The sequence below is a fragment of the Anaerovirgula multivorans genome (assembly GCF_900188145.1).
In the GTDB taxonomy this organism is placed as follows: domain Bacteria; phylum Bacillota; class Clostridia; order Peptostreptococcales; family Natronincolaceae; genus Anaerovirgula; species Anaerovirgula multivorans.
In genome coordinates this window covers 1-115,343 of sequence record NZ_FZOJ01000002.1, presented here as the reverse complement: position 1 = coordinate 115,343, position 115,343 = coordinate 1, and the positions used below count along the sequence as shown (strand labels likewise).

Sequence of the window (115,343 nt, the reverse complement as noted above, 5' to 3'; positions counted from 1 at the left end):
AAGAAGGATGAAATCATTGCTTTTGAAAATAAAGAAATCCAGTTAAAAGAAGATATAAAAAGAGGACATAAATTTGCTATACAGGATATAAAAGAAGGAGAAAATGTTATAAAGTATGGTGCACCTATAGGCCATGCAACAAAAACAATAGAAACTGGCAAATGGATTCACTCCCATAATACAAAGACCAACTTATCTGGTGTTAGTGAATATCAATTTAACCAGGCATTAAATGAAATTATCGAAGACAATAGAAATTTAACCTTCGATGGATATCGCAGAAAAAATGGAGATGTAGGTATACGAAATGAATTGTGGATTGTACCTACTGTTGGTTGCGTCAATGGTATCGCTGAAATGATTATTAAGAAATTTAAAGAAGAAGTAAATACTAAAGGAATCGATGCCATTGAAGTATTTAAACATAATTATGGCTGCTCACAGTTAGGAGATGATCATGAAAATACTAGAACCATATTAGGAGATGTTGCAAAACACCCTAATGGAGGCGGTGTGCTGGTATTAGGATTGGGCTGTGAGAACAATTATATTGCTGATTTTAAAAAGAGCCTAGGAGAATATGCTGAAGATAGAGTGAAATTCCTGATCACTCAGGAAGTGTCTGATGAGATTCAAGAAGGTGTAAAGCTGTTGAAGGAGCTTTATGAGAAAATGAAGGAAGACAAAAGAGAGGCTGTATCTATATCTGAACTGAAGATAGGTTTGAAATGTGGTGGTTCTGATGGATTATCAGGGATTACTGCTAACCCTTTGGTAGGTGTTTTCTCAGATTTCCTAATTTCTCAAGGCGGAACAACTATCTTAACAGAGGTACCAGAGATGTTTGGTGCAGAAACTATCTTAATGAATCGTGCAGAAAGCGAAGATGTTTTTAATAAAACAGTTAGCCTCGTCAATGACTTTAAACAGTATTTTATAGAGCATAACCAACCAATTTATGAAAATCCTTCACCAGGCAATAAAGAAGGAGGAATTACTACCCTTGAGGAAAAATCTTTAGGGTGCACACAAAAAGGTGGAAAAGCAACCGTTGTAGATGTCCTTAAATATGGAGAACTTCTAAAGAAAAAGGGACTGAACCTATTAAACGCTCCTGGAAATGATTTAGTGGCAGCGACAGCTTTAGCAGCATCTGGATGTCAAATGGTATTATTTACAACCGGTAGGGGGACACCTTTTGGAAGCTTTGTACCAACCATGAAGATATCTACAAATACTGCGATCTATAAGTTGAAGCCCCATTGGATTGATTTTAATGCAGGAACATTAGTAGAGGATGAAACAATGGAGGAAGTAGTAGAAAAGTTTATTGAATACATGCTTGAAGTAGCTAGTGGTAAATTAGTGAATAATGAGAAAAATAATTTTAGGGAAATTTCAATATTTAAAACTGGTGTGACTTTATAGAAATGTATTGTATGCTCAAATTTTAATATACACGGTCTACGGTTTCGTCCTTGGTTGAAAGACGCAACCAAGGACTGCAAATGTAGCCCTTAGTATATTAAAATTCAGGGGTGTATATCCATATAGATATACATTTTTACAATTAAAATGTATATAGGAGCTACGGTTTTGTCAGTATTGAAAAAATAAACCAATAGGTGATGAAAAAATGAAAAAGTTTATGGATGAGAATTTTTTGTTAAATAACAAAGTAGCGGTAGAATTGTACCACAATTATGCTAAGAACATGCCGATCTATGATTATCACTGCCATCTAAATCCTGAGGAAATTAGAAACAATAAGCGTTATAGAAATATTACCGAAGTCTGGTTAGGTGGAGATCATTATAAGTGGAGAGCAATGAGAAGTAATGGGATTGAAGAAAAATATATAACTGGGGATGCCAGCGATTATGAAAAATTTACGGCTTGGGCTAAAACGCTTTCTCAATGTGTTGGAAATCCGTTATATCATTGGACCCATTTAGAGCTTCAAAGATATTTTGGTATCTATGATACTTTAAATGAGGTCACCGCTGAAGATATATGGAATAGATGTAATGAACTACTAAATCAAGAGGACTTTACTGCAAAGGAATTAATAAAAAGATCCAATGTGAAGGTTGTATGCACAACTGATGATCCTCTTGATAATTTAGAACATCATATTCAGCTAAAAGAAGATAAGGGCTTTGATGTAAAAGTGCTTCCCACCTTCAGACCTGATAAAGCAATCAATGTCGAAAGGGAAGAATTTTTAAAATGGTTTGAAGGTCTAGTTTCTATAACAAATATGGACATAGTCGATTATAATACCTATCTAAGAGCTTTAGATAGTAGAATTGACTATTTCCACAATGTTGGATGTAGGTTATCGGATCATGCATTGGATAAGGTATTCTATGCTGAGGCAAAGCTAGAGGAAGTCGAAGCTGTATTTAAAAAGTTATTAGCAAAAGAGTCTTTGGCATCAGAGGAATTATATAAATTTAAAACCTATACTTTGAAACATTTAGCTAAAAAATATAGTAAATATGGATGGGTGATGCAGCTTCATATTGGAGCATTAAGAAACAATAGCACTAAAATGTATAAAATCTTAGGACCAGATACGGGCTTTGATTCTATCAATGACGAAACAGTTGCTATTCCTTTGTCTAGGTTTTTAGACGGTCTAGATAAAGAAGACAATTTGCCTAAAACAATACTATACTGTTTAAACCCTAATGACAATTATATCTTAGGAACTATGATTGGCAATTTCCAAGGAGGAGGAATTCCTGGAAAAATTCAGTTTGGCTCTGGTTGGTGGTTTAATGATCAAAAAGAAGGTATGATTAGTCAAATGAATGCTTTAGCAAACCTTGGATTGCTAGCCAGATTTGTAGGCATGCTTACGGATTCAAGAAGTTTCTTATCTTATCCAAGGCATGAGTATTTTAGAAGAATACTATGTAATCTAATAGGACAATGGGTAGAAGCTGGTGAATTTCCTTATGACTTAGATTTTCTAGGTTCAATTATAGAAAATATTTGTTATCGTAATGCAGTGAACTACTTTGATATTCAACTAGAAAACTAATAAATAGAATATAAATCTTAAAATCTTGTCCTTAGGGGCAGGATTTTTTGTTCTATAGGAATTGAAAAACTATTCCAACACCCACTCTCCGTCATCTTAAACAAGGTGGAGATTCTCCTGTAAAGCTCTACATTTGTCTAAATAAGGAAACTACAGAGATGAATGACGAGGAGGCGAAAATGTAGTATAATTAACATGTATCAGTATATATACTTGATATATACTTGAATATATACTAAATAGAATGTGAGGATAGACCATGAGGTTATTTGGCATTAAGGATAAAAAGTCAATTAAGACAAGGATTATCAGCATATTTTTATTAATTAACTTAATCATGATGATATCCTTTATGATATCTTTTTCTATGAAAAATACCATAACTAAAGAATATGATAGGTCTATGAAAACCAATATAGAATTAAGTCAATTAGCCATAGAGATAAACAAAAGCATGAATTCCTTCGATCAATATATAAGAAACAGAGAAATAGAGCACATTAATAATTATAGAGATTCTGAAAAATATATTGAAGCGATATTAAAAACTATAAAAGATGAAGTGAGAAAAGATAAAGATAGTGGTGTTTTTTTGAGGAACTTGGAAAATATGTTTGAGTATCAGCAACAATTAACCGGGGAGATTCTAGTTGAAGGTGGTTTGAATATTTACAGCTATCGTAAGCTCAACGAACTTAGAACCTTGTCAGGGTATATGAACAATCATGCTCAGATGTTGATTACCTCTTATCTAGACTATAGTAAAGAAGATTATTCCACTATTCTACAAAGATATAAAGAAATAGAAAGAAGTATTGCTGTTACCATTTTATTTTTTAGCTTTGTTAGTTTTGGCTTTGCTGTCTTACTCTCAAATGATATCATGGAAAGAATCACTAAACTTGCAGCATCTGCTGAACAACTGGCAAAGGGAAATTGGCAAGTAGAGGATGTAAAGGAAAACAAATACAAAGAATTTAACATGATGGCCCACGCCTTTAATCACATGAAGGATAATATAAGATATTTTATAGAAGAGCTTAGCTTTAAAAGTGAGGTAGAAATCAATCTAAATAAAGAAAAATTGATTAATTTGGAAAAGGATAAGCTTCTTAGAGAATCGCAGCTAATGGCATTGCAAACTCAGATGGATCCTCATTTTCTATTTAACACATTGAATATAATTTCTAGAACTGCTATGTTTGAAGAGGCCAATAATACAGTGAAATTAATACAGGCTACAGCAAAAATATTAAGGTATAATTTAAGCTATAAAAAGAAACTAGTAAAATTAGAAGAAGAAATTAGTACTTTAAAAGCGTATGCTTTTATACAAGAAACTAGATTTCAAGATCAAATAACCTTTGAATTCAATATAGGGGAAAATATAGATGATATTGCTATACCTCCTATGACACTACAGCCTATTGTAGAGAATGCAATTATTCATGGATTGCAGGATCAAGAAGAAGGAAAAATAGAGATATTTATTACGAGAAGAGAAGGGCATGTCAAAATAAAGATTAAGGATAATGGAAAAGGTATTTCTCAGGAGAAACTACAACGAATTTTTGAGGAAAACAGTAATGAAAAGAAAAAAGGACATACTACGGGATTAGGGCTAGGCAATGTAAAAAAGCGATTAGAGCTGCATTTTGGCGTTGAAAACTTAATTTTCGTTGATAGTAAAGTTGGACAAGGAACAATCATAGATATTTTTATTCCTTTAAAGGATGGTGAGTCCTATGCTACAGTTGATGATTATTGAAGATGAGATGATTGAGAGAAAAGCTTTAAAATTCCTTATAAATAAATATTATAAGGATAAGATTCAAGTCTGTGGAGAGGCCTCCAATGGGAACCAAGCAATAGAAAAGGCTTTAAACTTACGGCCAGATATTGTTATGGCTGATATAAGAATCCCTGGGATTACTGGCTTGGAAGCTTCTCATTTAATCAAAACACGATTACCTAATACAGAAATCCTTATTCTAACAGCCTACGATGATTTTGAATATGCAAAAAAAGCTATTCATATAGGAATTAACGATTATTTGCTTAAACCTGTGTCGGATGAAGAGTTTTGCGGCGCGATGGATAAGATTATAGAAAAAGTTAATGTCAAAAAGGAAAATGTAGAAAAAGAAAGAAGCCTGAGAAAACAAATTAATCAATTAATGCCATTGCTAGAAAAGGAAATGATATTAAAACTGATTCTAGGGGAAGATTTATCAGCAAATCAATTAGAAGAGTATAAAAACATTTTCAATGTTAAAAGTAATCATTTTATTTGTATTATTTTTCGTGGCAGTGAAGAAGACGAAGACTATGAGGAAATATTAAAGGTAATAAAAAATAAATTAAAATTTGTAAGCAGGGAAACTTTAGGAAGTTTGTATTTAAAAAACATGGTATTTTTACTCTTTCATAATCATCTTCAAGAACTGATTAATAACAAAAATCTTATAGCCTCTATTAAGGAGATTCGATACCAGGTAGAAGAAAAATTCCAGTTTCAGCTATACTTTGGTATTGGCAGCAGTCATGAAGATACCTCTAAGCTGTACAACTCCTATAGGGAAGCAAAGTCCACGATGGAAAAACAAATGGAGGAAGTGGATCATGATAAGAATGAACTTGTTGATAAAGATCTTCTCAATATTGTATATGAAAAGGAAATGATTATTTTTGAAAAACTTTTAAATGAAGATCTGATAGGTGCCGTTAATGAATTTGAAAATATATTAGATTATGTAACAACCAATACCACAAACAATAAAAATTTATCTATTGAAAAATATATACAACAATTTTGTTTAATTATTAATCGAAACATCATCCATTTTTTTGGAAAAGCATTAGTTTCTTTAGAAATACAGAAAATGGAGAGAGAAATACAGGAACTAAAGGAAACAACAGAAATTAAGGAATATATAAAGAATTTGTTAAAAGAAGTAGTTTTTGCTATTTCACAATACAAAACAGATAGCAACACAAGAGCAATAGAATCAGTAAAAAAATATGTCCGAGAAAACTATATGAAAGATATTTCTTTGAATGATGTTGCCGACTATATTGAGTTAAGCTCATACTATTTAAGTAGACTTTTTAAAAAGATTGAAGGAGAGAACTTTAAAGATTATTTGATAAAAACAAGGATGGAGAAAGCAAAACAGTTATTACGGGAAGAAAGAAAATCCATCAAAGAGACAGCATTGGAGGTTGGGTATGAGGACCCTAACTATTTTAGTAGAGCATTTAAAAAATATGTAGGAATACCAGCAACTGAGTATGCAAAATTGTGATTTCAAAAGCTCTCATATTCTTCGTTGCTCCAAAACCCAGCACCCTTACGTATTCCTTTATACACTGCGGTTGCTGGGTTTTCTCGTGCCTCGAATCTAGAGGCTTTTGAACAGTCTGGATTTTGTTGGCTTTTTAAAAAATTCACGGGAAAATGATGTCTAGGACAATAAATGTAAGGTAAAGACAATTTAGTCCATAGAAAAACGTTTTCCGAAATAGTACACTTTAGATGAGAAAAATATAATTATAAAAGTATTAAGGGGGAAGAAAAGAATGAAAATGAAAAAATCAATGATACTTCTTATGTGTACAGTGTTAGTAATAGGTTTGTTAGCAGGATGTTCATCTAACAGTCCAGCACCTGCTGAGACACCAGAGACCAATGCTGGAAGCGACGATGGAAGTAATGGAGAAACAATCGTACTAAGATTAGCTGATACCCACAATGATGGTTACGTAACAGTAGAAGCTGATAGAGAATTTGCTAGATTAGTAGAAGAAAAGACAGAAGGTAGAGTTAAAGTTGAAGTATATCCTGGAGCAGTATTAGGAGACGAAAAAGCTACAATCGAGCAGGCACAGTTTGGAGCTATTGATTTTGTTCGTACAAGTATTTCACCACTAAGTGAGTTTAATAAAGAATTAGGTATATTGATGTTACCATACCTATACAGAGATGTAGATCATATGTTTAACGTGTTAGATGGAGAAATTGGAGATGATTTTCTTGAATCATTAGAAGAAAATAATCTTCTGGGTTTAACTTGGTTTGATGGCGGAGCTAGAAATTTCTATAACACCAAGAAAGAAGTCAAGTCTGTAGAGGATCTAAAAGGTATGAAGATCAGAGTACAAGAAAGTAAGCTAATGATGGATTTAGTAACATCATTAGGAGCAGTACCTACTCCAATGGCTTTTGGAGATGTGTATAGTGCATTACAAACTGGTGTAATCGATGGGGCAGAAAACAACTGGCCAAGTTATTTCTCAACAAGTCATTACGAAGTTGCTAAGTACTATACAGTTGATGAGCATACAAGAGCACCTGAAGTGATTTTAGTAAGCAAAATGACCTTTGATAAATTATCTGCTGAAGATCAAGAAGCTATCAAAGAAGCTGCTAAAGAAGCATCTTTATTCCAAAGAGTAGAGTGGGCTAAGGAAGAAGCAGCAGCGGAAGAAGCAGTTGTTGCTAAAGGAGCTGTTATTACAAGATTAGAAAGCAATCAAGAGTTCCAAGATGCAGTACAATCTATGTATGCGGAATTTGGTGCAGGATATGAAGATTTAATCGAAAGAATTATTAACACAAAATAAGTAAGACTTAATACATCGAAGGATAATATTAGAATATGAAGTTAAAGGGTGAAGAATAAAGGAAAAGCCTGTTCTTCACCCTTTAAAAAGGAGATGAAGAAGGATGAAGGCTATCAAAAAGATATTGAACTTAACTAGTAACTTACTAGAATATATAGGCATGATTTTTTTGGTGGCTATGACTTTAATTGTATCCTATCAGGTGTTTTCTCGACAAATCTTAAATACCTCTCCTCGATGGGCTGAAGAGGTTTCTCTTATTCTCATGATATGGTTTGGATTTATAGGTATCGCTCTTGGCGTTAGGAAGGGAATTCATCTTAGTATAGAATACTTTGTAAGCTTATTGCCACCGTCATTGCAAAAAATTATTATTAAGCTGGATCAAGTGCTGGTTTGTGGATTTGGACTATTTTGTGCTGTGTATGGAGCAAAATTGGTTAAGGCTACAGGAGGTTCAACCTTGCCAGCTACCCAATGGCCAGCTTCTACCAGTTATTTAATGGTACCTGTTTGTGGCGTGATGATTATCTGTTATTCGCTAGCACAAATATTTGGTATTGAAGAAACTACTGAAGAAAATAATGAATTAACTTCTAAAGAGGGGGTGGAACTATGATTATTAATGCACCAGCAATAACGTTATTATTAGTATCATTTTTAATTTTATTAATCATAAAGGTTCCTATTGCTTTCTCCTTGGGATTATCAACTATGGTTACAGCATTATATCTAGGAATACCACCTATGGTAATTGGGCAGCAGATGGTAAAGGGATTGAATTCCTTTTCATTAATAGCTATTCCATTCTTCATTATTGCTGGAGAAATCATGGGAGAAGGAGGAATATCAGAGAGATTAATTAAATTTTCTAATGTAATTATCGGTAGACTTCGTGGCGGTTTAGCTATGGTAAATGTCTTGGCTAGCATGTTTTTTGGCGGGATATCTGGATCATCCGTTGCTGACACCTCATCTATTGGAGCTATCATGATTCCTATGATGGAGAAACAAGGATATGATAAAGACTTCTCTGTCAATGTAACCATCACCTCTTCTACACAAGGGGTAATTATACCACCTAGTCATAATGTTATTATCTATTCTTTAGCAGCTGGAGGATTATCGGTGGGTAGATTGTTTTTAGGCGGGTTTCTTCCAGGGGTGCTACTAGGTTTAGCATTAATGGTTTTAAGCTATGCTGTAGCTGTTAAAAGAAACTATCCAAAGGGAGAGCGATTTTCCTTTAAAGATGGGTTGAAAATTTCATTAGAGAGTATTCTTGGTCTATTTACCGCTGTTATTGTTATCGGAGGCGTTACGACTGGGATCTTTACTGCCACTGAATCCGCAGCTATAGCAGCAGTGTACGCATTTTTTATCACCTTTTTTGTCTATAGGGATATTCCTATAAAGAGAATGGGAAAAATTCTAAGAACCTCATTAAAAACATTGGCTATGGTTCTAGCGGTTATTGCAACCTCCAGTGCCTTTGGTTATATGATGGCATACCTGAAAATTCCAGCACTAGTAACGGAAACCCTAATATCGATATCTAGTAATAAATATGTAATCCTCATTATTGTAAATATGATTTTGTTAGCACTAGGCATGATTATGGATATGGCTCCATTGATTCTGATTACAACGCCGATTTTACTACCAGTGGTAACAAGTGTAGGCATGGATCCTGTTCAGTTTGGTATTGTAATGATGCTAAACCTAGGTATTGGCTTAATTACACCACCAGTAGGGTCTACACTGTTTGTGGGCTGTTCTATCGCAGGATGTAAAATTGAAGATGTGCTAAAATCATTGATGCCCTTCTATGCTGTCATGTTTATCATGCTTCTGCTATTAACCTTTGTTCCACAGCTAACATTGTTTATACCAAACTTAATCATGGGACAATAGGAATATAAACAAAATCAAAAGAGTATTCACTAAAATAGTAAGACCCCTCCCCTTTATATAGAAAAGAGCCTGTTTACTGATATGGTAAACAGGCTCTTTTAATCATCATTACTAAGGGAACCGACATACCTAATTCTTGTAGTTTTTTCATGTAGTACTTTGAAGTAGAAAGTGCTAAGTTTAAACCTTAATAAAAATACACGTCGCCGCGGTTTCCCCCAAAACCATGGGCTGCAAATGTAGCCCTTAGTATATCAAAATTAAGTTCTGCAGTTGAATAGAGAACTTATAAAATTCAAAATAAAGTATTGCACATTTTTTATATCTGTTATATGCTAAATATAACAGATATAAAAAATGTGGAGGGGTAATATGTTTTTACAAATACAGTTTGAATCGGAAATTCCTATTTACCAACAGATTAAGAACCAAATGATTAGAAGTATTGCATTGGGAGAATTAAAACTTGGTGAGGATCTGCCTTCTGTAAGGCAATTGGCTGCAGATATAGGTATAAACTTTCATACCGTCAACAAGGTATATAATCAGCTAAAACAAGAGGGGTGGGTGGTCATCCATAGAAAGAGCGGGGTTATGGTTAATCCTGATTTAAAGGTAGAAAAAACACAGGAGTATATGGAAAGCTTAGAAGATTTTATGAAAATTACTACTGCTGAGGCTTACTTAAGGGGTGTAACAAAGGAAGAATTTATTGAGATGATTTTGAAAGATTATGAGCGTTATGATACAAGGAGGGTAAAATAATATGTTTCTATTTGTATTTTTATTAAATCTTTTTACTGTATATATACCTTTAGTGCTAATTGGTTACTTTATGCCAAACTTTATAAAGAAAACTTTACTTTTTGGAGTTGTTATACCAGAAGATGTAAGTGATTGGGAAGAAGTAGTAGCCTTAAGAAAAGTTTATAAAAGAAATTATGGAATTTCAGCCTTATTGATAAGTTTTTTATTAAATATTGCAACTTTTAAAACTGAAAATATTGATTATTCAAATTGGGGAATTTTTATATTAATTGGTGTGATGTCTATCAATTACCTATATGCCCACAATAAAGCAAAAAAATTGAAAAAAGATAAGGGTTGGACAGCAAACAAAAAACAGATGGTGATTGTAGATACGTCTCATCGATATCAAGATAAATTTCCTGCAGTTCACTGGTTTTGGTTACCTATTAGTATCTTCATCTTCACTTTGTTTTTTACCATGATTCAATATCCTCATTTATCTGATCAAATTCCAACACGGTTTGATTTTAGTGGGCAGCCTATGGGGTACAGCGATAAAAGCTTTAGAGCAGCCTTTGGATTGCCTTTAATCCAGGCAGGAATGACATCATTGTTCTTTTTTATCTATTGGACAATTAAGAGGGTGAGACCCAGTATTAGCGCTGCTAGACCTAAAACCTCCTCACTTCAAAACAAAATTGCAAAGAGATATTGGATGATCTATCTACTAGTTACATTAGTTGCAATGAATCTACAATTCGGTTTAATTCAATTAAATGTATTGCAAATAATTAGACCTTCATTAATAGGTAACCTCCTTGCCCATGGTTTAGGGATCGGAATTCCGTTAGTAGGTGTGATATTTGTAGCGGTTAAAACCGGGCAAAGTGGTAACAGGATAAAGGTTGAGACTGAAGAAGGGATAAATAATACAGTGATCGATAGAGAGGATGACAATTTATGGAAATGGGGCATGTTCTATTATAATCCAGAGGATCCAAGTCTATTTATTGAAAAAAGATTTGGTATCGGATGGACCATCAACTGTGCACATCCTGGAGGAAAGGTTATTATTGTCATTACTTTATTAGCAATTCTAGCAGGTGTATTGTCTCCTTGGATCTTCAGTAGAAGTTAAAAAAGTGAGAGGATGATTACTGCTGACATAGCTCATGATGTTCTTAATATCATAAGAAGGTTAAAACAAATATTAGAATTTAAGGGCTTATTTGGTAATTCCTTAAATTCTAATTATTTTTTGCGAAATTGCTGAATAATAATCATAAGGATTAAATTATTTGTATAAACATAAAAAGATTTCAAATGTTTCTCTATTTACAAATAATTGTAGTTATTGTATAATAAATACTAAAATTCAAATTATACTTAATAGATTTCGGTACATTACGAACAAATGAAGGGCACGACTATAAAAATATTCGAAAATAGTACATAAGGAGGTATGTTTATGCATACAAGTTTGGAAGAGTTGATTTCACAGCCAATGATTTATTCTTTACAAAAATCCACCCATAGTCGAGAAACACTGACAAAGATTTTAAAAGCACATCCCAACATTCAGTTTGTATCAGTAGTAGCGGTAGATTTAGGGGGAAACGATACAGACGAAAAAATTCCTATTTCTTTGTTTCTAGAGGATATGGAAGAATTTCTAAGTAATGGTGTTCAAACCGATGGATCCAGTGTAATGTTGCAAGGAATTGCAACATTAAATAATGCAAAGGTAGATTTAATTCCGGATTTAGATGTAACCTGGTTCATTGACTACAACTACGATCACTTCCATGATGAAAGTGGCTTGCCTGTTGGTACCTTAAGGATACCAGCATTTATAGAACATAACGCAAAAAAAGTAGATTCAAGATCAATCTTAAAAAGAACAGTTGATTATTTTACTCACCAAGTGAAGGGATTATTTACTGATTATCCTCATTTATTAGAAGAACTAAATATATCTTCTGTAGATGATATTGCAGAAGTTACATTAACAACTGCAACCGAATTGGAATTTTGGGTAAAAACTCCCGAAGATTATGCTGATGAAGAAAAGCTTTCTACTTCTCAGATGTTAAAGGAGCAATATTGGAAGAAAACTAAGGGTAGTGTAAGAACTGCTTTAGAGGAAACCATTATTTTGATGGATAAGTATGGGTTTGAACCAGAAATGGGACATAAAGAGGTAGGTGGCGTTACAGCCAAGATAGGTATTTCAGGAAAATTAAATCATGTTATGGAGCAACTAGAAATAGATTGGAAATACAGTACTGCTCTACAATGTGCCGATAATGAGTTGTTTATTAGAGAATTAATTGAGGAAATATTCGAAAGCCATGGATTAGAAGTAACCTTTATGGCAAAACCAATAGAGGGTGTTGCAGGAAGTGGTAAGCATGCTCATCTAGGTGCTAGCATGAGACTCAAAAGCGGAAAGTATGTAAATATATTTGCACCAAACAATATGAAAAGCAATTATTTAAGCTCTATTGGCTGGGGAGCATTAATGGGATTATTGAAAAACTATGAGGTTGTCAATCCTTTTGTTACCGCTACCAATGATGCCTTCAATCGTTTGAAACCTGGATTTGAAGCACCTATATGTATTGTAGCCTCAGTTGGTCACTCTACAGAGATACCTTCAAGAAATCGTACAGTGTTGGTAGGTTTAGTTAGAGATAATAACAATCCATTGGCTACAAGATTTGAGTTAAGAGCACCAAACCCAACATCCAATTCATACTTAACGATAGCAGCTGCTTACCAAACTATGTTAAATGGTATTAAAGCAGCAGTTGAGAGCAAAATGGATAGTAAGAGCTTAGAGATGGAATTTTCTAAAAAGGCAGGAGAGGATAAGTTTTATTTAGAGAAAGATCGAGCTTACCGTAGTGAGGAAGATGTATTTGAAGACTATACAGAGGAAGAAAGAACAGTACTATTTGGAAAACCGCCAGCTACAGTGTGGGATAACCTAAAAGGCTTTGCAAATCATCAAGCTAAAAAGGAAATATTGTTTGAAGGAGATGTATTCAGTGAAGTCATTGTAAACTCATACACAATATCTATTTTAGATAAATGGGTTATGGAACTAATAGGAAGAATCATCGTAGATAATATGATATTAGTAAGAAACTGCAAGAAACTTCATGGAGCTGAAAATGTAACAGATTTAGATGTGGTAAATTGGGAGAAGGTTAATGCTATGCGAAATTATCTAATGAAGGATAGCCTAGAAAGAAAATCTCTCTTTACCTTAATAAGAGAAGCGGTTGAAGAAGAAAACTATGATTTAGTTTCGGCACTACAGTTAGAGATGTCAGAAAAGATTACACAGCTAAAGCAGTTATATGCCATTTATAGAAGGAATCTTTTGCTAGAAGTTAATGGATATCATGAAAACTTTAGAATATAAAATCTCAATAAAAATCTTGCCTTATAAAGGGCAAGATTTTTTTTATGGGATGATTGTTTCTGACAAACTTTTTAGGGTATAATTAGTATAATATCCAATTATATGAATAAAAAAGGGGAGTGGGAATATGAATTTGAAAGATTTTCAGAGAAAAACAGCAGAAATAAAACAGCTATTAGATCCTAAAAGAGCAGAAAAGGAGAAAAAAGAGGAAAAGAAAAAGGCTATGACTGCTGGGTTAGCACTAGGTGCTTTTTTTGGAGGATTAGCTGGTATCTTTTTTGCTCCAGATAAGGGAGAAAATACTAGAAAAAAAACGAAGGAAGAATTAGAGAAAATAAAAGAAAATCTACAAACCAGTGTGATAGAAGGAAAAGAAAAGCTTGAGGTGAATTTAGCAGAAGGTAAGGAAAAGCTATCGGAAATATATGAAGATAAAAAAGAAGTTTTTTCTGAAAAAATTTGCACTCTTAAAGAAAAAGTAAAGCCATCTTGTCAACCTAATGTAGTGGAAGATGAGGAATTACAATTAGAGAAGGAAGAGCTAGCCAAGGAAGAGGCATAAGGATTCATAAAAAAACATAAGATAAGGCGGGTGTAAGATGGATTCAACCATAACCATTAGCTTAGGACAATTATTTACCATCTTGTTTGCACTTTTAGGTATCGCGCTGTTTGTCATATTAGTTACCATGCTGCTTAAAGTCAATGAGACGTTGAAACAGATTAGACTAATGATTGCAAAAAATGAAAAGCATATTGACGAAACTATGGAACGAATACCTAAGGTGTTACATAATGTAGAAGAAATCACAGGCGTGGTGAACGAAGAGATAAAGCATGTACAAGGTGTTGTGAAAAACATAGAAGAAACGGTGGAGTATACAGCTTCAGCAGCTCAAGGAATTAGTGAAGACATATTAGAGCCTATAAGAGATATCTTTCAGATTCTATCACTGATTACAGAGCTATTGCCTAATAAAAAGAAAAAGACTTGGTTTAAAAAGTAAATAAAGGAAATGATAGACGTGGATCAAAAAGATTCGCGTTTTTTTTATGAAAAAACATAAAAAAACATTGAATAAATATTAATATAGATGTATAATTATTTACAATAAATAAATATTCTATTTGGATTATAAATATAAAAACTGATTAACAAGAGGTGAGGACATGATAAAAGTAGGAATTGTCGGAGCAACAGGATATGTAGGAGCTGAGCTTACGAGGCTTTTGCATCATCATAAAGAAGTAGAAATTAGTTTTTTAGATTCCAGAAGCTATGCTGGAATGGATTATGGCAGGGTATATCCAAATCTAAGGAATGTGGTTACAGATCAATGTATTTCTATAAATTTGGAAGAAAATTTAGATGATATTGATTTATTGTTTTGTGCCTTACCCCATGGTTTAAGTCAACCGGCTGTAAAAAAAATTTATCAAAAAAAGAAAAAGGTAATCGATCTTTCAGCGGATTTTAGGATTAAGAACTTCGAAACCTATGAAACGTGGTATGGAACTAAGCATGAAGCTCTTGAAGAGCTTCATGCAGCAGTATATGGTTTAAGTGAGATCTATCAAGATGAAATCAGCAAAGCTCAATTAGTAGCAAATCCAGGGTGTTATCCCACTAGCATATTGTTGCCATTATATCCGCTGTTAAAAGAAAATGCTATTATTCCTGAGAATCTAATCATAGATTCAAAATCTGGGATATCAGGTGCTGGAAGAACACCTGCTGATGGAAATCTCTTTGCACAGTGTCATGAAAATCTAAAGGCTTACAGCATTGGCGTACATCGACATATACCAGAAATAGAACAGGAACTTTCAATAGCTGCAGGAGAAGAGATAAGGATACAATTTACACCTCATCTCATTCCTATGACAAGAGGAATACTAAGTACGATTTATATACCTAATAAACAAGAGACGAAGCTCCAACATATAAAAGAAATCTATAACAGCTATTACGAAGAACAACCTTTTGTAAGACTCCTTGAGGAAAATGAGTATCCTCAAACAAAGGCAGTATCTGGCTCCAATTATTGCGACATCGGTATAAAAATCGATGATAGAACCAATAACATCATCATTGTCAGTGCTATCGATAATCTCATAAAGGGTGCCGCTGGTCAAGGGGTACAAAATATGAATTTAATGTTTGGATTCAATATAGATGAAGGTCTACAGCAGACAGCTATGTGGCCATAAAGAGGGGGAGAATTTAAATGGAAAAGTTTCAAGTTTTTGATGGGGATATTACCTCGCCAAAGGGGTTTAAGGCCTGCGGGATTCATATAGGGATTAAAAAGAAAAATAAAGATATAGCCCTTATCGTAAGTGATGTATTAGCAGAAGGAGCTGCAGTGTTTACCACCAATAAGGCCTGTGCTGCTCCTGTAAAGCTATCAAAAGAAAACATACAGGGTGGAAAAGCACAAGCAATCCTTGTAAATAGTGGAAATGCCAATGCTTGTACCGGTAAAGAGGGTTACGAAAATGCTAAAAAGATGGTAGAGGCTGCAGCTGAGGGGTTGAATTTATCCTTTGAAAGCATTTTAGTTGCTTCTACTGGAGTAATCGGTGTTCCTCTACCGATGGATACTATACTAAAGGGGATTAATAAGGCTACAAAGGTATTAAGCTATGAAGGCGGTCTAGATGCTGCAGAAGCCATTCTTACTACCGACACTGGGGTGAAGAAAATTGCTGTATCACTAGAAATTGACGGTGAAGAGGTAACGATCGCAGGGATTGCCAAGGGATCAGGAATGATTCATCCAAACATGGCAACCATGCTGGCCTTTGTGACCACCGATGCCAAGATAAAAGGAGAATTTTTACAAAAGCTTTTAAAGCATGCAGTGGATCGAACCTACAACATGATTACAGTAGACGGAGATACCAGTACCAATGATTCGGTAAATGCGATGGCCAATGGTATGGCGGAAAATGCTATGCTAGACGAAAACCATCCCGAAATAGATAAGTTTAAAGAAGCATTCCATTATGTTAACGAGTTTTTAGCAAAAACTATCGTAGCAGATGGAGAAGGGGCTACCAAGTTTCTAGAGGTTGAGGTGCAAAATAGCAAATCCTTTGCTGATGCAAAAGATATTGCAATGAGCATCCTAAATTCAAATCTAGTGAAAACCGCCTTCTTTGGAGAAGACGGTAACTGGGGAAGGATTGTATGCAGTATTGGCTATTCAGGAGTAGACATAGATATGGAAAAGGTTACTGTCTATTTAGGTAATGAGAATGCCATGTTGAAAATCGTTGAAGAAGGCCAAGGAACTGCTTACAAAGAAGATGAGATGGAAAATATTCTAAAGCATAAGAAGCTAAAAATATTAGTGGATTTACATGCAGGGGTAGAGAAGGCAAAGGGCTGGGGTTGTGACTTATCCTATGAATACGTAAAAATAAACGGTGCTTATCGGTCTTAGGAGGAAATTATAAATGAATTTATCACCATGTCAGAAAGCAAATGTGCTCATGGAAAGCCTACCCTACATTAAAGCCTTTCATAATCAAACGGTAGTGATTAAATACGGCGGTAATGCCATGATTAATGAAGAATTAAAGCATACAGTAATTAAAGATATTGTCCTAATGAAATATGTTGGTATGAATCCAGTAGTGGTTCATGGTGGAGGCCCTGAAATCAGTGAGATGATGAAGAAATTTGGAAAAGAACCGAAGTTCATTGATGGTCTTAGGGTGACGGATGAAGAAACCATGCAGATTACTGAAATGATACTTTTAGGAAAGATTAATCGCCAGATTGTTTCTCTTATCAATGGTAATGGAATAAAGGCTATTGGTATCAGCGGAAAGGATGGCAATATGATTCGAGCAAAACAAAGGGATCCTAGGCTGGGATTGGTGGGAGAGGTAGAAAAAATAGATATTAGCCTTATAAAGACTGTAGCCGATAAAGGATATATTCCTGTTATTTCACCGATTGCCTATGGTAAAGAGGGGGAAACCTATAATATCAATGCCGATGAAGTGGCAGGGAAGCTGGCGGCAGCACTGCAGGCAAAGAAGCTGATATTAATCACTGACGTTAAGGGGGTTATGAAGGATCAACAGGATAAGAACTCTATTATATCCCACATTAAATCAAATGAGATTCGAAAGTATATAGAAGATCAGATTATTGGTGGAGGAATGATTCCAAAGGTAGAATGCTGCTATGATGCAGTAAGCCACGGTGTAGAAAGAGCTCATATTATCGATGGAAGAAAACCCCACTCTATACTGTTAGAAATTTTTACAAATGAAGGTATCGGAACCATGATTACAAACTGAAGGGGGTAGTTTCAAATGATAGATATGATTATACAAGATGGAAATCAATATACCATGAATACCTATAAACGTATACCAGTAGCTTTCACAGAAGGAAAAGGCTGCTATTTGACAGATACAGAGGGCAACACCTATTTGGATATGATAGGAGGCTTAGGAGCCTGCGGCTTAGGACATAGCCATCCAGCATTTACCAATGCTGTAAAGGATCAGGTGGAGAAGCTAGTGCATGTAGCAAATATCTACTGGATTAAAGAACAGGTGGAACTAGGAAAATTATTGGTACAAAATTCCTTTGGAGATAAAGCCTTTTTCTGCAACAGTGGGGCAGAAGCCAACGAGGGAGCCATTAAGCTTGCTAGAAAATATAGCTACAAGAAGTATGGAGAAGGTAGAAATGAAATTATTGCTATGACTACCTCCTTCCATGGAAGAACTCTAGGCACATTAAGTGTTACCCACAATAAAAAGTATCAAGAGGGCTTCGGTCCTATCCCGGAGGGCTTTAAATTTTCAACCTTTAATGATATAGATGACCTCAAGGCAGCTATTTCAGAAAAAACCTGTGGTATTATGCTAGAGCCCATACAAGGAGAAGGAGGAGTGACCCCTGCAGAGGAGGGGTTTCTGAAGGAAGTAAAAAATCTGTGTGAGGAGAAAGACATCCTACTGATTTTTGACGAAGTACAGTGTGGAATTGCAAGAACAGGTAAACTATTTGCCTATGAAAACTATGGAATAGAGCCGGATATTATGACCATAGCAAAGGCTTTAGCCAGCGGATTTCCAATAGGTGCAGTGATTGCTAAGGATAAGGCAGCAGAAGCCTTTAGCCCTGGAGATCATGGTACCACCTTCGGAGGAAACCCCTTAGCCTCTGCTGCAGCATTAGGAACCATGAATTATATTTTGCAGAAAAAACTGTGGGAGAAGGTACAAGACAAAGGGAAATACTTTCATGATCAGCTGCAACATCTGATTATAAAGTATCCATGGGTAAAGAAAGTAAAGGGAAAGGGTTTGATGGTAGGTCTAGAGCTAGAGTTTGAAGGAGCCTCCATTGTAGAAAAAGCTTTTCATGAAGGGATTCTTATTAACTGTACAGCTGGAAGGGTATTAAGATTTTTACCGCCCCTTATTATAGAGAAAGAAGATATACAAAAGACAGTAGAGATCTTAGACAAAATTTTTCAGGAATTGGAGGTATAAAAATGAAGGGCTATTTGATTTTAGAAGATGGAATGGTTCTAGAGGGAGAGACCTTTGGAGACTTGCAACAGGAGGTAGGAGAAGTAGTATTTAATACCTCCATGGCAGGCTATCAAGAAATTTTTACCGACAACTCCTACAACGGACAAATATTGGTGATGACCTATCCTATGATTGGAAATTACGGAATTAACAGCGAGGATATAGAATCGGCTAAACCTTCCATAAAAGGACTTATTGTTCGAGAGCTATGCAAAACTCCTAGTAACTGGAAAAGTGAGATGGGCTTAGATGAATACTTTAAAAAACATCATATTATGGGTTTAGAGGGTGTTGATACCCGAAAGCTAGTAAAGCACTTAAGAGAGCAAGGAACTATGAAGGGAATGATTACCACTTCTATGACCAGTAAAGAAGAGGCCCTAGAAAAAATGAACCAAGAGGATATACAAAATAAGAACTATACAGAGGAAGTATCTACATCAAAGCCCTACGTGATCGAGGGACAGGGACCCCATATAGCATTATTGGATTTTGGGGTAAAACAAAATATTCTTAGAACTTTAAAGGGCTATGATTGTCACATTACAGTCCTACCCTATAACACCAAAGCGGAGGAGATCATGAAGTTAGGGGTGGAGGGAATATTTTTATCGAATGGACCTGGAAATCCTGAAACCTTGATGGTAGCCGTAGAAAACATAAAAAAACTAATGCACCACAAGCCTATGTTTGGAATTTGCATGGGACATCAACTATTATCTTTAGCTTTTGGGGCAGAAACCTATAAGCTAAAATATGGGCATCGAGGTGGAAACCACCCTGTTAAGGACTTATTGACAAACAAAGTGTACATTACCTCACAAAATCATGGTTATGTGGTAGATGAAAACACCGTGAATCCAAAAGAAATTATAGTAACACATAGAAATTTAAATGATGGAACGATAGAAGGCATTCGACATAAATATTTACCAATATTTAGTGTACAATACCATCCAGAAGCATCACCGGGACCGATGGAATCTAAATATCTTTTTCAACAATTTGTATACAATGTCCAGCGAAAACAGCAAGCGGTATAGGAGGGAAGAACAGTGGCTAAAAACAGCGATATAGAAAAAGTATTGGTGATTGGTTCAGGACCAATCATCATTGGGCAAGCAGCAGAATTCGATTATGCCGGAACACAAGCCTGTAAATCCTTAAAGGAGGAAGGGGTAAAGGTTGTGCTGGTGAACAGTAATCCAGCCACAATTATGACCGATGAACAGATTGCAGATGTAGTGTATATTGAGCCGTTAAATATAAAGGCTTTGGAAAAAATCATAGAGACAGAAAAACCCGATGGTATTTTACCTACATTAGGTGGGCAAACAGGATTGAATTTAGCCTTTGAGCTTTATGAGGCAGGAATACTACAAAAATACAAAGTAAAGCTTTTAGGAACCTCCATAGAGGCAATAAAAAGAGCTGAAGATAGAAAGCTATTTAAAGAAACCATGGAGAAGCTAGGTCAACCGATCCCTCCTAGCACAATTGTAAAGGACTTGCAGGAGGCCATATCTTTTGCAGAGGAAGTAGGTTATCCCCTCATTATACGTCCAGCCTATACCCTTGGCGGTACAGGAGGAGGAATAGCCAATGATAAAGAAGAGTATATAGAAATCGTGGCAAAGGGATTGCGACTTAGTATGGTAGGGCAGGTGCTGATTGAAAAAAGCGTAGCCAACTGGAAGGAAATAGAGTATGAAGTAATGCGAGACAAAAACGATAACTGCATTACCATCTGTAACATGGAAAATTTCGATCCAGTCGGAATTCATACAGGAGATAGTATTGTGGTGGCACCATCTCAAACCCTAAGAGATAGTGAATATCAAATGCTTAGAAGCGCTTCTATTGATATTATTCGTGAGCTGAAAATAGAAGGGGGCTGTAATATTCAATTTGCATTAAACCCCTATAGTATGGAGTATATTGTTATCGAAGTAAACCCAAGGGTAAGCCGATCCAGTGCCTTAGCATCAAAGGCAACAGGCTATGCTATTGCTAAGATTGCTGCTAAAATTGCTGTTGGATTAACGCTAGATGAAATAAAAAATCCTGTCACTGGTAAAACTACCGCCTGTTTTGAACCTTCACTGGATTATGTAGTGGTAAAAATTCCTCAATGGCCCTTTGATAAGTTTCATACTGCTAATCGTCAACTAGGTACACAAATGAAGGCCACCGGTGAGGTTATGGCTATAGATAGAAGCTTTGAAGGCGCATTGTTAAAAGCTATTCGAAGTTTAGAGGGAAGCTATAAAAAGATTTTCTATATAGGAATTGATGATTTGCTTACCCCTGATTTTATACGAAAGGATTTTACTCAACAACTAAAGGTACCCAACGACGAAAGATTATTTACGATTTTCCATGCCTTAAGAAGTGGGTATACGGTAGAGGAAATCTACAATTTAACCAAAATAGATTATTGGTTCTTATCAAAAATTAAAAATATCGTAGATATGGAAAGAAAACTTAAACAGAGAGGGTTCCATGAGCCTACCCTCATCAAGGCAAAACAAATGGGAATGAGTGATTCATATATAGCAAAGATTCTTGGTTCTACAGAAGAAACCATTTGTCAATATCGTCATGAGAAACAATTGATGCCGGTATATAAACTCGTAGATACCTGTGCCGGTGAATTTCAATCCTCAACCCCCTACTATTATTCTACCTATGAAGAGGAGTGTGAAGTAGAAGTTACTTCTAAAAAAAAGGTGATGATCCTAGGATCGGGGCCTATTCGAATAGGTCAAGGGATTGAGTTTGATTACTGTTGTGTTCATGGAGCATGGGGATTAAGGGAGATGGGATTAGAAAGCATCATTATTAATAACAACCCCGAAACCGTAAGCACTGACTTTGATACCTCCGATAAGCTATACTTTGAACCCCTTACAGCGGAGGATGTTTATCATATTGCTGAAAAAGAAGGGATTGAGGGTGTGGTTGTTCAATTTGGAGGGCAAACCGCCATCAATTTAGTAGAACCTCTATATAAAAGAGGCGTGAAAATCCTTGGAACTACACCTGAGGCTATAGACATAGCAGAGGATAGAGAAAAATTTTCTAAGCTATTACAGCAATTAAATATACCTCAAACCAAGGGTTATACTGCAAAGAGCTTGGAAGAAGCGGTAGAAATAAGCCAAAAACTAAATTTTCCCTTGATTGTTCGACCCTCCTATGTTATTGGAGGTCAGTCCATGAGAATTGTAAGAAATGAAGAGGAACTAAAGACTTATGTCACAACAATAGAAGAATTTGCGAAGGGTCAGGCATTATTTATTGACAAGTATGTGGAGGGCAAAGAGGTAGAAATTGACGGTATCAGTGATGGAGAAGATGTATTTATTCCTGCCATTATGGAACATATAGAGAAGGCAGGGGTTCATTCCGGAGATAGCATGAGTGTTTATCCAGCCCAGAACTTAAGCGATAAAGTGCTTAAGGATATTGTAAACTATACCACTGCTATTGCCAAGGCTCTAAAGGTAAAGGGACTAATCAATATCCAATATGTTGTTAAGAATGAAGAAGTAATGGTGCTAGAAGCCAATCCAAGAGCCTCCCGTACTGTACCCATTGTTTCCAAAGTGACAAAGGTGCCGATGGTGGCGTTGGCTACAGAAATTATAATGGGAAAAACCTTGAAGGAACAGGGATATGGCACAGGAGTAGGCAAGAACCCTGCTTATATCGTAGTGAAGGCACCAGTATTTTGTTTAGAAAAGTTAGGGGATGTAGATACTTCACTGGGACCAGAAATGAAATCAACTGGTGAAGTAATGGGAGTAGGTGTTTCCTATGAAGAAGCCATGCTGAAGGCTTTTGAAGCGACTGGTTTAAAGATTCCAATGGAGGGCGGGGTACTGTTATCCATAGCAGATCGTGATAAAACGGTGTCTTTACCCCTTGTGGAAAAACTAGTGAAGATGGGCTTTGAAATCTATGCTACAGGAAAAACAGCACAATACTATTGGGATCAGCAAATTCCAGTGAAAAAGGTATTTGAATCCCATGAGGAAATTGTGCAGTCCTTTAGAAAAAAGGAAATTGTAATGTTTATTAACACCCCTACAACAGGGAACAATATGGGAGGGTATGGATTTCAACTGAGAAGAAAATCAGTAGAGCACAATATTCCCTGTTTTACATCCTTAGATACAGTTTATGAATTTATTGAGACGATAGAGTATTACAAAGACTATCAATATAATGTGAAGAAAATTTCTTAATACAAACCCAGGTGCATTTCTTTGTACCTGGGTTTACATATTAACCAAACCTTAACGGTAAAGCCCTTTGGTAGCAACTACTATAACTCTATAACAGATGTTGCTGCAATAGAATTTCACCTTTGAATGGATTTGTTAGGAAATCCTATTTAGTTATTGGTGCCTTGGATGGCAACGTAATCATGCACGCGGTCATTCTCATTGGAAGTGCTTGTCTAACAGCGGCACACCTACTGTCCATTATGATTGCTACTTTTTTCTTGTGTGGTATAATTAATGTACTAAGGTATTTTTTCCCTATAGGTAGAATTGGATAATGTCATATTAGATAGGTGACTCCAAACAGGTCCTATAGTTCTGCTGCAAATTCATAATACCTTTTAGAAAGAAAATGTGTACAAGATACTCAATTTTTAATGCTGAGAGGAGATCTTAAATGAGTAACTCATTCCATTCTGTTATTTTAAAGGAAGAGAACTGTATTGGCTGCACTCATTGTATAAAAAAATGTCCTGCTGAAGCTATTCGAGTGAGAGAAGGTAAAGCAAAAATTATCGATAGTAAATGTATCGATTGTGGTATGTGCATTAGGCACTGTCCTGAGCATGCAAAGGATAGTGTAACAGACTCACTAGATTGTATTAAATCTTATAAATACAAAGTAGCATTACCCGCCCCTAGTCTTTATGGTCAATTTGGCGATGAGATAGAGCCAGGACAGATTATTTCAGCTCTTAAATCTTGCGGATTTGATCATGTTTTCGAAATAACTAGAGCAGCTGATGCTGTTTCAAGCTTGACTAAGAATATACTTCATGTTTCCAGAAAAAAACCTTTTATTTCCTCTTCCTGTCCTGTAATTGTGAGATTATTGCAAGTAAGGTTTCCCAGTTTATTAAATAACATTCTGCCCATAGAATCTCCTATGGAAATAACAGCTAGAGCTGCAAGATATGAAGCTGTGAATGAGATGAATCTTCTGCCTTCAGAAGTAGGTATATTTTTTATAAGTCCTTGTCCTGCAAAGGTAACAGGTGTTAAAAATCCCGCTGGCTCTAAGAAATCCTCCGTAGATGGTGTTATTTCTTTTAAGGAAATTCATCGGTCTATTCTAGATAATCTAGATAAATGTCAAGATCCACAGCCATTTTATATGTCAGGTAAAGGAATAGGCTGGGCTAGAGCAGGTGGAGAAACTTTCTCTCTGGGGATAGATGAATATATTTGCGTAGATGGTATAGAAAATGTAATGAAAATTTTAGATGATATCGAAAATGCAAGGCTTCCTAACATTAGATTTGTTGAACTTTTGGCTTGTACTAACGGTTGTGTTGGTGGAGTGATGACAATTGAAAATCCTTTCGTTGCAAGAAATAGAATCCGAAAGCTGTCGGAAAAACATTTTGTTAGGGATCCTTCTACTGGTATTAAAATTAAAGATCAAGACATGTTTATAGAAAATGAGATTAAACCTAGGATCATCAAAATTTTTGGTGATGATCTCTCCGAAGCTATAAAAAAAGTAGAAGAGGCTATTGAGATAAGAACAATGTTACCAAGGCTTGATTGTGGAGCATGTGGCTCACCTTCCTGTCAGGTTATGGCTGAGGACATCGTTTTAGGGCAAACTACCCTAGATGACTGTATGATATTATTCAAGAAAAAATATAATCATTTAATTAATAAAGAATAAGAGATAAATTTTTGTTTTTATTAATCTATATGGTTAAATTTAAATAAATAAGATATACTTATACTATTAAAACATTATTTTAAGGTGGTGGCATTATTATTAGTGGAAGATATTTATTGCATATAGGCTTTATCAGTTTATTTGTCATTATGTGTATTTTTTTATTAAGAAAAATTTACTTTGCCTTAAGGGACAAGAAGGTGACCGTAAGGGGAGAAGTCTATACTAAAGATGAAAAATCTGCCTTATATTGGCGTGCAATTACGTTCCGGGGGATTATATTGGCTTATATTCTTTATATTGTTAGGCAGATGATTATTAATTTTTAAGTGAAATAACATAACAAAGTGAAGCACATTTATGGGATTTGTACCCATAATACCCGCTGTAAAGTATATCCTTAAATAAATATAAGATACCTTCTTCCAGAGAGGAAAGTCGAATAATGACTATAGAACGTAATAGATTCATATACTTTTCAAAAGATCGCCCTTGTTTTCATATAATAAGCTAAGGATAAAGCTGCTAAAATTTTCTGCATTTATTCAAAGTAAAGGATTGAACTAATATTTAATGTTTAATATCGAACTCAATTTCATGTTTAAGAATCTCTTCGATTTTCTTTTCAATTTTGTCTAAATCCAGCTCTGCTTCTTTTTTTATGCTATTTCTTAGCATGGGACCTATCTTTTCTAAATCATCTAATATGTCTTTTAATAATTCAAGTGCTGCTGTAGCCTCTAGTAGTTCACTAGGAATCTCTACAATGTTTGCAAGGATAGATGTTTCTGTACGGGAGGCGATGACTGGAGCTTGAATTTCTTCAACGTATACCTTAGTTCGACGTCCAGGTCCTCGATCTTCTTCTATAGGTTCTAGAGCAACAACTTTATCAGAACGAACGAATTTACCATAACCCAATGGAACAATGACATTTTTTCTTACTTCCATAAAAACAACCCCTTTGCATGTTTTATAATCATTTTTCCTCTGATGTTGATGAATTATTCCGATTTATTCTATATTTTTATGTATAGCAACCCAAATAACTGTCGATAATATTCCTAATGAGAGTTTGATGACTAGGTATTTTAGTCCCCCTTTAATCCTAGCATATCATCAAATTCTCGTTTTTTTATTTAACCACGTCTTATATTTTTTAGTAGGAGTAAAAATTCCCTCTGAAGCAAGGTTCATGTTATAATAAAGATACTTTATTTAAGGAGATGATTTTATGCCATTAATCAATATTGAATGTGGTAAAATTACAAAAGAACAAAAGGAACAGTTAGTCGAGGGTTTAGTATTAAAAGCAAGTGAGATTCTTAATCTACCTCAAGAAGCATTTCTTACATTTATTAAAGAAAATGATTTAGATAACATTGGTAAAGGAACTCAACTTTTATCAAAAACAATGAAGAAATAAGTAATACATATGCTGGGGAAACCCAGCTGTTTTTATGTCTAGTACAGAGGGGATTCCCCTCTGGCGTATTCAAGAGAGTGCTCGGACGACTTTGTCATCGTCAAATTTGTTCTTCACTGGGTTATTTTGAAAATTTGTAATGCTAATTGTAAATCAAAACGTTCTTGTGGAGGAGGTTCTTTTTGTAGCTAATCATATGTTGTACTTGTCTGGAGCATGCTTCTTTAAATTTTTAATAACATCTAAATCCACTTCAACAATAAGTATAGCGATGAAAATCAAGGCACAGCCTAATAAGATCATAGAAGTCATCGTTTCCTCTAAAATTAGAATTCCCAAAACTGCTGCGAAGACAGATTCTAAAGACAATATAATTGAAGCATGGGAAGAGGAAGTGTATTTTTGTGCAATCGTTTGAATCGTAAAACAGGCAAATGTTGAAAAAGTTGCTAAATACACAATAGCTAACCATGCTCTTGCACTCAAGGATGCAGGTATAGGTTCAGTCATAAAGGCAAGCACTATACACCAAATGGCTGCAACAAAAATTTGAACAAAAGCAAGCTTATAAACATTCATATCTTTAGCAAAATATTCTATAGAAATAATATGTGCGGCAAAAAAAACTGCGCAAACTAAGGTAAGTAAGTCGCCAATATTTAAGGTTAGGCTACTTTCTAGACTAATAAAAGCTATACCTACGATTGTTAAAAAACTTCCTATGAAAGTCTTCAGCTTTGGAGGCTTTCTATACAATAACCAATAAAGCAAAGGCACGATTACAACATAGGTTGCTGTTAAAAATCCTTGTTTAGAAGCAGTTGTAAACTGAAGGCCATAGGTTTGAGCTGCAAAAGCTAGAAATAAAATTGTTCCTACAATACTTCCTTTCTTAAAGTCATCTTTATTAACTTTTCCAATTTTGCGATGCAAAAAACTATATAGAATGATTGAAGCCAGAACAAAACGCATAGTCATGAGGAACATAGGAGTAAGTGTATTCAATGCATCCTTTACAGCTACAAAACCACCACCCCATACTGCAGCGACAAATAATAAGCTTAAATCAGCAATATACTTCTTTTTATCATGTAGTCTATTCAATTTTGGCTACCTCCTCTTTAAAGTTCATTATTTAAGTAAATTTTAAAAAATAAGATAAAATTCAACAACTTCAATTTTTCATGATGTTTTTTTAGCATCACTATAAGCATTTCAATACAGTGTTTGTGCTTCTTTAATTGTAATTGAATCTCTTATTTAATACAATAGATTTCCATTTTTATTAATATAGCTCTTCATATAAATTTAGCCTAACGAACTTTTTGGCGGCAAGTGCTAAATAAATTAGAAGAATTGTAGTCGAATTTATTTCGAGGATATAGTGCTTGGGCTACCCTTTGTGATAAGTAGATAACCCAAATCTTTGATTTGGTGTTAGTCACTTATACAACGTGAAAGTAGATAACCCAAATCTTTGATTTGGTGTTAGTCACTTATACAACGTGAAAGTAGATAACCCAAATCTTTGATTTGGTGTTAGTCACTTAGTTTCTTCACCTAAAGAGGGAGTCCTAGCAATACGGCAAAGGATAAATAGGATACTTGTTGGATTTTGTAAAAAAAAGACGAATTTTGTTGAAAAATACGTCTTTATATGGTAATATCAAAACAAGAAAAAAATGAGATGAAATATTATTTTAGATAAAATAGTAGTTAGCTTTTACATATAATCACATATTGATAATAGCAAACTCATTGAAAAATGAGGACGCAAAGCTATGGATCTAAGGGAAAGTATTGTTCCTATGATTGCCAGGTTGCCAAAATGTATCAGATTAACATGCTATTAATCTAATAGGCACCTGAGGCAAAGGTGTTTTTATTTTTTTGAACAACACTCAGGAATAAATATGATTAAAGTATAGATTAGTAACATCAAAGACAAATTTACAAGTAAGGTAGGTTTTATAATGGCCAGTAAATATATTTATAAATTTGATATTCACGATATATTTAAAACCAGTGACGAACAAAAGATTTTTATTGGCTCTCCAAAAGATAACAGCAATCAATTTGTTATAATTAATATTTTGAATGAAAAAAGATTCTTACAGCAGGAAGTGAAGGAGCAGTTACAATTATTAGATAATTTAGTATATTTTGAGGAACTAAATGAAGGGATAGTACTTGCTACTAGCTTTAATAAAGATGTATATTTAACGGAATATATTAAAGAAAACAAATTAAGTATAGAAGACCGCTTTAATCTGGCTTATCAGTACTTAAAGGGAATAACGAAATATGATAACTTTACAAATGATATTAAGAGTATGTTGGTTGAAGAGTCTCAATTAACTATAAGAGAAGGAAGTTTATTGTTCAATGAATTGTTGTTCATAGATGAGGATTCAATTGATAATAATAGTGAATTTAACTTTAAGAGAGTTGCCCAGGAGGTAGGAGCTGTACTCAAAATAATTACTCTTTCCAATGCATCTTTTCTCAATATGAAATTCAATGCTCCACACGAAATGATAGGATTTATAAATGATCTAGAATATGGTAATCATCAGTTTCAAAACTTAAGTGAGATATTTAATCATTTTGATGGGTTTTATGGCAGGGTTGTATATCCTAAGCATATCACAGGAGAAATAGATGAGTTATGGAAAAAAGAGTATAATATCAGCAAGAAAAGACAATTTAAGAAAAAACAACCTGCTGGTTTGATTATAGCCATTGTAGGTATAATTTTCATCGGATTGACCATTGCTATGTTAGTAATTGGTGCAGGCGGCAAGTCTAAAGCTATGGATGATGTGTTTGAAGAGCCTATTGCTTACCTTGAGGAAAATTCAATGGAGACTAGTGGGGAATTTACTAATGATAGCAGCATCTCTAACCATAGTAACGAAAAAAGTGAAGACCTAAATCAATACAATGAAGTCAGTTATAGCCAAGAAATTCTTGAAAAATACGATATTTCTTATTTAACACCGGAATTTGCTGCAATTGATATGAATGTATTTCGAAGTGGAGAATATGCTGTAAAGCTTATAGGTGATAGGAAAAATCCTGTTAAAAATTTTTCTTTAAACAATGTCAATATACGTGAAAATTCTGTTATTTCCCTATGGATTATGGCAGACGTATTAGAAGAGATCAAATTATCATTTCAAGGATATAAAAGTAATGACGATTTAAAATTTGAGAAATATCTATACTATACTCCGAAAGTATTGGAAGAATGGGAAATGATCCATTTTGATCTAACTGCTGAAGAAATCACTAAGATAGAAATAGCTATACTCAATAATAATGCAACCATTTGGATCGATGACATAAAAATAGACTCCTACAAATAAGAGGGACTATAATCAGATGTATCTACTGCAGAAAAAAACCTTCCACTACAATAAAATTATGAAGGTTTCATTCTGTTTTGGTCTTCTACAAAAATATTTTAGGCAGACATAGATATATATCATTACCATAGCTCAATCTATGAAGATTAAAATTACAGCAGAAGGAGTAGAGTCAATAGAACAGCTTAAACATCTTCAAGAAAGAGGATGTGATTCGATACAAGGATATCTAATTAGTAAGCCGATGGAACCCGGAATCCCATTTAGTAGAAGAGATGTTTCATAAAGATAATAGGTAGTAGTGTTATGAACTCGTTTCAGTTATTGAAACGAGTTCATTGCCTCCATTTTAAAAATCTATTTTCCAACCATACAATCATTTGATACATTAAAGCAGTAGCTATAGCAAGAATGATTACACCTGCCATAACGATATCTAATCTAAAGACCTGCCCTCCATAAACAATCAAGTAACCTAAACCTGCTTTAGAAACCAAGAATTCTCCCACGATAACCCCTACCCAGGACATTCCGATATTGATTTTCATGGTGTTTATCATAGTAGGGATACTGGAAGGAAAGACTACCTTCTGTAATATTTGAAATTTATTGGCACCAAAGGTCTTTAACATCTTAATTTTCTCTTCATCTACTTCCTTAAACCCATTGTAGGTAGCTAAGATAGTAACAACGATAGAGATAGTCAATGCAGTTACAATAATTCCCCGAATACCGGCACCAGCCCAAATAATGATGATGGGCCCTAAGGCTATTTTAGGCAAAGCATTTAAAACTACCAGATACGGATCTAATACTTTGGCTACAAAGTCTGACCACCAAAGCATAATAGCAATAATTGTTCCTAAAACTGTCCCGATTAAAAACCCCATGATAGCTTCAAAAACAGAAATACCTGTGTGTCTAAAAATAGAACCATCCTTCATAAGATTAACAATTAAGCTAAAAATAGCTGTAGGCTTACTGATGAAAAAAGAATCGACCCATTTGAATGTGGCTGCAACCTCCCATAATAAAAGAAAGCCTATCAAAACCCCTATTTGAGATAGCTTTATTTTAAAACGATGTTGCTGCACTCCTTTGAGATATTCAATATGGCTGGAGGAGTATTCGCTGCTATTTTCTAGAGATTTATTACTTAACATATACATCTAACTCCTTCCATATTTTATTAAAATAATACCTAAACTCAGGGGCTTCACGACCCTTTAAGGGAGTACGCTGTCCCTCTGTGCAGGTTAGCTCAATATGATAGATATTTTTAATGTAGGATGGACGATTAGAAAGTACAATTACTCTGTCTGCCATAGATATAGCTTCTGCGATATACAATAAATGGCTACCGAAGTTGAGCGTCTAAATGTTCACCATCCCAAGTGATACGCTTGAAAATAGCCTGCACAACTCTTCTTTTTCCGAATATATCTAGATCATCATACGAATTATTGAAGATATCTATATACTGCATAATCAGCTTTTTGTTTTCTTCTTCAAGTAGAGATAGGTCTTTTTCTTCCTCAATACTGGATAACTTTTTTCTCAACTCGTTAATTTGATTATCGAGTGTTTCTATTTGCTGAATTATATATGTTGAAGCTGTAGAGCCTTGATTTTCTGATAGCTGCATAGTTAAGTTTTCGATAGATTTTTTATTCTTTTCAATTTGGGACTCGATATTTTCCCTTTGATTTTCAACTTTGTTTCCGGACTTTCCTGTTTTCTTTTCTTGCTCTTTGAGTTGTTTCCACAGGGGCCCTTTTCTTTTCCCAGCTGCTTTGATAGCATTTTCGATTATCATATCCGCATCAGTACCATTTGCATTTTTCACATTACATCTAGTGCCTTTAGATTGCTCCTTCCTTCTGCATTTGTAATAGTAGTGTTTTACTTCTCCGCCAACGTATTTTAGAGTAATCCTCATCCTAGAACCACAAGAACAATAAAGGATAGGTCCTATTACTCCATGTTCTCCTGTGCCAGTCCTGGGAGCCTTCTTCGAATTTTTTTCTAGTGCCTCCTGGACTCTTGCCCATTTTCTAGAATCTATTATACCTTTATGCTTCCCCACAACAACTACCTGCTCCGATATATCTTTAATTTTATGAGCCTTATTTCGTCTATTTTGGTACTTATTATAGAGAAATATACCATTACCCCTATACTCATCTTTTTTATTCGCTATGTCGTATTCTCGACTCTCAAACCACTCAAATAAATAATCATCAGACTTGACATATACAGGATTAGTCAAAATAATTTTTAGTGCTGCCATATCGAAGTCATTACCGTTTTTGGACTTGATATTGCTTTCAAGGGTCCAAGAATGTAACTTAGAAATTGAATCAAACTCAAGATATTTCTTGAATAAAATTTCGACTAATTCTAATTCATTCTCTACAGGTATCAGATTAGTATAGCTTCTTTTCTGCATCTTATCATCGAAATAACTTTCTCTTTCTCCCTTGAAACCAGTAGGGGCTTTTCCTCCTAACCACCTACCAGTACGAGCCAGTCGCATCATATTATCTTTAATACGCTCCGCGATAGTCTCCCTTTCAAGTTGTGCAAATACAGAGGATATGTACATCATAGCCCGTCCCATAGGGGTAGATGTGTCAAATTGTTCCTTGATAGACACGAAAGCAACGTCGTTTTCTTCAAGGACTTCCATGGTAGAGGAAAAGTCTACAATACTTCTGCTGATACGATCTAGTCTATAACAAACCAAAACATCAAAATGTCCTTTCTTAATACTTTCCATCATCTTCTGAAATTGAGGTCGGTCTGTATTGCCGCCGCTAAATCCTTCATCCTCAAAAACTATTGATTCCGAACTAGGAAAATGAATGTTGATATACTCTCTACACATTTGAATTTGATTTTCTACTGAATCTCCCTTGCCTGTGAACTTTGATTTCCTTGAATATATAGCTATCTTCATAATGTATCCCCCGAAGTTTTTAATTTAATTATAACAAAAGAAAAAGCCCTTGTGGGCTTAGTTATTAAATGCAGGATGCTCCCAGTAGTCATTAGCTATCTTAGGAATGTTGTTATAATCAAAATTGCTCCAATTAATTTTATTTGCTATTTCTTTATTTATACTAACAATCATTACGTTTTTTGTTTCTTCATTGCCGTATGTATCAACTAGTGGTAATTGCCAAATAAGAGTAACTTCTTCTATTTCATCGTGATTATATAACTCTTCTAAAATTTCTACAGAATCTTTATGTATAGTACTTTTTGTCATATTAGTTGTTAGATTTTCATTAGCTACTAATGTAATATCTATTGTTTTATTGTCATTTTCTAAATCTTCTATTGTTATATCAATTATCCTGTCATGCTTCATATTTGTCTGTTCCCCTAAATTATCGACGATGATATTTTTAACAATATCATTTATAGTCAATTCTATTTCTTCTACAATATCTTCCACTTCTCCTGTGTCAATTTCCGAAGATGCAGGATTTTCTTGAGGTACTTCTTCATCATCTGATAAGATTCCACCAATAGCGGCTAAGACCAAGAAAATCATAATTCCTATAAACCATTTCTTTTTGTAAAAAGGTTTTTTCTCTGACATTTTTTTATTTCTCCTTCCTTTTTTATATATTATAGGCTAAAAACAAAGGTCTTTAGTCCTATTTATCTATTTTTGCCCGCTAAAAGTTCTGAAAGTTCGTACAATGTAATAAACGGGGTGATTCCAATGCGCACATAAAAAATTAATATTTTCATTGTTTTTAATAGAAGAAAATGCTAAAATAAAAACAGAACATATGTTTGGTGCGTTTTTCTTAAAAAGGGGGAATGTTCATGCAAAATTTATATGATTACATATATGATGAAACATTCGATTTAAACGATGAAGAATTCAAAGAATTTATAGACTCATATTTAATTGATTCATTTGTCTCTATATCTTTTGAGCGTAGCCTTGAAAATATCCATTAGATATTCAATTGTATCTTCGTCAACAACATCGTCCTCTTTGATGATGTTGTTTTTTATTAGAGCGTTCTTTAAATATTCTATTCTTTCTTCTTTAGTCATTTTATATTTATTTTGTTCTCTAGTTCTGTATTGAGAAGATTCTTCTTTGACTATATCATCTAAATACCCCGCTTCTTCCATAAGCTTTGCATAAGCTACACCTAAAGGACCTGAAATTTTCTTCAATGTATCAGGAGAAGGTTTTTTTCTTTCGCCTGATTCTATTTTAGAAATTTCTGTATTACTAACTCCAGAATACAAAGATAATTGCCTTTGAGACATATCCTTTTTTTCGCGAGTACTTCTTATAAACTCACCTAAACTCAATTTTATCACCTCTAATATATATTGTAACCGTTGTGTTTCCAATCGGAAATAGAAAAAATATTTTTTTTAAAAAAAACGTAATTAATAGTTGACAGTTGGAACGACGTATAGTAGAATGTAATTAATAGATGACATTGATAGATTACAATAACTTTAGAAGGGAGGGAGTAGTATGATTCCAAACACTAGATACATTTTAAAACTAATGCAAAAGAAAAATTGGAGTGATGCCGATTTAGCTAGGCAAATGAAGGTTGATAAATCAACTGTTTCAAGATTTTTTAACGGACAGCGTGGAGCAGGAAAAACTTTTATTGCTGGCCTAATAAGAGCATTTCCAAGTGAGTCAATTGACAAGCTGTTTTTTTTAGAAAGACCGTCATCTATTGTTGACACCAAAAGAGTTAATTAAATATCGAAAGGGGACTGATGATGAAAGAATTACAGATTTTTAAAAACCAAGAATTTGGACAAGTAAGGGTTTTAGAGAAAGATGGAGAACCGTGGTTTGTGGCAAAAGATGTGTGTGAGATTCTGGAAATAAAGAATACTACAGATGCATTAAAAAGACTAGATAATGATGAGGTGACTAGATTGAATCTAGGGGGCTTATCTGGAGATTCAAACTTAGTAAATGAATACGGATTATACAGTTTAGTTTTAGGAAGCAGAAAGAAGGAAGCGAAAAAATTCAAAAGATGGATCACGCATGAAGTAATTCCTAGCATAAGAAAACATGGGGCCTACATGACTACGGAAACAATAGAAAAAACTCTAAACGACCCCGACTTTATTATCGGACTAGCCACAAAGTTAAAAGAGGAACAGGAAAGAAACAAGATGCTACAAGATAAAATTGTAGAGGACAAACCTTTTACTAACTTTGGAAAATCAATAGCTCATTCAAGTGATTGTATCACTATAGGAGAGTTTGCAAAAGTGCTAAGAAATAAAGGGATAAACATTGGCAGAAATAGACTGTTCGATTGGTTAAGAGATAATAGTTTCTTAATCAAGACGGGTAGAGAAAGAAATAATCCTCAACAAAGATATGTCGAGCAAGGATTGTTTCAAATAAAAGAAAGTGTTATTCATGCTATCGATGGAGATATGGTTAGGACTACAACACTTTTAACTGGAAAAGGTCAAATGTATTTTCTTAATAAACTTCAACAAATAGCTTCATAGTACAATCCAGCAACAACATAGTATATACGGGGGTGGGTGATATGGAGCTAAGAATAATCCCAGGGACTAAAACTATAGAAGAACATCTTGCTATTTTCATGGCAAATGAAATAGACAGGAAAATATCTGACTTACCGCATCAAGTACAGAAGAATATTTATAAGAATGTACTTAAGGAGTTAGAAAAGGATGTTAGAGAGGAGGAATAACCATGAAGCTATTCCTGTTTTAGAAGAGGTTTAAAGGCGGGACGATATCGGACAGGCATATCAGACGATGCCTAGGGGTGAATTATTAAATTAATTATAACATCAAAATAGCGGTTGTGCTTTGCAAAGTGTGCAATTGCAGAAATTGCAAAAAGGAGGGTTTGATATGGAGAAAACACAAGCTATCGGATACATGATAATGGCAGCTAAAGATATGGGGCTAGACAAAGAAACAATCAACAAGTTGAAAATAAAAATGGAAGAAAACATAGACACGTGGACAGAAGAATTTGCAGATAGTGAATATGAGGGTTTTATATAGCGACATGGTTTTTAGAAAATGCGACAAAGAGAAAGGGTGAGAAAATGAAATATTTAGTGTTGTGTAATAGACACAATAGTATTTATGGTGATAATTGGGGTTTATTTTGGGGATTTAGAGAGAGTGAGGGGGGTTATACATCTGATTTAAGGGTTGCACATAGATTTACCGAAGAAGAAATTAAAAAATTTCAAGATGATAAAGATGATATACCAATACCTATAGATGTATTATGCATATCAGAAAAGTATGAAAGTGAAGAAACTATAAATAAAAACATATCGGTGTTAATAGAGAAAGGCACTTTAAATAAATTACTAGACTTAAAATTAAAGCCTTTATTTAAGGAAGAAGAAGTATGCTGTGATGATTGTGAACACACAGAAAATGAAGGTGGAGAAGGTTTTAATTATTGCACAAATGATGAAAGCGAATATTATGGTGATTGCGTTCAAGACTTATGCACTTCATGTAATTGCTTTGAGCCTGCATAGTGTGTCGCATTTCAAAATCAAGTTGCAGCTATTTTTAATTATATGTAACTAAGCGAGGTGAGAACATTGAAGATAATTAATAAACTTAGAAAAATGTCTAGTAAAGAATTAGCTGAATTTTTTCATTACAAAATTACTTCTAGTGATTGCTGTGATTGTATACTTAATAACCTTGATAAAATGAAGTTTTGCAAAAGAGAAGAAAGAGGTTGTATAGAGAGCATACAAACTTACTTAGAAAGTAAAGAAGATTAGTACACATTACAATTACTAGATGTTATTAAATATAAACCAAAGAAAAAGAGAGGAGATTGATAAAAATGACTATAGGTCAAGCAATTAAACAAGTGAGAGTTGAGAAAGGTTACAGATTGGAGGATATTGCAGTAATGACAAACTTAGATACAAGCACTATAAGCAGGATAGAGAGTAGGGATAGGGTGGATTTGGACAAGGTGGTATCCATAGCGGAGGTATTAGGTAGTAATGAACCTTTAAAAGCAGCTTGCCAAAACTGCCCTGTAGCCAAGCAACTTTACGATTGTGATTGTCTATCGAATAAGAAATTACTGAATTAAGGGGGATATTATGGGGATTTGGGTTAGAAGTCAAGATAGAAAATGTTTAAAGCAGTGTAATAATTTATTTGTTTTAGGGAAAAGCGTTTGTGAAGATGATTACAAAAACGAAGATATACAACCATATTTGGTGTTAGGAGAATATGCAACAAAAGAAAGAGCAATGGAAGTGCTAGAAACTATTCAACTACTAATAGAAACAGGTGTTAAAAGTATTAAAATGCCAAAGGAGTGAAAACCATGAGGAAATACGTATTAGTAGGCACTGTTAAAGAATTTAAGGAGTACTTACAGCAGGAAATGAGAAAAGCCCATGCCGGGAAGCAATAAGGGCTTTAGAAAATCTTATTAAGTAGAGTATACCATATCGGGGAGGTAAAAACAATGATAAACACATATGTACACATTATGTTAGATAGAGAAGAAAAAATTGAAATAAAAGTATCGGATGAAAGAGAAAGTGAAGGTAGAAAATACAGAGTATTAAATATACAAGAAAACCTAATTTTCATGACGGATGAACAACTTGAAAAATTACTAACTACTATAGATGAAGCCTTAAACGAGGTTACTATCAATGATTTAGAAAATCGCATTGCAGAGTTAGAAGATCAGTTGCATGATGATAACTTCCACCTAAGGAAAAGACTCGAAGAAGCGGAATATCACAGGGACAGCTTATTAGAAAGGAGAGGTGCATAGTGGATGCAAAACATCTAACTGTAGTACATCAAAATTTGAATACATTGCTTAAAGCTAAAGCAGATGCGTTACCAAAGGGGTTTAATCAAACGAGGTTTTTACAAAACTGCATGACAGTCCTGCAGGATACCAAAGATATTGAATCGGTAGAACCGAAGAGTGTGGCTAGAACAATGTTGAAAGGTGCTTTTCTAGGATTAGATTTTTTTAACAAAGAATGCTATGCCATTGTTTATAACAAGAAGGCAGGGAATTCATGGATTAAAACATTGGAATTTCAAACGGATTATAAGGGCGAAATTAAACTGGCTAAAAAATATAGTATCAACACTATTAAAGATATATATGCAAAGTTAGTCAGGGAGGGTGATGAGTTTGAAGAGGGAGTCAAAGATGGTAAGCAAGTTATCAACTTTAAGCCCAAACCTTTTAATAATAACAAAATATTAGGTGCATTTGCTGTGGCATATTACGAAAATGGCTCCATGATCTATGACACCATGAGTGTAGAAGAGATAGAATCTGTAAAAAAAGCATATGCAAAAGCAGATAAAGAAGGCAAATATTCTAAGGCATGGATTGAGTCTACTGGCGAAATGTACAAGAAAACAGTTTTAAGAAGGCTTTGCAAACTAATTGAGCTTGACTTTGACACTATAGAGCAGAAACAAGCTTTTGACGAAGGTAGCGGCATGGAGTTTAAGCAAGAGGGCAAGACAGACAAGCCTAAATCTTCACTAGAAGCTGAATTTGTAGAAGCAGAATATGAAGAAGTGGAGGAGAGTGAGACTAGTGAAGTTGTTGAGGAATGATTATTTTAGTACTGAGGCTAATCGCAAATTTATGTCGGTTAGCCAGTACAAAGCCTTTTTAGATTGCGAAGCTAGGACCATGGCAGAACTGAACAAAGAACATCATAGAGAAGAAAAGGAATGTTTTATTGAGGGGAAATACTTACATGCTTGGAATGAGGGCAAGTTAGAAGAATTTAAACTAGAAAATCCCAGTCTAAATTCTTCCAGGGGAGAAACCAAAGGACAGTTAAAAGCTAATTATAAAATTCTCAATGAAATGATCAAAACTTTAGAAACAGATAAGTTATGCATGATGGCACTCGAAGGAGAAAAAGAAGTCGTTATGACCGCAGAATTATTCGGTATTCCGTGGAAAATCATGATAGACAACTATAACCCTTCTAAGAAACGTTTCAGCGATTTAAAGGCCGTTCAGAGCCTCCATAAGCGGCATTATAATCACAAGGAAGGTATAAGCCAAAACTTCGTTGAGTTTTACGGATACACCACTCAAATTGCTGTCTATAGTGAAGTGATTAGGATTAGCACCAGTATGGTTGATTACATGGAAGGGTTATTGGTGGCAGCTACAAAAGAAAACCCACCAGATAAGGCTGTCATAAGCTTTGACGTTGACACGATAGAACACGAGTTGATGAAGATTGAAAGCAACATCGAAAGGATTATAAAAGTTAAGAATGGAGATTTGGAGCCAGAGAGTTGCGGCAGGTGCGATTTTTGCAAATCTAACAAAAAGTTAACTGGGGTTATTCATTACTCTGAATTATAGAATTATAGAAGGAGGTTTAATATGATGTTCAAACATTGGAGCGACATTTATCCTCATAATGTAAATGCAAGTGTCCTACTGCTGGATGGGAAAATATACAATTGGAAAATCGGGAATCAATGGTGGGAGGATCCTGCTTATGTAAAAGTTAGGCTTTCAGATTATATAGAGAAGAAAGATAGATTTACTGTAAAAAACAAAGCATTTCAAGTAAATAACGATTTTGAGCACAATAGAATATTTGAGCACGATGCAAAGGAATGGTTTAAACAATTTGAAATACATGAAAAACACATAGGTTCGCCACCATTTTAATCGGTAATTAAGGGGGAATTTCATGAGAGAGAAGATTAATGTTTTAAGGGGGAGGGGGGAGTAGATGAAGGAAGCTTATTATTTTTCACATGATAGCAATGCAAGGCATGACCCTAAAATTTTAGCAATGAGAAGTGTCTATGGTTCAGAAGGTTATGGCTGGTACTGGATGATCGTGGAGCTTCTTCGAGAGCAAGAAAACTATAAATTAAAGCTTAACAAGCATATCTATAATGCATTAGCAATGCAGATGCAATGCACCGCAGAGCAAGCGCAATGCTACATAAATGATTGCATAAATGACTTTGAATTATTTGCTAGTGATGACAATTTTCTATGGTCAAACTCATTACTAAAGCGTATGCAAGTTAAGGAGCAAAAGTCAGAAAAAGCCAGGAAAGCAGCAGAGGCGCGTTGGAATAAACCAAGTGATTCCAATAGCTTTGATAACGCAAAAGAAGAAGAAGAAAATATAGATGCAGATGCAATGCAACCGCAATGCAACCGCAATGCTATAAAAGAAAAGAAAAGAAAAGAAAGTAAAGAAAATAAAAGTAAATATACTAATACCTTTGAGCATCTTTGGAGCTTATATCCTAGGAAGAAAGGAAAGGGGCAAGTAAGTGATACTAAAAAGAAAGAACTTCACGAGATAGGCATTGAGCATCTCGAAAGATGTATTAGTAGATTTAAGCAGGATATGATGAGGGAAAACCGACCTATAGAAAAATATCCTTATGGATCGACCTTTTTTAATAGCGGCTATGTAGATTATCTAGATGAAAATTACACGAATGAAATAGTAGCCAGTTGCGAGAAAGGTGGTGGGAAAATTGGAAACGAGCAGCCTTCTAATGAAAAAAGTTCAAGAGCGCCTAGATTCGATAAAAGCAAATACCTTGCAACAGGAGGAACAGGAGAACCTAAAGACTACGGAGACCTTATATAGATGTCCTAAATGTCAAGATAGAGAATTTATAATCAATGGGAATTCTGCTAGACCTTGCGAGTGTCAAGAGTTGCGTCGATACGAAAGAATACTTGAAGCATCGGGCATATCACAGGCTTTTAAACAAAAGACGTTTAAAAATTTCAGCGCAGATAACAAATCAAACGAAATTAAGATAGCAAAACAGACAGCTATGGAATATGTCATGGGTTTTGAAGAAATATCAAAACAAGTTAGCAACTCTATAGCATTTTTAGGGCAAGTTGGATCAGGTAAAACCCACTTATCCATAGCTATAGCAAATAATCTAATGAAAAAGCTGGTGCCAGTGCTTTATATGCCATATCGGGATGTCATTACACACCTTAAGCAATGCATAACTGATGAAGTAAACTATCAAAGGGAAATCGCTAAGTATAAAACAGCTAGCGTATTGATGGTAGACGATCTTTACAAAGGCAGAATTTCTGCATCTGATACTAATATTATGTTTGAAATTATCAACTACAGATATCTTAAAGGTTTGCCTGTCGTTATTTCCAGCGAACTTAACACAGATAAAATACTAGACATTGACGAGGGTATCGGCAGCAGAATAATACAAATGTGCAAAGGTCGGTTGATTGAATTGCAAGGAGCAAATCTTAACCATAGGCTTACTAGTTAGTATTACTGATAATGCATCTTGGTAGGCAGGGGAGGATATGACGTAGCATTTAGATTATACGCAACAAAAGGAGTGATTAAATTTGAATATAGTATCTTTCGGAGGCGGTACAAATAGTACAGCTATGCTAATAGGAATGTATGAGAGAAAAATACCAGTTGATTTAATTTTATTTGCAGACACTGGAGCTGAAATGCCATATACATATAAATACGTGGAGATTATGAATAGATGGCTAAAAAATCACGATATGCCAGAAATAACTGTTGTTAGAAATTTAGACGAGGATGGAAATAGAGTAACCTTAGAAGAACATTGTCTGCATTATAAAAATCTTCCGTCTATAGCGTATGGTCGCAAGCAATGCTCTGTAAGATTCAAAGTTGCTCCACAGGACAAATTTTGCAATAACTATGAGGCATTTAAGCAAATATGGAGCAATGGTGAGAAGGTGAATAAATATATAGGTTATGATGCTGGTGAGGAACGCAGAAAGTCAAATGCTTTTGTATATGATCTTCAAGACAAAAAATATAAAAAAGTATATGCATTAATCGATTGGGGATGGCACAGGGAAGATTGCATCAGAAAAATACAAGAATACAGACTACCATTGCCAGGTAAATCTTCTTGCTTCTTTTGCCCAAGCATGAAAAAGCATGAAATTAAAAAGCTTAAAAAAGAGCACCCAGAACTATACAGCAGAGCGATAAGCATAGAAAGAAATGCAAAAGGCAATCTTTTGACGATTCAAGGACTCGGAAGAAATTATAGTTGGGAAGACTTTATCAATGGGGTTGAATCACAAGTATCTATATGTGGTGTTCTAGGAGAGTTGGATATAGCTTGTGATTGCTACGATGGTTAAGTCGTATAACAAATATGGGAGGTAATAAAAAGTGAAAATAGGCGAGTTAGATATGTGGTGTGGCGAATGCACTTAATAGACTATTGTGGAGAACCTTATTCTGATATTACAATATGTTGCGAAGAAAGATTTAAAGGTATAGATGAAAAAATGCTATATGAATTACTTGAAACATCTAGTAAAAAAAGCATAAAAGCAAGATTAAACGATGCTTACAAAAAAATTGTATTGGAGGGTTAAACATGGAAGATTACAGGGATTGTCTAGCGTGTGGACATTCAATGCTAACGGATTGTGACGATAGATTATATTGCGTTCTGCACGAGAAAATCGTTAGAGAAGATGACGTTTGTACGGAATTTAAGGAGGAGGGTTAAAAAATGGGTAAAAACTGCGACAACTGTTTCTGGGCAGATAGTTACGGCGCGTTTTGTGTATACGAGTTAAACAGGCCATCTAATAATTTCTGTAAAATGCACTCTTCCAAGTGCGAATGCGGGCATAAAGCTGAATATACGTATAATGGAAAGTTAATTTGTTCAGATTGTTTGTTAGAAAAATTTAGCGTAGAAAGAAAGTCTTTCACGATGACAAATTATTACTATAACGGGGACTATCTAGGAAATGACGAAGTCTTAGATGAAGTTATTTGCAACTTAGATGAAGATATTGAAAAACTAGATTAGTTGCATATAACAATTATGGGAGGTTGAAAGAATTGAAAAGCCAGAGGGGGATTCGTAGGGCATGAACCAACAAGCATGGAATCTAGCAAAACAAATAGCAGACAACAGTATAGACGGACGAGATTATCATGAGTTATTAGGCGGTGGGATAGAGTTGATTGAGAAGGAGGGGGAAAATAATGCCTGATATGGCTAAAGTAAGAGAATTTTTAGAAGTAATGAATCGGATAGCAATATACCTAGATGATGATGAAATAAGCGATATAGGATTAATTTTACTTAGGGCAACAAAGAGGATGGAGAAAGAGACAAAGGAGAGTGAAAAGGAATGAATACAGTAGTTATGATTGGTCGCATGGCAAAAGACCCTGAATTACGCTTCACAGCAAGCGGAAAAGCAGTAGCTGCCTTTAGCATAGCAGTTAATAGACCTTTTTCAAAAACAAATGAAGCTGATTTTTTCAACGTTGTAGTATGGAAAAAAACTGCGGAAAACTGTGCAAACTACTTAGCTAAAGGGAGATTAGTAGGCATTGAGGGAAGGTTGCAGACGAGATCCTACGAAACTCAAAATGGTGAAAAAAGGTATGTTACGGAGATTGTAGCTAACCAAATAGAATTTTTAGAGTGGGGCAAGAAAGAATCTCAAGAAGATTTCAACGGTAAATTGAGTGATTCCGACATTGACTTAGATGATTTTCAAGTTATAGATGATTCGGATGAATCTGTTCCATTCTAAGACACAGCATTTTGATTAGGCGAAATAAATAAGGAGGTAAATATTAATGAAAAATGAAAAATGGTATGTTCTTAAACGTGGGTCAATTAATAATACTAAAAAGAAAAATGGACTTGCACAGGCTTGCGTAATGGGTAATGAGGGCATTGCTCTTACTAAAGATGATTGTGGAGAGATTCTTTGTGAAGGTGATTACAAAACTTGCGAAACCTATTACAGTAATTGGGTTAGAAAACACAATTAAGTCGCATTACAATATTAAGGCGAAAGGGGAATCACCATGCTACCAAGCAAAGAAGAATTCAAACGTGAAATATTTGCAAGGAAAGCAAAACGAGAGAAGAAAAAGGAAACAGAATACAGTATGTATCTGTATGAGCAAAAGCAAAGGGCAAAACAGTGTTATAGGGGATTTGGTAAGAAGTATAGAGGGGGAAATTAAATGATTGATATAAAACTACCGGTGCTGGAGAAAGACCACGACTGGAATGAACATTTGAAGAAGCTTAGAGAGGAATCGTATGAACTAAGGACGGCTATAGAGATACTAGACTACTCTTCAAAATGCAAAGACAAAACTGTATTGAAGGATGAACAGGCGGCGGCAGAATGTGTATTGAGTGAGGCATTAGATGTTATACAGGTTGCTATAGGCATCATTGAAAAGATACTAGAAAAGTATCCCAAAGCTTTAAAATCTGCTGTGATGATGCATGTTGAGAAGCTTAAAGGCCGAGGGTGGAAGTTTAGGAAGATGTTGAAAATAGAGGAAGAATAGGGGGGATTTGATGGGGTAAGAACTTATAACGCAGGTAAGAAGTGGACAGACGAAAAAGAAGCTTTGCTAATCAAGTTAATTAAGCGGGGAGCATCTATATTCACCTTTGGAATCATTGAATATGAAAACGGGGTAGTCACTGAATGTTATCCTTATGAAATTAAATTTACAGATGGAAAATTTAAAGAATATTACTTTACGGATTAAATAGCATAACAATTATCTAGGCGCAGTAAAAAAAAGGTGGGATGATATGAGTCTATTAGAAGAAATACTCAAAGATAAAAACAACGAACCGCCATGTAACAATTGTGAACATCTCGTATTTCCTAAAAAAAATTTACCATTTTGTAAAGTAAAAGATAAAATCATACTTCCTAGTTTTCCTCCTAATGAATGTGAATTGCAAATAGAAAGGGTGGAGTAGATGAAACAAAATATAAATACAGAACAATTGAACACATATTTAGAGTTAAAAGTAGAAAATGGAGTTGCTAATCTAAATTTTGAAAAGCAAAGAAAATTAAATAAAGCACTTGGAATTGAAAGCAAAAGAAATTATCCTCCTACTCACTTAATCGACATAGGTAAAATGATTGAGATATTAGAAAAAGAGTGCATTTTAGTAGCTTGTACATTTAGCAATACAGAGTGGGTTGTTTACATTAAACTCTATAAAGAAGATGAAATTATAGAACTAGATTTCAAAAAGCATGTACTATGTGATGCACTATGGAAAGCCATTAAACAAGTATTATAAGGCGGTGAGCCTATGAACGAATATGCGGAGATACTGAAATACAAAAGTACAGATAAAGGGACTATGCTTGTAGTCGTAGTCCCTGATAAAGATATAGGAGATTATCTCAAGAGATTTGCCAAGGATGGATTACTACTGCATGGAAAGCGGAGAAGAACATTTTAGTTTGGCAGATTGCTCTATGACCACAGCTAGGCACTATATAAGCTATTTAATTGAGTTTTGCTTCCAGTGGGATATTTCTTTTATGGGAAAAGGATTAGATAGGACGGATGATATAGACAGGTATTTGTGGGCTTGCATCAAGTTTAAAAAATGCAGTCTCTGCGGAAAGCCTGCCGATATTCATCATTGGGATGCAATAGGTATGGGAAATGATAGAAAGACCCTAGATGATAGCTTGCATAGAAAAATAGCGTTATGCCGGGAGCATCATACTGAGGTACACACTATTGGAAGAGATAGTTTCGGAGCTAAGCATAAAGTTTATGGGATTATCTTTACTGAGGATTAAGGGGGAAGCTAATGGATACTCAAGAAATTCAAGAAAGATTTGGAATGAGTGGGATTGAAATAACAGAAGAAGAAGCAAGACAAACGCTAAAAACATTAGAAAAACTTGCAGAAGATTACAAAATTTTAACATCAGATGTTTGCGAAGTGCTTAATAAATTAATAAATGCATTACGCACATTTTTTAAAAGCAATACCCTTGAAGAATTAAATAAATTATTACTGGAATTCCAAGAAAGACCTAAAGCAATCCACGATACACCATATAGACCTAAAGTAATATTTCGGATATTATGCAACAAGCCGAGGATATGCTGCATTAGAAATCGATTGTAGGAGGAGTCTAAATGTGCTATAGAATGGAGTGTGTGAAACAGTGTGACGTATATAAGAAGCAAACTTGTCAGTATAAACTAAATAAAAAACAACTTGAATATAAAATGAGGATTAAAAGATATACCTGCATGGATTGCGGAGAGAAGATGATTAAGGCTAGATACGGAGGAATTGAGACAATGATTTGCACACATTGCAATCATATTTTGCAGGAGGTGCAAAGGGAGTACGGGAGGGGGATTGCATAATGAATAAAGGGATAAAAGCTTATATAGAATCGGAATTAAGATATTATAATCAAAGCAAGAAGGATTTAGAAGAAATACGGGAGGAGATTATTGAGAGTAGTCCAATAAACGACGGTACAGGGATAAGGAGTTGTAGCACAAGTGATACGGTGTGCAAAAAGGTAATACGATTAATTACAAATAAAAGGTTAAAAAGATTAGAGGAAACCATAAGAGCGATAGACACGGTATTAGATCAGTTAGATGAAACAAAACATAGGTTAATAGAAATGAAGTATTGGAGAAAGCCGAACTATCTGAACGATGCAGGAATAGCACATGAATTATGTATAGACAGAGTAACCTTATACAGATGGAAAGAAGGAATATTGCTAGCAATAGCAATCGAACTAGGGTTAGTAGAGGATAAGGAGATTAAAAATGAACATTAAAATTGATATGTCTTTACAAAAAGGTTTGTGTTTATGCCCTTACTGCTTAGGAACAGGCAAACTAAAAGCTATGCAAAATGCAATGACTTATGATGCGGGTACTATAAGATACAAAGATACGTTAGTTAAGTGCAATCATTGTAATGGAACTGGACTACTCAAGTAAAATTAAGTCGCATCACAATAAAAACCTGCAACAATCTTGCAACATTCAAGGGGGAAAAATCAAATATAATGATATTATAGAAAAATATGACATCCCCTAAACCTCATCGAGATAAATCGGTGGGGTTTTCTCTTATGGAGGAATAACCATGAAAAATCTTATAGATCAGTTAGATAAACAAGAAGAAGCTAAAGAGAAAAGGAAACAGAAGAAAAGTGAAAAGCATTTCTGCTTCAAATGTCCTTTTAGCAGATGGACAGGAATAAAGTACACATGCGGATACGGAGCAGGGTGTTATATGTTGGAATAGAGGTGGTGGTATGCCGAGGGCACCAGATTATGAACTAGCTGAAAAAGATTATATGCTAGGAATGAAATACAAAGATATAGCCGAAAAATATAATGTCAGCATTAACACCGTTAAGTCATGGAAAACCAGATATAAGTGGAGTAGAAAAGGTGTGCGTACAAAAAAAGAAAAAGTGTGCACACAAAAAGAGGATGCACCTATAGCTAAAGCTATTAAAAATATAGTCGAGAATGAAGAGGCAGAGTTAACCGATAAGCAAAGGTTATTCTGTCTTTTTTATGTAAAGTATTGGAATGCAACCAAGGCCTACAAGAAGGCATATGATTGCTCATATCAAGTAGCTAATACAAATGGCTCTAGACTGCTAGTAAAGGCTAGTGTTAAAAGTGAGATAGAGCGGCTAAAGAAAGAGATAAGAGAAGGATTTGCAATAGAACCCATGGCGATATTACAAAAGTATGCAGACATAGCCTTTGCTGATATAACTGACTTCGTTGAGTTTGGCAAGAAGCCGATTATAGTAGGCCATAGTGAAGATGGAACTCCTAAAGAGATAGAATTAAACTATGTAGACTTCAAGAATAGCACCGAGATAGATGGAACTTTAGTAAGTGAAGTTAAGCAGGGTAAAGAAGGAGTGTCCATTAAGCTAGTTAGTAAAGAAAAAGCATTTGAAAAACTGGAAAAATACTACGACCTTATTCCAGATACTTGGAAGCGTAAGATTGAGGAAGAAAAACTAGCTATCCAAAAGCAAAAGATTGAGGAAGAAGAAGGAACAACGGAAAGCGACGGTTTCCTAGAAGCTTTAAAAAGAGAAGTAAGCGAGGTCTGGAACGATGTTGAAGAAGATTAAACAAGCAGTATTCAAATTCAGACCATTTTCTATAAAACAGAAAAAAATACTTACTTGGTGGTTGCCTAATTCCCCTGTGAAGGACAAAGAAGGCATTATAGCCGATGGTGCTATCAGAAGTGGTAAAACACTTTCAATGTCATTGTCGTTCGTTATATGGGCTATGGAATCCTTTAATCAAGAAAATTTCGGCATGTGCGGAAAAACCATAGGCTCGTTTAGACGTAATGTTCTGTTTTGGCTTAAACTCATGCTAAAAGCCAGGGGATATAAGGTTAAAGACCATAGAGCAGATAATCTTGTTATTATCACATGCAATGGAGTATCTAATTATTTTTATATATTTGGCGGTAAAGATGAGAGATCCCAAGACCTCATTCAAGGTATTACACTAGCAGGTGTATTCTTTGATGAAGTTGCTCTAATGCCTGAATCATTCGTCAGCCAAGCTACTGGACGATGCTCTGTAGAAGGTTCTAAATTTTGGTTTAACTGTAACCCAGCTGGACCGTATCACTGGTTTAAAATTAACTGGATAGATAAGGCGAAGGACAAAGGATTAATATACCTTCACTTCACCATGGACGATAATCTAAGCCTTAGTGAGAAAATTAAAGAACGTTACCGCAGTATGTATTCAGGAGTATTTTTTAAGCGTTATATATTGGGACTTTGGGTAATGGCCGAAGGCTTAATATACGATATGTTCAACGAGGATATTCACAAGAAGCCTACTGAACCCCGGGAATACACTGAGTATTATGTGTCGTGCGACTATGGTACTTACAATGCCTTTGCATTAGGCTTATACGGAAAGTATAAGGGAATATGGTATAAGGTAAATGAATATTACTATGATGGACGAAAGAAAGGCACTCAAAAGACAGATGAAGAGTATTACCAGGAGCTAGAAAGCTTCATCGGTAAAATGAAGGTTAAAGGTGTAATAGTAGACCCTTCTGCATCGAGCTTTATTACCCTTATAAAGAAAAAAGGTAAATTCAGAGTAATCAAGGCTAAAAATGATGTACTGGAGGGTATTAGAAATATGGCTACAGCACTTAATAATAAAATATTGTTATTTAACGATTGTTGCGCGAACTCCTTTAGGGAGTTTTCTTCATATGTGTGGGATGAAAAGGCGGCAGAACGTGGTGAGGATAAACCTAAGAAAGAAAATGACCACACAAAAGACGAAGAGAGATATTTTGTTAATACAATTATGTTCAATAAAAAAGAGTTGAAAGCAGTACAAAGTCTGTATTAGGCAGGTGAGAGAATGCAAGAAATAATCAATAAACTAAATGCAGAAGCTGGCATGATAACAAGCGAGATTATAAAAGACATCATAGAAGATCATGCAGCAGAAGCGACAAGAACTAAGAAGCTATATGAGAGATACAAGGCAAGCAAAACAGGAGTACCAATATTCTCTAGGGAATTTGACAGCAATCAAGCTGCAAACAAGATCAATAACAAGATCAATAACGACTTCTTCTCTGAAATCGTTGATACGAAAACCGGGTACATGCTTGGAAATCCTATCAGTTATCAACTTGATAAGGCAGACAAAAAAGCGAAAACAGAAATTACCGACTTCAACCTGAGAAACAATATCGATGATTTAGACAGTGAGACAGGCAAATTAGCTACCATATGCGGAAAGGCTTATAGGCTACTATACATTGACAGCGAGGGCAAGGAAAGGGCTATGCTACTTCCACCTTGGGAAACTGTGTTGATATATGACAGGAGCATAAACGAGCCCCAATTCGGCATGAGATACTACACTATAAGCGACAATAGCACAGATAGGACTAGAGTAGAATGGTACAACAAAACAAATGTGACTTATTACATAGAGGTAGATGGAGTGTTTGTATTAGACACAACCGAATCAGTGAACCCACAACCCCATATGTTCGAGGATATCCCAATTATTGCCTTTCTAAACAACGAGGAAGAGCAAGGGGACTGTGATAAGGTACTAGCTTTGATAGATGCATATGATAGGGCTTTATCAGATGTGAATAGCGAAATAGAAGCGTTTAGATTAGCGTATATGGCCTTCTATGGAGTTGAGCCTACACTTGAAACAATAGAAATAGCTAGACAAACAGGTGCATTTGGATTTCCAGAAGGAACAGACGGGAAATTTTTAACAAAAGACTTAAACGATTTACCTGTTGAAAATCATCTTAACAGGCTAGAACAGAACATATTAAGGTTTGCTAAAAGTGTTAACTTTGGCGATAAAGAATTTGCTGGAAATAGTAGCGGTGTGGCCTTAGGGTACAAACTGATGTCGCTTGATAACAAAGTATCTACTGCTACAAGGAAATTCTCAACAGGACTAAGACAACAATTCAAGGTATTGGCTACAGCATGGGCCACAAAGGGTATACAGTTAAATTACCTTGATGTATTTTTTGGTTTTACGCCTAACTTACCGACTGATTATGCGGCAGAAGCTGACACGACAGGTAAATTAAAAGGGTTAGTATCGGAGAAAACCAGAATAGGACTTCTTTCTTTTGTGGACGATGTCGGGTTTGAGCAGGAAGAAATGGCAAGAGAAAGTCAAAGCATGGTTGATTTAGATGATTTTGAGGACGATGAGGACGATGAGGGGGATGAAGATTAATGGAATATATTAAAAGAAAAACTGAATACCTGGGTGAATATTCAATAGAAAAAGAAGAAATATTCAGAGGTGAGGTTAAAGAAATTATTGAATTACTCAACAGTATGGCAAAGGAGTCAGATGAAGAAAAATTAATAATACACTGCGGAAATGGGGAAACCGTCACATTGGATGGTGATGAATAATGGCTGCAGGAAAGACAGAACTAGCAATTAAAAGGTGTTCTGAATGCGAAAAGTTCAATATTGGAATTCAAATATATAATTCATTCAGTTGGGCATCGCCTGACAAAGTAATTGGATTTGACAAAGAAACCAATGAAATCACAATCAACGAAAAGCAGTTAATGAATATTGTTAGGATGGTTAATCCATATCAAGCGGACAGAAAGATAAGGTTAAAATAGGTGATTCAATGGCGGCTATTTCTCATGTAAGAGGACATCCCATAACATTTATAAACAACAAATGGGCTTACAATGATACACTCAAACCTATAAATGGAGAGCAAAGACCTTGTGCAAAATGTAATTGCTATCCTACTAAAGAAGGTTATGATGCTTGCTTAGGTCATGTTGCTGGAGCAATACATGCGTGTTGTGGGCATGGGATAGAAGAAAAATATATAATATTAGAAGGTGATAGCTAATGTCACTAGAAAAGTATCTCAAGCAAGCAGATAAAGCACTAGACAGAAATCAACTAAGCATTGAAAAGCAGATTGCACAGTATTACGCTCAATCACTCAAAGAAATCAGAAGTCAGATTGCTACTCTTGAAGCTAGAGGAATCTTCAATCAATCAGATATGTTCAAATACAATCGATTGACAGGACTAGAGGAAAACATATCAAAAGAGATAAGCAAGCTCACAGGAAAGACAGCAAGAACCTTGCAAAATGGACTAGGTAGCTTATATAAGGAATCATATTACCGTTCTGCCTTTGGATTTGAAAAAACGGTTAATGCAAAGTTAAGTTTTACTCTATTAAATCCTAAGGTTATCGAGCAAGCTGTTAAAAATCCTTTAGATAGGATAGGATGGTTAGCAAGAAACCGAGTCAATCAGCAGATACTAGCTAGGCAAATTAAAGAAGAAATAACTCGAGGCTTACTGCAAGGAAAAGGCTACAGGGAAACCACTAAGGCAGTTAAAGAGAGAATGGACGTAGGAGCAACTAATGTATTGAGAATTGTTAGAACTGAATCTCAACGTGTGCAGAATCAAGGCAGACTGAATTCAATGGAACATGCTGAATCAAAGGGAGTTAATATGAAAAAGCAATGGGTGTCTGCTATTGACTCTAGAACAAGAAACTCTCACGGCACCGCAGACGGACAAATTGTCAATATAGACGAACCGTTCATCGTTGGAGGTGAGGAGCTTATGTATCCAGGTGACCCAGCAGGTACAGCCTTCAATGTGGTCAACTGTAGATGCTCAATGATTAGTGTCATAGATGGATATGGCGCTAGTTTTAGGCGAGTAAGAGGTGAAGGTATAGTGCCTTACACTACATTCGATGAATACATGGATAATAGATTTTAATATTATGCACTCTCCGGCTAGAACGGTTGAGGGCACAAACAGGAGGAATAAAAATGTCGTTAGAAAGACTAAGAGAAATAGTTGAGCAAAACAAAGAAAACAAAGAAATCCAAGACTACATTAAGGGGTTGAATCCAATTACACCTGATGGAGTTAGCGCATATCTGGAAAGCGAAGGTGGGAAAAAGCTGTTACAACCAAAATTGGACAGTACAGTGACCAAGGCGATTGAAACTTGGAAAGCTAACAACCTTAGTAAACACGTAGAGGAAGAAATTGGCAAACGATTCCCCGGAGAAACAGAAGAACAAAAGAAAATAAGGGAATTAACACAACAGTTTGAAACCTTGAAGCAAGAAAAAACTAGAGAATCCTTAACGAATATAGCGATTAAAGAAATGACAGCAAAAGGATTGCCAATAGAATTAGCTGACTATCTAATAGCCAATGATGAAGATACCACAAAAGCCAACTTGACAAAGTTAGAGCAAGTATGGCAAACAGCAATAGCGGCGGCGGTAGAAAGTAAGTTTAAGGATAATGGCAGAGATCCGCACAAGAGTAAAGAAGGTTATCAAGGTGTAAACCCTTGGAAAAAAGAAACTTATAATTTGACTATGCAAGCGAAGTTACTCAAAGAGGACCCAACACTTGCACAGTCCTTGAAAGCACAATCAAAATAATAGGAGGAATTTAAATGGCAGCTACAAAAATAGCTAATGTAATAGTACCAGAAGTATTTAATCCATATGTAATCGAAAGAACAGCAGAGTTATCCGCAGTACAGGCAGCAGGAATAATCGAGAATAGCCCGGAGTTAGATGCACTAGCAACAGCAGGTGGTAAGTTAATTAACATGCCTTACTGGAAAGACTTAACAGGGGCAGACGAAGTATTAAGTGATGCAGCATCACTAACAGTTAATCCAATCACATCCGGCAAAGATGTTGCAGCCTTATTAATGAGAGGAAAAGCCTGGGGAGTAAATGACTTAGCAAAAGCGTTAAGTGGTGACGATCCTTTGAGAGCGATCGGAGATCTAGTTGCGGAGTACTGGGCTAGACGTAGACAAGCAACATTGTTTTCTACTCTTAAAGGTGTGTTTGAAGCCGCATCAATGGCAGGAAACAAACATGATATATCTGGCTTGTCAGGAGCATTAGCGGTAATCGGCGGCTCGACTGTTATTGATGCGGCAACAAAATTAGGGGATGCAGCAGACAGCTTGACAGCACTTGCGATGCACTCTGCAACCTACGCAAAGCTACAAAAAGACAACTTAATTACTTTTATTCCTAACTCTCAAGGGGTTGTAAATATACCTACCTACATGGGAAAAAGAGTTATTGTTGATGACACTTGCCCGCAAGCAGCAGGAGTTTACACTACTTACCTATTTGGTCAAGGTGCTTTCGGTTTAGGGAATGGAGCCGCACCAGTGCCAACTGAAACAGATCGTGATTCATTAGCAGGCGAAGATATATTAATCAATAGACAACATTTTGTATTGCATCCTAGAGGCGTAGCTTTCCAAAATGCATCGGTAGCAGGTTCATCTCCTACTAACGCAGAGTTAGAGAATGAAGCCAATTGGTTGAGAGTTTACGAAAATAAAAATATCAGGGTGGTTTCCTTTGTTCATAAATTAGCTTAATAATTGGGGCAGAAATGCCCCTTATTTTTTAAGGAGGTACAGCATGGGATTAGCGAGTTTCAACAGGCAGAGAAGAGAATTAGAAAGTAAAAATATCAAAAAGAAAACTGAAAAACAAGAAAATAAAAAAGAACAAAAAGAAACACTAGTTAAAAAAAATAAACAAAACTAGGAGGTGATTATATGTCTTATAAAAAATACCCCCCTGCAATAAAACAATCTACAATAGCAAAAGGTACGGTTGTCGTGCCAGCTACCGGGCAATTTAGTCAGGAAGTAACGTCTAAGTTGACAGAAATGGCAGGTGGTAATTTATTTATTTCTTCTGGGACAATAGTTAAGCCAACATTAACATATAACACAGGAGAAGGAACTGTAACTCTCGGAGTTGGGAAATATAGATTATTTCACACAGAAGATTTTACTGGAAATATAACAGAGCATGATCTAGATGGCGGTACATTCTCATTAGTTGAAGGCTATACAAGATACTTAGTTGCGAATTATAACAATGGTTCACCAATTGTACAGTTGATTTCTGATTTGAGCGTGATTGATTTTTCTAGTGTAACGCCAATATACACAATATCAAGATTTGGAGATTTACAATCTGGATTTTCTGCTATAGACTGGGGCGAAACTGGAAGTGGCTTATCAAGCAAATTGCTAGTTAGAATTATAAAAACACAAAGGTTTGCAAGACAAGAAGGGTTGTCTATTTCGATGGATACAAGTTTAAATTTGACTATATCTGCCGGTAAAGTTTGGAATGGTGTTTATTTAAAGTCATTTGAAGATGCAATATCAAATGTAGACGAATGTTTTTTGCGAGTTTGGAACGGTACTAGTTGGGACAGAAATCCTGCAACTACTGTAAATAATACTCAATATAATAGTGAAGCAGGGCTAGTCAATCTTACAGATGGAAATTATGCTGTTGTTTGGATATATAGAGACATGGGAACAGATAAAAGAATTCATATGTTCCAAGGTACGGGCGATTATGACTTAAATGAAGCAAAGGCGAGTCAAGTACCCAGTAACATACCAGCAGTATTTGGCACAGATACCTTGCAAGTAGGGAGGATAATAATTCAAAAAAGCTCAACAACACCTACACAAATAGATAATGCATGGGACAGTACATTTACACCCAGCGCAGTATCAAGTCATGGTGAATTGACAGGATTGTCTGGAGGCCATGATGGAACATACGACCATTTGCCAATATATAATGAAGATGACCCTATTCTTATGGTTGATAAATTTAATAATTATGTTCGCGCAGGTGGAAATCGTAATGATTATGTACAATTAGATGTTAAAAATACTAATAATGGGACAAGTGCAAGTGCTGATTTAGTGGCAAGCAATGATATTTCAACGGAGAACTCAAATTATGTTGATTTGGGTATTAACGGCTCTATGTATAGTGACCCGGATTTTAGCATTGCTGGTGCAAATGACGCGTATCTATACTCAAGCGATGGTAATTTAACTGTTGGAACAAAGGCTGCAAATAAAGATGTAGTTATTCACGCAGGCGGCACGTTACTCACTGATGAATGTGCGAGGGTGAAGCCAAGTGGCGAAACAATTATAAAAGGCAACGTTCAATCACTCAATCTCAGAGAGCATGGCAATGTAAATGTCGCAGTGGGTAGTACGGCAGGTAATACTACTGGCACAGGTATACACAATGTATCTATAGGTGCAAATGCTAGTAATAATCTTACAACAGGGGCAAACAGCGTGGCGGTTGGTACAAGTGCGAATCGTTCGTCAACTACAGCAACGGGTATTGTAGCTATTGGTCCGAATTCCCTTCGCGCTAATGTTAATGGTAATTTTAATATCGGCATTGGTGAGAGTGCTTTGCGTGGCAATGTTTCGGGGCAACATATTATAGGTGTCGGTACAAATGCTGGTAGATATTTAGCAAATGGCACGACTGCTAGAGAGACTGGCGATAACGGTGTTTATCTTGGGCGTGAAACTAGAGCATCCGCTAATAATACAACTAGAGAGGTTGTAATCGGGGCGAATGCTATCGGCAACGGTAGTGACTCGGTAACTATCGGGGCAACGACTAACGCTAAGACCATTATAAATGGTAATACAGGTATAAAAACTGATGACCCACAAGCCACACTACACATGGTCGGGTCGGTGGTAAGCAATAAACACCTTGACACACAAGCACAACAAACTGGCTTTGTGATGGAAGGTAAGGAAGGTAGATTCCAAGTCATTGCCGATGATTCTGGTTCAGGTGGTGCTGGTTTACAGCTTACCAATGCACCTTCTAGTGGCAATAACGCTCACTGGCACATAAACCACGTAGGAGTAACGCTTGGCGATGGGTTACTATTTAGACACTCGACAAGTAACGCAACAGGGCTTGATACCTACACGACTTCTGGTTTTGTAAATGCAATGTACCTAAGAGAAAACGGAAACGCTGGTTTTGGTGGCAACTTAACACCTTCTCACACGGTTGACGTAGATGGTACAATGAGGGTTACAACCAGTGTTAGAACGCCTGTAATAAGACCTTTAGCTGATGGCGTGTCTGCTATAAACATAACAAAAGTAAACGGTACAACGTCTGTAATGAGTATTGATACGACTAATAACAGGGTAGCTATCAATACAATAAATCCAGCAAGCCCGCTTGTAACAAAAGGTACAACAACCGATGGGACAACCAAGATTGTTGATTTACTAAATAGTGCTGATACATCCGTAATGAGCGTTGATACTGCGGGTAATACAATCGTATCTGGCGAAGTTACTACTGTAGCGACAGGAAAATTAAAAAGAGTTTCAGATGGTGTATGGGTAACTGCGACTAATACAGTTGAGTATTTCTCGCCAAATCAACACGGAGGAATTCATGGTACTGTTTACCGAAAGTATTTCAGTGTCGCGGCTAATGGCTCATTAGGTGGCACAACAACTATCGCTCTAGGTGTTACACCAGTTCAAGTTTTCGGTGTTTGGGGTTCGGTAAACGAGCATGGTGCAACCCGAAAGTATCTAATACCAACAGGTAATGCGTCTAGTACGGACAATAAATCAATAAACGCAAATGTAGTAGTTTCAAACCTTAATCTTGTTGGTAACGATAATTTAAGATGGGGTTCGGGAATTTGCTGGATAGATTACACAAGATAAACAATATCCTTGCGGTGGAGGTTAACCGCAAATAAAAATTAAGATTGTAATGACTTTAGGGAGGTGGTGATTAGATGACAGACGAACAAATTAAAGATGCCCTAACGGATTGGGTTAAGGATTATTGCAACAATGATTTTATAGAGGATGAAGTTGAAGTTTTACCTGGTGGTGTTTTATTGTTTTTAAATCAAGCGGTAGAGTTTACTAAAAAACAAACAGGTATCACCTCGGAGAGCCTGGGAGATTATTCCGTATCATTCGAAACAGATTTTCCTGCATCTATGTTGAAACTATTATCACCATATAAGAGGGTGAAATTTCTATGATAGGAAATATAGAAAAATACTTCGAACCCATAGAGGTAGAAAGATTTCAAACTGTATTAGATGAATGGGGAAATCCTACGAAGGACTATGGTCCCCACATAACCATACAAGGTAGAATTAGGCAACTAAATACCGATGAGAGAATATCAGCCGACAAAGAAACTGTATTTACTACCCACAGACTATATTGTTTTCCGGCAGATATTAAGGCAACTGATAGAATGACTTATAAAGGAAAGACATACGAGGTTAAGGGTGAGCCTAACGATGTTATGAATTTTGGTAGACTCATGCAAATTGAGTTAGAGGTGGTAGAATGAGTCTAAAATGGCATGGAAATAAAATAAAGCAAGCTGTTAAAGAAGGTAAAAAAACAGGATTAACCAAATCTGCTATCGTGGTGCATGGTCAAGCTGTTTTATTGGCAGGAGTTGATTTGGGGTTACTTAGAAACTCTATATCATGGTCTGTTGGTGGTAAAGTTGATGGATTAAATTCTCATGGCGGGATTAATAAAGCATCACCTTCTGACGGTGTTACACCTAATAATAACGAAGAAGAAGCTGTTATAGGTACTAATGTTGTTTACGCTCCTGTGCAAGAATATAAACACAATCCATTCCTAAGACCAGCTATAGATTATAATCAAGATAATATAAAAAATATAATTGGTAAAGAAATAGCAGATGCAGTAAAAAGGGCAGGTGGTTAGATGGAGAATGCAATTAGAGACTATTTAAGGGAGCATACGGACATAAAGACTATTGTGGGTACCTATACAGTGGGTAGCGTTACTTATGCTAAGGTATATCAAGGAATAGCACCACAAGGAACTCCTGCTCCTTATGTAACCATTAAACTAATATCTAAGCCACGTAGACAATTTGGTGCTAGGCAGTATAGATTCCAATTCTCTTGTTATTCACCAGCATACGGACAAGCAAAGGCTATAGCAAAAGCCATAGAAACGGCCTTAGAGGATATGGATGGACTAAGCAATATATTTGCTGTCTACCCGGAAAACGAAGTAGATCTTTATGAAAATGATACAAACTTACACCACATCCCACTGGATGTGCTTTTTATTGCTTTAGAAAAACCAATATTTAACGAATAGGAGAGTGATTGAAAATGTCTAATGTACCTGTAATAGGATTAGATATGTTCCATTACACACATGTATTAACGGATAGTGCATCAGCACCAACAACCTATGATGATGCTGTCCATGTTCCAAATGTAACAGCAGCTAATATTAATTTTAATGGTGAAGTCGCTACATTCTTTGCCGATAATGGGCCAGCAGTAGTTTACTCACAAATCGGTGAGGTAGAAGTAGAAATATCAATCGCAGATTTACCACCTGAGGATTATGCTTTCCTTATTGGTGCTAATTATGAAGATGGCTTAGTGGATTTAGATACATCTGCCAGTGCTCCTGATGTAGCAATTGGATTTAGGGCACAAAAAGCCAATGGTGCATATAGATATATGTATCTGTACAAAGGCAAATTTTCTGTACCTAATGCAGAACATGAAACAAAAGCTGATACAGTTAATTTTCAACCCCAAACAATAACGTTCAAGGGTGTCCAAAGGGCAAGTGATAGCAAAGTATTTAGAAGAATTGACAGTGACGATACTAATTTACCAAGTGGTGTAACAGCAACTACATTGCTAACTGACTTTTTCGCAGATCCTGACTATACACCAGTAGTAATTCCATAGGGGCCGTAGTGCCCCTTAAATTTTAAGGAGGAATATTATGTCGGAAATGAAAACACCAACAATTACAATAGATAATAAAACGTATAAAGCTAAAGCAAGAGGTAAAGTGTGGAGAAAGCTATTGCAACTTAAAAATTCGATACATGAGCAGGATTCAGAGGAAGGGTTAAACGAAATGTACGAGTTTTATGTGATTTGCTTCAATGACCCTGCTGTGACACTTGAATCTATAGAAGAACATATCGAACTAGACCAAGTTTACGGCCTGTTTGCAGAATTAGGTCAATGGACAACTAGAAAAATAACCGGCAAGATGGCAGAAATCCCAAACAAGGAAACCCCGATGGAGGAATAGAACACCTATCGGGGTATCAACAATGTATTTATCTATATCAACAATTTTCTAAGTTGTACGGATGGACAGAATCTGAAATTGACAATACAGAATTAGACACACTATTCGATTATTTGATAGTGTCTAGCTTGACAAATGAAGAATACAAGAAAAACAAACCTAAGTATATAGACGAAATTATGTAGACCTAATGGTCTTTTTTAATTTGCCTAAGGGAGGTGATTGCTATCGCAACAGTAGGTGAATTAGCTTTAAAAATTATTGTAGATGATAAGGGGCTAGATAAGGGTATAGGCAATGCAGAAAATAAGTCGAAAAATTTGGCTAAAACATTCGGTACAGTAGCAAAGGCAGCAGCAGGAGTAACAGCTGGTATAATTGCAGCAGGTGGAGCAATGTTCGGCATGGCAAAAAAAGCGGCAGATGCTACTGATAGGGTAGACAAAATGAGCCAGCAACTAGGAATGACTAGACGAGGGTTCCAGGAATGGGACTTCATAATGTCGCAATCTGGTGCAAGTATTGACAGTATGGGAGCAGGAATGAGATCACTCACAAATGCAATGACAGGAACTGGTGCTGGTGCTGCTGCCTTAGACAGACTAAAAGTTTCTACAACTACTCTAAACGGGGAAATGAAAACTCAAGAGCAACTATTTGAAGATGTTGTAATTGCCCTACAAGGCATGGAAGAAGGAGCAGAAAAAGCTAAATTGGCTAATGAATTATTCGGTAGAAGTGGACAAGAATTAATGCCGCTTTTAAATGGTGCAGCCGGAAGTGTAGAGGAAATGAAGCAACGAGCGGAAGAATTAGGTTTAGTGTTAGGTGATGAAGCCATAGATGCAGGAGTGTTATTTGCGGATACTATGGACCAAGTAAAAAGAAGTCTTGGGTCGGTGGCTACACAAGTGGGAGTTGCGGTTATGCCTGTAATACAAAGCTTGTTAGAATGGATATTGGAACATATGCCTACTATACAGGCGGTTTTTTCTAAAGTATTTGGCGTAATTGAGACAGTAGTCACTACAGCTATAAATATATTCAATGATTATTTGATGCCTGTTTTCCAAATGATATTCGATTGGGTACAGGAAAACATGCCCGAAATACAAGAAACTTTTTCAAGTGTATTCGGCATTATAGGTGACATAATAAAAGCATTTGTTGATTTAGCTATGGTTTTATGGAACGCATTTGGTAAAGACATTATGAAAGTAACGGAAGTAATATGGAAAACAATATGGAAAGTAATAGAGAATGTGCTAAATGTAATCAAAGGAATATTAGACTTTTGGATAGGACTATTCACAGGTGATTGGGACAGGATGGCAAAAGGCATAGAGAGTATATGGAGTGGCTTGTGGAACACTATAAAAACTATTGTTAGTGGCGCGTGGAGTGCTCTGTCTACTGCTTTTGCAAGCCTATACAGAAACATAACAGGGTGGTTCACAGGCGTAGCGAAAGATGCTTACAACTGGGGAAAAAACATGATTAAAGGCTTCGTGGATGGCATAAAAAGTATGGGCAGCGCCGTATCAAAAGCGGCGAGTGATACAGTCAAAAAAGCGGCAGATTACCTCAAGTTTTGGAGCCCAGCTAAATTTTTGGCGTGCTAGGTGGTGACATCTAGTATTATTATCCCTCAAAATCGGTGGAAATCTAAATTAATTATTGGTAAAAAAAGTTGCGAATATGATATAATATATATGTAGGATAGATAAGGAAGTCATGAGCCTTGTCGAAAGGAAGTTTTCCGACCTTCCTTCCTACATATTAAAAATTAAATAGTCGGAAAAAATAAAGCCTAGTCGGAGGGTGTTTTGTTATGGAAAAAGAGAATAAATACTACGTTTATGAATGGTATATAAAAGACACTGAAGAAGTTTTTTATGTAGGAAAAGGTAGTGGCTATCGCATCGGTCGAGAAAAAAGAGAAAATAAATACTTTATGGATATGAAAAACTCACACGATTGTCATTATAGAAAAATACATGAAAATCTTTCCGAAGAACAAGCACTGCAAATAGAAATGAAAACTATAAAACACTATAGGGAAAATACCAATTTCCGAATAACCAATATACTTGATGGCGGGAATCAACCTCCTGTACACGTGGGGAAAAATAACCACAATAGTAAGAAGGTAGTCCAATACACCTCGCAAGGCGATTATATCAAAGAGTATGATTGCATAAACCAAGCTATTGCAGAAACTAAAATCACAGGTATTAGTTCTTGTGCAAGGGGCGAAACTACTCATGCGGGTGGCTTTTTATGGGCATATGATAATAATATCCCAAAGATACCTAGTAAAATGTATAGACCTAACAGACCTATAGTGCAACTAGATATAGAAGGGAGATACATTGATACTTTTAGAGGGTGTATGGATGCAAGTGTTAAAACAAATATAACACATTCTCAAATATCAGATTGTTGCTTAGGCAAACAAAGCAGTTGCCATGGATATGTTTGGCTATTCAAAGATGATTACAAATCAATCGTAAACATTGAAAATTTCATTAAAGAAAGATTCAGACAGAAAAACAGTAAGAGAATAGTAGCAATCAATAAAGAAGAGGAAGTTTTTAAATACGAATCTATAAAAGAAGCATCTAAGGCCTTGGGAGTAAAACAACCTTCTATCTCAAACTGCCTTACTGGAAAAAATAAAAGCTGCAAAGGTTATGTGTTTTTATATGAATATGATTACGAAAAAAACATAAACAATATACATGAGATTGTCGAAGAAAGGATTCTTGGCAGATACACGAGGATCGCACAGCTCACCATGGATGGCAAGTTGGTTGCTATACACAAAAACACTAGGTCGGCAAAAGACTTCGATCATAGCAGTATTTCAAAATGTTGCAGAGGAAAAGCAAAGCATTACAAGAAGTTTAGATGGCAATATTATAAAGACTTTAAAAACCAAATCTATTTAAACTAAAAGAGTGGATTCGCAACCTACTCTTTTTTTAATACCAATAATTAACATGGCAACACCGAGGTAATCGTAGGAACTAAAAAGCCTACGACACCGTAGAGAGTAGAGATTGAACCTGCTTATGCAGAATAAAATATCTCCACGAGTGAGGGACTACTCAATGAGTAGAAAATGTACTCCGACCTTGCGGGAAACCGTAAGAAGTAGAGGATAAAGAGCCTTTACGATAACAAAGTGAAAAAGGGCGAAGGTCGATTTATAGTCGATTGGGGCGAAAATATGATAGATGGATTTCTTGATGGTGTTAGAAATGCAACCCCTGATGTCGGAAAAGTTTTTAATACGGCTATACCAGATATGAGTCCTGCATTGGCTGTTAGCGGTGCAAGTGCCGGGGGTTCTATGACGAGAAACATAAACACTACACAAACTATTAATAATAATCAAAATGTTACGGTAGAGGTACCTGTGATTCTGGATGGTAAGGAAGTAGCAAGAATAACAGCACCATATACGAGTAGAGAACTGCATAAACAACAAATAACAAGGGGAAGGGGGCTAGGAAATGGCTAATGGTATAAGGTTCAAGGGAATACATTCAAGCACGTTAAGTCTAACTATAAGAACTATCAACAGGCCGATCCTTCCCCTTGTAATGGATGAATATGTAGAAATGCCCGGGAGAAATGGGTCTATACTATTCCCCGGCGCTCTTTCGGATAGGATGATAGAGTTAGAAATTTCTACAGTAGAAAAAAACATTCCTGAATTGCGAGAAAAGTCGCATCAAATTGCGGAATGGTTACATTCAGAAGGAAGAGAACCCCTTATTTTTGATGATGAATTGCAATATACCTATACGGCAAAAGTCACAGGACAAATAGATTTACAGCAATTCAATTCCAGCGGCAAGATGAATGTAACTTTCAGATGTCTACCATTTGTCACAGCTACCCCCGAAAATTTCGACGAGGTACATGAATACGATACAGGCTTAATCTATCCGAATGAGGGCGGTTTTACATGGGACTATGCAACAAAACATACTAGCGGACTATATAATCATACTCAATACGAAACATCTCTCAAAATAACCATCACAGGAACGGTAAGCAATATAAAAGTTAGCAATGTAGATGCAGATACTACACTAGAATGTCCTAGCATAAGCAATCAAACTATGATTATTGATGGTGAATCAGAGGACGTATTAATTGACGGGGTAAGCGTACTCCCCCAAGTCATCGGGGATTTTCCTAATCTAATCTCTGGTGCTAATGGATTAATATTCGAAGGTGGCACAAGACAAAATAGACCAAATGTTGTAGTAGAATTTGAATGGCTGCATCAATTATTATAGGAAGGGTGAGAATATGGCGTTAAAACCCATAGTGGGAGAAATAAAGTCTCAAGATTTGAATGATAATTTTTCGTATATTAACGATAAAGCACAAGGAATCGAAGATGTAGAAAATGATTTAGCGTCGCATAAGGCTGATGATGTAACGGATGATGTTCATGGATGGGATAGTACGACTAGGTTTATTGTAGGTTCTTTTACAAGGGATTCGTCATTTGCTAGTGGCACACAGCAAATAACAGGACTTGGATTTAACCCAAAAGCCGTTATATTTCTTTCCACAATCAATAGTTCGGCAGGATATGCATCATGGGGAATAGATATGGGGAATTTACGAGCAAGTATCTTTGACATTCATAATTCTACTTCAAATTCTTATTTTTCGAATAGTAGTTATTCTATTGATTTAGTGCAATCAGGGGGAACAGGTACATACAATGGACGAATCAATACGTTAGATAATGATGGTTTTACTATTTCTTGGATTAAGGGCGACACTTATACAGGAACAGGAATAATAAGGATATATTATCTAGCTTTTAGATAGGAGGGTTAAGATGCGAGTATGTATAGAAAAAACAACAGGTAAATTAATTACTTCGTGCACTACAAGCGACGAAGAAACAATAAGAAAGTATGCACATCAATATGGTTACGAAGACAAAAACATTGAAATAAAGGAAATAATAGAAGAAGAATTTCAACAAATATTAGAAGGACAACCTAAACCTCCACACATTTCTACTCAAGAAGAATTACTTAAAGAAAGGATTGACGAGTTAGAACTCTATATATTAACACAAGAGGGGTTGATATAGTATGAATCAATTACTACTTAATATGCTGATTAGACAAGTTAAAAATGGTTTAGATGTTGAAGCAATCAAGAATGAGGAATATAAACAAGAGGTAAAAGCAGAATTAGGTATTGCGTCTTAGGAAATTTATGCGACACAGAAAGAAGGTGGAATATGAATAATTTGTATCCTCGGGTATATGACAAAATGACAACAGACTTCAATAACAACGGACTAGCTACACTTGACAAAGTCTACGATTACAGAATATACGAACGACTTAACGGAGAGTATACACTCTCTTTTTCTATGCCCCAAAACGACCCTAAAATGCAGTATGTCAAAGAAGAAAATTACATCAAAGCAAAAGGACAGCTTTTCATAATTCGCAGGATTACAGAGACTAGGGCAATTGATAACACATTGCTAGCTTTTGTTGAGTGCGAACATATCTTCTTTGAGCTATTAGATAAATTCATAGAAAACTTTGAAACAAATTATGACAACGCTCAATTCATCCTAGACAGATTACTCTTCGAAACAAGATTTACAGGCAATGCAATAAGTGTACCTGACAGTAAAAGTTTTTCTATAACTCAGAGAACCGCTGTATCGGGAATCAATTCAATATTAGAGCGTTGGGAATGTGAAATCAAAAGGGATAACTTTCATGTAGAATTGAAACCCCAAATTGGAGTCGTAAGACCTGCAGAGATCAAATATACTAAAAACCTAAGGAGCATAACAAGAATTGTAGATAGTAGCAACATTATAACTAAGCTATATGTTTATGGTCAAGATGGTTTGACAATTCCACCGCTTGAATCTCAGTACATCGGGAATTACCCTGTTGCGAAAGAGGGTTCTATCACTTTTGGACTAGTTACTACTACAGAAACCCTCCAAGAGCAAGGGCAGGCATACCTAGAAAGGGTAGAGGTACCTAAAGCATCCTACGAGGTAGGAATTGTAGAATTAAAAAGATTACCCGGATTTGAGGACGAAGAATTTGAAATAGGCGATACAATTTCCATAGTTGATGAAGATTTAGGTATTGATATGACAGCGAGGGTAGTGGAATATGACGAATATCCCTTAGAGCCTAAGAGATCAACAGTAGTAATAGCAAATTTTATCGACAACATAACAGATCAATTATCTCGTATAGACGGAGATTTGAGGGACACAAAAAATAAGGTAGACAGAACTATCGGTGAAAATGGCAAAATAGATACTTTTTGGCTAGACGGGCAAATAGATGTATTGAAAAATCGTTTTGAATCTACTATATCAAATTGGTACACTGACGAAAACGGAAACATCATATTTGAATCGCTTAACGGTACAAGTGCAATGAAACTAGCTGGTGACGGTCTTGCTATAGCTAACTCAAAAGTTGGCGGTGAATGGCAATGGACTACCTTTGGAACCGGGGAAGGTTTTACAGCTAATCTCATTAATGCAGGTATATTGAATGCTGCATTGGTTAGAATCATAGCAGGGAATTATGTCAATATTGATGGCAATGGATTCCATGTTGTTGACCCTAATAATGTGGAAAGGTTTAGAGCGGGGCAGATTGATACAGATGAATACGGAGTAGAGGTTACGCAAGGAAAAATCTATGGAACTTTAATTAGAACAGGGGACAAAAACTCTCAAACCTATATAGAACTTAACCCCGACGGTGATTTGTCTGGTTTCAAAGATGGTAATAGGATTATTTTTATGCAGTCATCTGCTAATGAGGGTCGCATAATGCTTTCTGATAAAACTGACATAAGTAATTCATTAAACTTAGATGCTGCTCAGGGGTATACTGGTAATGTATATGCTAGCGTAACTGCAACAGGTGATAGAGATGGTCTGCTTCTCAGAGGAGTTGGAACTGAGGGAATAGTTTTGGAACGCAACGGTGACATTAATATTTACGTACGGTCAACCTCAAATAATCAGGTTACTATTAAAGGAGATGTAACTATCGATGGAGAATTAAGAGTTAAGAAAGATGTATGGGTTGACGGTTTTGTTGATTCGACCGGTGGTTTTTGGGGGACTCATCACGGATAATAATATTGTAATATTCGGGAAAATGGTATATACTGTAACAAAAAGAAGAAGGTGATTTTATGAAACTCAGAGCTGACTTAAGTTTGTTTTTAGTTCTTTTCTTGTTATCTTCTAGCTTAAGTTACACAGATAATGATTATTTTTCTATATTTCCTAGCATAAACACTATAGAAACTACAGAAGAAGTTAATGTTCATAGAAATAGCGGCGGCGGTAGGAGTAGTAGGGATACTAGTTCTTTATATCTTCCTGACAAATTAACAGTCAGCGAAGAAGTGTATAATAAAAAATTTCCACTAGGCTCAGGGGGCGTGATTAGTGCTCTTTGGTTATTGGGTGTGGATTTAGAGGGATTACCAAGGGAGGAATATTGGTTTTTAAGACAATTTTATGATGAACTCAGATTTGGGAATATAAAGATAAACGGTACAGACATGATAGATATTCGTGAATACAACTCATATATACAATATATGGCCGAATATATGGGTGTAGCCTTGTATAAGGACGATAACAATTTAGGATATTTAGTCCCTTATGACTCATACCCACTGCATTTAGCTCCAAACGACACCAAGGCAACAGTAACAGGAATTGTATATCATCCCGACTACAGTCACCTATCAACAAATTTTGTATTAAATTTTCATAAACCAGTAACAGAAGCAGTATACGGAAACTAAAAATATATATTCCAAAACGTCTTTCAATCGAAGGACGTTTTTATTTTACCGAAAGTAGGTGTTTGAATGTTATGTGAAAGACATGGAGAAATAACAGAAGATATCAAAGATCACGAAAAAAGAATCAGTAAACTTGAAATATCGGACGCAACGATGAATGAGAAGTTAACAACATTATTCAAAAAAATTGATGAATTAACCACGTGGATAAAAGCCTTAGTGATGCTAGGAGGAACAACATTATTGGGCTTTTTCTTTTGGTATATACAAGGGTTAGGAGGTAGTTAAATGAACTATATTAAAGATTATATTCCTAAAAGCAAAGATAAACGTCCAGGAACAAAAATAGAGCCTCAATGGATTACAATACACAATACAGCAAATTCAACATCTACAGCTAGAAATGAGCGTAATTACTTAACTAATCCGCTTAATACTAATTACGCTAGTTGGCACATTGTAGTGGATGAAAAAGAAGCTATAGAAGCAATCCCCCTTGATGAAGTAGCCTACCATGCAGGAAATAGCACTGGCAACAGTACAAGTATAGGGATAGAAGTATGCGAAAGCGGAAATCAAACGATTGTATGGCAAAATGCAGTATCTCTAGTTGCCAAAATGCTCCAGGAAAGAGGCTGGGAGATAGAAAGAGTAAGGACTCATTATAGCTGGAGTGGTAAAAATTGTCCTAGATTGATATTGCCACGATGGAATGAATTTATCTCTGATATTCAAAAAGAGTTATTGAAGCTAAATGGAGTTAAAGAGCCCGAAAAGGTGCTGGATGAAGCAAGTGAATGGGCAAAAACTGCGCAGTCTTGGGTAAAAGAAAACGGTGTAAGCGATGGAACTAATCCGAAAGGTAATGTCACAAGAGAACAAATGTGGCAAATGATCTATGATTATGATAGGAAGGTGAAAAAATAATGTTAGATATTATTAAAGGATTTGTAATGCTTAATTTAGTTGAAGTTGTAGGTACTGCAATAGTAGTCCTAATTGGATTGATTCTTTACAAGAGGGGTAAGACTGATTTTGTACACAGAGTAGTCCTAGCATTAGTAACAGAGGCTGAAAAACGTTATGGAGATGGTACAGGCGATTTGAAATATCATCATGTGGTTGAAAGATTGTATGAGGTACTTCCGTGGATATTAAGGGTGCTATATAGTAAAGAGCAGATAGACAAAATGATAGAGGACTCGGTAGAGTATCTTAAGAGATACCTTGCAGAGGGAAAAGACTTGCTAGGACATGAGTAGCTTCGGCTACTCTTTTTTTTATTTTTTGAAACTTTTTTTAAAAAGAATTTTATAAAACACCTGCAATTATTGAAATTTCAACGAAAAATAATTTAAATAAATTTATAAAAAAGTATTGACTATTCGTTACGAATAATATATAATGTAATTAAGATAAGAAATAAAAAAAACAAGGAGGTAAGCAAAATGAAAAAAATATTTAAAGAAGCACACAAAATGACAAAGGAAATGGTAGAAAAATACGGAGTAGATTATCAAGCACAATTCGGATTAAACTTAGCTTACCTTCTTGAAACAAAGGAGGAAGGTAAAGAAATGAATGCAGAAAGTTTATTAGAGGAAGCTGTAGAAATTATAGAAAATAATGGATTAAGTTTTCAAGTAAAATTATGGGAAAAAGATGACATTAGAAGATATTACTTAACTTCAAATGGAAGCGAACTGGGATATGTCGGCACAAAAGCAGGAGAAAAGTCTTGTTTTATCAAAGTAGCTTACAGAAATGATATTGCAAGAGTAAAAAGAGCTAAGAAAGCGTTATTAGAAAAATTTTAATAAGAGGAGTGTATAAAATGTTAAAAATTAATGGCAAAGAGTTAGTGCAAGTAATGGTAGAAAGTGCAGACAAAGATGGCGAAATTGGAATTTTGAAGCACGATTCGACAGGAAAAACAAAAGTGATTTTCAAAGAATGTGGATGGTTAGACACATATGCAGATCAAAACCAATATAAAATTATCGCTAGTTTTACTCATTGTCCCAGCGATAACGGATACAATGAAGAGAGTGAATATACAGAAGATGACGCAGAATACGAATTGGATAAATTAGAAAAGTTTTTAGAGACAAAAGGAGTTGAAGTATTTTAAGCTAATGCAAACGGAAAGGGGGAGCATTCCCCCTTTAAAACACAGGAGGTAGCACATGGAAAAAAGAAAAGGTAAATTGATTGTCAATAAAAGTGGGGGCACTGCCAGCGTAGCAGGAGTAACTTTTAGAGTTACATTGCCTAGTTCGTGGATTAGAAAAATAGGACTTAGTGAGGATGCTAGAAATATAAAACTAATGTTTGATGGTCAAAAAATTAAAATAATAAATAACGAGGAGGAAACGAAGATGTTAAATAATATCTTAGAAGATGCTAAAATTAAAATACAGGAAAAAATGAACAAAGTAGGATTTGTAGATGATACGGACAATGCAGAAAGATTTATAGATGATCTAGCAAGAGAATATGAAGAAGAACATGATTTAGATTTTGATTTGATATTAGAAACATTAGAAGATCACATGAAAAAAACTTACAAGAGAAAAGGTTCTTGCGACAAAACAGGGCACTATGCAGGATGTTATTACAAAGATAAAGAAGGGCTAAAAAAGTGGGAAAGTATAGGCGAATAACATGTCAGATAGAGAAATGATAATAAGACTGCAATACAAAATAAATTACTTATACTTTGAAAACGTATTATCAGAGATAGTAGAATATTTTAAAGACAGTACTATCAAGTTTGAAGGATATCTCAACAGTTGCAAAGTTGTTAGTATTGACGGAACGAATTATAGAGTTTATCCAGGAGCGAACAGAATTAAGCTTACATTGACTACAGATAAAAATGTAAAGATACCTAGTTCATCAAAACAAAAGGCTTTTGATAAATACACAGAATTTCTTGAAATTATAAAAGGGTAGGGAACTACCCTTATTTTTTTAGTAGCACTTTTATATATATCACATCTGCGATATCATGGGTAACCATGATGGCGGTTTTCTTTTCTCTCTTCAAAATATCAGAAATATCATCACTTACAGCCAAACGACTTTGATAATCTAGCGCTGAAAAAGGTTCATCCAATAGTAGCAATTCTGGTTCGATTGCAAGTGTTCTGATGAGAGCTACTCTCTGTCTCATTCCTCCTGATAATTGATTAGGATAGTGATTTTTAAACTCTCCTAAGCCATAGGTTTCCACTAGTCTGTTTACTCTTTTTATACTTTCCTTATTAACTTTGTTTTGAATCTCTAATCCAATCAATACATTTTCTATAATAGTACGCCATTGGAATAAATGGTCGCTTTGAAACATATATCCAATAGCTTTATTGGTATCTACAATTTTTTCACCATTAATAAATACATCTCCCGAACTAGGCTTTACTAATCCTGCAATAATGGATAATATCGTAGACTTACCACAGCCACTGGGGCCCACTATGGTGACAATTTCACCTTTGCCAATATCAAAGGAAATATTATCTAGAGCCTTTGTTTCATCATCTAACGTGTGATAAATCTTAGAGATATTCTTTATTTCTACGAACTTTGTTTGTTGCATAGATAAACCTCCTTTGTAAACGAAGCCACAAAAATTAAACCCTATGTTATATATTATGAGGGAAGAAAAATTGTGTTACTGATATCCACGATCATTTAAAATCGTACTGCTCCTCGGAACCGTCTTTGCCATTTACCATCTAGAGATGCCCTTTTTAAACCTATAAGTGGCCGCATATGAAGGAATTCATTATCACTAATCATAATACCTGTATGGGTCACTATGCCACGATTGATAGCAAAGTATACTAAATCTAATGGTTGGAGTTCATGTATACTCACCTCTAAACCTCCCACACTTTTTAGTCCTCTAACTAATCTTTCGGAATCTGTTTTATACCAATCCTTTTCAATGGTCTTTCCATCATCACTAGGAAGATGAATACCAAATTCTCTATAAAAGGCGATCACAAATCCTAAGCAGTCAAAACCTTCCTCTAGAGAACGACCATTGTGTACAAATGGCACATCTTCATATTTTTGAATTAATTCTTGAATCTGCTGCTGATCTATATGGACATTCATATAAAACTACCTCCTAACATAAAATGAGACTTAATTCATAAGTAGACATCCGAAAGTTTGGTTTGCAACTTTCGTGTTGGTCACTTAGTTTGTTTATCTATAAGCAGCGGGAGTCTTAGCAATACACCGAAGGATAAAATGATTAACTAGATACAGAGCTTTGTGCTATCATTTTATGAAAACAAGTATAATTAGTGATAAGAATATTTATCCTTGAAGTTGTTAACTATTTAACTATTTAAACAAACTCAAAGAAAAGATGCTTTGACAATTTTCTGAAAATAGCATATAATGTAATCGATTACATTATGAGGTGATAATGAAATGACACTAAAGATAAAAGATGTTGCTGAACATGCGGGGGTATCTGTGGCTACGGTATCTAGAGTTTTAAATAATAGTGACTCAGTAAAGCCAGACACCTTTCAGAAGGTGATGGCAGTTATAGAAGAAATGGGATATAAACCAAATGCTATTGCCAGAAGTTTAAAGGTAAAAAACACAAAGACAATCGGGATTATGATTCCTGACATTTCAAGTCACTTCTATCCTGAAGTTGTTCGTGGTATTGAGGATGTAGCTAATATGTATGAATATAATGTTGTTTTGTGTAATACCGACCTTAAGCGGGAAAAGGAGTTAAAGTATTTAGATGTATTAACAGAAAAACAATCTGATGGGATCATCTATATGAGTAACATCATAACTGACCAATTGGCTGACAGTTTTCAGAATCTGAAAATCCCAGTGGTTCTTATCTCTTCTGAATATGAAGAACTACCAACAGTACTTATTGATAACGTAGCTGCCAGTAACGAAATGGTTAAATACTTAATTCAAAAAGGCCACAAAAGGATAGGAATGATAGCTGGGCAGCGAAATGATTATATAGCAGGGATTTCCAGGGTAAAAGGTTATTATAAAGCTCTTGAAGAGGCAGGCATTCCATTGGAGGAAAGTTTGTTAGTATATGGTAACTATCGTTTCAAAAGTGGATATGAGGGAGGAAAAAAGCTTCTAACTCAAGAAAATAGACCTACCGCCATTTTTTGTGCCTCTGATGAAATGGCATTAGGGGTAATACGTGCTGCTACAGAATTGAAGCTTTCAATGCCAACAGATTTAGCAGTTGCTGGGTTTGACAATATTGATATGGCTGAAAAAATATGTCCTAGCTTGACTACCATTGCTCAACCTATGTATGAAATGGGAGCGGTAGGTATGAGGCTTTTAACAAAGATATTAAATAAAGAAACAATACAACAAAGCAAGGTAATTTTGAACTATGCGCTAATAGAAAGAGAAAGCACTTAAGTTATAATTTTTTCAAGAGAAATGTAATCGATTACATTCGTAAAGGGGGGATATAATGGGAGCTTCAGCTTCTATGAAATTTATTAAAAAATACAAATTAGAAATTTTATTCATAACACCGTTAACATTATATATTTTCTATTTTACATTGATACCTATTCTTCAAACTATACAAATTAGTTTTCTAGATAGGTTTACAGGTGGAATTACTCTTGAAAATTATCAATATCTTTGGGGAAAACAACATTTCAAACAGGCCTTTGGAAATACGATATTGATTACATCATTAGGATTAACAATGCAAATGACTGCAGGACTCATTTTAGCCCTCATGCTAAAAAGAAATTTTAAAGGCAAGGGAATTTTTAGATCTATTATCTTAACCCCTATGGGGGTGCCCACATTGGTATCGGGGGTAGCATTACTTTACATATTTGATACCCAGGGCTATATGAATGAAATCATCTATAGAGTAACTGAAGGCCTTAAATATACTGGATTGCTTCAGGAGACATATCGATTTATACCTATTAATTGGGGTGGCGGAGGTCTGAAAACCATCTTTATTATTGCATTTGGTGATATGTGGAAGGTAACACCTATAGTAACACTACTATTGTTGGCGGGATTGGAATCTATCCCTCCCAATGTATATGAAGCATCTGAAATTGATGGAGCATCTAAATGGCAAACCTTTCGTTATGTTACTTTACCACTTTTAAAGCCTGCCATTACAATGACCATTATATTAAGGGCAGTAGACGTTTTCAGGATATTTGAGCTTCCTATGATTTTAGCGGGGAAGGTTACACCAGTTTTAGCAACCTATGCCTTTGAAGAGTACAGGATGTATAATAACCCCAACGTATCAGGGGCAGCATCTACAATACTACTGGTGATTATTTTTGTATTTGTACTATTATACTTAAAGTTTGTTGACAAAGGGGAGGGATTAACCTAATGAAAGCAACTACTGAAACTCAAAAAAAGTCAGTCAAGCTTCACAATGAAAAAGATCAAGGGAAAAAGGATTTCTTAGACAGCTTCATTAAGGTTGCCTTTGTACCTATGCTAATTATTTCTATACTTGCTATGCTGAGTCCCATTTATATACTAATCAAGGTATCTATCAGTAAGCCAGTAGATGTGTTGACACAGCATCCTACATTTCTTATACATAACTTTACTGGAGAACATTGGATCAAAGTATTACAATCAGGATTGCTATTCCCAGCACTTTCTAAAAGCTTCATTGTTGCTACTGCAACCGCTATCGTTGCTATTATTTTAGCAACTCCAGCTTCTTATGTTATATCAAGGCTGCCTAAAAAGACAAAGTATATTATTGTATTAGCTTTGTTCTTTACAAGGATGTTTCCAAATGTGGGGATAGCTCTTCCCATATCTGTGAAATTTATTCGATGGAATTTGATTGACACTCATGCAGGTCTTATACTGGCTCATTTGATTGAGCAGTTACCTTTTATTACTTGGATATTAGTTGGAACCTTTGAGGTGATACCTCAAGATCTTGAGAAAAGTGCCATGATTGACGGAGCATCAAGGATTAGAGCTCTTTGGAGTGTCATATTACCTAATGCAGCACCAGGATTAGCTGTGGCAGCTATGTACGTGTGGTTAAATTCTTGGAATGAATTTACCTATGCATTATATCTATCTTTATCAACAAACACATTACCTTTACAAATTTATTACTATGTAAATCGAGGTGGATTCTTTCAAACGGCGACCTATGCCACTATATTAATGATACCTGTTCTTATTGTTACCTATGCACTACAGAGATATATTCGTTCTGATTATCTCGGTGGCGCAATTAAGGGATAAAAAAAGCAATTGTTTAAGAGGGAGGAGAATGTAGAATGAAAAAGGCTTCAAAAACATTATCATTTATGCTAATGACGGTTTTATTATTGACAATGGTGGTAGGATGCGGTAGCAACGCTCCTGCTGATGGTGAACCAGCTGCTGAAGAAGCAAAGGTTTTAAATGTAAGTATGGCATTAGGAGAATCAGAATGGGAAGTAATGAGGAGAGACGTATTTCCTGTTTTTGAAGAAAAACACAATGTAAAAATACAAGCGGTTCAAATTGAAGCTGCGGATCTTGTTACAAAGCTAGAGGCAATGAACCAGGCAGGAAAAATGGAGATTGATATTATTACCCAAGATAATATGCAACTAGCACAGTTGGTAGACAAAGGACTCGTTGAGGATTTATCCGACTTTAAAGACAAGATTCCTAGTAGTATATTACCATCATTAGTACCTGTAGGAGAGTTTGAGGGTAAGCTGTATTTTATGCCTTATAGACCAAATGTAGAAATAAATTTTTATAATGAAACAAAATTCCAGGAATATGGTTTGGAAATACCAAAGACATGGAATGATCTGATGAATGTTGCAAAGAAGTTCCATGAAGAGGAAGGCATTGGTAGAGTAGCTATTAAAGGGACCTTAGATGCTTGCACAACTGTTCATTTATTTGAATTTATTCGTCAAGCTGGCGGGGATCCTATGATATTAAATGATGAAGGATCTATTAAAGCTTATACTTTCTTACAAGAAATTTGGCCATATCTTTCTCCAGATACACCAAGAGCTAATTGGAACACAATGAATAAATATTTAGCCACAGAATCCGTTTATTATGGAGCAAACTGGCCCTTCGGCGTAAATGTTATCGTGCAAGAGGGAGGAAAGGAAGAAGTTAAAGCCCATGGAGGTTTTAGTGGACCTGCTAGAGAATCTAAGGTCTTAGGCGGCGAAGTGATAGGTATTCCAGTTGGATCTCCAAACAGAGATTTAGCGGTTGAGTTTACAGAGTTCTTAATGAGTAAGGAAACACAGGAAATTCTTGTATCTAAGCTGGGATGGCCTGCATGTAGAGAAGATGCCTATGGACAGGTTGAAGCATGGCAAAAACCTTATTTTGAGGCTGTAAATGAAGCGTTAAAATCTGCTGAAGCTAGACCAAATGTAGTATATTGGGATACATTAGATAAAGCTTTAAATGATGCTTTAAGGGAAATTGCAATGGAAGGAAAAGATGTCAAAGAAACGCTAGACAAACATGCTCAAGTAATTGCAGATGCAAAGAAATAAATAGTATTCAAAATTCTGACTGCTCAAAAGACTTCAGATTCGAGGCGCAAGAAAACCCGGCGACTGCAGCGTATAATGAAATACGTAAAGGTGCTGGATTTTCGAAGCAACGAAGAAGATAGAGGTTTTTCAGCAGTCGGATAGGGTATATCTTTTGGATATACCCTATCCTCTGAATAAATCAAGTGTATAAAGGCATAAAAAGGAGAAGGGTAGAATGAGGAAGAAACTGAAGGCAGTAATATTTGATCTAGATGGAGTATTAACGGATACAGCCAGCTATCATTATAAAGGATGGAAAAGATTGGCTGATGAATTAAATATTCCTTTTGATGAGAAGGCAAATGAAAACTTAAAGGGTATCGATAGAATGGGTTCTTTGAATAAGATATTGGAGAGCAGTAAGTGTATATATTCATATGAGGAAAAATTAGCATTATGTGATAAGAAAAATCGGTATTATCAAGAATATATCAAGGGAATTACTGAAAAAGACTTATTAATAGGTGTCAATAAGGTACTAATTGACTTAAAGGAGAAAGAAATAAAAATTGGATTGGCTTCCGTCAGTAAAAATGCCTTTTCGGTAGTGGAGAAACTAATGATTGTTGACTATTTCGATTATATTGCGGATGCAAATAAAATCTTAAAAGGAAAGCCAGATCCAGAGATTTTCATGACATGTGCTGAAGGATTAGGAGTGAAAATAGAAGAATGTCTAGGCATTGAGGATGCAGCTGCGGGAGTAACTGCTATTAAGAGAGCTGGAATGATAGCAGTGGGAATAGGGAATAAAGGAATCTTACAGGAAGCAGATGTGGTATTAGAAAGCCTAGAAGCTTTTGATATAAATGAAATGATTGAGAGGTTTTTTTGAAGATTTATAGACTGTAAGCTGAAGCATTTTAAAAATTACAAGTTAAAGTAAGGGGGCTGGCCAATGAGATCCTTTCATAAAAATAAGCAACCAATTTATCATTTAGATGAATGGAATATCATAGAGAAGGAATTTCAAAAGAATAACAATGATAGAAGTGAAACTATCTTTTCTTTAGGGAATGGATATATAGGGATGAGGGGAACCATTGAGGAAGGTTTCCAAAGTGATGTTGCTGGATGCAAGGGCTCCTACATAAACGGTTTTTATGAATCAGAGGAAATTATTTATGGTGAATATCAATACGCTTTTCCTCTATGGGGTCAAACGATGTTAAATATTATGGATACTCAATCTATTGAACTGTTTTTCGATGATGAGAGGTTTACAATGGATAGGGGACATTTGGAAACATACAGTAGAGTACTGCACATGAAGGATGGTAAAGTAAGTAGACAATTCATTTGGCAAAGTCCAACTGGAAAGAAAGCGGAATTCAATATAGAAAAATTTATTTCACTAAAAGATATACATATTACTGCCTTTCAATTGTCTGTTCGACCATTGAACTTTTCTGGCATTGTTAGAATAATCACTTCTATTAATGGAGATGTGAGAAATGAAAATCTGAGAGATCAAGCTTTGGTTACGAAAGAAAAAGGTATAGTAGATAATGCTATGTATCTATTGCAGCAAACGAAGAAAACTAAATTTGATATAGCCTGTGGTATGATGCATTGTTTAAAGAAAGAGGGTTTGGAAAGCTATTTTAACCCCCAATATTTTATAGAGGAAAAAGAGGTTAAGGCTTGTTGGGAGATCAAGGTTGAAAAAGATCAGTTATTAATATTAGAAAAATTTACTGCCTTTGATGTCAATAGAAAATATGAGACAAAAAAGGTATTAGAAAATGCTATAAAAGAAGTGAAAAGGGCCTGTAAGATGGGCTATAAAGAATTACTGTTGAGACATACAGAATTTCTCAAGGAGTTTTGGGAAAAAACCGATGTGATTATAAAGGGAGACTTAGCACTACAGCAAGGAATTCGATTTAATATGTTGCAGCTTCTTCAGTCTGTTGGACGGGATGGTTATACCAATATTGCAGCAAAAGGCTTGACGGGGGAAGGCTACGAGGGTCATTATTTTTGGGATACAGAAACCTATATATTACCCTTCTTTTTATATAACAATCCTGAAATTGCAAAGTCATTGGTTATGTATAGATACAATACTTTAAATAATGCTAGGGAACGAGCTAGGGAACTAGATCATCCAGGTGCCCTATATCCTTGGAGAACCATTGGAGGAGAAGAAACCTCAGCATATTTTGAAGCTTCTACTGCACAATATCATATTAATGCAGATGTTGTTTATGCTATCAAGAAGTATGTAGAAGCAACTGAGGATAAGGAGTTTTTAGTGAATTATGGGGTAGAAGTTGTATGGGAAACTGCTAGACTATGGGCTGATAGAGGGGGATTTATTCCCATGAGGGGAAATAAGTTCTGTATCCACGAGGTAACAGGACCTGATGAATACAAGGCAGGAGTAGATAACAATTGCTATACCAATTATATGGCACAGATGCATTTATATTATGCAGTAGAATTAGCTGAATGGTTTAAAAAAGAGGCTTCAGAAAAATATCTGGAATTAAAGAGAAAACTTGAGTTACAAGAGGAAGAGATCTTGGTTTGGAAAAAGGCTGCTGACAATATGTATTTACCCTATAATGAAGAATTAGGAATCAATCCTCAAGATGATAGCTTTATTTATAAGGAACCCTATGATATTGAAGGAATACAGGTAGAAAGATTACCACTAGTATTTAATTGGCATCCATTAAATATATGGCGTTATCAGATTTGTAAACAGGCAGATGTTCTTTTATTAATGTTACTACTAAGTGAGAAATTTTCTGTAGAGTTGAAAAAAGCAAACTTTGATTATTATGAACCAAAAACAACCCATGATTCTTCTTTATCTGCATGCATTTTTAGTGTTATTGCTTCAGAGGTTGGCTATAAGAACTATGCCTACAACTATTTTATGCAAACTGCTAGGATGGACTTAGACGACTATAATAATAACGTTCACAAAGGCCTTCATACAGCATCTATGGCAGGGGCATGGATGTGTGTCGTAAACGGGTTTGCAGGAATGAGGGTGTTTGATGAAATGCTGCATTTTAAACCATATACGCCTGAAAAGTGGGATGCATATAAATTCAGTATTTTATATAAGGGTAGAAGATTAACGATAGAAGTTAATCAGAAGGAGACCACCTATACTTTACAGGAAGGAAACAAACTAAGCTTCTATCATTATGACCAAGAAATTCAACTATGTAGTGAGAACAATAGAATAATAGTCGGAAATAATTAATGTATGGTAGAAAAGCTATCGATGGCAGATTGATCCTCCTTAGGATTATATATCTTCTATGGTCAGGCACTATTAATGTATCAATGAAGACCTCTATGTTAAATCATTAAATTGATTTGATATACATGAATCTCCTTTGGACTAATATTTTCAATAAATTGTAACCAATCTGTATTAGCAGAATATTATTACATTAGGAAGAGGGGATCAAGTCCTGATTTCTAATGACGCTATATTAATCTAAGGGGAGCGTGGAAAGTATGTATAAACAAATCATTAAACAGCCAAGAGTAGTGGCAGCAAGCTACTCTAAAAAAGTAGCTTGTCCTCCAAAAAAGACAGATTGTGTAAAGGTTACTAATGGAAGTATTAATACCTGTGAAAATATACCAGCACCTATAAGTGCGGTTACTTCCGGTGCAGTAGTTAAAGTACCTGTTGTGTTAGCTGAATTAACTGTTCAGATCGATGTCAGTTCGATCATTGATCTTCCTGAAAAAGCATTAGAGATCAAAGATATTAAGAAACGTTTAAAAATTACTCAGTGCTTATTGCTTCAAGATACCAATAAACTTTTCATCAAAGGATTTATTCGAAAAAACATTGAATTTGCAACATGTAAATGTGCAACTGATCAAGGCTTCTGTGGAGATATCCGCCACTGTACAGTTGATGTTCCTTTCGAATGCGTAACACCTGTTGTCTTTAACGGAGCTGACCCATTGCCGATAGTTGGTACAACTAGAGAAGAATTTGAGTATTTTAGAAGAAAAGACTTAAAACAACCTAAATTTGCCGATAAAGATGAACTACTCTCAGGTGATTTTTCCGAGTTTAACCAAATCAGCACAGAATTCTTTAATGAACTTCCATTCTGCGAATTAATTAGCAGCAGAATTGTAGAATTTGACGAGTTTCTTAACCGAAAACGTGCAGATAATAGCAAACTTCCTTTTGAAGAAAAATTCTTTGATAAAATTGAGGAAAAAATGGTTGTTTTCATAACTTTAAAAGTGCTGCAAAATCAACAAGTAGCTGTTCCTCCTACAGATGTAGATACTACTAACTGCTAGACAAAGGATTTAATAAAAAATACCCCTTAACAAGTTTAACTGTTAAGGGGTATTTTTTATTATGGCTTCAATACCACTTTGATACAGTTATTTGTGTCGTTATATATTTCTAAAGTCTTCGATAAGATCATGATCGAGCTTGTAGATTTTTTGAAAATCCTTCCAATTTATTTCTGTTCGTTGATGACCTTTCCACTTATATAAACCTACATACTCCTTAATGAACTGAATGCTATGGTTAGTGTAATACTTAGATACAAACATTAATTCTCCCGCTTCTATATCAGTGCCTATAATTGAAACTCTTATCAAAATATTTTCATCGTTAAATAAAGCTAACTTTAGATAGTTTAATAATTCTTTGTTTTCTTCTGCATGGAGATCAATATCCCAGTAAAGAAGTTTCTCAAAATAATAATATTCTTGAGATAAATGAAATCTTCTATTACGAACATCATTCTCATAAAGGAATATTTCTAGTACTCTATTCACATTTACCAAAGCTCTTCCTTTGTTTCCCACCCTTACAGATAGATAAAATCTTTTTGTACTTTTCTTATATCGAATAAAAATTCTATTGGTGATAAGAATATTTTTAGATCTTTTCACTAAGTAATAAACAAACATACCAGTAAAGGTAGAATTAACAATAATTCCTGAAAATCCCTGAAGAATCGTAAGAAACTTACCGATTCCATCGACAGCAGTAATATCTCCATAGCCAATCGTAAAGTAGGTGATACCACTAAAGTAAACAGCTTCTTGAAAAGGAAGATTATTTATATTTCTATTACTCATAGGTATTCTATCTGAGAAAGCAATAGAATCATGTTTATAGTATAAATAGCCAAAGGATACAATATTAAGACTGACTATTAAGACATATGCTATTAATAAAAGTAAAATTCTTCTGATGATATCCATTTAGTTTTATCCTCCCAAGATGGAATCCCTATTAAAAGGCTACTAACCATTATTGTGGCTGATTCTCATAACTTTTATTAAATAGATACTATATAATCTGATATTATCGATGTAATAGAATGGGAAGAAGGTTCATGGAATAGGAAATAATATTGACGGTTACATGGAATATTCCTATTAATAGATAGGCAGTGTATGTATATTAGGCTTCTCGAAAGAGAGGTTTTTTTATTAACAATCTTCGCCTCTTATTAGAAAATCTGTGAACACATATAATTTTAAATGCATAATATATTATACATATGTAAGAAAGTAACTAAATTTAACAATGGAATTAAGGGATAACTCATATTTAAAATGGAGGGATATGAAGATCATGAGAAATAAAGGATTAACTTTTAAAAATAAACATAAGTACCCACCAAGGATTGCGGGATCTAATACGGATACCAAATGGAATAACGAGAAATATAAATTTCCCGATGATAATAAGAGCCGAGATTTTATTAAAGAATTGGTTACAGATGAAAGTAGAACAACCAGTGAAGAAAAAAATGAAGTTCTTAATAAACAAGAAGAAAGTTTTCAAAGTATCGGGGTAGAAAATAGTGAAGTAGAAGAAATTCAGCAAACAAATATAGACGAAAGCAGCTATATTGAAGAGATTTCCAATAATAATGAGACTATAACTGATGAAGAAACGGATTTTGGATATACAGAAGAGAATGATAGTGTCAGCGAAGAAAAAGACTAAATGAATGAGATTGTACATGAAAATCAAAGAACAACTTACTGGGATTGATCCATTAGATACAATTGAAAAGCTTTGCTCAATAGGTGAAAATACTAAAAGAAATAGTAGCAAGTAAAATAATAATGAATATGCCAAAATAAATCCTTCTTGATTAAGACAAAGATAATATCAAGAAGGATTATTGGCAGTATAAAAGGACTATAAATGTCCCTCCAACTGTTGCATAATAACAGCTTTCTTTTCTTTAATCATCTGATCATATTCTTCCTTTGCTTCCTTGACTAGGTCAGTAGGCAAGTTATTTGTTTTAAGTTCAATTTCCATTTCTGTTATTAAACCATTGAATATATCTTCTATTGATTTCTCCAACATATTTCCTGCTTGGAGATATTTTCTTGCTAACTGTGTTTGGTTCAGCTGATTTTTTGAGCCTTCCTGCAGATATTCTTCATAAGCCTTACGAAATAACACATCAACCTTTTCAGCTGCTGCAGCTTCAAGATTTTCTAATTTTCTAGTATATTTATTAGCTATAGCTTCCGTGGTGGTATTGCCAGTTGTCGCTTGCATATTATTGTTGTTGTTTGTACTGTCTTGTATCAATTCACTGTCTAAATCTAAATCTTTAAAGCTGAAGAAATCTTGATTGAATTCCTCCTGTAGCTGTGTTCGAAGTTGATCATCTACTCCGAAAAAGTATCTATAACCCCAAAACCCGGCACCTATTGCAACAACTAGTGAACAAATAAATAGAGTTAAAAGTATTTTTTTCATAGAATTCACTCCCTGTCTTTTATACCTAAACTGTTATTAATATAATGCATGGCTTATATATACAATTGACCAAAAGATTGCAATTTATATTGTATTATAACACTTTACTGTGGGATAGGATAGATTCTATGAGATTTTGTTAAAAAATACAGATTTTAAGAATTATTTCTATTTATATAGATAAGTAATCGTATAGTTTGATAGAAATAAATTGTAAAGCTTTTGAATCTGTTATCCTGAGTGATAGCGAAGGATCTTACAAAGTGAAGAATCATTTATTAATATTTATTACTTTCAACTTTACTTATTAGAAATACAAGATTGGTGACTAAACAATTAATTGATGGTCTTCATTAAAGAAGGTTTTGTAACCTAATTGTACAAATAGGATAACAGTTAGAGAAACACTACCAACAATTCCTAGCATAATGGCAATCTGATATTGAATGGCGGTTACAGGGGATACATGGATGACTATGATCAAAAATGTATACAAGAATATAACCAGTTAAAATTAACTGTATGGTCATTCGAGTAGTTGAGATAAGGATGTCCCTTTCGCGCGAGATACCCTTTATTTTCACGATAAATAATAGAATAACAATAAAAATATAAGCAGCTATCATCTGCCATAGCTGTAGGTGAATAATGCCTTCCATTTTATTTCCCCCTTTGATGTACAACTTTGCCTTCTTTAATTTCCACGATGAAATCTGAATAGGCTTCAGCAATTTTTTTAGAATGGGTAACCATAACGAGGGTTTTCTGTTGTTTTCTTGAAAATTGCACTATTTTTTCTATAATAAGATTTTCAGTTTCTTCATCTAGAGCAGAAGAGGGTTCATCCAGTAAAGAAACCTCTGGATTCATTAATAATACTCTTCCTAAGCCTAATCTTTGTTTTTCTCCTCCAGATAATTTTTCAGCATCTTCTGTCAGTGTTTTATTAAGATGAACAAGCTGTAACACCCTTAACAATTCTACATCTTCTACCATAGATTTATCAGAGAATTTTAGTCCTATGAGCAAATTATCTTTGATTGTGCCATTGAAGATAGCAGGTGTTTGAGGTAACATAATTACCTTTCTTCTTAGCTCCATGGAATCTATTTCCCTTAAGGAATGATTTTTATAGAGAATCTCTCCTTCGTCATAGCTAATCAGTTTATTCAAATGCCTTAACAAGGTGGTTTTACCACTACCACTTTCTCCGATGATACTAGTAACCTTTTTTCCTGGAATCACCAGATATTCAATGTTTAATATATTTTTGTACTTTACTTCCTTGAAATGGAACATCACTAGCCCTCCTAATAATTTGCATTAATCTTTGATTTCTTTGAAAAGCTCATAGGCTTTTTGTTTTGCTTCTTCTAAAACACGATCTCCTTCCTCTATGATGCTGTAATATTTCCGTATCTTACCCTCTACAACTTTATTTTCTTTTTGAAGCAAACCGCTGGCCTCCAAATTATGTAGTATAGGGTAAAGGGTGCCAGGACTCATAGAATATCCATGTTCCTTAAGCTCATCAATCATCCATATGCCAAAAAAAGGTTCTATTTTTGCATGATGTAATATATGAATTTGAATAAACCCTAAAAATAATTTTCGCAGCACTTTCTCTTGCATTTTTACTCACCACCAGTATATAATAGTATATATCGATATTCGTTATCGAATATCGATATAAGTTTACTATAAAAATATGATTGCTGTATTAGTACTAGCAGGAATTGTGGGGATCTATATTTATGGAGTTCATGGGAACAAGAATAAAAACTATATGTTAGCCATTCCTATTCTTGGTATAGAGCCAACTTTAACAAGATTATTTACCTTTTTTATTAAAGTAGGTTCCTTCATTTATGGGGGAGGGCTAGTGATTATTCCCTTTATTGAACAGGAGGTGGTAGAGAGATTAGGATGGATGACACAACAGGAATTTATTGCGGGTATTTCCCTAGGACAGGTTACTCCGGGTCCAGTAGTGATTACCTCAGCCTTTATTGGATATAAAGTATTTGGTGTTATAGGAGCTTTTATAGCAGCGTTAGCTATATTTCTACCTTCCTTTATTTTCATATTGATTGCGGCTCCTTATTTGAGAAGGATTAAAGACATACGATAGGTAAAAAACTTTCTTAAGGCAGTAAATGCAGCAGTTATAGGAACGATTTTAGCTGCCGTGCTTGCTTTAATCCCCTCAGCCATCATTGATTTTTGGACACTATTGATTGCATTAGGAGGATTTATTGCAGTATGGAAATATAAAGTGAATGTATTTTATTGTGTAGGTTTTGCTGGGATTTTAGGAATAATCATTAACAATACATTTCTTTAAACTAAAAATAAAAATTAGGATTTTTCTATAGTAAAACCTGCTTGAAAGATATTAGATAGGTATATAAAAGCTTCACTAGAAAGAGTGAAGACAGAGGAATAGGATTATCCTTGTAAAGAAATTAATTGATATATAGTGGAATAATTAAAGATGTATAGTTTACTGTATCAGATAAAATACTATCAACAAACCACTTTTATGAAATAGTAATATAGTTTCTCATAAGGAGTGAATAGTATTGCAGATATTAAAACCTTACCCTAGCTACTAAATTTTTTTCTTTTTATGAAGTATATATATGATTCCAAAACCAACTAAAATAAAGGTAAAGGTCAAAATTGCCTGTAAATATAAGCTCATATAGTATGCCTCCTACAATATTATGAAATATGTGTACTATAACTACAATATTAGTATAAGATTTAGAAGACAATTTATACGAAGGAGGGAAAAAATGAAGGTAGTAATTGAAATAGTGCTGCAAACAGTATTAGCTTTCTTTTCCATTTTATTCATTACTAGAGTATTAGGAAGACAGCAGGTGTCACAACTAACTATGCAGGAGTATGTAAATGGCATTACCTTTGGATCTATTGCTGCCACATTAGCTACTGATGTGAGCCAAAGAACCTGGCAGCACTTAATTGGACTCTTTCTATTTGGTGCACTAACCTTTCTAGTATCCTACATTGGAACTAACAATATTTCCATAGCTAGAGTAATACAGGGGGAACCGGTATTGGTTATAAAAGATGGTAAGGTGTTAGAGAAGAATTTAAAGAAGTTTCATTACACCATAGATGACTTGAATCACTTGCTGCGAAAAAAAGATGTATTTAATATCAATAATGTTAAGTATGGAATTTTAGAAACAACTGGAGAGGTCAGCATTATTAAAATAGGAACAAAGGTAAATGTAACTGTTGAAGATTTAGGTATAGTAGGAAAGGAGGAAGAACTAATCACTGAGGTAATTGTAATGGGAAACGTTGTCTATGAGAATCTAAAGAATAGAAACTTAACAATGAAGTGGCTGATAGACCAATTAAAGATGAAGGGTGTAAAGGATATAAAGGATGTTTTTTATGGGACGATAGATAATAATAATCGATTGAATATTGATAAGATAGAAGATCATTTCAAGCCTGATGATGGTGATGTGATGTAATTTAATTAAGCGTATTAATATTTTAAACGTAAAAAATTAATAAATGCGCAAAATATGACTCTAAGGTCATGTTTTTTTATTGGTTTATTGACAACAAAAAATACCTATGATAACATGTGACTATAAGGTTGTATGACTTATTGGTCACATGACCTTATAGTCACAAATGATGCATAATAGGATATATGAGATAAGCATATGAGGAGAGTGTTTTGATGCCAAAGGAAACTTTTTATAATTTACCAAAGGAAAAAAGAGATAGAATTATGGAGGCGGCTACTAGAGAATTTGCAGAAAAGGGTTATGAAAAGGGGTCCATCCAAGTAATAGCTGATGAAGCTGGTGTGGCAAAGGGTAGTATGTATCAATATTTTCAAAATAAAAAGGAACTATTTTTCTATATACTAGAGCTGGCAGGAGAAGCAAAGCTTCAGCTGTCGGAGGAGGTAATGAAGGAAAATCCAAAATATACTTTTTTTGGTTTTATTGAAGCTATGTTTTACGTTAGTATACGTTTTTCTAATCAACACCCAGAGCTATACCAGATTTATCAAGAGCTCCAGTATAAGGCTCCACTAGAAATAAGAAAAGAGTATCAGGAAAAAATGAACCAATTAGGGCAGCAGCATTACAAAGCCTTTATATTAAAGGGGATAGAGGAAGGGGAAATACGCAAAGATATTGAGTTAGATTTAGCTGTCCATGTGCTTTACAGCTTGCTACAGGGTTTTGGAAATTACTTGATTGAACAAGATGTGTTATCTACCAATAATAAATCAAAAAAATTAGTTAAAGAGTTTATGAAATTATTAAAAGATGGATTTAGTTCTAAAAATGGGGAATAGGAGGTAAGAACTATGATTGACGTGAAAAATTTGTATCATGACTACGCTGGAAATAGACAATATGCCGTTGAAGATGTGTCCTTTACCATAGAAAAAGGTGAAATATTTGGCTTCTTAGGACCAAGTGGTGCTGGGAAAAGCACGGTACAAAATATTATGACAGGACTTTTAAAACTCCAAAAAGGTGAAGTAAACTATAAGAATCAATCGATTAGAAGTGTGGGTTCAGATTTTTTTAATAACATAGGGGTTTCCTTTGAGCATCCAAATCTATACAGCAAATTAACCGGCTATGAAAATCTAAAGTATTATGCAGGACTATTTAAGGTAGCTATAGTGGACCCTATGATTTTGCTGGAAAGAGTAGGTCTTAAGGAGGCAGCTAATAAAAAAGCTGGAGAGTATTCAAAGGGAATGAAGCAAAGACTGGTCTTTGCGAGGGCATTGATTAATAACCCTGAAATATTGTTCTTGGACGAACCTTTGTCAGGATTAGACCCTTCAACTGGAAATAAAATTAAAAACATGATTTTAGAGAAGAAACAAGAGGGTAGCACGATTTTTTTAACAACCCATAATATGTATTTAGCAGAGGAAGTGTGTAATCGAGTGGCTTTTATTAATGAAGGAAAGATTATAGCAATGGATTCTCCAAGAAACCTAAAACTAAAGTATGGAGAAAAATCAGTTAAAGTAGAGTATAGGGAAGAAAACAGAGTAAAGGCAGATATTTTCTTTTTAGAAAATGAAAAAGATCGATTCACCTTTAATCAGCTTATCAATACTAAAGAAATTCAGACGATACATTCTCAGGAGGCTACCCTTGAAGAAATCTTTATAAAACTCACTGGGAGGGGACTGGTATAATGCTGGCAAGATTTACGAATTTAATAAAACAAGATTTGACGGTTACTTTTCGTAATTATTTCCATTATGCCATTATCCTTTTAGCTATTCTAATGATTGTTGTTATTAACTTGATTGTTCCGGAGTCGGTAAAACTAACACCTAATGAAGTTTTTTATGATGGAACAGAGGAAAAAACACTTCAGCAGTTTTTACTGCAGGAGGGATTGGAAGAAAGCCAACTCTTTCCAAGCAAGGAAGCCTTATTTCAAGAGGTGGAAGAAGAGGATAACACTATTGGAATTATTATGGAGGGAGATTTAGAAAATCCTAAGTTTACTATATTGTATCAAGGCAGGGAATCAGTTGAAATTATTAATCTTCTCAGTGTCACTATAGAAGAAGCATTAAATAGGATGAGGGGAGTAGAAGCTACTCCTGGTTATAGGGTTGAATATTTGAGGTCCCAAGCAGAACCAATCCCATTTAATAAAAGCTTAGTACCTATGATGTTGGTATTGGAGCCTGTCATGCTGGGATTCATCCTTATTGCAGTAATGATTTTTCAAGAAAAAGAAGAAGGGAGCCTTAGGGCCTACCGAGTAAGTCCAGCTGGCACCATGCAATATATCTTATCTAAGGTGGCGGTAATTACACTTTTAGCATTATTATATTCAGGATTACTACTACTGTTTACTATGGGACTTGATGTTAACTATTTAAAGGTGCTGTTAATGATTATCTTATCAAATTTCTTAATTACTTTAATAGGATTATCTATTAGTGTATTTTTTAAGAATTTAGAGGAATTTCTATTTGTTGCAGTGCTGATACTAGCTATTTTAGGATTACCGATGGTTTCCTATTTTACACCAACCTTTACCCCTGACTTTATTACATGGTTACCCTCCTACTCCATGCTATTTGGCATCAGAGAAATCATCTTTCCTACAGGAAAACAGCACTATGTAACGGCACTACAATGGGGATTAATCCTTCAGGCTCTTATCATGCTAGCTGTCAGTTATTGGGTAGTTCATAAACAGTTAATGAAGGAGGGGAAATAACTGTGATGAGGCGAATGAGTAGCTTTATGCAAAAAGAATTTATAAGGGCAATAAGAAATAATATGATTTTGTATGGATTTCTATTTCCTATCCTATTGGCTGTGATTATGAGAATGTTTTTGCCAAGCATAGAAGGTATGAAATTATCAATTGCGGTGGATGCTGCTGTAGAGCAGGATATTATAGCAGCTCTAGGAGATTATGCAGAGGTAGAATTATATGAAACTGCGGACTTAGTAAAAGGTCGTGTAGAAAGACCCGATGATATAGCGGGCATCATAAAAGATGGAGATCAATATGTAGTATTATTGGAGGGAAATGAAGTTGGGGAGGCTGAAGAAATCGCCACTGCATTAATGAATGTAATCTTGTCAGGAGAAAAACAGGGGACCTATGAATATATAAGTCTGGAGAAGGACCAGTCTCCTATGAGAGAAATTGTAGCCAGCCTATTATTGCTTACTGCTATCGTAATAGGTGGGATGATGATTGCTTTAAATATAGTGAATGAAAAGGAAAGTAGAGCAATAGCAGCTTTATCGGTCTCTCCTCTAAGAATGCTGGATTATTTTCTAGCCCATACCATCCTATGTATGATTGTGGCTATAGGATTGGCTTTAGTATCTGTATTTCTCTTTGTGGGAAGAGAAACTGATATTTTTAGGATAATCATTGCTATTTTAGGTACTACAGCAATGGGGACACTATTAGGTTATATTATAGGAGGTTTTGCTGATAATTTAATTTCTGCTATAGCTATTTTAAAGGTTGCTATGCTCTTTTTTATAGGGGTACCTATAGGCTCTGTTTTTGTTCCAGAAGGATTACAATGGCTACTATTTCTCTTTCCAAATTACTGGGCATTTCAATCCTATAGAAATATATTCTCAACAGTTCAGCGAGGAGTAGGTTTTGAATTATCCCTAGGAATTACCTTTATTTTTAGTTTGCTAGTCTTGATTCCACTCTTTAAAACATTCAAAAAGCAACTACAATTAAGATAGAACTTATAAAAGGCGCCTATCACAAGAGGATAAGTGCCTTTTATAACAACAAAAAGACCAATAGTACCAGTTATAGCTTTATGGAGATTATGACAGCATTATTTTTTAATCTGTAGTTTAGCATCAAGTTCTCCCTTTTCTTCAAGTGCATATAAATCGTCACAGCCGCCAATGAATTCTCCAAAAACAAAAATTTGGGGTACTGTATCCCAGCCAGTTCGGTTCTTAATTTCCTGAAATGTTGTTTCATCGTGGGTAACATCAATTTCATTAAAGGCTACATTTTTCTTTTGTAAGAGGGCTACTGCTCTTTTACAATAGGGACAATAGTCTTTTGTATAAATAGCAACATCCATAAACTCATACCACCTTTCTTAAAGTATGCAGTAATATCATACCCAATTATGAAGGGAATAAAGCAGCTTTATACAAAAGCATTATAGATAGCTTCTACTGCCTTTTCAAAATCATCGGTTTCCACACCAACGATGATATTAATCTCACTGGAACCCTGATCAATCATTCGAACGTTGATACAGTTATTGGCTAAAGCTGTAAACAGCTTAGCAGATATACCAGGAGTATAAGCCATACCATGACCAACTGTAGCTATTAGTGCCATGTTAGGAAAAACTTCAATTAAATCAGGATCACACTGTTGTTGAATCTCATTTAACAATTTATCTAATTTGTTTTCTAGCTGTGAATCAGTTACAACGATAGAAATTGTATCAATGCCAGAAGGCAAATGTTCAAAATGGATATGATTGTGTTCTAATATTGTAAGAAGCTTTCGGATAAAGTTAATTTCAGACTTCATTCTATTTTTTTCGATAGCAATAACGGTAAAGTCCTTTCTACCAGCTATACCGGTGATAGCTCCTGCAGGTGTTGCGGAATCAGCATAACTAGTAATCATAGTACCAGGATTATTAGGCGCATTAGTATTTTTGATATTGATTGGAATACCAGCATCCAATACTGGGAAAATTGTTTCTTCATGGAGAACAGTTGCCCCCATATAGGAAAGCTCCCTTAATTCACGATAGGTTATCTTTTCAATAGGTTTTGGATTATGTACAATGGTTGGGTCTGTCATTAACAATCCAGATACGTCTGTCCAGTTTTCATAAACTTTAGCTTCTACAGACCTCGCTACTAAAGCTCCTGTAATATCTGAGCCGCCTCTAGAGAAAATCTTTATTTCTCCATTGGGAAGTGCACCGTAAAAACCTGGAATTACAGCCTTTACTTTTCTTGATAAATATTCTTTCATTTTTTCATCTGTTAATTCTAGGTTCAATGAATGATCCTCATTAAAGAAAATAATCTCTTTAGCATCAATAAATTCATAACCTAATAGTTCAGCAAGAATTATACCATTTAAGTATTCGCCACGGCTGGCGATAAAATCCAAAGATGCTCCTGCTTCAATCTCCTCTTTTATATTAAAAAGATAAGGTTCTAAATCCAATGATAATCCTAGCTCTCTTATTATCTCCAAATAACGTTCCGAGATGATATTAAAGGTATCGTAAAAATTTACTTTATGCTGAAGCTGGGTATGACATAAGTAAAGGAGATCAGTAATCTTTGCATCTTCCTTATGACGTTTTCCAGGAGCAGATGGCACTACATATCTTCTCGTTCCATCTGACGTAATAATACTCTTAACCTTAAGAAATTGTCCAGCATCTGCCAGTGAAGTTCCTCCAAATTTTGCTACTTTTATTCCCATATTTTTTGCCCCCTTTAAGACCATGAATATATATTGTTTTTAAGACTATTTACTTATTATAAGTGAGCTATGGACAAATGTCAACGTCAGAAAGACAAAATTGTGATCCAACAAAGCCAAGGACCCAGGATTAAAAAAATGATACTTAATTCAGATGAACTGCTTTTAAAAATTCACTAATCAATCTATCGTATTCCTCTTGATTATTCCAATAAGCCCCAACATGGCCAGCATTGGGAGCTAAATACAATTCTTTAGCTCCTTTTTTTGCGTTATACATGGCTTTTGTCATTGAGCTAGGTATGTATTTATCTTCTTTTCCATGAATAAAAAATACAGGAGCTTTTATTTTATCAACATCATTGATAGGAGAGACCTGATGAAAAGCCACGCCTGTTCTAATTTCATTTAATAAACTTGCAATGATTAAAAAAGGAAAGGCAGGAAGGTGATATTCTACCTTTAGGCGATATCCTACAATGTCAGAGAGACTAGAATAAGGACAATCAGCCACATAAAAAGCTATTCTAGAATCTATAAGGGCGTTTTGGAGGAGGATAGCAGCTCCCATGGATTCACCATGAATGCCTATAACACTGTCATTGCCATACTTTTCAAATAACCAATCGCTCCAGGCCTTTAAATCATACTTTTCATAAAAGCCATAGGTGGTATTGTGACCGCCGCTTTTCCCATGATTTCTATGATCATATAGCAGGATATTAAACCCTCTTTTCTGATACAGTTCCATATATTTTACAGATCCATAAAGAGTATAGGTGATGCCATGGCATAAAATCATGGTTTTTTTTGCATTTTCTAATGGGAAGTAAAGACCATAAAGATCGTAGCCAAAGGGAGATTTGATTGAAACCTCTTCCTTGTATAATTCTTCGAAGACTTTCTTATTTATTCTGCCAGCTTCCAATTCCTTTTGATAGGTTTTTTCATGGGTAAGGGTTTTAGGATAAATAACAAGATTAGATAAATAGATACTAATTCCAAGTATGATGACTAATATAACTAAGAAAACAATTAAAAAAGTATACAAATAAAAAACCTCCTTACCAGAATTTTTGATTTAAATCAATGGTATAATAAAATAGTCAAAAGAACAAGTCGGCAGAAGTTAGGAGGATAAACAGCATGAATTATACTTATATTTTATTATGTGCAGATGGAACCTATTACATTGGTTGGACAAATGATTTAGAAAATAGATTTAAAACCCATAATGAAGGAAAGGGAGCGAAATATACAAAAGGAAGAAGACCACTGAAGCTTGTATATTGGGAAGAACACATAAGCCGTAGTAAGGCACAAAAAAGGGAAGCTGCTCTGAGACGACTTAGCAAAAAACAGAAGGAAGTTTTAATAAGTGAATTTAAAACACAATCAATTGAAGATTAATATATAAAAAAATCCTCCATTAGGTGAAATCGCATAAGGAAGTTTTGATGTCATCCTTAAAAATTTTTTTCCTTAGGAGGATTTTTAATTATATATAAGTAATCATACTATTCTGCAGCAGCTGGTGGCGTGAAGGATCTTTGGGCTAATTCACTATCTAGCATATAGATAGCATGACTGTCTTCACCAATTCTTTTGATTTTATTGATTAAGCTGGTAAACGTAGCTTCTTCTTCTACTTGCTCATCAATAAACCAATTTAAAAAGCTAACACAAGCATAGTTCTTTTCTTCAACAGCGATATCCATTAGAAGATTAATTCTTCCTGTTACAAATTTTTCATGATTTAAGCCTGTTGTAAATGCATCTTCAAGGGAAGTAAAATCATTTTTTGGATCCTCATATCCGCTGATTATAGCACGACCGCCTAATTCATTGATAAAGTTAAAGAATTTCATGGCGTGAAATCTTTCTTCTTCTGCTTGAACTAGGAAGAAATTTGCAAAACCTTCTAAATCTAAATCTTTACAATAAGCTGCCATTGCTAAATAAACATTTGCAGATGCAAATTCAAATGTTAGCTGATCATTAAATTCTTTTAATAGTTTTTCTGAAATCATGTACAATTCCTCCTCAATTATTTTCTTAAGCTCAACTACGTGTACAATACTATTAACGTTAGTAGATTATTTAGTAGTTATCATAGCTTACTAAAGATATTATAAAAGATTGCCCAATAAATAACAACATAATTTGCTATCAAATCCAATTTTTATCATGTGTTTTAAATACAATCTTATTCTATTATTTACACTATTTTTAAAATAATAAACAATAAATTTTATTAAATTTTTCACTTGGCTTTTTCAACTAAGATAATACTATATGTGAATTGAATAGTTTTTTTCATTAGTAAAAAAAGATATAATGTAAGAGGAGCAGGTTAAAGGAGGAAAATATATGATTTATAAACTATTAGCAACAGATATGGATGGAACATTACTGATGAATAATAAAGTACTATCTCAGGAAAATATAGAGGCCCTAAAGAGAGCAAAAAACCAAGGAGTTGAAATAGTTATTTGCACCGGAAGGCCTTATCCTAATGTTAAGCCATATTTAGAACAGTTAGGTTTTGACTGCTGGGTTATCACCAACAACGGTGCAGTCATTAGAAACAAAGAAGGGAAAATTATTTCTGCAGTTTATATGAAGCCTAAGGCATTAGAGGAAGCAATTGTGTTGTTACAGAAGGAAAATATATATTTTCATGTATCTGATGAAAAGTATACCTATATTAAAAGTTATAGAGAGAGAATAAAGAATATACAAAGACTAATACTACAAACGGGTGTATCTAATTTGAAAGCCCATCTTCTGTCGACTTGGTTTGTTTTCTTCAACGGGAGCCATAAAAAAGTAAATTTCTCTAGTTTTATAAGGGATGGTGGGAAGGCTGCCAGCATATTCATTCTTTCAAAGTGTCAACAGCAGCTACAAAATATAAGTAAAAAGTTAAAGGATATTAAGGCTATAGATATTACTAGCTCTGGCTATGATAATGTTGAAGTTCTAGATGAAAATGCTACAAAGGGAAAGGCGTTGCAGCAACTGGCAAAGGTATTGAATATCAATCAAGAAGCTATTATAGCAGTGGGAGACAATTATAATGATCTGTCGATGATTGAATATGCTGGGCTAGGTGTAGCTATGAACAATGCTGAAAAAGCTGTCATCGAAAAGGCCAATTGGGTGACAAAAAGTAATGAAGAACATGGAATTGCCCACTTGGTGAGGCATTTCATTGAAGCTCCTCATGAAGCTGTTGAAATGTAAAATAACACTTAATTCATAAGTAGACAACCGAAAGTTTGTTTTTAACTTTCGTGTTGGTCACTTAGTTTGTTCATCTAGAGAGAGTCTTTACTCCCACTGAATTGTAGGTGAACTTATTTCTAGGATGCAGTGTTTAATCTCTTACTTATCATAAGTGAAAGCAGCAAACTTAGAACAGTATACTGAAGGATGAAGCAAGGAATGACAAAAATCTCTCTATGATTGTATCGTTACAAAAATATTATTGTACCCGTTGGAATTTATATTGTATCGCAAATGAATCTATTGTATAATAATTGTAACTGGAATTATATACTATTCATTTGAGGAGGAACAATCATGGAAGGAAAAGTAATAACCAGCAAAAAAGAAAATGCAGTAATTAAAGAAAATTCAAAAACAAAGGATTTAGTACTTACAGCGCTATTAACAGCTTTAGTGTTTGTTGCTACAAAATTCATCAACTTTCAATTACCTTTTTCAATTCATGGTGGATTAATTCACTTAGGAAATACTATGTTATTTGCAGCAGCCGTTGTTTTTGGTGGAAAAAAGGGAGCAATTTCAGGGGCTTTTGGTATGGGCTTATTTGACTTAGTGTCAGGTTGGGCAGTTTGGGCACCATTTACTTTTGTGATTAGGGGTGTAATGGGTTGGGTTATTGGAACGATAGCCCATAGAAAAGGTAATAACGGAGATAGCTTCAAGTGGAATATGCTAGGTATTTTAATAGGTAGTGTATGGATGATTATTGGATATTATTTTGCTGAGGTAATCATTTATGGCAATTGGTATACTCCCTTAACAGCTATACCTGGAGATATTACACAAATTGTTATAGGTATCATCTTAGGCGTGCCGCTAATTACGGCATTGAAGAAAACAAAAGTGGTATAAATTTAGTTGTAAGGAGCGTGGTAGAAGTGAAGGCGACATTAATTATGACTCCTGGCCCTACTTATGTCAGCGAAGATGTGAGAAGGGCATTATCTAAGGAGATTACAAATCCTGATTTAGATTTAGCTTTTTATGAATTCTATAAAGAAACCTGTAACAAGCTAAAACAACTGTTAAATACCAACAATGATGTGCTTATATTAAGTGGTGAAGGTATATTGGGATTAGAGGCTGCTTGTGCGTCTCTTATTGAGCCAGGAGATAAAGTGTTAGCGATAGATAATGGAATTTTTGGCAATGGATTTGGTGATTTTGTAAAAATGTATGGAGGCCAAGTGAAGCTTTTCCAATCTGACTATGAAAAAGCAGTAGACATAGAAAAGTTGGAGGATTTTTTAAAGGATCATCATGACTTTAAGATGGCAACGGTAGTACATTGTGAAACACCATCTGGTATTACAAACCCAGTAGATTTAATATGCCCAATGTTAAAGAAATATGGCATTATTACTGTGGTTGACTCGGTTTCAGCTATTGGTGGAGAACCACTAAAAACAGATGAATGGCAAATTGACATGGTGTTAGGAGGATCCCAAAAGGTGCTTTCAGCCCCTCCCGGACTAACGTTCCTTAGCATTAGTGATGAAGCTTGGAGTATTATAATGAATCGTAAAACCCCTATTGCCGGTTATTATTGCAACCTTTCTGTTTGGAGGAATTGGTACGAGGAAAAATGGTTTCCCTATACACAGCCAATTAGTGATATCTATGCATTAAGGGAAGCTGTAGAAATCCTATTGAAAGATGAAAAAGCATTAGAGAGGCATAGAAGAATAGCTGAAGCTGTTAGAAAAGCCCTAACGATAGGGGGATTAAAGCTCTATCCTAAGGCGGGTTTTTCAAATACAGTGACTACTTTCATGGTGCCAGAGGGTATAGACTTTAAAACTATATATGAAGAAATGCTGAAGGATCATAATATCCTAATTGCTGGAGCCTTTGGATTGTTAAAAGATAAGGTGATCCGAATCGGACATATGGGAGAAAATTGCTACGAGGAGAAAATATATATTACCTTGAAGGCATTAGATGAAGTATTGAAAAAAAATAAAATTGAAACAAAGGATGAATTACATAAATTGTTTATACAATATGTATAATATGGAAAAGCTAAGGGACAACAACTACCCTTAGCTTTTTTCTTGAACTTTACTCTTTAAAAAAACTAGCCATTTCTATATAATAGAATAAAATGAAGCTACTTTCCACTCTGCATAAGCAGAGGGGCTTAAAGTAGTTGACCATCGGATAAACCAGTAAATTAAGGAGGGTATATTATGGTTACTTTTGAAGAGGTAAAAAAAGCAAGAGAACGGATTAACCAATATATATGGAGGACACCATTGGATTTTTCAATGCATCTAAGCTCAGGTGATAGAAGAGTTTATCTTAAGCTAGAATGCCAACAAAAACTAAAAAGCTTTAAGATCAGGGGTGCCCTCAGCAAACTAACTAGTTTAACCGAGGAAGAAAGGCGGCTAGGGGTCATGACTGTTTCTTCAGGCAATCATGGAGCAGGGGTAAGCTACGGTGCAAACCTATTAAAGGAAATTAAGGCCACTGTTTTTGTACCAGCTAATACACCAGAAGCTAAAGTGGAAAAGATCAAATATTATGGGGCGGATATTCAATTGGCAGGAAACAGTTATGATGAAGCCTATAAAATTGGAATGGAATATGCACAGAAAAGTAAGGTAACCTTTATTGATTCCTGCTCAGATTTAGAAGTAATTGCAGGGCAAGGAACTATTGCCTTGGAAATACTAGAGGAGAATCCCGATATTGATACAATCCTTGTGCCTATTGGTGGTGGGGGGATGATTACAGGAATAGGACTTGCAGCAAAATCCATCAAACCCTCTTTGAGGGTGATTGGATTGCAAACAGCGGCTTGTCCTGCCATGGTGCAGTCATTGGAGGATAAGAAATGCTATATTGAGTTTCCCTCAGAAGAGTCTCTATGTGAAGCATTGATTGGTGGAGTTGGAGAAATTCCTTATCATATGGCAGGTAATTGTATCGATGATATCCTTTTGGTAGAGGAAGAGTGGATTAAAAGAGGGATGCTACAATTGATGAATAAAGAGAAGGTAATTGCTGAACCTTCAGGAGCTATAGGCTATGGAGCATTAATGGCTGCCCCTGAGTTGATACAGGGAAGAAACATTGCTGTTGTTATATCTGGTGGAAATTTGAATCCTCAATTGATGCAGGATATCTTTATAGAATCTTTAAGTGTAAGCGAAACATAGAAATATAGATTAAAATGAAGTTAAGATTAACAAAAAATTTAAAATCATAAAGATTAATAAAAAATTTAAAATTATATTGACAGACTATTTTCTGTGGATTATAATAGAAAAAAGTTTAAACATGTATAATCAAAAAAGACTATGAAGAGAAGAGTAAATATGGAAAGTAGTTATAGCGAGTTGGTGACGGTGGAAGACCAATACGAAGTCTATGTTGAAGAACATCTCTGAGTTCCTAACTGAAATGTAAAGACAAAGTAGGCTTAGGCGGAACCAAACCGTTATTCAATGGACAGTATCGAATTTAGATTCCGTACTGATTGAGAGAGAGCTGTTATTACTTAGCTAATTAAGGTGGTACCGCGGAGACAATGATGTCCTTCGTCCTTTATATAGGGATGAAGGACTTTTTATTTTTGTAAAAATACAAATATGCATAGGAGGATATATCAATGAAAAGCTTAAATGAATTACTAAAGATACCGAAAGGGTATAAACCATATCTAAACATTAGAGAAACAGAAGTTGCAATTAAAATGATTAAAGATTATTTTGAAGCAAGACTTGCAGAGGAACTAAATCTAACTCGTGTATCAGCACCTTTATTTGTACGTCCAGAAACGGGGTTAAATGACAATTTAAATGGAATAGAACGACCCGTCGCTTTTGATGTAAAGGGAATAGGTAGTAGAGAAGTAGAAATTGTCCACTCTTTAGCAAAGTGGAAGCGTATGGCTCTGCATAAATATGGATTTAGTGAAGGAGAAGGGTTATATACGGATATGAATGCGATTCGACGAGATGAAGATTTAGATAATCTCCATTCTGTTTATGTAGATCAATGGGATTGGGAAAAGATAATAAACAAAGAAGATAGGAATCAAGAGAATTTGAAGAGTACTGTGAAAAGAATTTACAAAGTATTTAAAGACACAGAAAAATACTTATGTAGCGTATACCCTACTTTAAAAGCATTTCTTCCAGAAAAAATTACTTTTATTACAACACAACAGTTAGAGGATATGTATCCCCAGTTTACTTCTAAAGAAAGAGAAGATGCTATTGCTAAAGAAAAGGGTGCAGTCTTTATTATGGAGATTGGAGATACTCTAGAATCTGGCACAAGACATGATGGGAGAGCTCCTGACTATGATGATTGGCATTTAAATGGAGATATTATCTTCTGGTATCCAGTGTTGGAGATGGCCTTTGAACTGTCCTCTATGGGTATTCGTGTAGATGAAGAGGCTTTAGAAAAACAGCTGAAGCTGGCGGCTTGTGAAGATCGTAAGGGATTGGATTATCATCAATTAATCTTGAATAGAAAACTGCCATATACTGTTGGGGGTGGAATCGGTCAATCAAGAATTTGCATGTTTTTCTTAAGGAAGGCCCATATTGGTGAGGTACAAGCAGCTGTATGGTCTGAAGATATGATGACTGCATGTGAAAAGGCGGAAATACATTTATTATAAAATATAGGAAGCTATGGACTGCAACAAAATCTCATCCTTTTGGATGGGATTTTGTTATTGGAATAATTTGTTATTTTAAATAAGATTTAGCTTTACATACTTCTCTTTGGAAGAGACATAATATTAGAGGAAATAATATTATCACAGTGAAGGGAGGAACTATAATGGCACAATTAAATCAATTAGAACTTCAAAACTTAAGACACCTTATTAGTAATCATCAAATGATGGTATCAAAACTTAACACTTATGCACAACAATGCCAAGATCAACAAGTAAAACAAATGTTTCAGCAAAGCGCACAATCCGCTCAAGGCGCGGCACAAAAATTAATGACATTCCTATAACCAATAGAAAATTAAAAACTTTTTAAAAATTTCAGTAAGTTATAATTTACGTGATTGATTTCAACAAAGTCTACCTATTAATCTAAAGAAGGAAGACTTTGTTATAAAAATTTATGAAGGAGGGAAAAGCATGAACGATAAAGATATGGTAAATGACATATTGGCTATGACTAAAGCAGGAATGACTGAATATACAAGAGCTATTGGAGAAGCTTCTGATCAAAATCTAAGACAAACTCTACAACAAATGAGAGATGGAGACGAGCAATTTCAATATAGCTTATATCAAGTAGCTGAGCAAAAAGGTTATTATCAATCAGCTCAATCTGCAAATCCACAAGATATGCAGCAAATTAAGTCTCAATTAAGCCAAGGTATGAATAATAATCAATAAATAATTAATAGGACTCAAAAAGGAGTCCTATTAATTTAAATACATAAATAACATCTATTTTCACCTTGCAAGTGATCAATAAAAAAAGTTACAAACCAAACTTTCAGTTGTCTACTTAGGGTCATTTAGTTATAATAGCGAATTGGAATTGCAAACATACCTTCTAAGATTTCATTAGCAACAGGATCTATAGACTTGTATTTATTGGTATACTCTAGCAGCGCTTCATACTCATAAATAGATGAGGTAGGCTCTACCACCTTTAGGGCTAATTGCAATAATGCTTTATGAGGTGTTAAATCTCTATTTTCTAGGAGCTTTAGAGCTTCTAGTGGAGTGCTTTTTCTAATGTTTTCTTTTAAATCCATATCCATCGATGCATATGTTTCCTCATACTGCTGCAAAGCTGCAACCCATTTTTCTTCAAGTATATCCCTTTCCTGCAACTGTATTCCTGTAAAATTGTTAGTAATAATTCTTAGAGAGGCTTCTAAGCCATGGTACTTAGTATCCATAGTTAAGAGCTCCTGGAGGGCGGCTTCATAATTTCCCTCATGACTGTAAATCATTACACGATATCTCTGGTGCCAAGGCTTTAGATCTTCCTTTTCTTCCAATACTTCAAGAAGCTGAAGCACATTGTGATAGTTCTTCTTTTCTTGATATAATAATTCAATCGTATCTTTTAAAAATCGTGGATTATCGGTAAGTTGGTATAATCTTTCATAATAATTTACAGCTTTATCAATGTCACTATAAGGATATTTTTCAATGTTGCCATAGGAAAGACCGTATAATTTACCCAACATACTTAAGGCATAAACATCATTGGGGTTTACTTTTAGATCTTCTTCATAGGCAGCGATAGCCTCAGCAAATTTTCTTTTAAGGAGAAGTTCATCTCCAAGCCTTATACTTCTTTCTTCAAAAGCAAAATCAGTATTTTGCCCTTTTAAATAACCTCTTGAGGAGGTAAGTATATTTCCATCCTCATCATGGGCTAACACTCCCCAAAAATATTTTCCTTTCGGATGACCGAAACCAAAAAAGGAATCTGGTGTAGGACCCTCCTCGTCAAACGTCATGCCTGAAGGAAAATAAGTGAGCTCATCGATAGATAGAATTGCTTCATTGGTATAGAATTTTCTCTCTGAATAATTAGTGGAGTAAGAGCCTGAACCATTAAGGGAATAGGCTCCTAGTTCTAGCGTATAGTAGGCAGCCTCTTCAAAGGGTTCCCACTTAAAATGAATAGTATCACCAGTTATTTTTTCATGATCAGTAGGCGATAACACGTTTAAAGTATCCACCAGTTGAAAATCCCAATGCTGTTTTTCCTCTTCATCAACATATATAGTAGATTTAGGAAAGAAGCCCCCCTTCAGCACTACATCGCCTACCACATCTAAATCTACAACAAAACCTAAGCTATATCTTCCGGGTTCTACATAATTGAAGTTAAACTGTCCTTGTTCATCACTTAATACCCATATAGAATCATATGTTACGCCACTCATCGTGCCGCCCCTGGGATCTCTTTGGGGTTGAATAAATACTGGTATGGACCTTAAGGGTTGATCTTTTAAAGCTATGGTACCGGTTATGGCACCGTATTCTGAAGCTGTATCCTTGAGGGATGCCAGCTTCCTTAGAACTTCTTCTTTTTTCTCAGCATAATAGCTTGTAATTCCCTCCCTATGTTCTTGATCTGAGTATTGAAGCTCCATCTGTATGTTTTCATTGTGCATCTCTAAAAGACGAGCATAGTATTTTTCTGCCTCTTGTTTATTTCCTAGAAAACTATAGAGATCTGCTGTTAATTCATATACATCGGTATTTTGATGATTTTCGTCATCCTCCATCATATACTTTAAAATGTCTAGTCCCTCAGTGTATAGTCCCTTGCTTTTCAAAGCTGTTACAGCTTCTAAAGCCACAGACGGGTCCCAATAGTTTGTAGATGTATTGGCATTGATGGTTTCATAATGATGCTTCATTAGAGAAAAAGCTTCCTCAATTTTATCTTCACTAATTAGATGCTTAATCTCTTGGCTAGTTAATTCAACCTTAGCTCTTTTACCTTGCCATGTATGGGGAAATCTGTCAACTAGCTTCTTATAATAAGCTTCTGTTTCTTTAGATATAGTACCTCCAATATGAGAGGTACTCCCCACACCCGTTGAGGAAATCATTAATAAATTATGATTGTCTGCAATCTGTGTTGCCCTTTCTAGGGCTTCAGCCGTTGCGCTACGATTTGGGAAAAACCTATCCATACGATCGTAATAGGCTTTGGCAATTAAGAGATTACCCTGTCGATGGTATCGATTAGCAATAGATAACATGACAGAAGGTAAAAATGCGTAAATCAGTAGAAGAATAGCCAGAAAAACACCTATTCCTTTGAGCAAATCCTTTGCTTTAATTCTAATTATTTTTTTCATAGGGCACCTCCGATAAAAGCATAATGACTAATATCTATTGCTTATACACATATTTAAATCTCCATAATTCATTTCAACGATTTCATATTTTGGTTGAGGCGAATTCTCTGGTAAAAGGAAGCTATGTGCAGATATACCTATTAGAATCATAAGAATAACTGCAAAAGCGGGTAAAGAAAATACAGGGAGACATATTTCCTTTTCTAGAAAGCGAGAAAAGGGAGATAAAGGCCTTTGCTCTTCAGATATCGTCAAAAGCTTATGCCTAAAAGCAGTATCCATTTTTAAGTTTCCAGTGGCTTCAGTAAACAAGTTTTTAATCTTTGTATCCAGCTGATGATCATCAAACTTTATTTTTTCCTTCACTGAGCAACACCCCTTTCTACTAATAATTCCTTCATATGTTCCCGGCCTCTTTTCAATCTTGATTTCACACCAGATTCTGTGAGGTCTAATATGTCGGCAATTTCTTTGATTTTTATTTCCTCATAGTAATACAAATACAAGACATCTCTATATTTTAAAGGAAGAGACAAGAGCAGATTTCTCACCTTCACTTTCTTCTCCTTAGTTTCTAAGTATTCTTCGGGCAGAGGTGAAGTGTCTTGAATATCTATTCCTTCTTTAAAATCAATGCTCTTCAGCTTCTTCCTTCTTAGTACATTTTTAGCTTTATTAATAGTAACCCTTGTAAGCCATGTAATAATTGAACTTTCACCTCGAAAAGTTTCAATATTTTGATATAGGGCTAAAAAGCTCTCCTGTACGACATCCTCAGCTATTTGTTGATCTCCAACAACAATGAAGGCGAGACGTAATAATCTATCACCGCAATCATCAATTAGCTTCTTATAGGTAAGAGAATTTTTATCCCTTAACTGCTGGGTCATTAACTTTTCCTGTTGATTCACGGCATTAGATCCTCCCTTCTAATTATTAGACACACAACTGATTATATAGTTGCAAAAAGCTATTCCACTTCTACTTCGTTGAAAGTTTCTTGTTAGTATTAATTTTACTAGATTTCTGATGTATTGTCTAAAAAAGTTAGAAGTCCTGAAGGAATATAAATAAAGGCTTGGAAGGAATTAGCAGAAATTTGTAGAAGTATAAAAATAACGAGACAGTCTAAATTTAATTATAAAGACGTATATCTATATAATCGGTTTTCATGTTAGTATAAAGAGAGATCATAACATTTAATCTCAAAAGAAAGGGTAATGCAATTTTAATATTACATTATACAAGGTGAGTATATGAAAATAATCGACTTGACACAGGTAATGCACGCAGATATGCCAGTATTTCCAGGAACAGAAAAACCAATATTTTTTCCTGCAAACACGCTTGAAAAGGATGGCTTCATAGAAACAAAATTATCTTTATACTCTCATACGGGTACTCATATTGATGCACCTGGACATATGTTGCTAGGAGCAAACTTACTTAATCAACTGGGAATTGACCACTTTGTTGGAAAGGCAGCTGTTCTTGATTTTACTAATATTGAGAAACAAGAAATATCTAAAGAAGATTTATTGAAATATGAAAGTAAGCTGAAGGATTTAGATTATGTATTATTAAAGACGGGATGGAGCCAGTACTGGGGTGAAGACAAATATTTTGATGGATTTCCTTTTCTCACAGTGGAGGCGGCGGCTTGGTTGGCTGGTTTTAATCTAAAGGGAATTGGAGTAGATGCAATATCTATTGACGATATGAAAACGACTACTTTTCCAGTCCATTATAAACTATTTGAAAATAATATGATAGTTATTGAAAATCTTACAAATCTAAACTTAATCAATGAGGAAATTTTTGTTTTTTCATGTTTACCTTTAAACTATGAGAATGCTGATGGCTCACCAGTTCGGGCGGTTGCTATGTTTTTTTAACTGAACCCATATCATTAAGAAAGAGAGTGAGTTTATGAAGAAAAAAAGGATAATAAAAGAAATATTGGAGTGGAGCAAAACCCTTCTTTTCGCTTTGCTAATTTCTATATTGATCAGTATATTTATTTTTCAACCCTCTATAGTGAGTGAAGCCTCTATGGAACCAACGTTAGAGGGGGAGAGTTCTTTTGATGCCGACAAGGTTGGAGATCATGTAATGATATTTAAAAGTGCCTACATATTAGGCAAAGACCCTAAATATGGTGATATTGTCATCATTGACAGTAGAGTAGATAGAAAAAGGACCTTAAAGGACGAGTTTGTAGACAACCCTTTAGTGAGTAGGATGATCAATAATAATACCGATAGACGTTTTTGGATAAAAAGAGTAATCGGTGAAGCTGGAGATTTATTAGAATTTAAAGAAGGCAAAGTGTATCGTAATGGAGTTGCGTTGGTTGAAGACTATATTAAAGAGGATATGCTTTATGATTTTGAACCAGTAGTAGTGCCTGAAAATCATGTTTTTGTTATGGGAGATAATAGAAATATAAGCTTTGACAGCAGAGCAATTGGTTCTATACCTGTCGAAAATGTGCTAGGAAAAGTTTTTATTAGATTTTATCCTCTTAACAAAATAAATATGTATTAACACAACCATTATAATGACTCTATGCTAATGAGGCATATTGATCTATTTTTCACTAGAGGATGGAAAATTATGAATTGAAAATATGTCTCATTGTATGTAATCTAATATAGTAAGGGGAGGAGAATCCATGATGAGTCTTAGTTTTCTAGCACTGTTGATGACTCCTATCTATTTTGTTATTCCAGCTATGATGCTATACTTTGTTGTAAAATTAGCGGTGAAGCATGCTATAAAAGAATTGAAGGATGATAGGATACTTTAAAATGAAAAAAAAGGGGTATAGCTTTAGCTATACCCCTTTATCATGACTACTATTAACCTTGAGTTCTACGTTGTGTTCTTTCTCGAGTTACTTTATCCAATATTCTCTTGCGAATACGTATACTCTTTGGTGTTACTTCTACTAATTCATCATCTGCAATAAATTCTAATGACTGCTCTAGGGAAAAAACTATAGGAGGAACAAGTTTTAGAGCGTCATCTGATCCTGAAGCTCTTACATTTGTTAATTGTTTTCTTTTACAAACATTTACAGCGATATCCTCTAATCGGGAGCTTTCTCCTACAACCATGCCTTCATAAACATCAGTACCAGGAGAAATGAAAATTTTGCCTCTTTCCTGTGCGTTATAAATACCATAAGCTACTGCGGTTCCACTTTCAAAGGCAATTAGTGAACCCCTTGTTCTTACACGAAAATCTCCTCTATAAAGATCATATCCGTCAAATAAATGATGGAAGATACCATAACCCTTTGTATCTGTTAAAAATTCTGAACGGTAGCCAATCAGTCCACGGGCAGGGATTCTAAATTCTAGCTTCATCATGCCTGTTCCTGTAGGATGCATATTTTGCATTTCAGCTTTACGTTGTCCAAGTTTTTCAATAACAGAGCTAGCGTTTTCTTCAGGCGCCTCTACAAAAAGTCGTTCCATAGGCTCTAGTAAACCCTCTTCAGTTTTCTTCATAATAACCTGAGGTCTAGATACAGAAAATTCATAGCCTTCACGTCGCATGGTTTCTATAAGGATCGATAGGTGAAGTTCACCTCTACCTAAAACCTTAAAGCTATCGGCAGATAATTCCTCCATACGCATTGCAACATTAGATAGCATTTCTCGCTCTAAGCGATCCTTTAAATGACGACTGGTTACAAAAGTACCTTCACGACCAGCAAAGGGACTATCACTTACCATAAAGGTCATGGAAATGGTAGGGTCATCAATTTTAATATAAGGCAGTGGTTCTACTTTATCGACAGAGCATATAGAATCACCAATATTAATATCGGCTATACCTGATATCGCAACGATTTCTCCCACTGTAGCTGTTTCCAGCTCTACACGTTTTAACCCTTGGAAATTGTAAAGATTACTGATTTTTACATTGACTAACTCATCTTTTGTAGTAGCTAATACAGCACTTTGTCCCTTATTAATTGTACCTCTTGCAATTTTTCCAATACCAATTCTACCAATATACTTGTCATAATCAATAGAGGATATAGAAAGTTGTAAACCATCTTGGTCATCACCTTCTGGAGAAGGAATATGATCAAGTATTGATTCGAATAAAGGAGCGAAGTCTACTCCTTCTTCATCAGGAGATAGGGTAGCAAACCCATTCTTAGCTGAAGCATAAATCGTTGAGAATTCCAACTGTTCATCGCTTGCTTCTAAATCAATAAATAAATCCAGCACTTCATCTATTACTTCTGCTATCCTAGCTTCTGGACGATCCACTTTATTTACTACTACAATAGGTGTTAACCCTTGCTTTAGAGCTTTCTGGAGAACAAAACGGGTTTGCGGCATGGGACCCTCAGAAGCATCCACTAATAGAAGTACGCCATCCACCATATTCATAATTCTTTCAACTTCTCCACCAAAATCAGCATGTCCCGGAGTATCAATAATATTGATCTTTACATCTTTATAGGAGATTGCTGTATTTTTAGATAAAATTGTAATGCCTCGCTCTTTTTCTAAAGAGTTAGAGTCCATTACTCTTTCTTCTAATACCTCATTAACTCGGAAAGTGCCGCTTTGTCTCAACATTTGGTCAACAAGTGTTGTTTTTCCGTGGTCAACATGGGCAATAATTGCTACATTTCTAATATCTTTTCGTTGCATCTGTTTTCCTCAACTTCTTTCTATTTAAATTATCATAAATCCTATAGAATTGATCCATAGGGAGATATTTTTAAAAAAACCACATAGAAAATTTTATCACAAACTAAACTTTTCCACAATCATTATATAAATATACCCTCTGTACTTTAGTTTTAATAAACAATGATAAATAATAGAGCTCTATTATTTTTGACAACTAAGTGTGTTTTTACTACAATAAAAATTTTGTTAAGACTGCTTTTGGGATGATAGTAGGGAAGTATCTGCTTAAACTTCCTCTTAGAGGAGGTTTCTTAATACAATTATGTTCTCTATAGGAAAAAAATGGTACTAAGGAAGGCTTCACTTTCTCTTTGTTGAATAGTAATATTTAAGATAAAGAAATCGTACAATGAATTGAGTGAGGTTTGGTTAACCTGTCCAGGTTAGCTGCAAGTCAAAAGATAAGTACTGAAAAAGGAGGAGATGAGGCAAAGGATGAAAATTACAGTGAACAACAAAGAAAAATTTATCCCAGAGGATTATATAATACAACAACTATTAAAGGACATGAACTTAAGCTTTTCAGTTGCTATTTGGGTGAACAATCAACAGCTATTACAAAAGGACTATGGGACCTACAGGTTAAAAGAGAGTGATAAAGTAAAGATTTTTAAACCCATTGGTGGAGGATAAAAATAATTTGTTAACAATAAAAATAAAAAAATAACAAAAAAACTATAAACATGTTTACAAAGTAAGCATGTTTATATTATATTGGTATTAGAAATAAAAAAACAATTTTCACTAAATAATCTACTTGTTTTCAAAAGCAGACTACTTTGCAAATTGATATTGTTTTTTGTCGACAGAATGATATAATAATAGCAATTATGCGAATATATCTAAAAATTTGAAATATTATAGTGGCAAATGGTGTCAGCCACTAGCACAAAGTGCTCATTTAGATAGAATAAAAACTTCACTTGAATAAAGTTCCACTTTGTCTTTCTTTGGGATTGAGGATATAACTTATAGAAGAGATGATTAAATTTAGCGACAAAAAATAAATTAAGCTATGTAAAAGGGAGTGAAATGAATGAATTGTTGTGGAGGAAGTAAGGCAATTGAACAAAAGCAACAAGATGTAAGTATTGATTTCGTAAAATTAAAGGAAATGTTTAAAAAGTATGATGGAATTGATGGAAGTTTAATCAGCATTCTTCAAGAGGTTCAAGAAATGTATAATTATTTACCAATTGAAGCGCTTAACTATATTGCTGAGGAGACGGGGATAAAGCCTACCAAAATTCATGGTGTTGCTACTTTTTATACACAATTTCGACTTAAGCCAATTGGGAAATATTTAATTATGCTTTGTCAAGGTACTGCCTGTCATGTAAATGGTTCGAAGGCCATTGAAGAGGCTATTTGTGATGAGTTGAATATAAAAGAGGGTGAAACAACAGAAGATAATTTGTTTACTTTAAACAATGTTGCATGTCTTGGTTGCTGTAGCTTATCCCCTGTAGTGATGATTAATGGAGAAACCTATGGAAAACTGACAACCGATATGGTAAGAAAAATTATTAGAGATATTAAGGAAGCTGAAGAAAAAGTACAAAAGGGGGCTTAGAGCATGAAAATTATTGTGGGGCAAGGAAGCTGTGGGATTGCTGCTGGAGCAAATAAAGTATATGGAGCTATAGAAAAAGAATTAGAACTACGTGGTTTGGAAGTAGAGCTAGCCCTCACTGGTTGCATAGGTATGTGTTACTTAGAACCCATTATTGATGTAGTAGATGATCAGGGTGAGAAAACAACTTATGTGAAAGTGACACCGGAAATGGTGGAGGAAATTATTGAAGCAAGTATGATAAAAGGTGAGAAGATAGAAAAATATACTATTTCTGATGGAGATCAAAAGACCCTTGAAAAGCAGCAAAGAATTGCTTTAAGAAATTGCGGGATGATGAATCCGGAAAGTATAGATGAGTACATAGCCAGAGGAGGCTATAAGGCTATTGAAAAGTGTATTAAAAGCACCACCCCTGATGAAGTGATTGAAGAAATTAAGGTATCAGGATTAAGGGGAAGGGGAGGAGCAGGATTTCCCACTTGGTTTAAATGGAATGCTGCCCGTCAGTCTCCTGGAGATACAAAATATATCATTTGTAACGCTGATGAAGGAGATCCAGGAGCATTTATGGATAGAAGTATATTAGAGGGAGACCCTCATAGTCTTATTGAGGGAATGCTTATAGGTGGATATGCGATGGGGGCAAAAGAGGGTATTATTTATGTAAGAGCTGAGTATCCACTTGCTATTTTACGGTTGAAAAGGGCCATTGAAGATGCTAAAGAAAGAGGTTATTTAGGCAAGAACCTCTTTAATGAGAATAGATTTGATTTTAGTCTAAGAATTAAAGCAGGAGCAGGGGCCTTTGTATGTGGTGAAGAAACAGCTTTGATTGCATCCCTTGAAGGAGAAAGAGGAATGCCAAGATTAAAACCTCCTTTCCCAGCTCAAAAAGGTTATTGGCAGAAACCAAGTAATATTAATAATGTTGAGACATTGGCAAACATACCTTGGATTATAGAAAATGGTGGTAGTGCCTTTGCAGCTATGGGAACAGAAACAAGTAAAGGAACCAAGGTTTTTGCTTTGACAGGAAAGATAAAAAATGGAGGTTTAGTGGAAGTACCTATGGGCATTCCTTTAAAAGAGGTTATTTATGATATTGGTGGAGGAATTAAAGAGGATAAAGCCTTCAAAGCAGTACAAATGGGGGGACCTTCAGGTGGATGTATTCCTACTAGCCTGCTAGATACTTCCGTGGACTATGATTCCATAACTAAAACTGGGGCAATTATGGGTTCTGGCGGAATGGTAGTGATGGATGAAACTACTTGTATGGTGGATATGGCTCGATTCTTTTTAGATTTCACTCGTAAAGAATCCTGTGGGAAATGTATTCATTGTAGGATTGGAACAAAAAGAATGCTAGAAATATTGACCCGTATCTGTGCAGGAGAAGGACAGGATGGAGATATCGAACTGCTAGAGGAGTTAGGTGTCAAAATTAAAGAAGGCTCTTTGTGTGGATTAGGACAAACAGCACCCAATCCTGTACTAAGTACGATACGGTATTTTAGAGATGAGTATGAAAAGCATATTTACGATAAAAAGTGTCCAGCAAAACAATGTGCTAGTCTCCTCACCTATTCTATCAATATTGGAAATTGTATTGGATGTACATTATGTGCTCGAAACTGTCCTACAAATGCTATCTCAGGTGAAAGAAAAGAAGTACACAGCATCGATCAGAGTTTATGTATAAAATGTGGTAAATGTCAGACGGTATGTAAATTTAAAGCAGTAGAAGTAGAGTAGTAGGATAGGGGGAAATAGATATGACAAAGATAAGACTTAACATAAATGGAAGAGAAGTAATAGGTCATAAAGGTCAGACTGTACTAGACATCGCCAGAGAAAATAGTATAGAGATTCCTACCATGTGTCATGATGATAGAGTACAAGCCTATGGTTCCTGCGGACTTTGCGTTGTAGAAGTGGAAGGGGTGCCGAAGCTATTGAGATCCTGTGCCACTGAAGCAAATGATGGCATGATTGTCTTAACGGATACACCAAAGGTTAAGAGTTCAAGAAAAATTGCTTTAGAACTTCTTTTATCTGATCATGTAGGAGATTGTCGTCCACCATGTGTGAGAGCCTGTCCAGCGAAAACCGATTGTCAAGGATATGTGGGTTTAATTGCCAATGGGCAGTATAAAGAAGCAGTAAAATTGATTAAAGAACAATTACCTCTTCCTGCTAGTATAGGCAGAGTATGTCCACATCCCTGTGAGGAAGCTTGTAGAAGAGAACTGGTGGAAGAACCAGTATCTATTATGTGGCTAAAAAGGTTTGTGGCAGATATAGATTTAAGAGATAAGGAAGAATTTATTCCAGAAATTAAACCTGCAACAGGCAAAAGGATAGCTGTTATTGGTGGAGGTCCTAGTGGGCTTACTGCTGCTTATTACCTTGCCAAGGAAGGTCATCAAGTGGTTATTTATGAAGCAATGCCAAAGCTGGGAGGAATGCTTCGTTACGGGATTCCACAGTACCGTCTTCCTAAAGAAGTGCTTAATCAAGAAATAGCCATTATTGAAAAAATGGGTGTGAAGATGATCACTGGTATGAGGATTGGTAAGGATGTTCAGCTGAATCATTTGAGAGATACCTTTGATGCTGTATATGTTTCTATTGGGGCATGGAATAGCACGAAACTAAACTGTCCGGGCGAAGACCTGGAGGGTGTTATTGGTGGTATTGAATTTTTAACAAAGTTTGCTGTAAACGAACCAGTTAAAACTGGTAGAAGAATTGCTGTAGTTGGCGGAGGAAATACAGCAATGGATGCCTGTAGAACTGCCATAAGATTAGGAGCCAAAGAAGTTTATGCCCTTTATCGTAGAACAAAGGTGGAAATGCCTGCGGAGGATGTAGAGGTAGAGGAAGCAGAAGAAGAAGGGATCACCTTTAAGTTCCTTGTAAGCCCAATTGAAATTATCGGGGAAGATGGCAAAGTATCTAAGGTACGTCTACAGAAAATGCAATTAGGAGAAGCAGATGCCAGAGGAAGAAGATCTCCTGTACCAATCGAAGGAGAAGAAGAAATCATCGAAGTAGATTCTGTTATTGCCTCCATAGGCCAATCAGTGGATAAAGAGGGATTTGAAGAACTGGAATTAACAAAAAGAGGCACGATTTATAGTGATGAGAATAGCTTTTTAACCAACCTACCAGGGGTTTTTGCTGGTGGAGACGCTACCAATAAAGGACCAGCCATTGCGATAGAGGCAATAGGTGAGGGCAAAAGGGCATCACAAGTTATCTGTAGATATTTAGAAGGAGAAACGATTCCATATAAAGAGCCTTTCTATGTGACCAATGATGATTTAACAGAAGAGGATTTTGAAGATAGAGAAAAAAGCTATCGACCTTTTATGAGTCATCTTTCGCCTGAATTTAGAAAAACAAACTTTGAAGAAATTGTAGCTGGATATAGTGAAGAAGACGCTAAGAAGGAAGCAGCACGATGTCTTGAATGTGGTTGTCATGATTTCTTTGAATGTAAATTGCTACAATTATCAAATGAATATGATGTACAGCCAGAAAGATTAAGTGGGGAAGTTCATAAACGGGAAGAAAAAGAAAATCATCCTTTTATTTTAAGAAATCCTGATAAATGTGTTTTATGTGGTCTTTGTGTTAGAACCTGTGATGAAGTCATGGGAGTTGCTGCATTAGGGTTAACCAATAGAGGGTTTGATGCTATGGTTGAGCCAGCATTTGGGACACCTTTACAGGAAACCAACTGTATTTCCTGTGGACAGTGTATTAACGTATGTCCAACTGGAGCACTTCAAGAAAGATTAAACATAGCAAAATCTGTTCCAGTAGAAACAAAGATTACCACCACAGTATGTGGATATTGTAGCGTTGGCTGTAATATCAATATTCATGCCAAGGGGGATATGCTGGTAAAATCTGTACCAGAAAGAGAAAGTAAAGTGAATGAAGGTTTAGCTTGTGTAAAAGGCAAGTTTGGTTTTGATATCGGACAGCAGGGTGAAAGAATATCAAAACCATTGGTTAGAAAAGAAGGCAAACTTCAAGAGGTTTCATGGGAAGAGGCACTGCTTTATACTGCTAAAAAAGCGCAAAGCTTAAATTTATTATATGGTAATAACTCTGTAGCCGTTTCAGTTTCAGATCGATATACAAATGAAGAGATTTATTTAATTTCTAAATTTGGCAAAGAAGTACTCAATACTGCTAACATTTGCAGCTTTAATAGTACCGGGGCAAGTATTGAAACCGTATTAGGCTATGATGCCTCCACCAATACCTTTGATGAACTATTGTCTACTGAAACTATCCTATTGGTTGGAACGGATATTATGAAAAACCACACGATTGCTGGACTTAAGGTGAAGAAGGCGGTTGAAAATGGTGCAAAGCTTATTGTTATCAATCCTTTCAAATCTCAAGTAGATGAGTGGGCCCATAGAAAAGTGACACCTTCAAATGACATTGTATTCTTGAAAGAGATTACAAAGGCTCTAGTGGAGAATGGTTGCAAGACAAAGGCTGAATGGGTAACTGGATTTGAAGCATTGAAGGTAGATTTAGAAAATGTTGTAATTAGTGATGAAGCTAAGGAAATAGCTAAGCTTTATGGAGCCACTAAAAAAGCAATGATTGTGTTTGAGGAAAACAGCATCACGTCTGATGCAGCAAAACTGTTGGCAAATATGGCAGTTATTTCAGGGCATATAGGTAACCCTAGAAATGGAATTGTACAGCTTAAACCCAATGCGAATAGTCAGGGTCTCAGGGACATGGGGGTTGAACAAACTACGGAAGCTATTGTCAAAGGCATACAAGAAAAAGAAATAAGAGGCTTATTAGTCTTCGGAGAAGATATCCCTCATATGAATCTAAGTGGATTAAATTTTTTAATGGTTCAAGATACTCATTTAACTGCAACTGCCCAAAAAGCTGATGTTGTTTTACCTGGTGCAAGCTTTGTAGAATCCAGAGGAACCTTTACAAACTCTGAAAGAAGAATTCAAAAGGTTAATCAGGTAATAAGTGCCATCACTGAATACGAAAACTGGCAAATCATCATTAAACTTGCCAATGCCCTAAGTCAAAGTATGGTATATGCTAGTCCCGATGAAATCCTACAGGAAATAGCTAAAACTAAGAGGGAATATCGTGGCATAGATAAGCAGCATTATGGTGAGATTTGGCCATTAAATGAAGGACCAGTGTTGTATAGAGAAGGCTTCTATTTTCCAGATAAAAAAGCAAAATTACAGGTTGTTGGAAATGGGTTGCTATTTACACAAAATAGTAATACCAATAATTTAACCAATAGCTTTATAGAATTATTAACAAAAGAAAAGGTAAATTATTAAGGTGTGAAAAGCTGAGTTTTCCTTGAGAAAACTCAGCCTTTTCTTGTATAGATAACCAATTTTAAACTTTAATTGCACTCTGTGAAAGTGAATGACAGCAAATCAAAGATTTGGGTCATCTACTTTTGATATACACGGTCTACGGTTTCGCCCAAAACCATGGGCTGCAAATGTAGCCCTTAGTATATCAAAAATTCACCTTGTATAAGCGACTGACATGGAATCATAGATTTCAGTCATCTGCTTTAAGTTCTGTAGTTGGCTACCTATAATAGAGAGATGAGATAAAGATAGAAAAGTGTAAAAATAAATACGATTATAAAATAAACAAGTTTACAAACAGAAGGGACCATGATATAATATTAACGAAGACGATAAAAATTTACATTATTAGCTAATATGAGATAGACAGAAAACCTTTGCATGTCGGGAGTCGAAGGATGTTAACTATAGAAAGGATACCTTTCCATGCAGAAGTGTTAGAAGCGATAGATGATGTATTTGTAGAAGATTAGAAGGTCCACTAAGTAGAGTATTCAAATATGATTAATCTAGCCTAATTTAAGGCAGATAATATAATATGTATATTAATAAGATAGATAAGAGGTGAATAGTATGGAAAAAGTGTATGATGTAATCATTATCGGGGGCGGTCCAGCTGGTTTATCTGCAGGGCTATATGCTGCTAGAGGAAAGATGTCAACATTGATACTAGAAAAAGATAGAACAGGTGGACAAATTGTAACGACTAATGAAGTGGCTAACTACCCAGGTTCTATGGTAGATGCAACAGGACCCTC

Annotated in this window: 137 protein-coding genes, 1 pseudogene, 1 riboswitch and 1 other annotated feature (1 of these 140 running past the window's edge); of the genes and pseudogenes, 115 read left to right on the top strand and 23 right to left on the bottom strand. The window is 35.2% G+C overall.

Features of this window, described 5'->3' with window-relative positions:
• The 19 genes from CHB72_RS02685 to CHB72_RS02595 form a co-directional block, all read left to right on the top strand.
• Positions 1-1,428, top strand: partial view of a UxaA family hydrolase gene (locus CHB72_RS02685; protein WP_089281334.1) — the 3' portion only. Its footprint begins 60 nt before the window's first position; 1,428 of the gene's 1,488 nt are visible here — the last part of the coding sequence; its start codon lies beyond the left edge, outside the window; the stop codon is at positions 1,426-1,428.
• A 208-nt stretch (positions 1,429-1,636) separates the two neighbouring features.
• Positions 1,637-3,049, top strand: a complete 1,413-nt coding sequence (uxaC, locus tag CHB72_RS02680; RefSeq protein ID WP_089281333.1) for a glucuronate isomerase — start codon at positions 1,637-1,639, stop codon at positions 3,047-3,049.
• A gap of 259 nt (positions 3,050-3,308) precedes the next feature.
• Positions 3,309-4,817, top strand: coding sequence for a sensor histidine kinase (locus CHB72_RS02675; protein ID WP_089281332.1), 1,509 nt, complete (start codon positions 3,309-3,311; stop codon positions 4,815-4,817).
• Positions 4,795-6,354, top strand: coding sequence for a response regulator (locus CHB72_RS02670; RefSeq protein ID WP_176431157.1), 1,560 nt, complete (start codon positions 4,795-4,797; stop codon positions 6,352-6,354). Before CHB72_RS02675 ends, CHB72_RS02670 begins: the two co-directional genes overlap by 23 nt.
• Positions 6,355-6,628: 274 nt before the next feature.
• Complete coding sequence (gene dctP / locus CHB72_RS02665) at positions 6,629-7,672, top strand: TRAP transporter substrate-binding protein (RefSeq protein WP_242975011.1); 1,044 nt, start codon at positions 6,629-6,631, stop codon at positions 7,670-7,672.
• Between the two features lie 103 nt (positions 7,673-7,775).
• Positions 7,776-8,291, top strand: coding sequence for a TRAP transporter small permease (locus CHB72_RS02660; RefSeq protein WP_089281330.1), 516 nt, complete (start codon positions 7,776-7,778; stop codon positions 8,289-8,291).
• Positions 8,288-9,586 carry a TRAP transporter large permease gene (locus tag CHB72_RS02655; protein WP_089281329.1) on the top strand — a complete coding sequence of 433 codons (1,299 nt, stop codon included), beginning with the start codon at positions 8,288-8,290 and terminating at the stop codon, positions 9,584-9,586. The genes CHB72_RS02660 and CHB72_RS02655 overlap by 4 nt, the downstream gene beginning before the upstream one ends.
• 372 nt (positions 9,587-9,958) lie before the next feature.
• Complete coding sequence (locus CHB72_RS02650) at positions 9,959-10,351, top strand: GntR family transcriptional regulator (protein WP_089281328.1); 393 nt, start codon at positions 9,959-9,961, stop codon at positions 10,349-10,351.
• 1 nt (position 10,352) lies between these two features.
• Complete coding sequence (locus CHB72_RS02645) at positions 10,353-11,474, top strand: DUF1648 domain-containing protein (protein WP_089281327.1); 1,122 nt, start codon at positions 10,353-10,355, stop codon at positions 11,472-11,474.
• Positions 11,475-11,804: 330 nt separating this feature from the next.
• A complete protein-coding gene (locus tag CHB72_RS02640) occupies positions 11,805-13,766 on the top strand; it encodes a type I glutamate--ammonia ligase (protein WP_089281326.1) in 1,962 nt (653 codons plus the stop codon).
• Positions 13,767-13,893: 127 nt separating this feature from the next.
• Positions 13,894-14,331, top strand: a complete 438-nt coding sequence (locus CHB72_RS02635) for a YtxH domain-containing protein (RefSeq protein ID WP_089281325.1) — start codon at positions 13,894-13,896, stop codon at positions 14,329-14,331.
• Between the two features lie 37 nt (positions 14,332-14,368).
• Positions 14,369-14,776 (top strand): DUF948 domain-containing protein, encoded by a 408-nt coding sequence (locus CHB72_RS02630; RefSeq protein ID WP_089281324.1) that lies wholly within the window; start codon positions 14,369-14,371, stop codon positions 14,774-14,776.
• Positions 14,777-14,939: 163 nt separating this feature from the next.
• Positions 14,940-15,980: an N-acetyl-gamma-glutamyl-phosphate reductase gene (argC, locus tag CHB72_RS02625; RefSeq protein ID WP_089281323.1), complete on the top strand. Its 1,041-nt coding sequence runs from the start codon at positions 14,940-14,942 to the stop codon at positions 15,978-15,980.
• 17 nt (positions 15,981-15,997) lie between these two features.
• Positions 15,998-17,218, top strand: coding sequence for a bifunctional glutamate N-acetyltransferase/amino-acid acetyltransferase ArgJ (gene argJ, locus CHB72_RS02620; RefSeq protein WP_089281322.1), 1,221 nt, complete (start codon positions 15,998-16,000; stop codon positions 17,216-17,218).
• A gap of 13 nt (positions 17,219-17,231) precedes the next feature.
• Positions 17,232-18,086 carry an acetylglutamate kinase gene (argB, locus tag CHB72_RS02615; RefSeq protein ID WP_089281321.1) on the top strand — a complete coding sequence of 285 codons (855 nt, stop codon included), beginning with the start codon at positions 17,232-17,234 and terminating at the stop codon, positions 18,084-18,086.
• A 15-nt stretch (positions 18,087-18,101) separates the two neighbouring features.
• Positions 18,102-19,295 (top strand): aspartate aminotransferase family protein, encoded by a 1,194-nt coding sequence (locus CHB72_RS02610; RefSeq protein ID WP_089281320.1) that lies wholly within the window; start codon positions 18,102-18,104, stop codon positions 19,293-19,295.
• Between the two features lie 2 nt (positions 19,296-19,297).
• Complete coding sequence (gene carA, locus CHB72_RS02605; RefSeq protein WP_089281319.1) at positions 19,298-20,380, top strand: glutamine-hydrolyzing carbamoyl-phosphate synthase small subunit; 1,083 nt, start codon at positions 19,298-19,300, stop codon at positions 20,378-20,380.
• A 12-nt stretch (positions 20,381-20,392) separates the two neighbouring features.
• On the top strand, positions 20,393-23,587 hold the full coding sequence (carB, locus tag CHB72_RS02600; RefSeq protein ID WP_089281318.1) for a carbamoyl-phosphate synthase large subunit: 3,195 nt from the start codon (positions 20,393-20,395) through the stop codon (positions 23,585-23,587).
• Positions 23,588-24,023: 436 nt separating this feature from the next.
• On the top strand, positions 24,024-25,280 hold the full coding sequence (locus CHB72_RS02595) for a [Fe-Fe] hydrogenase large subunit C-terminal domain-containing protein (RefSeq protein WP_089281317.1): 1,257 nt from the start codon (positions 24,024-24,026) through the stop codon (positions 25,278-25,280).
• A gap of 570 nt (positions 25,281-25,850) precedes the next feature.
• Here CHB72_RS02595 and CHB72_RS02585 read toward each other — a convergent pair.
• Entirely contained in the window at positions 25,851-26,231 is a 381-nt protein-coding gene (locus CHB72_RS02585) for a hypothetical protein (RefSeq protein WP_089281315.1), read from the bottom strand.
• A gap of 283 nt (positions 26,232-26,514) precedes the next feature.
• Between CHB72_RS02585 and dmpI the strand changes: the two genes are divergently transcribed.
• The gene (dmpI, locus tag CHB72_RS02580) at positions 26,515-26,706 is read left to right on the top strand and encodes a 4-oxalocrotonate tautomerase DmpI (protein WP_089281314.1); all 192 of its coding nucleotides are present in this window, start codon (positions 26,515-26,517) and stop codon (positions 26,704-26,706) included.
• A gap of 192 nt (positions 26,707-26,898) precedes the next feature.
• Here dmpI and CHB72_RS02575 read toward each other — a convergent pair whose 3' ends face one another.
• Positions 26,899-27,810, bottom strand: a complete 912-nt coding sequence (locus tag CHB72_RS02575) for a DMT family transporter (protein WP_089281313.1) — start codon at positions 27,808-27,810, stop codon at positions 26,899-26,901.
• Between the two features lie 634 nt (positions 27,811-28,444).
• Positions 28,445-28,534: riboswitch (cyclic di-GMP riboswitch) on the top strand.
• Between the two features lie 145 nt (positions 28,535-28,679).
• Between CHB72_RS02575 and CHB72_RS02570 the strand changes: the two genes are divergently transcribed.
• Together CHB72_RS02570 and CHB72_RS02565 are read left to right on the top strand one after the other, a co-directional pair.
• Positions 28,680-30,074: a hypothetical protein gene (locus CHB72_RS02570; RefSeq protein ID WP_089281312.1), complete on the top strand. Its 1,395-nt coding sequence runs from the start codon at positions 28,680-28,682 to the stop codon at positions 30,072-30,074.
• 112 nt (positions 30,075-30,186) lie between these two features.
• Positions 30,187-30,360 (top strand): EAL domain-containing protein, encoded by a 174-nt coding sequence (locus CHB72_RS02565; protein WP_330396971.1) that lies wholly within the window; start codon positions 30,187-30,189, stop codon positions 30,358-30,360.
• 49 nt (positions 30,361-30,409) lie between these two features.
• Here CHB72_RS02565 and CHB72_RS02560 read toward each other — a convergent pair whose 3' ends face one another.
• The 5 genes from CHB72_RS02560 to CHB72_RS02540 form a co-directional block, all read right to left on the bottom strand.
• Positions 30,410-31,237, bottom strand: coding sequence for an ABC transporter permease (locus CHB72_RS02560; RefSeq protein ID WP_089281310.1), 828 nt, complete (start codon positions 31,235-31,237; stop codon positions 30,410-30,412).
• Complete coding sequence (locus tag CHB72_RS02555) at positions 31,227-31,400, bottom strand: sulfonate/nitrate/taurine transporter ATP-binding protein (RefSeq protein WP_089281508.1); 174 nt, start codon at positions 31,398-31,400, stop codon at positions 31,227-31,229. Before CHB72_RS02555 ends, CHB72_RS02560 begins: the two co-directional genes overlap by 11 nt.
• 31 nt (positions 31,401-31,431) lie before the next feature.
• A complete protein-coding gene (locus CHB72_RS02550; RefSeq protein WP_089281309.1) occupies positions 31,432-33,033 on the bottom strand; it encodes a recombinase family protein in 1,602 nt (533 codons plus the stop codon).
• Positions 33,034-33,090: 57 nt separating this feature from the next.
• Complete coding sequence (locus CHB72_RS02545; protein ID WP_089281308.1) at positions 33,091-33,681, bottom strand: hypothetical protein; 591 nt, start codon at positions 33,679-33,681, stop codon at positions 33,091-33,093.
• Between the two features lie 323 nt (positions 33,682-34,004).
• The gene (locus tag CHB72_RS02540; RefSeq protein ID WP_089281307.1) at positions 34,005-34,418 is read right to left on the bottom strand and encodes a helix-turn-helix domain-containing protein; all 414 of its coding nucleotides are present in this window, start codon (positions 34,416-34,418) and stop codon (positions 34,005-34,007) included.
• A gap of 172 nt (positions 34,419-34,590) precedes the next feature.
• On the opposite strand from CHB72_RS02540, the gene CHB72_RS02535 reads away from it, so the two are divergent.
• The 63 genes from CHB72_RS02535 to CHB72_RS02270 all read left to right on the top strand — a co-directional run bounded on the left by CHB72_RS02535 (position 34,591) and on the right by CHB72_RS02270 (position 70,369).
• Entirely contained in the window at positions 34,591-34,830 is a 240-nt protein-coding gene (locus tag CHB72_RS02535) for a helix-turn-helix domain-containing protein (RefSeq protein WP_089281306.1), read from the top strand.
• Between the two features lie 20 nt (positions 34,831-34,850).
• The gene (locus CHB72_RS02530) at positions 34,851-35,606 is read left to right on the top strand and encodes a phage antirepressor KilAC domain-containing protein (RefSeq protein WP_089281305.1); all 756 of its coding nucleotides are present in this window, start codon (positions 34,851-34,853) and stop codon (positions 35,604-35,606) included.
• 41 nt (positions 35,607-35,647) lie between these two features.
• The gene (locus tag CHB72_RS26230; RefSeq protein ID WP_176431156.1) at positions 35,648-35,815 is read left to right on the top strand and encodes a hypothetical protein; all 168 of its coding nucleotides are present in this window, start codon (positions 35,648-35,650) and stop codon (positions 35,813-35,815) included.
• A 166-nt stretch (positions 35,816-35,981) separates the two neighbouring features.
• Positions 35,982-36,137 (top strand): hypothetical protein, encoded by a 156-nt coding sequence (locus CHB72_RS26225; RefSeq protein ID WP_176431155.1) that lies wholly within the window; start codon positions 35,982-35,984, stop codon positions 36,135-36,137.
• 44 nt (positions 36,138-36,181) lie between these two features.
• Entirely contained in the window at positions 36,182-36,631 is a 450-nt protein-coding gene (locus tag CHB72_RS02525) for a hypothetical protein (RefSeq protein WP_089281304.1), read from the top strand.
• Between the two features lie 320 nt (positions 36,632-36,951).
• Positions 36,952-37,209, top strand: coding sequence for a helix-turn-helix domain-containing protein (locus tag CHB72_RS02515; RefSeq protein ID WP_089281302.1), 258 nt, complete (start codon positions 36,952-36,954; stop codon positions 37,207-37,209).
• A gap of 10 nt (positions 37,210-37,219) precedes the next feature.
• A complete protein-coding gene (locus CHB72_RS02510; RefSeq protein ID WP_089281301.1) occupies positions 37,220-37,444 on the top strand; it encodes a hypothetical protein in 225 nt (74 codons plus the stop codon).
• A gap of 149 nt (positions 37,445-37,593) precedes the next feature.
• On the top strand, positions 37,594-37,911 hold the full coding sequence (locus tag CHB72_RS02505) for a hypothetical protein (RefSeq protein WP_089281300.1): 318 nt from the start codon (positions 37,594-37,596) through the stop codon (positions 37,909-37,911).
• On the top strand, positions 37,911-38,723 hold the full coding sequence (locus CHB72_RS02500; RefSeq protein ID WP_089281299.1) for a RecT family recombinase: 813 nt from the start codon (positions 37,911-37,913) through the stop codon (positions 38,721-38,723). The genes CHB72_RS02505 and CHB72_RS02500 overlap by 1 nt, the downstream gene beginning before the upstream one ends.
• On the top strand, positions 38,704-39,495 hold the full coding sequence (locus CHB72_RS02495) for a PD-(D/E)XK nuclease-like domain-containing protein (RefSeq protein WP_207652475.1): 792 nt from the start codon (positions 38,704-38,706) through the stop codon (positions 39,493-39,495). The genes CHB72_RS02500 and CHB72_RS02495 overlap by 20 nt, the downstream gene beginning before the upstream one ends.
• A 21-nt stretch (positions 39,496-39,516) precedes the next feature.
• Positions 39,517-39,810, top strand: a complete 294-nt coding sequence (locus CHB72_RS02490; RefSeq protein ID WP_089281297.1) for a potassium-transporting ATPase subunit C — start codon at positions 39,517-39,519, stop codon at positions 39,808-39,810.
• 64 nt (positions 39,811-39,874) lie between these two features.
• On the top strand, positions 39,875-40,759 hold the full coding sequence (locus CHB72_RS02485) for a DUF4373 domain-containing protein (RefSeq protein ID WP_089281296.1): 885 nt from the start codon (positions 39,875-39,877) through the stop codon (positions 40,757-40,759).
• Positions 40,665-41,426 (top strand): ATP-binding protein, encoded by a 762-nt coding sequence (locus tag CHB72_RS02480; protein ID WP_089281295.1) that lies wholly within the window; start codon positions 40,665-40,667, stop codon positions 41,424-41,426. The genes CHB72_RS02485 and CHB72_RS02480 overlap by 95 nt, the downstream gene beginning before the upstream one ends.
• 82 nt (positions 41,427-41,508) lie before the next feature.
• Positions 41,509-42,294: an adenine nucleotide alpha hydrolase family protein gene (locus CHB72_RS02475; RefSeq protein ID WP_089281294.1), complete on the top strand. Its 786-nt coding sequence runs from the start codon at positions 41,509-41,511 to the stop codon at positions 42,292-42,294.
• 66 nt (positions 42,295-42,360) lie between these two features.
• Complete coding sequence (locus tag CHB72_RS02470; RefSeq protein ID WP_242975010.1) at positions 42,361-42,534, top strand: hypothetical protein; 174 nt, start codon at positions 42,361-42,363, stop codon at positions 42,532-42,534.
• Positions 42,535-42,674: 140 nt separating this feature from the next.
• A complete protein-coding gene (locus tag CHB72_RS02465) occupies positions 42,675-42,980 on the top strand; it encodes a hypothetical protein (protein ID WP_089281293.1) in 306 nt (101 codons plus the stop codon).
• A gap of 61 nt (positions 42,981-43,041) precedes the next feature.
• Positions 43,042-43,167 (top strand): hypothetical protein, encoded by a 126-nt coding sequence (locus CHB72_RS27680; RefSeq protein WP_278277801.1) that lies wholly within the window; start codon positions 43,042-43,044, stop codon positions 43,165-43,167.
• Positions 43,160-43,312: a hypothetical protein gene (locus CHB72_RS26215; protein ID WP_176431153.1), complete on the top strand. Its 153-nt coding sequence runs from the start codon at positions 43,160-43,162 to the stop codon at positions 43,310-43,312. The genes CHB72_RS27680 and CHB72_RS26215 overlap by 8 nt, the downstream gene beginning before the upstream one ends.
• A complete protein-coding gene (locus tag CHB72_RS02460; RefSeq protein WP_089281292.1) occupies positions 43,309-43,719 on the top strand; it encodes a single-stranded DNA-binding protein in 411 nt (136 codons plus the stop codon). Before CHB72_RS26215 ends, CHB72_RS02460 begins: the two co-directional genes overlap by 4 nt.
• Positions 43,720-43,765: 46 nt before the next feature.
• Positions 43,766-43,963: a hypothetical protein gene (locus CHB72_RS02455; protein ID WP_089281291.1), complete on the top strand. Its 198-nt coding sequence runs from the start codon at positions 43,766-43,768 to the stop codon at positions 43,961-43,963.
• A 36-nt stretch (positions 43,964-43,999) separates the two neighbouring features.
• Positions 44,000-44,161: a hypothetical protein gene (locus CHB72_RS26210; RefSeq protein ID WP_176431152.1), complete on the top strand. Its 162-nt coding sequence runs from the start codon at positions 44,000-44,002 to the stop codon at positions 44,159-44,161.
• Positions 44,162-44,497 carry a nucleoside triphosphate pyrophosphohydrolase family protein gene (locus CHB72_RS02450; protein ID WP_089281290.1) on the top strand — a complete coding sequence of 112 codons (336 nt, stop codon included), beginning with the start codon at positions 44,162-44,164 and terminating at the stop codon, positions 44,495-44,497. It begins immediately after the preceding gene.
• 253 nt (positions 44,498-44,750) lie between these two features.
• Positions 44,751-44,924: a hypothetical protein gene (locus tag CHB72_RS26200; protein ID WP_176431150.1), complete on the top strand. Its 174-nt coding sequence runs from the start codon at positions 44,751-44,753 to the stop codon at positions 44,922-44,924.
• The gene (locus tag CHB72_RS02445) at positions 44,925-45,257 is read left to right on the top strand and encodes a hypothetical protein (protein ID WP_089281289.1); all 333 of its coding nucleotides are present in this window, start codon (positions 44,925-44,927) and stop codon (positions 45,255-45,257) included.
• A gap of 12 nt (positions 45,258-45,269) precedes the next feature.
• Positions 45,270-45,422 (top strand): hypothetical protein, encoded by a 153-nt coding sequence (locus CHB72_RS26195; protein WP_176431149.1) that lies wholly within the window; start codon positions 45,270-45,272, stop codon positions 45,420-45,422.
• Positions 45,397-45,771: a putative HNHc nuclease gene (locus CHB72_RS02440; protein ID WP_207652474.1), complete on the top strand. Its 375-nt coding sequence runs from the start codon at positions 45,397-45,399 to the stop codon at positions 45,769-45,771. The genes CHB72_RS26195 and CHB72_RS02440 overlap by 26 nt, the downstream gene beginning before the upstream one ends.
• A gap of 11 nt (positions 45,772-45,782) precedes the next feature.
• A complete protein-coding gene (locus CHB72_RS02435) occupies positions 45,783-46,106 on the top strand; it encodes a hypothetical protein (protein WP_089281287.1) in 324 nt (107 codons plus the stop codon).
• An 11-nt stretch (positions 46,107-46,117) separates the two neighbouring features.
• Positions 46,118-46,354, top strand: coding sequence for a hypothetical protein (locus CHB72_RS02430; protein ID WP_089281286.1), 237 nt, complete (start codon positions 46,118-46,120; stop codon positions 46,352-46,354).
• The gene (locus tag CHB72_RS02425; protein ID WP_089281285.1) at positions 46,354-46,785 is read left to right on the top strand and encodes a hypothetical protein; all 432 of its coding nucleotides are present in this window, start codon (positions 46,354-46,356) and stop codon (positions 46,783-46,785) included. Before CHB72_RS02430 ends, CHB72_RS02425 begins: the two co-directional genes overlap by 1 nt.
• Positions 46,775-46,951: a hypothetical protein gene (locus CHB72_RS26190; RefSeq protein WP_176431148.1), complete on the top strand. Its 177-nt coding sequence runs from the start codon at positions 46,775-46,777 to the stop codon at positions 46,949-46,951. The genes CHB72_RS02425 and CHB72_RS26190 overlap by 11 nt, the downstream gene beginning before the upstream one ends.
• Positions 46,952-47,099: 148 nt before the next feature.
• Entirely contained in the window at positions 47,100-47,261 is a 162-nt protein-coding gene (locus tag CHB72_RS26185; protein ID WP_176431147.1) for a hypothetical protein, read from the top strand.
• Positions 47,262-47,271: 10 nt separating this feature from the next.
• The gene (locus CHB72_RS02420) at positions 47,272-48,117 is read left to right on the top strand and encodes a terminase small subunit (protein ID WP_089281284.1); all 846 of its coding nucleotides are present in this window, start codon (positions 47,272-47,274) and stop codon (positions 48,115-48,117) included.
• A complete protein-coding gene (locus CHB72_RS02415) occupies positions 48,101-49,384 on the top strand; it encodes a PBSX family phage terminase large subunit (protein ID WP_089281283.1) in 1,284 nt (427 codons plus the stop codon). The genes CHB72_RS02420 and CHB72_RS02415 overlap by 17 nt, the downstream gene beginning before the upstream one ends.
• Positions 49,385-49,396: 12 nt before the next feature.
• A complete protein-coding gene (locus CHB72_RS02410; RefSeq protein WP_089281282.1) occupies positions 49,397-50,761 on the top strand; it encodes a phage portal protein in 1,365 nt (454 codons plus the stop codon).
• A complete protein-coding gene (locus tag CHB72_RS02405) occupies positions 50,761-50,946 on the top strand; it encodes a hypothetical protein (protein ID WP_089281281.1) in 186 nt (61 codons plus the stop codon). Before CHB72_RS02410 ends, CHB72_RS02405 begins: the two co-directional genes overlap by 1 nt.
• Entirely contained in the window at positions 50,946-51,167 is a 222-nt protein-coding gene (locus CHB72_RS02400; protein WP_089281280.1) for a hypothetical protein, read from the top strand. Before CHB72_RS02405 ends, CHB72_RS02400 begins: the two co-directional genes overlap by 1 nt.
• A gap of 8 nt (positions 51,168-51,175) precedes the next feature.
• Positions 51,176-51,409, top strand: coding sequence for a hypothetical protein (locus tag CHB72_RS02395; protein ID WP_089281279.1), 234 nt, complete (start codon positions 51,176-51,178; stop codon positions 51,407-51,409).
• Positions 51,409-52,308: a phage minor head protein gene (locus CHB72_RS02390; RefSeq protein WP_089281278.1), complete on the top strand. Its 900-nt coding sequence runs from the start codon at positions 51,409-51,411 to the stop codon at positions 52,306-52,308. The genes CHB72_RS02395 and CHB72_RS02390 overlap by 1 nt, the downstream gene beginning before the upstream one ends.
• Before the next feature lie 53 nt (positions 52,309-52,361).
• Entirely contained in the window at positions 52,362-52,991 is a 630-nt protein-coding gene (locus tag CHB72_RS02385; protein ID WP_089281277.1) for a DUF4355 domain-containing protein, read from the top strand.
• A 14-nt stretch (positions 52,992-53,005) separates the two neighbouring features.
• On the top strand, positions 53,006-53,962 hold the full coding sequence (locus CHB72_RS02380; protein WP_089281276.1) for a major capsid protein: 957 nt from the start codon (positions 53,006-53,008) through the stop codon (positions 53,960-53,962).
• Positions 53,963-54,005: 43 nt separating this feature from the next.
• On the top strand, positions 54,006-54,134 hold the full coding sequence (locus tag CHB72_RS27675; protein ID WP_278277800.1) for a hypothetical protein: 129 nt from the start codon (positions 54,006-54,008) through the stop codon (positions 54,132-54,134).
• 11 nt (positions 54,135-54,145) lie between these two features.
• Positions 54,146-57,139 (top strand): hypothetical protein, encoded by a 2,994-nt coding sequence (locus CHB72_RS02375; protein WP_089281275.1) that lies wholly within the window; start codon positions 54,146-54,148, stop codon positions 57,137-57,139.
• A 74-nt stretch (positions 57,140-57,213) separates the two neighbouring features.
• Complete coding sequence (locus CHB72_RS02370) at positions 57,214-57,468, top strand: phage head-tail connector protein (RefSeq protein ID WP_089281274.1); 255 nt, start codon at positions 57,214-57,216, stop codon at positions 57,466-57,468.
• Positions 57,465-57,788, top strand: coding sequence for a phage head closure protein (locus CHB72_RS02365; protein WP_089281273.1), 324 nt, complete (start codon positions 57,465-57,467; stop codon positions 57,786-57,788). Before CHB72_RS02370 ends, CHB72_RS02365 begins: the two co-directional genes overlap by 4 nt.
• Complete coding sequence (locus CHB72_RS02360; protein ID WP_089281272.1) at positions 57,785-58,180, top strand: hypothetical protein; 396 nt, start codon at positions 57,785-57,787, stop codon at positions 58,178-58,180. The genes CHB72_RS02365 and CHB72_RS02360 overlap by 4 nt, the downstream gene beginning before the upstream one ends.
• Complete coding sequence (locus CHB72_RS02355; RefSeq protein ID WP_089281271.1) at positions 58,181-58,585, top strand: DUF3168 domain-containing protein; 405 nt, start codon at positions 58,181-58,183, stop codon at positions 58,583-58,585.
• A 14-nt stretch (positions 58,586-58,599) separates the two neighbouring features.
• Positions 58,600-59,196, top strand: a complete 597-nt coding sequence (locus CHB72_RS02350) for a major tail protein (protein WP_089281270.1) — start codon at positions 58,600-58,602, stop codon at positions 59,194-59,196.
• Positions 59,197-59,233: 37 nt separating this feature from the next.
• Entirely contained in the window at positions 59,234-59,551 is a 318-nt protein-coding gene (locus CHB72_RS02345) for a hypothetical protein (RefSeq protein WP_089281269.1), read from the top strand.
• A gap of 218 nt (positions 59,552-59,769) precedes the next feature.
• Positions 59,770-61,173 (top strand): phage tail protein, encoded by a 1,404-nt coding sequence (locus CHB72_RS02340; protein WP_089281268.1) that lies wholly within the window; start codon positions 59,770-59,772, stop codon positions 61,171-61,173.
• A gap of 209 nt (positions 61,174-61,382) precedes the next feature.
• A complete protein-coding gene (locus CHB72_RS02335; RefSeq protein WP_089281267.1) occupies positions 61,383-62,507 on the top strand; it encodes an NUMOD1 domain-containing DNA-binding protein in 1,125 nt (374 codons plus the stop codon).
• 276 nt (positions 62,508-62,783) lie between these two features.
• Positions 62,784-63,077 (top strand): hypothetical protein, encoded by a 294-nt coding sequence (locus tag CHB72_RS02330; protein WP_089281266.1) that lies wholly within the window; start codon positions 62,784-62,786, stop codon positions 63,075-63,077.
• Positions 63,070-63,864, top strand: coding sequence for a distal tail protein Dit (locus tag CHB72_RS02325; protein ID WP_089281265.1), 795 nt, complete (start codon positions 63,070-63,072; stop codon positions 63,862-63,864). Before CHB72_RS02330 ends, CHB72_RS02325 begins: the two co-directional genes overlap by 8 nt.
• Positions 63,865-63,877: 13 nt before the next feature.
• On the top strand, positions 63,878-64,411 hold the full coding sequence (locus CHB72_RS02320; protein WP_089281264.1) for a hypothetical protein: 534 nt from the start codon (positions 63,878-63,880) through the stop codon (positions 64,409-64,411).
• Between the two features lie 10 nt (positions 64,412-64,421).
• On the top strand, positions 64,422-64,682 hold the full coding sequence (locus tag CHB72_RS02315) for a hypothetical protein (protein WP_089281263.1): 261 nt from the start codon (positions 64,422-64,424) through the stop codon (positions 64,680-64,682).
• A gap of 153 nt (positions 64,683-64,835) precedes the next feature.
• The gene (locus tag CHB72_RS02310; protein ID WP_089281262.1) at positions 64,836-66,731 is read left to right on the top strand and encodes a phage tail spike protein; all 1,896 of its coding nucleotides are present in this window, start codon (positions 64,836-64,838) and stop codon (positions 66,729-66,731) included.
• 59 nt (positions 66,732-66,790) lie between these two features.
• Positions 66,791-67,414 (top strand): hypothetical protein, encoded by a 624-nt coding sequence (locus CHB72_RS02305; RefSeq protein ID WP_089281261.1) that lies wholly within the window; start codon positions 66,791-66,793, stop codon positions 67,412-67,414.
• Between the two features lie 66 nt (positions 67,415-67,480).
• Positions 67,481-67,702: a hypothetical protein gene (locus CHB72_RS02300; protein ID WP_089281260.1), complete on the top strand. Its 222-nt coding sequence runs from the start codon at positions 67,481-67,483 to the stop codon at positions 67,700-67,702.
• Positions 67,703-68,341, top strand: coding sequence for a peptidoglycan recognition protein family protein (locus CHB72_RS02295; protein ID WP_089281259.1), 639 nt, complete (start codon positions 67,703-67,705; stop codon positions 68,339-68,341).
• Positions 68,341-68,676 (top strand): hypothetical protein, encoded by a 336-nt coding sequence (locus CHB72_RS02290; protein WP_089281258.1) that lies wholly within the window; start codon positions 68,341-68,343, stop codon positions 68,674-68,676. The genes CHB72_RS02295 and CHB72_RS02290 overlap by 1 nt, the downstream gene beginning before the upstream one ends.
• Positions 68,677-68,862: 186 nt before the next feature.
• The gene (locus CHB72_RS02285; protein WP_089281257.1) at positions 68,863-69,231 is read left to right on the top strand and encodes a hypothetical protein; all 369 of its coding nucleotides are present in this window, start codon (positions 68,863-68,865) and stop codon (positions 69,229-69,231) included.
• Positions 69,232-69,248: 17 nt separating this feature from the next.
• Complete coding sequence (locus CHB72_RS02280; RefSeq protein WP_089281256.1) at positions 69,249-69,545, top strand: hypothetical protein; 297 nt, start codon at positions 69,249-69,251, stop codon at positions 69,543-69,545.
• Between the two features lie 55 nt (positions 69,546-69,600).
• On the top strand, positions 69,601-70,077 hold the full coding sequence (locus CHB72_RS02275; RefSeq protein ID WP_089281255.1) for a hypothetical protein: 477 nt from the start codon (positions 69,601-69,603) through the stop codon (positions 70,075-70,077).
• A 1-nt stretch (position 70,078) separates the two neighbouring features.
• The gene (locus CHB72_RS02270) at positions 70,079-70,369 is read left to right on the top strand and encodes a hypothetical protein (RefSeq protein ID WP_089281254.1); all 291 of its coding nucleotides are present in this window, start codon (positions 70,079-70,081) and stop codon (positions 70,367-70,369) included.
• 10 nt (positions 70,370-70,379) lie between these two features.
• Here CHB72_RS02270 and CHB72_RS02265 read toward each other — a convergent pair whose 3' ends face one another.
• Both CHB72_RS02265 and CHB72_RS02260 read right to left on the bottom strand, forming a co-directional pair.
• Positions 70,380-71,012 carry an ABC transporter ATP-binding protein gene (locus CHB72_RS02265; RefSeq protein ID WP_089281253.1) on the bottom strand — a complete coding sequence of 211 codons (633 nt, stop codon included), beginning with the start codon at positions 71,010-71,012 and terminating at the stop codon, positions 70,380-70,382.
• Between the two features lie 95 nt (positions 71,013-71,107).
• The gene (locus tag CHB72_RS02260; protein WP_089281252.1) at positions 71,108-71,536 is read right to left on the bottom strand and encodes a C40 family peptidase; all 429 of its coding nucleotides are present in this window, start codon (positions 71,534-71,536) and stop codon (positions 71,108-71,110) included.
• Positions 71,537-71,860: 324 nt separating this feature from the next.
• Between CHB72_RS02260 and CHB72_RS02255 the strand changes: the two genes are divergently transcribed.
• From CHB72_RS02255 to CHB72_RS02225, 7 genes are all read left to right on the top strand, one after another.
• Positions 71,861-72,850 carry a LacI family DNA-binding transcriptional regulator gene (locus CHB72_RS02255; RefSeq protein ID WP_089281251.1) on the top strand — a complete coding sequence of 330 codons (990 nt, stop codon included), beginning with the start codon at positions 71,861-71,863 and terminating at the stop codon, positions 72,848-72,850.
• 55 nt (positions 72,851-72,905) lie between these two features.
• The gene (locus tag CHB72_RS02250; protein WP_242975009.1) at positions 72,906-73,811 is read left to right on the top strand and encodes a carbohydrate ABC transporter permease; all 906 of its coding nucleotides are present in this window, start codon (positions 72,906-72,908) and stop codon (positions 73,809-73,811) included.
• The gene (locus CHB72_RS02245) at positions 73,811-74,698 is read left to right on the top strand and encodes a carbohydrate ABC transporter permease (RefSeq protein WP_089281250.1); all 888 of its coding nucleotides are present in this window, start codon (positions 73,811-73,813) and stop codon (positions 74,696-74,698) included. Before CHB72_RS02250 ends, CHB72_RS02245 begins: the two co-directional genes overlap by 1 nt.
• A 35-nt stretch (positions 74,699-74,733) precedes the next feature.
• Positions 74,734-75,975, top strand: a complete 1,242-nt coding sequence (locus CHB72_RS02240; protein ID WP_089281249.1) for a sugar ABC transporter substrate-binding protein — start codon at positions 74,734-74,736, stop codon at positions 75,973-75,975.
• A 217-nt stretch (positions 75,976-76,192) separates the two neighbouring features.
• Positions 76,193-76,852 carry a beta-phosphoglucomutase gene (gene pgmB / locus CHB72_RS02235; RefSeq protein ID WP_089281248.1) on the top strand — a complete coding sequence of 220 codons (660 nt, stop codon included), beginning with the start codon at positions 76,193-76,195 and terminating at the stop codon, positions 76,850-76,852.
• 63 nt (positions 76,853-76,915) lie between these two features.
• A complete protein-coding gene (locus CHB72_RS02230; protein WP_089281247.1) occupies positions 76,916-79,240 on the top strand; it encodes a glycoside hydrolase family 65 protein in 2,325 nt (774 codons plus the stop codon).
• A gap of 260 nt (positions 79,241-79,500) precedes the next feature.
• Entirely contained in the window at positions 79,501-80,313 is an 813-nt protein-coding gene (locus tag CHB72_RS02225; RefSeq protein WP_242975008.1) for a CsxC family protein, read from the top strand.
• A gap of 99 nt (positions 80,314-80,412) precedes the next feature.
• Here the strand turns inward: CHB72_RS02225 and CHB72_RS02220 are convergent, their stop codons facing one another.
• Complete coding sequence (locus CHB72_RS02220; protein WP_089281246.1) at positions 80,413-81,237, bottom strand: potassium channel family protein; 825 nt, start codon at positions 81,235-81,237, stop codon at positions 80,413-80,415.
• A gap of 367 nt (positions 81,238-81,604) precedes the next feature.
• Here CHB72_RS02220 and CHB72_RS02215 point away from each other — a divergent pair, with 367 nt between their 5' ends.
• On the top strand, positions 81,605-81,991 hold the full coding sequence (locus CHB72_RS02215) for a hypothetical protein (RefSeq protein WP_141131295.1): 387 nt from the start codon (positions 81,605-81,607) through the stop codon (positions 81,989-81,991).
• A 198-nt stretch (positions 81,992-82,189) separates the two neighbouring features.
• Here CHB72_RS02215 and CHB72_RS02210 read toward each other — a convergent pair whose 3' ends face one another.
• From CHB72_RS02210 to CHB72_RS02195, 5 genes are all read right to left on the bottom strand, one after another.
• Entirely contained in the window at positions 82,190-82,765 is a 576-nt protein-coding gene (locus CHB72_RS02210) for a hypothetical protein (protein WP_089281244.1), read from the bottom strand.
• A 328-nt stretch (positions 82,766-83,093) separates the two neighbouring features.
• Entirely contained in the window at positions 83,094-83,192 is a 99-nt protein-coding gene (locus CHB72_RS28185) for a hypothetical protein (protein WP_242975007.1), read from the bottom strand.
• A complete protein-coding gene (locus CHB72_RS02205; protein ID WP_242975006.1) occupies positions 83,173-83,424 on the bottom strand; it encodes an ABC transporter permease in 252 nt (83 codons plus the stop codon). The genes CHB72_RS28185 and CHB72_RS02205 overlap by 20 nt, the downstream gene beginning before the upstream one ends.
• Before the next feature lies 1 nt (position 83,425).
• On the bottom strand, positions 83,426-84,064 hold the full coding sequence (locus CHB72_RS02200; protein WP_089281243.1) for an ABC transporter ATP-binding protein: 639 nt from the start codon (positions 84,062-84,064) through the stop codon (positions 83,426-83,428).
• 24 nt (positions 84,065-84,088) lie between these two features.
• A complete protein-coding gene (locus CHB72_RS02195; protein WP_089281242.1) occupies positions 84,089-84,397 on the bottom strand; it encodes a PadR family transcriptional regulator in 309 nt (102 codons plus the stop codon).
• 76 nt (positions 84,398-84,473) lie between these two features.
• Between CHB72_RS02195 and CHB72_RS27940 the strand changes: the two are divergent.
• The 6 genes and pseudogenes from CHB72_RS27940 (at position 84,474) to CHB72_RS02165 (ending at position 90,039) form a co-directional block, all read left to right on the top strand.
• Positions 84,474-85,109 (top strand): annotated as a pseudogene (locus CHB72_RS27940) (chromate transporter).
• A 454-nt stretch (positions 85,110-85,563) separates the two neighbouring features.
• A complete protein-coding gene (locus CHB72_RS02185) occupies positions 85,564-86,277 on the top strand; it encodes a DUF421 domain-containing protein (RefSeq protein WP_089281240.1) in 714 nt (237 codons plus the stop codon).
• A gap of 215 nt (positions 86,278-86,492) precedes the next feature.
• Positions 86,493-87,122, top strand: a complete 630-nt coding sequence (locus CHB72_RS02180; RefSeq protein WP_089281239.1) for a TetR/AcrR family transcriptional regulator — start codon at positions 86,493-86,495, stop codon at positions 87,120-87,122.
• 12 nt (positions 87,123-87,134) lie between these two features.
• Positions 87,135-87,989 carry an ABC transporter ATP-binding protein gene (locus tag CHB72_RS02175; protein WP_089281238.1) on the top strand — a complete coding sequence of 285 codons (855 nt, stop codon included), beginning with the start codon at positions 87,135-87,137 and terminating at the stop codon, positions 87,987-87,989.
• On the top strand, positions 87,989-89,035 hold the full coding sequence (locus CHB72_RS02170; protein WP_089281237.1) for an ABC transporter permease: 1,047 nt from the start codon (positions 87,989-87,991) through the stop codon (positions 89,033-89,035). The genes CHB72_RS02175 and CHB72_RS02170 overlap by 1 nt, the downstream gene beginning before the upstream one ends.
• Before the next feature lie 5 nt (positions 89,036-89,040).
• On the top strand, positions 89,041-90,039 hold the full coding sequence (locus tag CHB72_RS02165) for an ABC transporter permease (RefSeq protein WP_242975022.1): 999 nt from the start codon (positions 89,041-89,043) through the stop codon (positions 90,037-90,039).
• Positions 90,040-90,137: 98 nt separating this feature from the next.
• Here the strand turns inward: CHB72_RS02165 and grxC are convergent, their stop codons facing one another.
• The 3 genes from grxC to CHB72_RS02150 all read right to left on the bottom strand — a co-directional run bounded on the left by grxC (position 90,138) and on the right by CHB72_RS02150 (position 92,828).
• Positions 90,138-90,395 (bottom strand): glutaredoxin 3, encoded by a 258-nt coding sequence (gene grxC, locus CHB72_RS02160; protein ID WP_089281235.1) that lies wholly within the window; start codon positions 90,393-90,395, stop codon positions 90,138-90,140.
• A gap of 68 nt (positions 90,396-90,463) precedes the next feature.
• A complete protein-coding gene (locus tag CHB72_RS02155) occupies positions 90,464-91,777 on the bottom strand; it encodes an aspartate kinase (protein WP_089281234.1) in 1,314 nt (437 codons plus the stop codon).
• Positions 91,778-91,922: 145 nt separating this feature from the next.
• Entirely contained in the window at positions 91,923-92,828 is a 906-nt protein-coding gene (locus CHB72_RS02150) for an alpha/beta hydrolase (protein WP_089281233.1), read from the bottom strand.
• Positions 92,829-92,923: 95 nt separating this feature from the next.
• On the opposite strand from CHB72_RS02150, the gene CHB72_RS02145 reads away from it, so the two are divergent.
• Positions 92,924-93,187, top strand: coding sequence for a GIY-YIG nuclease family protein (locus CHB72_RS02145; protein WP_089281232.1), 264 nt, complete (start codon positions 92,924-92,926; stop codon positions 93,185-93,187).
• Between the two features lie 107 nt (positions 93,188-93,294).
• Here the strand turns inward: CHB72_RS02145 and CHB72_RS02140 are convergent, their stop codons facing one another.
• Complete coding sequence (locus CHB72_RS02140; RefSeq protein ID WP_089281231.1) at positions 93,295-93,807, bottom strand: ferritin; 513 nt, start codon at positions 93,805-93,807, stop codon at positions 93,295-93,297.
• Positions 93,808-94,147: 340 nt separating this feature from the next.
• On the opposite strand from CHB72_RS02140, the gene CHB72_RS02135 reads away from it, so the two are divergent.
• The 7 genes from CHB72_RS02135 to CHB72_RS02105 all read left to right on the top strand — a co-directional run bounded on the left by CHB72_RS02135 (position 94,148) and on the right by CHB72_RS02105 (position 100,448).
• Complete coding sequence (locus CHB72_RS02135; protein ID WP_089281230.1) at positions 94,148-95,023, top strand: Cof-type HAD-IIB family hydrolase; 876 nt, start codon at positions 94,148-94,150, stop codon at positions 95,021-95,023.
• A 339-nt stretch (positions 95,024-95,362) separates the two neighbouring features.
• On the top strand, positions 95,363-95,920 hold the full coding sequence (locus CHB72_RS02130) for an ECF transporter S component (protein WP_089281229.1): 558 nt from the start codon (positions 95,363-95,365) through the stop codon (positions 95,918-95,920).
• 26 nt (positions 95,921-95,946) lie between these two features.
• Entirely contained in the window at positions 95,947-97,080 is a 1,134-nt protein-coding gene (locus CHB72_RS02125) for a pyridoxal-phosphate-dependent aminotransferase family protein (protein WP_089281228.1), read from the top strand.
• A gap of 177 nt (positions 97,081-97,257) precedes the next feature.
• Entirely contained in the window at positions 97,258-98,232 is a 975-nt protein-coding gene (locus CHB72_RS02120) for a threonine ammonia-lyase (RefSeq protein WP_089281227.1), read from the top strand.
• 132 nt (positions 98,233-98,364) lie between these two features.
• Positions 98,365-98,624, top strand: a binding site (T-box leader).
• A gap of 60 nt (positions 98,625-98,684) precedes the next feature.
• Positions 98,685-99,707 (top strand): aspartate--ammonia ligase, encoded by a 1,023-nt coding sequence (asnA, locus tag CHB72_RS02115; RefSeq protein ID WP_089281226.1) that lies wholly within the window; start codon positions 98,685-98,687, stop codon positions 99,705-99,707.
• Between the two features lie 164 nt (positions 99,708-99,871).
• A complete protein-coding gene (locus tag CHB72_RS02110; protein ID WP_089281225.1) occupies positions 99,872-100,054 on the top strand; it encodes a spore coat protein in 183 nt (60 codons plus the stop codon).
• A gap of 130 nt (positions 100,055-100,184) precedes the next feature.
• Positions 100,185-100,448 (top strand): spore coat protein, encoded by a 264-nt coding sequence (locus CHB72_RS02105; RefSeq protein WP_089281224.1) that lies wholly within the window; start codon positions 100,185-100,187, stop codon positions 100,446-100,448.
• A gap of 125 nt (positions 100,449-100,573) precedes the next feature.
• On the opposite strand, the gene CHB72_RS02100 is transcribed toward CHB72_RS02105, so the two are convergent.
• The 3 genes from CHB72_RS02100 to CHB72_RS02090 are packed head-to-tail and all read right to left on the bottom strand — an operon-like array spanning position 100,574 to position 103,803.
• Entirely contained in the window at positions 100,574-102,892 is a 2,319-nt protein-coding gene (locus CHB72_RS02100; protein WP_089281223.1) for a tetratricopeptide repeat protein, read from the bottom strand.
• Positions 102,893-102,919: 27 nt separating this feature from the next.
• On the bottom strand, positions 102,920-103,258 hold the full coding sequence (locus CHB72_RS02095; protein ID WP_089281222.1) for a hypothetical protein: 339 nt from the start codon (positions 103,256-103,258) through the stop codon (positions 102,920-102,922).
• The gene (locus tag CHB72_RS02090; protein WP_089281221.1) at positions 103,255-103,803 is read right to left on the bottom strand and encodes an RNA polymerase sigma factor; all 549 of its coding nucleotides are present in this window, start codon (positions 103,801-103,803) and stop codon (positions 103,255-103,257) included. Before CHB72_RS02090 ends, CHB72_RS02095 begins: the two co-directional genes overlap by 4 nt.
• 345 nt (positions 103,804-104,148) lie before the next feature.
• Here CHB72_RS02090 and CHB72_RS02085 point away from each other — a divergent pair, with 345 nt between their 5' ends.
• From CHB72_RS02085 to CHB72_RS27670, 3 genes are all read left to right on the top strand, one after another.
• Positions 104,149-104,787 carry a cyclase family protein gene (locus CHB72_RS02085; protein WP_089281220.1) on the top strand — a complete coding sequence of 213 codons (639 nt, stop codon included), beginning with the start codon at positions 104,149-104,151 and terminating at the stop codon, positions 104,785-104,787.
• Between the two features lie 34 nt (positions 104,788-104,821).
• Positions 104,822-105,439 carry a signal peptidase I gene (gene lepB, locus CHB72_RS02080; RefSeq protein WP_089281219.1) on the top strand — a complete coding sequence of 206 codons (618 nt, stop codon included), beginning with the start codon at positions 104,822-104,824 and terminating at the stop codon, positions 105,437-105,439.
• Between the two features lie 127 nt (positions 105,440-105,566).
• Complete coding sequence (locus CHB72_RS27670) at positions 105,567-105,701, top strand: hypothetical protein (RefSeq protein ID WP_278277799.1); 135 nt, start codon at positions 105,567-105,569, stop codon at positions 105,699-105,701.
• 52 nt (positions 105,702-105,753) lie between these two features.
• On the opposite strand, the gene typA is transcribed toward CHB72_RS27670, so the two are convergent.
• Positions 105,754-107,571, bottom strand: coding sequence for a translational GTPase TypA (gene typA, locus CHB72_RS02075; RefSeq protein ID WP_089281218.1), 1,818 nt, complete (start codon positions 107,569-107,571; stop codon positions 105,754-105,756).
• A 477-nt stretch (positions 107,572-108,048) separates the two neighbouring features.
• On the opposite strand from typA, the gene thiS reads away from it, so the two are divergent.
• The 5 genes from thiS to CHB72_RS02050 form a co-directional block, all read left to right on the top strand.
• Complete coding sequence (thiS, locus tag CHB72_RS02070) at positions 108,049-108,246, top strand: sulfur carrier protein ThiS (RefSeq protein WP_176431144.1); 198 nt, start codon at positions 108,049-108,051, stop codon at positions 108,244-108,246.
• A 403-nt stretch (positions 108,247-108,649) separates the two neighbouring features.
• Entirely contained in the window at positions 108,650-109,186 is a 537-nt protein-coding gene (gene nuoE / locus CHB72_RS02065; protein ID WP_089281216.1) for an NADH-quinone oxidoreductase subunit NuoE, read from the top strand.
• A gap of 3 nt (positions 109,187-109,189) precedes the next feature.
• A complete protein-coding gene (locus CHB72_RS02060) occupies positions 109,190-110,944 on the top strand; it encodes an NADH-quinone oxidoreductase subunit NuoF (protein WP_089281215.1) in 1,755 nt (584 codons plus the stop codon).
• 20 nt (positions 110,945-110,964) lie between these two features.
• Positions 110,965-114,543: an NAD(P)-binding protein gene (locus CHB72_RS02055; protein ID WP_089281214.1), complete on the top strand. Its 3,579-nt coding sequence runs from the start codon at positions 110,965-110,967 to the stop codon at positions 114,541-114,543.
• A 615-nt stretch (positions 114,544-115,158) separates the two neighbouring features.
• On the top strand, positions 115,159-115,343 hold a 185-nt coding region (locus CHB72_RS02050), incomplete at its 3' end, for an NAD(P)/FAD-dependent oxidoreductase (protein WP_141131293.1).

Coding starts and splice junctions, on each gene's coding strand:
- uxaC (WP_089281333.1), top strand. CDS start 1,637: ATGAAAAAGTTTATGGATGAGAATTTTTTGTTAAATAACAAAGTAGCG.
- CHB72_RS02675 (WP_089281332.1), top strand. CDS start 3,309: ATGAGGTTATTTGGCATTAAGGATAAAAAGTCAATTAAGACAAGGATT.
- CHB72_RS02670 (WP_176431157.1), top strand. CDS start 4,795: ATGCTACAGTTGATGATTATTGAAGATGAGATGATTGAGAGAAAAGCT.
- dctP (WP_242975011.1), top strand. CDS start 6,629: ATGAAAATGAAAAAATCAATGATACTTCTTATGTGTACAGTGTTAGTA.
- CHB72_RS02660 (WP_089281330.1), top strand. CDS start 7,776: ATGAAGGCTATCAAAAAGATATTGAACTTAACTAGTAACTTACTAGAA.
- CHB72_RS02655 (WP_089281329.1), top strand. CDS start 8,288: ATGATTATTAATGCACCAGCAATAACGTTATTATTAGTATCATTTTTA.
- CHB72_RS02650 (WP_089281328.1), top strand. CDS start 9,959: ATGTTTTTACAAATACAGTTTGAATCGGAAATTCCTATTTACCAACAG.
- CHB72_RS02645 (WP_089281327.1), top strand. CDS start 10,353: ATGTTTCTATTTGTATTTTTATTAAATCTTTTTACTGTATATATACCT.
- CHB72_RS02640 (WP_089281326.1), top strand. CDS start 11,805: ATGCATACAAGTTTGGAAGAGTTGATTTCACAGCCAATGATTTATTCT.
- CHB72_RS02635 (WP_089281325.1), top strand. CDS start 13,894: ATGAATTTGAAAGATTTTCAGAGAAAAACAGCAGAAATAAAACAGCTA.
- CHB72_RS02630 (WP_089281324.1), top strand. CDS start 14,369: ATGGATTCAACCATAACCATTAGCTTAGGACAATTATTTACCATCTTG.
- argC (WP_089281323.1), top strand. CDS start 14,940: ATGATAAAAGTAGGAATTGTCGGAGCAACAGGATATGTAGGAGCTGAG.
- argJ (WP_089281322.1), top strand. CDS start 15,998: ATGGAAAAGTTTCAAGTTTTTGATGGGGATATTACCTCGCCAAAGGGG.
- argB (WP_089281321.1), top strand. CDS start 17,232: ATGAATTTATCACCATGTCAGAAAGCAAATGTGCTCATGGAAAGCCTA.
- CHB72_RS02610 (WP_089281320.1), top strand. CDS start 18,102: ATGATAGATATGATTATACAAGATGGAAATCAATATACCATGAATACC.
- carA (WP_089281319.1), top strand. CDS start 19,298: ATGAAGGGCTATTTGATTTTAGAAGATGGAATGGTTCTAGAGGGAGAG.
- CHB72_RS02595 (WP_089281317.1), top strand. CDS start 24,024: ATGAGTAACTCATTCCATTCTGTTATTTTAAAGGAAGAGAACTGTATT.
- CHB72_RS02585 (WP_089281315.1), bottom strand. CDS start 26,231: ATGGAAGTAAGAAAAAATGTCATTGTTCCATTGGGTTATGGTAAATTC.
- dmpI (WP_089281314.1), top strand. CDS start 26,515: ATGCCATTAATCAATATTGAATGTGGTAAAATTACAAAAGAACAAAAG.
- CHB72_RS02570 (WP_089281312.1), top strand. CDS start 28,680: ATGGCCAGTAAATATATTTATAAATTTGATATTCACGATATATTTAAA.
- CHB72_RS02560 (WP_089281310.1), bottom strand. CDS start 31,237: ATGTTAAGTAATAAATCTCTAGAAAATAGCAGCGAATACTCCTCCAGC.
- CHB72_RS02555 (WP_089281508.1), bottom strand. CDS start 31,400: ATGGCAGACAGAGTAATTGTACTTTCTAATCGTCCATCCTACATTAAA.
- CHB72_RS02550 (WP_089281309.1), bottom strand. CDS start 33,033: ATGAAGATAGCTATATATTCAAGGAAATCAAAGTTCACAGGCAAGGGA.
- CHB72_RS02545 (WP_089281308.1), bottom strand. CDS start 33,681: ATGTCAGAGAAAAAACCTTTTTACAAAAAGAAATGGTTTATAGGAATT.
- CHB72_RS02535 (WP_089281306.1), top strand. CDS start 34,591: ATGATTCCAAACACTAGATACATTTTAAAACTAATGCAAAAGAAAAAT.
- CHB72_RS02530 (WP_089281305.1), top strand. CDS start 34,851: ATGAAAGAATTACAGATTTTTAAAAACCAAGAATTTGGACAAGTAAGG.
- CHB72_RS26230 (WP_176431156.1), top strand. CDS start 35,648: ATGGAGCTAAGAATAATCCCAGGGACTAAAACTATAGAAGAACATCTT.
- CHB72_RS26225 (WP_176431155.1), top strand. CDS start 35,982: ATGGAGAAAACACAAGCTATCGGATACATGATAATGGCAGCTAAAGAT.
- CHB72_RS02525 (WP_089281304.1), top strand. CDS start 36,182: ATGAAATATTTAGTGTTGTGTAATAGACACAATAGTATTTATGGTGAT.
- CHB72_RS02515 (WP_089281302.1), top strand. CDS start 36,952: ATGACTATAGGTCAAGCAATTAAACAAGTGAGAGTTGAGAAAGGTTAC.
- CHB72_RS02510 (WP_089281301.1), top strand. CDS start 37,220: ATGGGGATTTGGGTTAGAAGTCAAGATAGAAAATGTTTAAAGCAGTGT.
- CHB72_RS02505 (WP_089281300.1), top strand. CDS start 37,594: ATGATAAACACATATGTACACATTATGTTAGATAGAGAAGAAAAAATT.
- CHB72_RS02490 (WP_089281297.1), top strand. CDS start 39,517: ATGATGTTCAAACATTGGAGCGACATTTATCCTCATAATGTAAATGCA.
- CHB72_RS02485 (WP_089281296.1), top strand. CDS start 39,875: ATGAAGGAAGCTTATTATTTTTCACATGATAGCAATGCAAGGCATGAC.
- CHB72_RS02480 (WP_089281295.1), top strand. CDS start 40,665: ATGAAAAAAGTTCAAGAGCGCCTAGATTCGATAAAAGCAAATACCTTG.
- CHB72_RS02470 (WP_242975010.1), top strand. CDS start 42,361: ATGCACTTAATAGACTATTGTGGAGAACCTTATTCTGATATTACAATA.
- CHB72_RS02465 (WP_089281293.1), top strand. CDS start 42,675: ATGGGTAAAAACTGCGACAACTGTTTCTGGGCAGATAGTTACGGCGCG.
- CHB72_RS27680 (WP_278277801.1), top strand. CDS start 43,042: ATGAACCAACAAGCATGGAATCTAGCAAAACAAATAGCAGACAACAGT.
- CHB72_RS26215 (WP_176431153.1), top strand. CDS start 43,160: ATGCCTGATATGGCTAAAGTAAGAGAATTTTTAGAAGTAATGAATCGG.
- CHB72_RS02460 (WP_089281292.1), top strand. CDS start 43,309: ATGAATACAGTAGTTATGATTGGTCGCATGGCAAAAGACCCTGAATTA.
- CHB72_RS02455 (WP_089281291.1), top strand. CDS start 43,766: ATGAAAAATGAAAAATGGTATGTTCTTAAACGTGGGTCAATTAATAAT.
- CHB72_RS26210 (WP_176431152.1), top strand. CDS start 44,000: ATGCTACCAAGCAAAGAAGAATTCAAACGTGAAATATTTGCAAGGAAA.
- CHB72_RS02450 (WP_089281290.1), top strand. CDS start 44,162: ATGATTGATATAAAACTACCGGTGCTGGAGAAAGACCACGACTGGAAT.
- CHB72_RS26200 (WP_176431150.1), top strand. CDS start 44,751: ATGAGTCTATTAGAAGAAATACTCAAAGATAAAAACAACGAACCGCCA.
- CHB72_RS02445 (WP_089281289.1), top strand. CDS start 44,925: ATGAAACAAAATATAAATACAGAACAATTGAACACATATTTAGAGTTA.
- CHB72_RS26195 (WP_176431149.1), top strand. CDS start 45,270: ATGAACGAATATGCGGAGATACTGAAATACAAAAGTACAGATAAAGGG.
- CHB72_RS02440 (WP_207652474.1), top strand. CDS start 45,397: ATGGAAAGCGGAGAAGAACATTTTAGTTTGGCAGATTGCTCTATGACC.
- CHB72_RS02435 (WP_089281287.1), top strand. CDS start 45,783: ATGGATACTCAAGAAATTCAAGAAAGATTTGGAATGAGTGGGATTGAA.
- CHB72_RS02430 (WP_089281286.1), top strand. CDS start 46,118: ATGTGCTATAGAATGGAGTGTGTGAAACAGTGTGACGTATATAAGAAG.
- CHB72_RS02425 (WP_089281285.1), top strand. CDS start 46,354: ATGAATAAAGGGATAAAAGCTTATATAGAATCGGAATTAAGATATTAT.
- CHB72_RS26190 (WP_176431148.1), top strand. CDS start 46,775: ATGAACATTAAAATTGATATGTCTTTACAAAAAGGTTTGTGTTTATGC.
- CHB72_RS26185 (WP_176431147.1), top strand. CDS start 47,100: ATGAAAAATCTTATAGATCAGTTAGATAAACAAGAAGAAGCTAAAGAG.
- CHB72_RS02420 (WP_089281284.1), top strand. CDS start 47,272: ATGCCGAGGGCACCAGATTATGAACTAGCTGAAAAAGATTATATGCTA.
- CHB72_RS02415 (WP_089281283.1), top strand. CDS start 48,101: ATGTTGAAGAAGATTAAACAAGCAGTATTCAAATTCAGACCATTTTCT.
- CHB72_RS02410 (WP_089281282.1), top strand. CDS start 49,397: ATGCAAGAAATAATCAATAAACTAAATGCAGAAGCTGGCATGATAACA.
- CHB72_RS02405 (WP_089281281.1), top strand. CDS start 50,761: ATGGAATATATTAAAAGAAAAACTGAATACCTGGGTGAATATTCAATA.
- CHB72_RS02400 (WP_089281280.1), top strand. CDS start 50,946: ATGGCTGCAGGAAAGACAGAACTAGCAATTAAAAGGTGTTCTGAATGC.
- CHB72_RS02395 (WP_089281279.1), top strand. CDS start 51,176: ATGGCGGCTATTTCTCATGTAAGAGGACATCCCATAACATTTATAAAC.
- CHB72_RS02390 (WP_089281278.1), top strand. CDS start 51,409: ATGTCACTAGAAAAGTATCTCAAGCAAGCAGATAAAGCACTAGACAGA.
- CHB72_RS02385 (WP_089281277.1), top strand. CDS start 52,362: ATGTCGTTAGAAAGACTAAGAGAAATAGTTGAGCAAAACAAAGAAAAC.
- CHB72_RS02380 (WP_089281276.1), top strand. CDS start 53,006: ATGGCAGCTACAAAAATAGCTAATGTAATAGTACCAGAAGTATTTAAT.
- CHB72_RS27675 (WP_278277800.1), top strand. CDS start 54,006: ATGGGATTAGCGAGTTTCAACAGGCAGAGAAGAGAATTAGAAAGTAAA.
- CHB72_RS02375 (WP_089281275.1), top strand. CDS start 54,146: ATGTCTTATAAAAAATACCCCCCTGCAATAAAACAATCTACAATAGCA.
- CHB72_RS02370 (WP_089281274.1), top strand. CDS start 57,214: ATGACAGACGAACAAATTAAAGATGCCCTAACGGATTGGGTTAAGGAT.
- CHB72_RS02365 (WP_089281273.1), top strand. CDS start 57,465: ATGATAGGAAATATAGAAAAATACTTCGAACCCATAGAGGTAGAAAGA.
- CHB72_RS02360 (WP_089281272.1), top strand. CDS start 57,785: ATGAGTCTAAAATGGCATGGAAATAAAATAAAGCAAGCTGTTAAAGAA.
- CHB72_RS02355 (WP_089281271.1), top strand. CDS start 58,181: ATGGAGAATGCAATTAGAGACTATTTAAGGGAGCATACGGACATAAAG.
- CHB72_RS02350 (WP_089281270.1), top strand. CDS start 58,600: ATGTCTAATGTACCTGTAATAGGATTAGATATGTTCCATTACACACAT.
- CHB72_RS02345 (WP_089281269.1), top strand. CDS start 59,234: ATGTCGGAAATGAAAACACCAACAATTACAATAGATAATAAAACGTAT.
- CHB72_RS02335 (WP_089281267.1), top strand. CDS start 61,383: ATGGAAAAAGAGAATAAATACTACGTTTATGAATGGTATATAAAAGAC.
- CHB72_RS02330 (WP_089281266.1), top strand. CDS start 62,784: ATGATAGATGGATTTCTTGATGGTGTTAGAAATGCAACCCCTGATGTC.
- CHB72_RS02325 (WP_089281265.1), top strand. CDS start 63,070: ATGGCTAATGGTATAAGGTTCAAGGGAATACATTCAAGCACGTTAAGT.
- CHB72_RS02320 (WP_089281264.1), top strand. CDS start 63,878: ATGGCGTTAAAACCCATAGTGGGAGAAATAAAGTCTCAAGATTTGAAT.
- CHB72_RS02315 (WP_089281263.1), top strand. CDS start 64,422: ATGCGAGTATGTATAGAAAAAACAACAGGTAAATTAATTACTTCGTGC.
- CHB72_RS02310 (WP_089281262.1), top strand. CDS start 64,836: ATGAATAATTTGTATCCTCGGGTATATGACAAAATGACAACAGACTTC.
- CHB72_RS02305 (WP_089281261.1), top strand. CDS start 66,791: ATGAAACTCAGAGCTGACTTAAGTTTGTTTTTAGTTCTTTTCTTGTTA.
- CHB72_RS02300 (WP_089281260.1), top strand. CDS start 67,481: ATGTTATGTGAAAGACATGGAGAAATAACAGAAGATATCAAAGATCAC.
- CHB72_RS02295 (WP_089281259.1), top strand. CDS start 67,703: ATGAACTATATTAAAGATTATATTCCTAAAAGCAAAGATAAACGTCCA.
- CHB72_RS02290 (WP_089281258.1), top strand. CDS start 68,341: ATGTTAGATATTATTAAAGGATTTGTAATGCTTAATTTAGTTGAAGTT.
- CHB72_RS02285 (WP_089281257.1), top strand. CDS start 68,863: ATGAAAAAAATATTTAAAGAAGCACACAAAATGACAAAGGAAATGGTA.
- CHB72_RS02280 (WP_089281256.1), top strand. CDS start 69,249: ATGTTAAAAATTAATGGCAAAGAGTTAGTGCAAGTAATGGTAGAAAGT.
- CHB72_RS02275 (WP_089281255.1), top strand. CDS start 69,601: ATGGAAAAAAGAAAAGGTAAATTGATTGTCAATAAAAGTGGGGGCACT.
- CHB72_RS02270 (WP_089281254.1), top strand. CDS start 70,079: ATGTCAGATAGAGAAATGATAATAAGACTGCAATACAAAATAAATTAC.
- CHB72_RS02265 (WP_089281253.1), bottom strand. CDS start 71,012: ATGCAACAAACAAAGTTCGTAGAAATAAAGAATATCTCTAAGATTTAT.
- CHB72_RS02260 (WP_089281252.1), bottom strand. CDS start 71,536: ATGAATGTCCATATAGATCAGCAGCAGATTCAAGAATTAATTCAAAAA.
- CHB72_RS02255 (WP_089281251.1), top strand. CDS start 71,861: ATGACACTAAAGATAAAAGATGTTGCTGAACATGCGGGGGTATCTGTG.
- CHB72_RS02250 (WP_242975009.1), top strand. CDS start 72,906: ATGGGAGCTTCAGCTTCTATGAAATTTATTAAAAAATACAAATTAGAA.
- CHB72_RS02245 (WP_089281250.1), top strand. CDS start 73,811: ATGAAAGCAACTACTGAAACTCAAAAAAAGTCAGTCAAGCTTCACAAT.
- CHB72_RS02240 (WP_089281249.1), top strand. CDS start 74,734: ATGAAAAAGGCTTCAAAAACATTATCATTTATGCTAATGACGGTTTTA.
- pgmB (WP_089281248.1), top strand. CDS start 76,193: ATGAGGAAGAAACTGAAGGCAGTAATATTTGATCTAGATGGAGTATTA.
- CHB72_RS02230 (WP_089281247.1), top strand. CDS start 76,916: ATGAGATCCTTTCATAAAAATAAGCAACCAATTTATCATTTAGATGAA.
- CHB72_RS02225 (WP_242975008.1), top strand. CDS start 79,501: ATGTATAAACAAATCATTAAACAGCCAAGAGTAGTGGCAGCAAGCTAC.
- CHB72_RS02220 (WP_089281246.1), bottom strand. CDS start 81,237: ATGGATATCATCAGAAGAATTTTACTTTTATTAATAGCATATGTCTTA.
- CHB72_RS02215 (WP_141131295.1), top strand. CDS start 81,605: ATGAAGATCATGAGAAATAAAGGATTAACTTTTAAAAATAAACATAAG.
- CHB72_RS02210 (WP_089281244.1), bottom strand. CDS start 82,765: ATGAAAAAAATACTTTTAACTCTATTTATTTGTTCACTAGTTGTTGCA.
- CHB72_RS28185 (WP_242975007.1), bottom strand. CDS start 83,192: ATGCTAGGAATTGTTGGTAGTGTTTCTCTAACTGTTATCCTATTTGTA.
- CHB72_RS02205 (WP_242975006.1), bottom strand. CDS start 83,424: ATGGAAGGCATTATTCACCTACAGCTATGGCAGATGATAGCTGCTTAT.
- CHB72_RS02200 (WP_089281243.1), bottom strand. CDS start 84,064: ATGTTCCATTTCAAGGAAGTAAAGTACAAAAATATATTAAACATTGAA.
- CHB72_RS02195 (WP_089281242.1), bottom strand. CDS start 84,397: ATGCAAGAGAAAGTGCTGCGAAAATTATTTTTAGGGTTTATTCAAATT.
- CHB72_RS02185 (WP_089281240.1), top strand. CDS start 85,564: ATGAAGGTAGTAATTGAAATAGTGCTGCAAACAGTATTAGCTTTCTTT.
- CHB72_RS02180 (WP_089281239.1), top strand. CDS start 86,493: ATGCCAAAGGAAACTTTTTATAATTTACCAAAGGAAAAAAGAGATAGA.
- CHB72_RS02175 (WP_089281238.1), top strand. CDS start 87,135: ATGATTGACGTGAAAAATTTGTATCATGACTACGCTGGAAATAGACAA.
- CHB72_RS02170 (WP_089281237.1), top strand. CDS start 87,989: ATGCTGGCAAGATTTACGAATTTAATAAAACAAGATTTGACGGTTACT.
- CHB72_RS02165 (WP_242975022.1), top strand. CDS start 89,041: ATGAGGCGAATGAGTAGCTTTATGCAAAAAGAATTTATAAGGGCAATA.
- grxC (WP_089281235.1), bottom strand. CDS start 90,395: ATGGATGTTGCTATTTATACAAAAGACTATTGTCCCTATTGTAAAAGA.
- CHB72_RS02155 (WP_089281234.1), bottom strand. CDS start 91,777: ATGGGAATAAAAGTAGCAAAATTTGGAGGAACTTCACTGGCAGATGCT.
- CHB72_RS02145 (WP_089281232.1), top strand. CDS start 92,924: ATGAATTATACTTATATTTTATTATGTGCAGATGGAACCTATTACATT.
- CHB72_RS02140 (WP_089281231.1), bottom strand. CDS start 93,807: ATGATTTCAGAAAAACTATTAAAAGAATTTAATGATCAGCTAACATTT.
- CHB72_RS02135 (WP_089281230.1), top strand. CDS start 94,148: ATGATTTATAAACTATTAGCAACAGATATGGATGGAACATTACTGATG.
- CHB72_RS02130 (WP_089281229.1), top strand. CDS start 95,363: ATGGAAGGAAAAGTAATAACCAGCAAAAAAGAAAATGCAGTAATTAAA.
- CHB72_RS02120 (WP_089281227.1), top strand. CDS start 97,258: ATGGTTACTTTTGAAGAGGTAAAAAAAGCAAGAGAACGGATTAACCAA.
- asnA (WP_089281226.1), top strand. CDS start 98,685: ATGAAAAGCTTAAATGAATTACTAAAGATACCGAAAGGGTATAAACCA.
- CHB72_RS02110 (WP_089281225.1), top strand. CDS start 99,872: ATGGCACAATTAAATCAATTAGAACTTCAAAACTTAAGACACCTTATT.
- CHB72_RS02105 (WP_089281224.1), top strand. CDS start 100,185: ATGAACGATAAAGATATGGTAAATGACATATTGGCTATGACTAAAGCA.
- CHB72_RS02100 (WP_089281223.1), bottom strand. CDS start 102,892: ATGAAAAAAATAATTAGAATTAAAGCAAAGGATTTGCTCAAAGGAATA.
- CHB72_RS02085 (WP_089281220.1), top strand. CDS start 104,149: ATGAAAATAATCGACTTGACACAGGTAATGCACGCAGATATGCCAGTA.
- lepB (WP_089281219.1), top strand. CDS start 104,822: ATGAAGAAAAAAAGGATAATAAAAGAAATATTGGAGTGGAGCAAAACC.
- CHB72_RS27670 (WP_278277799.1), top strand. CDS start 105,567: ATGATGAGTCTTAGTTTTCTAGCACTGTTGATGACTCCTATCTATTTT.
- typA (WP_089281218.1), bottom strand. CDS start 107,571: ATGCAACGAAAAGATATTAGAAATGTAGCAATTATTGCCCATGTTGAC.
- thiS (WP_176431144.1), top strand. CDS start 108,049: ATGAAAATTACAGTGAACAACAAAGAAAAATTTATCCCAGAGGATTAT.
- nuoE (WP_089281216.1), top strand. CDS start 108,650: ATGAATTGTTGTGGAGGAAGTAAGGCAATTGAACAAAAGCAACAAGAT.
- CHB72_RS02060 (WP_089281215.1), top strand. CDS start 109,190: ATGAAAATTATTGTGGGGCAAGGAAGCTGTGGGATTGCTGCTGGAGCA.
- CHB72_RS02055 (WP_089281214.1), top strand. CDS start 110,965: ATGACAAAGATAAGACTTAACATAAATGGAAGAGAAGTAATAGGTCAT.